This is a genomic window from Ruegeria sp. CDSC079 (assembly GCF_059610505.1).
Map to the genome: position 1 here is coordinate 1 of NZ_JBXWNT010000008.1, position 109964 is coordinate 109964.

At 58.0% G+C, this 109964-nt stretch carries 118 protein-coding genes (1 of these 118 running past the window's edge); 72 read left to right on the forward strand and 46 right to left on the reverse strand.

The annotated features are described in order from the left end of the window. Nucleotides 1-87 precede the first annotated feature (87 nt). Nucleotides 88-1287, reverse strand: a complete 1200-nt coding sequence (locus AC2FIC_RS15225; protein ID WP_496870189.1) for a cytochrome-c peroxidase — start codon at nucleotides 1285-1287, stop codon at nucleotides 88-90. Between the two features lie 84 nt (nucleotides 1288-1371). Here AC2FIC_RS15225 and AC2FIC_RS15230 point away from each other — a divergent pair, with 84 nt between their 5' ends. Continuing rightward, entirely contained in the window at nucleotides 1372-1842 is a 471-nt protein-coding gene (locus AC2FIC_RS15230; protein ID WP_496692579.1) for a tetratricopeptide repeat protein, read from the forward strand. A 31-nt stretch (nucleotides 1843-1873) separates the two neighbouring features. Here AC2FIC_RS15230 and AC2FIC_RS15235 read toward each other — a convergent pair whose 3' ends face one another. From AC2FIC_RS15235 to AC2FIC_RS15260, 6 genes are read right to left on the reverse strand one after another with little or no spacing between them, the layout of a single operon-like run. After that, nucleotides 1874-2935 (reverse strand): TRAP transporter substrate-binding protein, encoded by a 1062-nt coding sequence (locus AC2FIC_RS15235; protein WP_142637250.1) that lies wholly within the window; start codon nucleotides 2933-2935, stop codon nucleotides 1874-1876. Nucleotides 2936-2959: 24 nt separating this feature from the next. After that, on the reverse strand, nucleotides 2960-4249 hold the full coding sequence (locus AC2FIC_RS15240) for a TRAP transporter large permease (protein WP_142637247.1): 1290 nt from the start codon (nucleotides 4247-4249) through the stop codon (nucleotides 2960-2962). Continuing rightward, nucleotides 4250-4837: a TRAP transporter small permease gene (locus tag AC2FIC_RS15245; RefSeq protein WP_496689969.1), complete on the reverse strand. Its 588-nt coding sequence runs from the start codon at nucleotides 4835-4837 to the stop codon at nucleotides 4250-4252. Nucleotides 4838-4890: 53 nt separating this feature from the next. Next, on the reverse strand, nucleotides 4891-5406 hold the full coding sequence (locus tag AC2FIC_RS15250) for a flavin reductase family protein (RefSeq protein WP_185956692.1): 516 nt from the start codon (nucleotides 5404-5406) through the stop codon (nucleotides 4891-4893). Beyond that, complete coding sequence (locus tag AC2FIC_RS15255; RefSeq protein ID WP_496692572.1) at nucleotides 5406-6296, reverse strand: aldo/keto reductase; 891 nt, start codon at nucleotides 6294-6296, stop codon at nucleotides 5406-5408. Before AC2FIC_RS15255 ends, AC2FIC_RS15250 begins: the two co-directional genes overlap by 1 nt. Beyond that, a complete protein-coding gene (locus AC2FIC_RS15260; protein WP_496692571.1) occupies nucleotides 6296-7450 on the reverse strand; it encodes an LLM class flavin-dependent oxidoreductase in 1155 nt (384 codons plus the stop codon). The genes AC2FIC_RS15255 and AC2FIC_RS15260 overlap by 1 nt, the downstream gene beginning before the upstream one ends. A 107-nt stretch (nucleotides 7451-7557) precedes the next feature. On the opposite strand from AC2FIC_RS15260, the gene AC2FIC_RS15265 reads away from it, so the two are divergent. The 5 genes from AC2FIC_RS15265 (at nucleotide 7558) to AC2FIC_RS15285 (ending at nucleotide 13273) form a co-directional block, all read left to right on the forward strand. Continuing rightward, the gene (locus AC2FIC_RS15265; protein WP_496692570.1) at nucleotides 7558-8268 is read left to right on the forward strand and encodes a GntR family transcriptional regulator; all 711 of its coding nucleotides are present in this window, start codon (nucleotides 7558-7560) and stop codon (nucleotides 8266-8268) included. Nucleotides 8269-8280: 12 nt separating this feature from the next. Then, nucleotides 8281-9375 carry a Gfo/Idh/MocA family protein gene (locus tag AC2FIC_RS15270; protein ID WP_496692569.1) on the forward strand — a complete coding sequence of 365 codons (1095 nt, stop codon included), beginning with the start codon at nucleotides 8281-8283 and terminating at the stop codon, nucleotides 9373-9375. A gap of 199 nt (nucleotides 9376-9574) precedes the next feature. Beyond that, a complete protein-coding gene (locus tag AC2FIC_RS15275) occupies nucleotides 9575-10756 on the forward strand; it encodes a phosphoserine transaminase (RefSeq protein WP_496692568.1) in 1182 nt (393 codons plus the stop codon). A gap of 65 nt (nucleotides 10757-10821) precedes the next feature. Beyond that, on the forward strand, nucleotides 10822-12417 hold the full coding sequence (gene serA / locus AC2FIC_RS15280; protein ID WP_496692567.1) for a phosphoglycerate dehydrogenase: 1596 nt from the start codon (nucleotides 10822-10824) through the stop codon (nucleotides 12415-12417). 118 nt (nucleotides 12418-12535) lie between these two features. Next, complete coding sequence (locus AC2FIC_RS15285; protein ID WP_496692566.1) at nucleotides 12536-13273, forward strand: metallophosphoesterase family protein; 738 nt, start codon at nucleotides 12536-12538, stop codon at nucleotides 13271-13273. Here the strand turns inward: AC2FIC_RS15285 and AC2FIC_RS15290 are convergent. Next, nucleotides 13260-14777 (reverse strand): malonate--CoA ligase, encoded by a 1518-nt coding sequence (locus AC2FIC_RS15290; RefSeq protein WP_496692565.1) that lies wholly within the window; start codon nucleotides 14775-14777, stop codon nucleotides 13260-13262. The genes AC2FIC_RS15285 and AC2FIC_RS15290 overlap by 14 nt on opposite strands. A 187-nt stretch (nucleotides 14778-14964) precedes the next feature. On the opposite strand from AC2FIC_RS15290, the gene serB reads away from it, so the two are divergent. Genes serB through AC2FIC_RS15310 form a run of 4 tightly spaced genes read left to right on the forward strand, consistent with a single transcriptional unit; the run spans nucleotide 14965 to nucleotide 16977 of the window. Beyond that, nucleotides 14965-15843: a phosphoserine phosphatase SerB gene (gene serB, locus AC2FIC_RS15295; RefSeq protein WP_496692564.1), complete on the forward strand. Its 879-nt coding sequence runs from the start codon at nucleotides 14965-14967 to the stop codon at nucleotides 15841-15843. A 45-nt stretch (nucleotides 15844-15888) separates the two neighbouring features. Next, nucleotides 15889-16218 carry an ArsR/SmtB family transcription factor gene (locus tag AC2FIC_RS15300; RefSeq protein WP_496692563.1) on the forward strand — a complete coding sequence of 110 codons (330 nt, stop codon included), beginning with the start codon at nucleotides 15889-15891 and terminating at the stop codon, nucleotides 16216-16218. Next, nucleotides 16206-16634 (forward strand): SRPBCC family protein, encoded by a 429-nt coding sequence (locus tag AC2FIC_RS15305; protein WP_496692562.1) that lies wholly within the window; start codon nucleotides 16206-16208, stop codon nucleotides 16632-16634. Before AC2FIC_RS15300 ends, AC2FIC_RS15305 begins: the two co-directional genes overlap by 13 nt. Before the next feature lie 22 nt (nucleotides 16635-16656). Next, nucleotides 16657-16977 carry a YciI family protein gene (locus tag AC2FIC_RS15310; RefSeq protein ID WP_496692561.1) on the forward strand — a complete coding sequence of 107 codons (321 nt, stop codon included), beginning with the start codon at nucleotides 16657-16659 and terminating at the stop codon, nucleotides 16975-16977. A 5-nt stretch (nucleotides 16978-16982) separates the two neighbouring features. Here AC2FIC_RS15310 and AC2FIC_RS15315 read toward each other — a convergent pair whose 3' ends face one another. Further along, nucleotides 16983-17981: an asparaginase gene (locus AC2FIC_RS15315; RefSeq protein ID WP_496677858.1), complete on the reverse strand. Its 999-nt coding sequence runs from the start codon at nucleotides 17979-17981 to the stop codon at nucleotides 16983-16985. Between the two features lie 178 nt (nucleotides 17982-18159). Here AC2FIC_RS15315 and AC2FIC_RS15320 point away from each other — a divergent pair, with 178 nt between their 5' ends. From AC2FIC_RS15320 to AC2FIC_RS15340, 5 genes are all read left to right on the forward strand, one after another. Beyond that, nucleotides 18160-18693, forward strand: coding sequence for an invasion associated locus B family protein (locus AC2FIC_RS15320; protein WP_142637215.1), 534 nt, complete (start codon nucleotides 18160-18162; stop codon nucleotides 18691-18693). A gap of 175 nt (nucleotides 18694-18868) precedes the next feature. Further along, on the forward strand, nucleotides 18869-19036 hold the full coding sequence (locus tag AC2FIC_RS15325; protein WP_185956689.1) for a hypothetical protein: 168 nt from the start codon (nucleotides 18869-18871) through the stop codon (nucleotides 19034-19036). 142 nt (nucleotides 19037-19178) lie between these two features. Then, nucleotides 19179-19556 carry a lysozyme inhibitor LprI family protein gene (locus tag AC2FIC_RS15330; RefSeq protein ID WP_496692560.1) on the forward strand — a complete coding sequence of 126 codons (378 nt, stop codon included), beginning with the start codon at nucleotides 19179-19181 and terminating at the stop codon, nucleotides 19554-19556. Between the two features lie 78 nt (nucleotides 19557-19634). Continuing rightward, the gene (gene rlmN, locus AC2FIC_RS15335; protein WP_142637213.1) at nucleotides 19635-20825 is read left to right on the forward strand and encodes a dual-specificity RNA methyltransferase RlmN; all 1191 of its coding nucleotides are present in this window, start codon (nucleotides 19635-19637) and stop codon (nucleotides 20823-20825) included. Between the two features lie 225 nt (nucleotides 20826-21050). Then, on the forward strand, nucleotides 21051-21677 hold the full coding sequence (locus AC2FIC_RS15340; protein ID WP_496870190.1) for a cytochrome P460 family protein: 627 nt from the start codon (nucleotides 21051-21053) through the stop codon (nucleotides 21675-21677). A 7-nt stretch (nucleotides 21678-21684) separates the two neighbouring features. Here the strand turns inward: AC2FIC_RS15340 and AC2FIC_RS15345 are convergent, their stop codons facing one another. Together AC2FIC_RS15345 and AC2FIC_RS15350 are read right to left on the reverse strand one after the other, a co-directional pair. Further along, the gene (locus AC2FIC_RS15345; RefSeq protein ID WP_281973035.1) at nucleotides 21685-22023 is read right to left on the reverse strand and encodes a hypothetical protein; all 339 of its coding nucleotides are present in this window, start codon (nucleotides 22021-22023) and stop codon (nucleotides 21685-21687) included. Then, a complete protein-coding gene (locus AC2FIC_RS15350; protein ID WP_496692558.1) occupies nucleotides 22020-22940 on the reverse strand; it encodes a DnaJ C-terminal domain-containing protein in 921 nt (306 codons plus the stop codon). The genes AC2FIC_RS15345 and AC2FIC_RS15350 overlap by 4 nt, the downstream gene beginning before the upstream one ends. Before the next feature lie 160 nt (nucleotides 22941-23100). Between AC2FIC_RS15350 and AC2FIC_RS15355 the strand changes: the two genes are divergently transcribed. Beyond that, a complete protein-coding gene (locus tag AC2FIC_RS15355) occupies nucleotides 23101-23484 on the forward strand; it encodes a hypothetical protein (RefSeq protein WP_142637207.1) in 384 nt (127 codons plus the stop codon). Here the strand turns inward: AC2FIC_RS15355 and AC2FIC_RS15360 are convergent, their stop codons facing one another. Together AC2FIC_RS15360 and AC2FIC_RS15365 are read right to left on the reverse strand one after the other, a co-directional pair. Further along, entirely contained in the window at nucleotides 23485-24582 is a 1098-nt protein-coding gene (locus AC2FIC_RS15360; protein WP_496692557.1) for a cystathionine gamma-lyase, read from the reverse strand. It abuts the gene before it with no gap. A 3-nt stretch (nucleotides 24583-24585) separates the two neighbouring features. Then, entirely contained in the window at nucleotides 24586-25428 is an 843-nt protein-coding gene (locus tag AC2FIC_RS15365) for an LOG family protein (RefSeq protein ID WP_496692556.1), read from the reverse strand. Between the two features lie 79 nt (nucleotides 25429-25507). Between AC2FIC_RS15365 and AC2FIC_RS15370 the strand changes: the two genes are divergently transcribed. Then, a complete protein-coding gene (locus AC2FIC_RS15370) occupies nucleotides 25508-26425 on the forward strand; it encodes a threonine/serine dehydratase (RefSeq protein ID WP_496692555.1) in 918 nt (305 codons plus the stop codon). Between the two features lie 108 nt (nucleotides 26426-26533). Continuing rightward, a complete protein-coding gene (gene dapD, locus AC2FIC_RS15375; protein WP_271949578.1) occupies nucleotides 26534-27361 on the forward strand; it encodes a 2,3,4,5-tetrahydropyridine-2,6-dicarboxylate N-succinyltransferase in 828 nt (275 codons plus the stop codon). Nucleotides 27362-27425: 64 nt separating this feature from the next. Here the strand turns inward: dapD and AC2FIC_RS15380 are convergent, their stop codons facing one another. Then, nucleotides 27426-27761, reverse strand: coding sequence for a cupin domain-containing protein (locus AC2FIC_RS15380; RefSeq protein WP_142637196.1), 336 nt, complete (start codon nucleotides 27759-27761; stop codon nucleotides 27426-27428). 117 nt (nucleotides 27762-27878) lie between these two features. On the opposite strand from AC2FIC_RS15380, the gene AC2FIC_RS15385 reads away from it, so the two are divergent. Beyond that, the gene (locus tag AC2FIC_RS15385; protein WP_039539567.1) at nucleotides 27879-28223 is read left to right on the forward strand and encodes a DUF8846 family protein; all 345 of its coding nucleotides are present in this window, start codon (nucleotides 27879-27881) and stop codon (nucleotides 28221-28223) included. Here the strand turns inward: AC2FIC_RS15385 and AC2FIC_RS15390 are convergent. Then, a complete protein-coding gene (locus tag AC2FIC_RS15390) occupies nucleotides 28220-29278 on the reverse strand; it encodes a transporter substrate-binding domain-containing protein (RefSeq protein ID WP_142637194.1) in 1059 nt (352 codons plus the stop codon). The genes AC2FIC_RS15385 and AC2FIC_RS15390 overlap by 4 nt on opposite strands. A 208-nt stretch (nucleotides 29279-29486) precedes the next feature. On the opposite strand from AC2FIC_RS15390, the gene dapE reads away from it, so the two are divergent. From dapE to rnr, 3 genes are read left to right on the forward strand one after another with little or no spacing between them, the layout of a single operon-like run. Further along, nucleotides 29487-30626, forward strand: coding sequence for a succinyl-diaminopimelate desuccinylase (gene dapE / locus AC2FIC_RS15395; protein WP_496692554.1), 1140 nt, complete (start codon nucleotides 29487-29489; stop codon nucleotides 30624-30626). Between the two features lie 3 nt (nucleotides 30627-30629). Further along, entirely contained in the window at nucleotides 30630-31205 is a 576-nt protein-coding gene (locus tag AC2FIC_RS15400; protein WP_496692553.1) for a TIGR04282 family arsenosugar biosynthesis glycosyltransferase, read from the forward strand. Between the two features lie 47 nt (nucleotides 31206-31252). Continuing rightward, a complete protein-coding gene (rnr, locus tag AC2FIC_RS15405) occupies nucleotides 31253-33514 on the forward strand; it encodes a ribonuclease R (protein ID WP_496692552.1) in 2262 nt (753 codons plus the stop codon). A gap of 31 nt (nucleotides 33515-33545) precedes the next feature. Here the strand turns inward: rnr and AC2FIC_RS15410 are convergent, their stop codons facing one another. After that, entirely contained in the window at nucleotides 33546-33944 is a 399-nt protein-coding gene (locus AC2FIC_RS15410; protein ID WP_281973042.1) for a DUF1801 domain-containing protein, read from the reverse strand. Then, the gene (locus tag AC2FIC_RS15415) at nucleotides 33941-34654 is read right to left on the reverse strand and encodes a glutathione S-transferase family protein (protein WP_496692551.1); all 714 of its coding nucleotides are present in this window, start codon (nucleotides 34652-34654) and stop codon (nucleotides 33941-33943) included. Before AC2FIC_RS15415 ends, AC2FIC_RS15410 begins: the two co-directional genes overlap by 4 nt. 67 nt (nucleotides 34655-34721) lie before the next feature. On the opposite strand from AC2FIC_RS15415, the gene AC2FIC_RS15420 reads away from it, so the two are divergent. Both AC2FIC_RS15420 and AC2FIC_RS15425 read left to right on the forward strand, forming a co-directional pair. Beyond that, the gene (locus tag AC2FIC_RS15420) at nucleotides 34722-35435 is read left to right on the forward strand and encodes a helix-turn-helix transcriptional regulator (RefSeq protein ID WP_496692550.1); all 714 of its coding nucleotides are present in this window, start codon (nucleotides 34722-34724) and stop codon (nucleotides 35433-35435) included. Between the two features lie 62 nt (nucleotides 35436-35497). Continuing rightward, nucleotides 35498-36796, forward strand: a complete 1299-nt coding sequence (locus AC2FIC_RS15425) for a lytic murein transglycosylase (protein WP_496692549.1) — start codon at nucleotides 35498-35500, stop codon at nucleotides 36794-36796. A gap of 73 nt (nucleotides 36797-36869) precedes the next feature. Here AC2FIC_RS15425 and AC2FIC_RS15430 read toward each other — a convergent pair whose 3' ends face one another. Then, nucleotides 36870-38267, reverse strand: a complete 1398-nt coding sequence (locus AC2FIC_RS15430) for an aspartate aminotransferase family protein (protein WP_496692548.1) — start codon at nucleotides 38265-38267, stop codon at nucleotides 36870-36872. 75 nt (nucleotides 38268-38342) lie between these two features. Continuing rightward, entirely contained in the window at nucleotides 38343-39026 is a 684-nt protein-coding gene (locus tag AC2FIC_RS15435; RefSeq protein WP_271949594.1) for a GntR family transcriptional regulator, read from the reverse strand. Between the two features lie 141 nt (nucleotides 39027-39167). On the opposite strand from AC2FIC_RS15435, the gene AC2FIC_RS15440 reads away from it, so the two are divergent. The 5 genes from AC2FIC_RS15440 to AC2FIC_RS15460 all read left to right on the forward strand — a co-directional run bounded on the left by AC2FIC_RS15440 (nucleotide 39168) and on the right by AC2FIC_RS15460 (nucleotide 44453). Beyond that, complete coding sequence (locus tag AC2FIC_RS15440) at nucleotides 39168-40253, forward strand: polyamine ABC transporter substrate-binding protein (RefSeq protein WP_142637176.1); 1086 nt, start codon at nucleotides 39168-39170, stop codon at nucleotides 40251-40253. A 69-nt stretch (nucleotides 40254-40322) separates the two neighbouring features. Next, nucleotides 40323-41450 carry an ABC transporter ATP-binding protein gene (locus AC2FIC_RS15445; RefSeq protein ID WP_142637173.1) on the forward strand — a complete coding sequence of 376 codons (1128 nt, stop codon included), beginning with the start codon at nucleotides 40323-40325 and terminating at the stop codon, nucleotides 41448-41450. After that, entirely contained in the window at nucleotides 41450-42340 is an 891-nt protein-coding gene (locus AC2FIC_RS15450) for an ABC transporter permease subunit (RefSeq protein WP_142637171.1), read from the forward strand. Before AC2FIC_RS15445 ends, AC2FIC_RS15450 begins: the two co-directional genes overlap by 1 nt. Then, the gene (locus tag AC2FIC_RS15455) at nucleotides 42337-43155 is read left to right on the forward strand and encodes an ABC transporter permease (RefSeq protein WP_142637169.1); all 819 of its coding nucleotides are present in this window, start codon (nucleotides 42337-42339) and stop codon (nucleotides 43153-43155) included. The genes AC2FIC_RS15450 and AC2FIC_RS15455 overlap by 4 nt, the downstream gene beginning before the upstream one ends. Then, a complete protein-coding gene (locus AC2FIC_RS15460) occupies nucleotides 43152-44453 on the forward strand; it encodes an NAD(P)/FAD-dependent oxidoreductase (protein WP_496692547.1) in 1302 nt (433 codons plus the stop codon). Before AC2FIC_RS15455 ends, AC2FIC_RS15460 begins: the two co-directional genes overlap by 4 nt. 3 nt (nucleotides 44454-44456) lie before the next feature. On the opposite strand, the gene AC2FIC_RS15465 is transcribed toward AC2FIC_RS15460, so the two are convergent. From AC2FIC_RS15465 to AC2FIC_RS15475, 3 genes are read right to left on the reverse strand one after another with little or no spacing between them, the layout of a single operon-like run. Beyond that, nucleotides 44457-45326 (reverse strand): phosphotransferase family protein, encoded by an 870-nt coding sequence (locus AC2FIC_RS15465; RefSeq protein WP_496692546.1) that lies wholly within the window; start codon nucleotides 45324-45326, stop codon nucleotides 44457-44459. A 54-nt stretch (nucleotides 45327-45380) separates the two neighbouring features. Further along, nucleotides 45381-46046: a flagellar hook capping FlgD N-terminal domain-containing protein gene (locus tag AC2FIC_RS15470; protein WP_496692545.1), complete on the reverse strand. Its 666-nt coding sequence runs from the start codon at nucleotides 46044-46046 to the stop codon at nucleotides 45381-45383. 2 nt (nucleotides 46047-46048) lie between these two features. Next, nucleotides 46049-47260 carry a flagellar hook-length control protein FliK gene (locus AC2FIC_RS15475; protein ID WP_496692544.1) on the reverse strand — a complete coding sequence of 404 codons (1212 nt, stop codon included), beginning with the start codon at nucleotides 47258-47260 and terminating at the stop codon, nucleotides 46049-46051. A gap of 112 nt (nucleotides 47261-47372) precedes the next feature. Here AC2FIC_RS15475 and AC2FIC_RS15480 point away from each other — a divergent pair, with 112 nt between their 5' ends. The 6 genes from AC2FIC_RS15480 (at nucleotide 47373) to AC2FIC_RS15505 (ending at nucleotide 51096) form a co-directional block, all read left to right on the forward strand. Next, nucleotides 47373-47645: a rod-binding protein gene (locus AC2FIC_RS15480; protein WP_142637161.1), complete on the forward strand. Its 273-nt coding sequence runs from the start codon at nucleotides 47373-47375 to the stop codon at nucleotides 47643-47645. Further along, nucleotides 47638-47997 (forward strand): flagellar biosynthesis protein FlgN, encoded by a 360-nt coding sequence (locus AC2FIC_RS15485; RefSeq protein ID WP_496692543.1) that lies wholly within the window; start codon nucleotides 47638-47640, stop codon nucleotides 47995-47997. The genes AC2FIC_RS15480 and AC2FIC_RS15485 overlap by 8 nt, the downstream gene beginning before the upstream one ends. A 210-nt stretch (nucleotides 47998-48207) precedes the next feature. After that, nucleotides 48208-49455: a flagellin N-terminal helical domain-containing protein gene (locus tag AC2FIC_RS15490; protein ID WP_496692542.1), complete on the forward strand. Its 1248-nt coding sequence runs from the start codon at nucleotides 48208-48210 to the stop codon at nucleotides 49453-49455. Nucleotides 49456-49532: 77 nt separating this feature from the next. Then, the gene (gene flaF / locus AC2FIC_RS15495) at nucleotides 49533-49907 is read left to right on the forward strand and encodes a flagellar biosynthesis regulator FlaF (RefSeq protein ID WP_271949611.1); all 375 of its coding nucleotides are present in this window, start codon (nucleotides 49533-49535) and stop codon (nucleotides 49905-49907) included. Continuing rightward, nucleotides 49907-50308, forward strand: a complete 402-nt coding sequence (flbT, locus tag AC2FIC_RS15500) for a flagellar biosynthesis repressor FlbT (RefSeq protein WP_271949613.1) — start codon at nucleotides 49907-49909, stop codon at nucleotides 50306-50308. The genes flaF and flbT overlap by 1 nt, the downstream gene beginning before the upstream one ends. Beyond that, the gene (locus AC2FIC_RS15505) at nucleotides 50305-51096 is read left to right on the forward strand and encodes a DUF1217 domain-containing protein (RefSeq protein WP_496692541.1); all 792 of its coding nucleotides are present in this window, start codon (nucleotides 50305-50307) and stop codon (nucleotides 51094-51096) included. Before flbT ends, AC2FIC_RS15505 begins: the two co-directional genes overlap by 4 nt. A 49-nt stretch (nucleotides 51097-51145) precedes the next feature. Here AC2FIC_RS15505 and AC2FIC_RS15510 read toward each other — a convergent pair whose 3' ends face one another. The 3 genes from AC2FIC_RS15510 to AC2FIC_RS15520 all read right to left on the reverse strand — a co-directional run bounded on the left by AC2FIC_RS15510 (nucleotide 51146) and on the right by AC2FIC_RS15520 (nucleotide 53760). Beyond that, nucleotides 51146-52717, reverse strand: a complete 1572-nt coding sequence (locus AC2FIC_RS15510) for a DUF427 domain-containing protein (RefSeq protein ID WP_496692540.1) — start codon at nucleotides 52715-52717, stop codon at nucleotides 51146-51148. 82 nt (nucleotides 52718-52799) lie between these two features. Then, nucleotides 52800-53501 (reverse strand): winged helix-turn-helix domain-containing protein, encoded by a 702-nt coding sequence (locus AC2FIC_RS15515; RefSeq protein ID WP_496689945.1) that lies wholly within the window; start codon nucleotides 53499-53501, stop codon nucleotides 52800-52802. After that, nucleotides 53473-53760, reverse strand: coding sequence for a hypothetical protein (locus AC2FIC_RS15520; protein ID WP_142637145.1), 288 nt, complete (start codon nucleotides 53758-53760; stop codon nucleotides 53473-53475). The genes AC2FIC_RS15515 and AC2FIC_RS15520 overlap by 29 nt, the downstream gene beginning before the upstream one ends. Nucleotides 53761-53935: 175 nt before the next feature. On the opposite strand from AC2FIC_RS15520, the gene AC2FIC_RS15525 reads away from it, so the two are divergent. The 4 genes from AC2FIC_RS15525 (at nucleotide 53936) to AC2FIC_RS15540 (ending at nucleotide 57889) form a co-directional block, all read left to right on the forward strand. Then, complete coding sequence (locus AC2FIC_RS15525; RefSeq protein WP_496692539.1) at nucleotides 53936-54424, forward strand: hypothetical protein; 489 nt, start codon at nucleotides 53936-53938, stop codon at nucleotides 54422-54424. Between the two features lie 109 nt (nucleotides 54425-54533). Further along, a complete protein-coding gene (gene rnhB / locus AC2FIC_RS15530; RefSeq protein WP_496692538.1) occupies nucleotides 54534-55151 on the forward strand; it encodes a ribonuclease HII in 618 nt (205 codons plus the stop codon). Between the two features lie 106 nt (nucleotides 55152-55257). Beyond that, nucleotides 55258-56361, forward strand: coding sequence for a site-specific DNA-methyltransferase (locus AC2FIC_RS15535; protein WP_496692537.1), 1104 nt, complete (start codon nucleotides 55258-55260; stop codon nucleotides 56359-56361). A 145-nt stretch (nucleotides 56362-56506) separates the two neighbouring features. Further along, nucleotides 56507-57889, forward strand: a complete 1383-nt coding sequence (locus tag AC2FIC_RS15540; protein ID WP_496692536.1) for an adenylate/guanylate cyclase domain-containing protein — start codon at nucleotides 56507-56509, stop codon at nucleotides 57887-57889. Nucleotides 57890-57973: 84 nt separating this feature from the next. On the opposite strand, the gene AC2FIC_RS15545 is transcribed toward AC2FIC_RS15540, so the two are convergent. Together AC2FIC_RS15545 and mutY are read right to left on the reverse strand one after the other, a co-directional pair. Then, entirely contained in the window at nucleotides 57974-59110 is a 1137-nt protein-coding gene (locus AC2FIC_RS15545; RefSeq protein WP_496692535.1) for an alkane 1-monooxygenase, read from the reverse strand. A gap of 58 nt (nucleotides 59111-59168) precedes the next feature. Continuing rightward, on the reverse strand, nucleotides 59169-60224 hold the full coding sequence (gene mutY / locus AC2FIC_RS15550; RefSeq protein WP_496692534.1) for an A/G-specific adenine glycosylase: 1056 nt from the start codon (nucleotides 60222-60224) through the stop codon (nucleotides 59169-59171). 81 nt (nucleotides 60225-60305) lie between these two features. Here mutY and AC2FIC_RS15555 point away from each other — a divergent pair, with 81 nt between their 5' ends. Together AC2FIC_RS15555 and AC2FIC_RS15560 are read left to right on the forward strand one after the other, a co-directional pair. Continuing rightward, nucleotides 60306-60812: a DUF721 domain-containing protein gene (locus AC2FIC_RS15555; protein WP_496677841.1), complete on the forward strand. Its 507-nt coding sequence runs from the start codon at nucleotides 60306-60308 to the stop codon at nucleotides 60810-60812. A gap of 14 nt (nucleotides 60813-60826) precedes the next feature. Continuing rightward, nucleotides 60827-61489, forward strand: coding sequence for a DsbA family protein (locus tag AC2FIC_RS15560; RefSeq protein WP_282027812.1), 663 nt, complete (start codon nucleotides 60827-60829; stop codon nucleotides 61487-61489). A 36-nt stretch (nucleotides 61490-61525) separates the two neighbouring features. Here the strand turns inward: AC2FIC_RS15560 and lpxK are convergent, their stop codons facing one another. From lpxK to AC2FIC_RS15580, 4 genes are read right to left on the reverse strand one after another with little or no spacing between them, the layout of a single operon-like run. After that, nucleotides 61526-62524, reverse strand: coding sequence for a tetraacyldisaccharide 4'-kinase (lpxK, locus tag AC2FIC_RS15565; protein ID WP_496692533.1), 999 nt, complete (start codon nucleotides 62522-62524; stop codon nucleotides 61526-61528). Further along, nucleotides 62511-63746 carry a 3-deoxy-D-manno-octulosonic acid transferase gene (locus AC2FIC_RS15570; protein ID WP_496692532.1) on the reverse strand — a complete coding sequence of 412 codons (1236 nt, stop codon included), beginning with the start codon at nucleotides 63744-63746 and terminating at the stop codon, nucleotides 62511-62513. The genes lpxK and AC2FIC_RS15570 overlap by 14 nt, the downstream gene beginning before the upstream one ends. Beyond that, entirely contained in the window at nucleotides 63743-64543 is an 801-nt protein-coding gene (locus AC2FIC_RS15575) for an inositol monophosphatase family protein (RefSeq protein WP_496692531.1), read from the reverse strand. The genes AC2FIC_RS15570 and AC2FIC_RS15575 overlap by 4 nt, the downstream gene beginning before the upstream one ends. Beyond that, nucleotides 64530-65876, reverse strand: a complete 1347-nt coding sequence (locus tag AC2FIC_RS15580; protein WP_496692530.1) for a TldD/PmbA family protein — start codon at nucleotides 65874-65876, stop codon at nucleotides 64530-64532. Before AC2FIC_RS15580 ends, AC2FIC_RS15575 begins: the two co-directional genes overlap by 14 nt. 164 nt (nucleotides 65877-66040) lie before the next feature. Between AC2FIC_RS15580 and AC2FIC_RS15585 the strand changes: the two genes are divergently transcribed. Beyond that, nucleotides 66041-66775 carry an FkbM family methyltransferase gene (locus AC2FIC_RS15585; RefSeq protein WP_496702720.1) on the forward strand — a complete coding sequence of 245 codons (735 nt, stop codon included), beginning with the start codon at nucleotides 66041-66043 and terminating at the stop codon, nucleotides 66773-66775. Between the two features lie 35 nt (nucleotides 66776-66810). Here the strand turns inward: AC2FIC_RS15585 and AC2FIC_RS15590 are convergent, their stop codons facing one another. Further along, entirely contained in the window at nucleotides 66811-68340 is a 1530-nt protein-coding gene (locus tag AC2FIC_RS15590) for a DUF2125 domain-containing protein (protein ID WP_496692528.1), read from the reverse strand. 139 nt (nucleotides 68341-68479) lie between these two features. Between AC2FIC_RS15590 and AC2FIC_RS15595 the strand changes: the two genes are divergently transcribed. The 3 genes from AC2FIC_RS15595 to AC2FIC_RS15605 are packed head-to-tail and all read left to right on the forward strand — an operon-like array spanning nucleotide 68480 to nucleotide 70562. After that, on the forward strand, nucleotides 68480-69223 hold the full coding sequence (locus tag AC2FIC_RS15595; protein WP_496692527.1) for an SDR family oxidoreductase: 744 nt from the start codon (nucleotides 68480-68482) through the stop codon (nucleotides 69221-69223). Beyond that, on the forward strand, nucleotides 69220-69828 hold the full coding sequence (locus AC2FIC_RS15600; protein WP_496692526.1) for an enoyl-CoA hydratase/isomerase family protein: 609 nt from the start codon (nucleotides 69220-69222) through the stop codon (nucleotides 69826-69828). Before AC2FIC_RS15595 ends, AC2FIC_RS15600 begins: the two co-directional genes overlap by 4 nt. Beyond that, a complete protein-coding gene (locus tag AC2FIC_RS15605) occupies nucleotides 69825-70562 on the forward strand; it encodes a VOC family protein (protein WP_496692525.1) in 738 nt (245 codons plus the stop codon). Before AC2FIC_RS15600 ends, AC2FIC_RS15605 begins: the two co-directional genes overlap by 4 nt. Here AC2FIC_RS15605 and AC2FIC_RS15610 read toward each other — a convergent pair whose 3' ends face one another. Next, the gene (locus tag AC2FIC_RS15610; RefSeq protein WP_496692524.1) at nucleotides 70563-70859 is read right to left on the reverse strand and encodes an HNH endonuclease; all 297 of its coding nucleotides are present in this window, start codon (nucleotides 70857-70859) and stop codon (nucleotides 70563-70565) included. It abuts the gene before it with no gap. A 47-nt stretch (nucleotides 70860-70906) separates the two neighbouring features. Between AC2FIC_RS15610 and AC2FIC_RS15615 the strand changes: the two genes are divergently transcribed. Continuing rightward, nucleotides 70907-72079, forward strand: coding sequence for a TIGR03862 family flavoprotein (locus tag AC2FIC_RS15615; protein WP_496692523.1), 1173 nt, complete (start codon nucleotides 70907-70909; stop codon nucleotides 72077-72079). Here AC2FIC_RS15615 and holA read toward each other — a convergent pair. The 4 genes from holA to AC2FIC_RS15635 form a co-directional block, all read right to left on the reverse strand. Continuing rightward, the gene (gene holA, locus AC2FIC_RS15620; RefSeq protein WP_142637107.1) at nucleotides 72076-73104 is read right to left on the reverse strand and encodes a DNA polymerase III subunit delta; all 1029 of its coding nucleotides are present in this window, start codon (nucleotides 73102-73104) and stop codon (nucleotides 72076-72078) included. The two genes, AC2FIC_RS15615 and holA, sit on opposite strands and share 4 nt — an antisense overlap. Next, nucleotides 73101-73604 (reverse strand): LPS assembly lipoprotein LptE, encoded by a 504-nt coding sequence (gene lptE, locus AC2FIC_RS15625; protein WP_142637105.1) that lies wholly within the window; start codon nucleotides 73602-73604, stop codon nucleotides 73101-73103. Before lptE ends, holA begins: the two co-directional genes overlap by 4 nt. Beyond that, nucleotides 73591-76128: a leucine--tRNA ligase gene (gene leuS, locus AC2FIC_RS15630; protein WP_496692522.1), complete on the reverse strand. Its 2538-nt coding sequence runs from the start codon at nucleotides 76126-76128 to the stop codon at nucleotides 73591-73593. Before leuS ends, lptE begins: the two co-directional genes overlap by 14 nt. Before the next feature lie 71 nt (nucleotides 76129-76199). Then, on the reverse strand, nucleotides 76200-76688 hold the full coding sequence (locus AC2FIC_RS15635; protein WP_142637277.1) for a DUF3576 domain-containing protein: 489 nt from the start codon (nucleotides 76686-76688) through the stop codon (nucleotides 76200-76202). Nucleotides 76689-76971: 283 nt separating this feature from the next. Here AC2FIC_RS15635 and AC2FIC_RS15640 point away from each other — a divergent pair, with 283 nt between their 5' ends. Then, a complete protein-coding gene (locus AC2FIC_RS15640) occupies nucleotides 76972-78009 on the forward strand; it encodes a porin (protein ID WP_496692521.1) in 1038 nt (345 codons plus the stop codon). 102 nt (nucleotides 78010-78111) lie between these two features. Beyond that, nucleotides 78112-78771, forward strand: a complete 660-nt coding sequence (locus tag AC2FIC_RS15645; protein ID WP_142637099.1) for a YggS family pyridoxal phosphate-dependent enzyme — start codon at nucleotides 78112-78114, stop codon at nucleotides 78769-78771. Here AC2FIC_RS15645 and AC2FIC_RS15650 read toward each other — a convergent pair. Together AC2FIC_RS15650 and ribA are read right to left on the reverse strand one after the other, a co-directional pair. After that, on the reverse strand, nucleotides 78755-79255 hold the full coding sequence (locus AC2FIC_RS15650; protein WP_496677835.1) for a L,D-transpeptidase family protein: 501 nt from the start codon (nucleotides 79253-79255) through the stop codon (nucleotides 78755-78757). The two genes, AC2FIC_RS15645 and AC2FIC_RS15650, sit on opposite strands and share 17 nt — an antisense overlap. Then, on the reverse strand, nucleotides 79252-80346 hold the full coding sequence (ribA, locus tag AC2FIC_RS15655; RefSeq protein ID WP_496689928.1) for a GTP cyclohydrolase II: 1095 nt from the start codon (nucleotides 80344-80346) through the stop codon (nucleotides 79252-79254). Before ribA ends, AC2FIC_RS15650 begins: the two co-directional genes overlap by 4 nt. A gap of 163 nt (nucleotides 80347-80509) precedes the next feature. On the opposite strand from ribA, the gene AC2FIC_RS15660 reads away from it, so the two are divergent. The 6 genes from AC2FIC_RS15660 (at nucleotide 80510) to AC2FIC_RS15685 (ending at nucleotide 84518) form a co-directional block, all read left to right on the forward strand. After that, nucleotides 80510-81196, forward strand: coding sequence for a response regulator transcription factor (locus AC2FIC_RS15660; protein ID WP_142637092.1), 687 nt, complete (start codon nucleotides 80510-80512; stop codon nucleotides 81194-81196). A 228-nt stretch (nucleotides 81197-81424) separates the two neighbouring features. Beyond that, nucleotides 81425-81817: a GFA family protein gene (locus AC2FIC_RS15665; protein WP_496692520.1), complete on the forward strand. Its 393-nt coding sequence runs from the start codon at nucleotides 81425-81427 to the stop codon at nucleotides 81815-81817. 71 nt (nucleotides 81818-81888) lie between these two features. Then, a complete protein-coding gene (locus AC2FIC_RS15670) occupies nucleotides 81889-82677 on the forward strand; it encodes an exodeoxyribonuclease III (protein WP_496692519.1) in 789 nt (262 codons plus the stop codon). Between the two features lie 75 nt (nucleotides 82678-82752). Continuing rightward, a complete protein-coding gene (gene trxA / locus AC2FIC_RS15675) occupies nucleotides 82753-83667 on the forward strand; it encodes a thioredoxin (protein WP_496692518.1) in 915 nt (304 codons plus the stop codon). A gap of 27 nt (nucleotides 83668-83694) precedes the next feature. Further along, entirely contained in the window at nucleotides 83695-84336 is a 642-nt protein-coding gene (locus tag AC2FIC_RS15680; RefSeq protein ID WP_496692517.1) for an LON peptidase substrate-binding domain-containing protein, read from the forward strand. After that, nucleotides 84333-84518, forward strand: a complete 186-nt coding sequence (locus tag AC2FIC_RS15685; protein WP_142637084.1) for a Trm112 family protein — start codon at nucleotides 84333-84335, stop codon at nucleotides 84516-84518. The genes AC2FIC_RS15680 and AC2FIC_RS15685 overlap by 4 nt, the downstream gene beginning before the upstream one ends. Here AC2FIC_RS15685 and AC2FIC_RS15690 read toward each other — a convergent pair. Beyond that, complete coding sequence (locus tag AC2FIC_RS15690) at nucleotides 84515-85741, reverse strand: FAD-dependent monooxygenase (protein WP_496692578.1); 1227 nt, start codon at nucleotides 85739-85741, stop codon at nucleotides 84515-84517. The two genes, AC2FIC_RS15685 and AC2FIC_RS15690, sit on opposite strands and share 4 nt — an antisense overlap. A gap of 89 nt (nucleotides 85742-85830) precedes the next feature. On the opposite strand from AC2FIC_RS15690, the gene AC2FIC_RS15695 reads away from it, so the two are divergent. From AC2FIC_RS15695 to AC2FIC_RS15710, 4 genes are all read left to right on the forward strand, one after another. Beyond that, nucleotides 85831-87159 (forward strand): amidase, encoded by a 1329-nt coding sequence (locus AC2FIC_RS15695; RefSeq protein ID WP_496692577.1) that lies wholly within the window; start codon nucleotides 85831-85833, stop codon nucleotides 87157-87159. 107 nt (nucleotides 87160-87266) lie between these two features. Next, entirely contained in the window at nucleotides 87267-88448 is a 1182-nt protein-coding gene (locus AC2FIC_RS15700; protein WP_496692516.1) for an aminotransferase class I/II-fold pyridoxal phosphate-dependent enzyme, read from the forward strand. Nucleotides 88449-88462: 14 nt separating this feature from the next. Beyond that, nucleotides 88463-91351, forward strand: coding sequence for a DNA translocase FtsK (locus AC2FIC_RS15705; RefSeq protein WP_496692515.1), 2889 nt, complete (start codon nucleotides 88463-88465; stop codon nucleotides 91349-91351). A gap of 39 nt (nucleotides 91352-91390) precedes the next feature. Further along, on the forward strand, nucleotides 91391-91987 hold the full coding sequence (locus tag AC2FIC_RS15710; RefSeq protein WP_496692514.1) for a LolA family protein: 597 nt from the start codon (nucleotides 91391-91393) through the stop codon (nucleotides 91985-91987). A 12-nt stretch (nucleotides 91988-91999) separates the two neighbouring features. Here the strand turns inward: AC2FIC_RS15710 and AC2FIC_RS15715 are convergent, their stop codons facing one another. After that, nucleotides 92000-92581 (reverse strand): transglycosylase SLT domain-containing protein, encoded by a 582-nt coding sequence (locus AC2FIC_RS15715; protein ID WP_282021966.1) that lies wholly within the window; start codon nucleotides 92579-92581, stop codon nucleotides 92000-92002. Nucleotides 92582-92641: 60 nt separating this feature from the next. Beyond that, the gene (locus AC2FIC_RS15720; protein ID WP_496692513.1) at nucleotides 92642-93523 is read right to left on the reverse strand and encodes an AEC family transporter; all 882 of its coding nucleotides are present in this window, start codon (nucleotides 93521-93523) and stop codon (nucleotides 92642-92644) included. A gap of 80 nt (nucleotides 93524-93603) precedes the next feature. On the opposite strand from AC2FIC_RS15720, the gene hspQ reads away from it, so the two are divergent. Then, nucleotides 93604-93930, forward strand: a complete 327-nt coding sequence (gene hspQ / locus AC2FIC_RS15725) for a heat shock protein HspQ (RefSeq protein ID WP_142637073.1) — start codon at nucleotides 93604-93606, stop codon at nucleotides 93928-93930. Nucleotides 93931-93964: 34 nt separating this feature from the next. Here hspQ and AC2FIC_RS15730 read toward each other — a convergent pair whose 3' ends face one another. The 3 genes from AC2FIC_RS15730 to AC2FIC_RS15740 all read right to left on the reverse strand — a co-directional run bounded on the left by AC2FIC_RS15730 (nucleotide 93965) and on the right by AC2FIC_RS15740 (nucleotide 96566). Next, nucleotides 93965-95542: a gamma-glutamyltransferase family protein gene (locus tag AC2FIC_RS15730; protein WP_496692512.1), complete on the reverse strand. Its 1578-nt coding sequence runs from the start codon at nucleotides 95540-95542 to the stop codon at nucleotides 93965-93967. A gap of 212 nt (nucleotides 95543-95754) precedes the next feature. Further along, nucleotides 95755-96195 (reverse strand): ATP-binding protein, encoded by a 441-nt coding sequence (locus AC2FIC_RS15735; protein WP_496692511.1) that lies wholly within the window; start codon nucleotides 96193-96195, stop codon nucleotides 95755-95757. Nucleotides 96196-96227: 32 nt separating this feature from the next. Further along, nucleotides 96228-96566 carry an STAS domain-containing protein gene (locus AC2FIC_RS15740; RefSeq protein WP_496677829.1) on the reverse strand — a complete coding sequence of 113 codons (339 nt, stop codon included), beginning with the start codon at nucleotides 96564-96566 and terminating at the stop codon, nucleotides 96228-96230. 100 nt (nucleotides 96567-96666) lie between these two features. On the opposite strand from AC2FIC_RS15740, the gene AC2FIC_RS15745 reads away from it, so the two are divergent. The 3 genes from AC2FIC_RS15745 (at nucleotide 96667) to AC2FIC_RS15755 (ending at nucleotide 98965) form a co-directional block, all read left to right on the forward strand. Continuing rightward, nucleotides 96667-97839: a thiolase family protein gene (locus tag AC2FIC_RS15745; protein ID WP_496692510.1), complete on the forward strand. Its 1173-nt coding sequence runs from the start codon at nucleotides 96667-96669 to the stop codon at nucleotides 97837-97839. A gap of 76 nt (nucleotides 97840-97915) precedes the next feature. After that, nucleotides 97916-98371, forward strand: coding sequence for a GAF domain-containing protein (locus tag AC2FIC_RS15750; protein WP_496692509.1), 456 nt, complete (start codon nucleotides 97916-97918; stop codon nucleotides 98369-98371). Between the two features lie 69 nt (nucleotides 98372-98440). Continuing rightward, on the forward strand, nucleotides 98441-98965 hold the full coding sequence (locus AC2FIC_RS15755; RefSeq protein ID WP_496692508.1) for a GNAT family N-acetyltransferase: 525 nt from the start codon (nucleotides 98441-98443) through the stop codon (nucleotides 98963-98965). Nucleotides 98966-99004: 39 nt separating this feature from the next. Here the strand turns inward: AC2FIC_RS15755 and AC2FIC_RS15760 are convergent, their stop codons facing one another. After that, nucleotides 99005-99286 carry a DUF1294 domain-containing protein gene (locus AC2FIC_RS15760; protein ID WP_496692507.1) on the reverse strand — a complete coding sequence of 94 codons (282 nt, stop codon included), beginning with the start codon at nucleotides 99284-99286 and terminating at the stop codon, nucleotides 99005-99007. A gap of 117 nt (nucleotides 99287-99403) precedes the next feature. Here AC2FIC_RS15760 and AC2FIC_RS15765 point away from each other — a divergent pair, with 117 nt between their 5' ends. From AC2FIC_RS15765 to rarD, 10 genes are all read left to right on the forward strand, one after another. Further along, nucleotides 99404-99973: a helix-turn-helix domain-containing protein gene (locus tag AC2FIC_RS15765; RefSeq protein ID WP_281973073.1), complete on the forward strand. Its 570-nt coding sequence runs from the start codon at nucleotides 99404-99406 to the stop codon at nucleotides 99971-99973. After that, on the forward strand, nucleotides 99973-100596 hold the full coding sequence (locus tag AC2FIC_RS15770; RefSeq protein ID WP_281973074.1) for a LysE family translocator: 624 nt from the start codon (nucleotides 99973-99975) through the stop codon (nucleotides 100594-100596). Before AC2FIC_RS15765 ends, AC2FIC_RS15770 begins: the two co-directional genes overlap by 1 nt. Nucleotides 100597-100601: 5 nt before the next feature. Continuing rightward, entirely contained in the window at nucleotides 100602-100982 is a 381-nt protein-coding gene (locus AC2FIC_RS15775) for a GFA family protein (RefSeq protein WP_496692506.1), read from the forward strand. Between the two features lie 15 nt (nucleotides 100983-100997). After that, nucleotides 100998-103448, forward strand: a complete 2451-nt coding sequence (locus AC2FIC_RS15780; RefSeq protein ID WP_496703324.1) for a GcvT family protein — start codon at nucleotides 100998-101000, stop codon at nucleotides 103446-103448. 19 nt (nucleotides 103449-103467) lie between these two features. After that, the gene (locus AC2FIC_RS15785) at nucleotides 103468-103944 is read left to right on the forward strand and encodes a cupin domain-containing protein (protein ID WP_496692504.1); all 477 of its coding nucleotides are present in this window, start codon (nucleotides 103468-103470) and stop codon (nucleotides 103942-103944) included. Between the two features lie 2 nt (nucleotides 103945-103946). Beyond that, nucleotides 103947-104999 (forward strand): alcohol dehydrogenase family protein, encoded by a 1053-nt coding sequence (locus AC2FIC_RS15790; RefSeq protein ID WP_496692503.1) that lies wholly within the window; start codon nucleotides 103947-103949, stop codon nucleotides 104997-104999. Between the two features lie 12 nt (nucleotides 105000-105011). Then, complete coding sequence (locus AC2FIC_RS15795; protein ID WP_142637049.1) at nucleotides 105012-105902, forward strand: homocysteine S-methyltransferase family protein; 891 nt, start codon at nucleotides 105012-105014, stop codon at nucleotides 105900-105902. Nucleotides 105903-105913: 11 nt separating this feature from the next. Then, nucleotides 105914-106888: a GlxA family transcriptional regulator gene (locus AC2FIC_RS15800; RefSeq protein ID WP_496692502.1), complete on the forward strand. Its 975-nt coding sequence runs from the start codon at nucleotides 105914-105916 to the stop codon at nucleotides 106886-106888. A gap of 89 nt (nucleotides 106889-106977) precedes the next feature. After that, nucleotides 106978-109431, forward strand: coding sequence for a GcvT family protein (locus AC2FIC_RS15805; RefSeq protein ID WP_496692501.1), 2454 nt, complete (start codon nucleotides 106978-106980; stop codon nucleotides 109429-109431). 143 nt (nucleotides 109432-109574) lie between these two features. Further along, on the forward strand, nucleotides 109575-109964 hold the 5' end (the start) of the coding sequence (gene rarD / locus AC2FIC_RS15810; protein ID WP_496692500.1) for an EamA family transporter RarD. 513 nt of this gene lie beyond the right edge of the window; 390 of the gene's 903 nt are visible here — the first part of the coding sequence; its start codon is at nucleotides 109575-109577; its stop codon lies beyond the right edge, outside the window.

Below are 109964 nucleotides of genomic sequence, written 5' to 3' on the forward strand. Positions count from 1 at the left end.
TCGACAACGCATACGGCGACCGAAACCTCATCTGCACATGCCCTCCAATGGACGCTTACGAAGAAGCCGCAGAGTAAGAGGCTGATATCAGGGTTCGAACCCCTTGGGCACGCCAAATGGCGGCGTGTCCACGCTTGTGCCCGTCAGGGCGTTCAGGAAGGCCACTAACTCGCTGATCTCGACGTCTGATAGCTCCATCGGGATGATGTCGACCTGACGACGCTGTCGCGCCAGTTCGAACCGGTCGTTCCACACCGCAAAATCAACCTGTTGCAGCCACGGGACTTTGGGCAAGGCGGCCATCTCGGGAGTCCAATGCGCAAGGCTGTCCTGCGGGTTAAGATGATGGCGAATGATGCTGTCGAGGTCAGGAAAGGCTCCGTTATGGCCATAAGGCGCGGTCAGGGCGACATTGCGCAGCATGGGGGTGCGAAAGCGATACGCATCCTCTAGCTGGTCGCTTTCGCCCATGCGCCCTACGTCCCGCACATTGGGGTCCCATTGCCGGGTGCGACCGGGGCCAAAGGGCGGAAGGGCCAGCGCGTGGAACTTCTGATCCGACAATAGCGGGCCAGAGTGACAGGTGGCACAGCGCGCCTTGCCGTAGAACAGGGCCATCCCGGACTTTTGGGTTGGTGTCAGAGCATCGGTGTTCCCAGCCAGATATTGATCAAACGGGCTGTCGGTGCTGCGCCATTCGACGGCCATGAAAGCGGCCAGAGCATTGGCGATCTGGGTGATGGTGATGTCTTCAGGCGTTTCGATCTCATCAAAAGCGCGGGTCATGGCGGGGCCGTATCGCGGGTCGGTACGGACGCGTTTCGCCAGAATCGGCCAGCCCTTGTCGATCCGGTCATGCACAGCGCCAGTCACCTGGTTTTCGGCAACATTCCCGGCCATCTCAAACTGCGAGGTCAGCGGGAACAGCGCCTGCGCGGCCAGCAGAGAATTCAATCCCGCGGGCAACCATTCCTGCGCCGGAGAGTTGAAGCCGTTGCCATAGACATCCGAGATACTCAGTCGTCCGTCATGGAAAACAGTATGGATGTCCTTCGCCCCGAGGTTCCAAAGGCCGGGCGAATTTCGGGGAATACGCTTGCGGATTTTGTCGGACCCAGTGCCCGGCGTGCGATCGGGGCCTAACCCCTGACCGCCTTCGCCAATACCCAGCGACAGGCCGTCGGATGTTCCGAAATCGGGATGGTGGCAATGGGCGCAGGCGATGTTTTGATTGCCCGACAGGATTGGATCGTAAAACAGTTGATGACCGATGGCGGCCTGTTCCATATCAAAGGACAGGAAATCATCATCGGTCAGCGGGCGTGGCAGCTCTTGCGCTGCGGCTGCGCCGGCGAAAAGGAAAGCAATCCCATGCGCCAGATTATATTTGCCCTGTGTATGCTTGCGACCCCTGCGCTGGCCGAGCTGGAACAGGCGCGTGACATGATGGAGGCCGGCGCGTTCGAGGCCGCGCGCGAGGAACTGCTGCCCGCCGCCCGATCCGGCAATGCCGAGGCCGAGGAATTGATCGGCGTGATGTACGGGTTGGGTCTTGGAGTCGAGCAGGATTATGAACGGGCCTTTGAATGGTATCTGCGCGCATCGATGAAGGGGCATCCGGGCGCACAATCGGGGATCGGCTGGTATTACGAACTGGGTCTGGGCATGCCTGCGCCCGATCTTGTGCGGGCTTACATGTGGTACACGCTCAGCGCCATTGGCGGCGATCCCGACGCGGCAATCAGCCTTGAGGAAGTGGTCAAGAAAATGTCGCCGGAGCAGATTGAAAGAGCCCATGTTCTGGTCAACGACTATAAAGGGTGGATGTACCCGTTTCGGTGAGGGTCGGGCCAAACGCCCGACCCAAAATGGCTTAGTTCAGGTCCGCGTCACGCGATGCGTTGACGTCTGCCTCGGCCGCTGCAACGGCTTCGGTGAGCGCGGTGAAGACCTCATCACCACGACCGACGTTGGTTTGGAACCACTCGTAGACCGGGGTTGCCGCCTCTTTGAACGCGGCTTTCTGCTCGGGGGTCGGCACGTACAGATCACCGCCACCGGCGACAAAATCCTCATAGGCCTGGATCGACTTGCGCTTGGGTGAGGCAAAGGTGGCCTGCTGCAGCGCATAGAACCCATCGACCACGACACGGCGCATGTCTTCGGGCATCTCCTGGAACTTGGCGTTATTCATCCACCACAGAGCGCCCATATAGGCATGGCCGTCCAGGGTGACATATTGCAGGCCTGCATCGGGGAATTTCATGCCCATGATGTCGGTGATGCCGTTCTTGGAGCCTTCAACCACACCGGTTTGAAAGCTGGTGAACAGTTCCGGCCACGGGATCGGGGTGGGCGATGCACCCAAGGCTTTAACCAGCTCTTGTGGCAGGTCAGCGACCACGGTGCGGATTTTCAACCCTTCCATATCAGCTGGTTCAGCCACGCGACGCTGGGTGTTGGCAAAGTTGCGCCAGCCACCAGTGTTGCCGATGGTCATCAGACGGATCGCGCCGCCGGAATCCTCAAGCGCCATGTCGCGCATGGTGCGGGTGAAATCGCCGGATAGAACGTGCTCGGCAATCCGGTCATCCGCCATCAGGTAGGGTAGGTCGAGGACCTGGACATAGGGAAAGATGCCTGACGCCCCGCCCGAGGTCGAGATATAGATGTCGATGGTTCCATCGGCCACACCCTGCAGGCATTCCGCGCCGTTCGAACACAGCTGCGTACCGATGAACAGCTCGACCTCGATCGCGCCGTTCGAAGCGGCTTCGACATAGTTCTTGAAAACGATCAGACCGTCATAATCCTCGTCATTTTCGTTCGAGTTGGCCGTGGCGCGCAGCGTATAATCCGCTGCCGTGGCCGCGATGGCTGATGCGGCGACCAGCGACGTGGCCACCGCTGCGGTTTTGATAAAGGTTCTGAGCATGCGTTTCCTCCCTGTGGAACTCAGTTAGTTGGCAAATCCCGTTATCCTCGGGATCGTCATGGATAATGCGGGGATGTAGGTGATCAGAAAGATCACGATGATTTCGACGGCCAGAAACGGCAGGATCGCCTTGGCAATGGTTTCAACCTTTTCGCGCGACACGGCGGCGGCCACGAACAGCACCAGCCCCATGGGCGGTGTGGCCAGACCAACGGTCAGGTTGACGCTCATGATGATGGCAAAGTGGATCGGGTCGACGCCGAGGCTGGTAAAGATCGGTCCCAGGATCGGCCCAAGAATGATGATCGCAGGCCCGGCATCCAGAAACATGCCGACAACGAACAAGAGCAGGTTGATCAGAAACAGCAGGATCAGCGGGTTTTCCGACAGGCTGAGGATCAGCGAGGCCAGCTGTTCTGGCGCATGGCTGAGGCTGACCACGGTTTTGAACGCCATCGCCGCCCCCACCAGCAGCAGAACGACGGCAGAGGTCAGGCCGGCATTGCTGAGGATCTCGGGCACTTCTTTGAGCGTCAGGGTGCGCAGGATGAAAAAGCCGATCAGAAAGGCATAGCCGACGGCCACCGCTGCGGCTTCGGTCGGTGTAAAGATACCGCCCAGAATACCACCCAGAATGATCACCGGAGTCAGCAGTGGAAAGAACGCCTTGAGGCTGGCCTGACCCCGTTCACCCCATGTGTATTTGCGGCTGGCAACGGGAAAATCATACTTGTCGGCCATGAATTTGATCATCAGCATCAGGCCAACGCCAACCATTACGCCCGGCACGATCCCGGCCAGAAACAGCGCCGCAACGCTTTCGCCCATGACATAGGCATAGATGATCATGATGCCAGAAGGCGGGATGATCGGGCCTATGACGGAACTGGCCGCCGTGATTGCCGCGGCAAATTTGCGGGTATAGCCCTGCTTCTCCATCGCCGGGATCAGCATTGAACCCAGCGCTGATGTATCCGCCACGGCAGAGCCTGAAAGTCCCGCAAACAGGATCGAGCTGAGCACGTTCACATGCGCCAACCCGCCGCGAAAATGGCCCATCAAGGCTTGGCTGAATTCCACCAGACGGATGGTTATCCCGCCGCGGTTCATTAGCTCTCCGGCCAGCATGAAGAAAGGGATTGCCATCAGGGGAAAGCTGTCCATGCCGTTATAGACATTGCGGTACAGCAGGGTGATGTCATTGGATTGGCCATTCAGCCACAGCAGGATACCCGGGGCGGCCAAAAGGGCGAAAAAGACCGGCAGGCCGATCATCAGAAAGACAAGGAAGGTGGGCAGGAACCAAATCAACATCTATTCAGCCCCCACCGGTGCGTCGGCAATTTCAGGCAGCAGGTCTGCGCCCCCCAATAGCGAGACAATCGCGCGCAGGATCAGCTCAACATTTACTACGATCAGAAGGGCCACCCCCACCAGCAGCGAGGCCATCATCCAGCTGCGCGGGACGCGGTACCATTCGTCAAAGCCAAATGAGGTGGGAATATACAATGCGGCGGTTGCGAATTTGCCCCCGAACCCGGTCACTTCGGACCAGCCGATCTTAACCGCCACCAGCAGCACCGCCAGTGACACGAACAGCAGCGCGAGCATCAGTATCTGTCCCAATACGCGCGGAAGCATCAGGGGCACCATGTCGATGGCCACGAACCCGCCGCGGCGAAATGCGGTCGGGGCCATCAGACCCGTCATCCAGAGCATGCAGAACCGGGCGGCCTCATCCGGCCAGGGCAGTGCGTTGCCTAGCACATATCGGAAGAATACCTGAATCAGGATTGCGGTCACCATGAATGCAATCGCAACGACGCCAACCGCGCGGCCCAATCGCAGCACGGTTTCGTTCACGAATGCAATCGGCGCCAGCATCGTTGCCAGTCCGCCCATGCGTTTCCTCCCTATGTCAGCCGCGGGTTTGTCCCGCAGTCGTCAGAGCGCGCTTAGGACTGCGCGAATTGGCCGAGTTTTCCGGCATAGAAGGTCAGCGCGTCTCCATCGCTTATGCTGGCCTTCAGGACTTTGCCCACCACGATCACATGATCGCCTGCGTCGTGATAAGCGTGTTGTTCACATTCAAACCGTGCCAGACAATCCGGCAGCAGAGGGGTGCCATTCGAGCAATGCCCATGGGCGATGTCCCGCAACGCAAAGGCGTTTTTCGAGCAGCCGAAACACAGCTCGGCCTGTTCAGAGGACAGTACATGAACGCTGAAATGGCGCGCCTTGTGGAAATAGGGGAAGCGGCGCGAGTTGCGGTCGCCGGCCCACATGATCAGGGGCGGGTCCAGCGACAGGGACGAAAAACTGTTGGCAGTGATGCAGACCGGACCGTCCGTGCTGTTGCAGGTGACGATGGTAACTCCGGTGGCAAAGCGGCCAAACGCATCGCGCAGGGTTCGGGTGTCATCCTTGTGTGGGATGAAAGTATGGTTCATGTCCTGTGACATTGCATTCATCATGGTACCTCATGGCCCAGTGCCGCCTCATAAAGGCGGTACCAACTCTCGCGATCCAGATTGACTTTCAAGGCGTCCGAAATCTGTTTGATCCGACCCAGATTGTTGGTGCCCAGCACCGGCAGGATGCCTGCAGGATGTGCCAGAAGGAAGGCCACGGCCACTGCGGCCCGGTCCACTCCGAATTCGGCGGCGATCTCATCCGCGACCACGCCGACCGGAGGGTTCCCGGCCATCAGCAGTCCGCCGCCCAGCGGCGACCACGCCATCACCGGCTGCCCATGCTGTTGATGAAACGCCAAGTCGCCATTGGTGAAGGGGCGGATTTCGCCCAGCGAGATCTCGATCTGGTTGGTGACCAGTTGGGTCTTCATAGCTGATTGCAGAAGGGTCCAGTCCCACGGGCGGAAATTCGATACGCCAACCGCGCCCACCTTGCCGCTGGCCACGACCTCGTCCAGCGCTGCGCCGGTCTCATGGTGGTCCATGAAGGGATCAGGGCGGTGGATCAGTAGCAGGTCGACATGGTCGATTGCCATCTCGGTCAGAGAGGTTTCAACCGATTTCAGGATATGCGCGCGCGATGTGTCATAATATTTTACCTTCGCATCCGCGTATCGGCCCATCGGCGCAACGATGTCGCATTTGGTGACGATCTCCATCCGCGCGCGCAGCGCCGGGTTGGCGCGCAAGGCGTTGCCCAAAACCGCCTCGGCCGCGTAACCGCCATAGATGTCGGCCTGATCGAATGTGGTGATGCCCTGATCCAGGCAGGCTTGTATCTTGGCTTCGACATGATCCGCCGAGGTGTCACTGTCATCACCCAAGCGCCACATTCCGTATACCAGGCGGCTCATTTCCAGCGTGTCTGAAAGCTTTACACGTTGCATTAGCGGCGAACTCCGTTGCCCAGCGGGGTGGCCGGGGTGGTTTTGGGCACGCGTCCGTATTCCTCGGGCAGCGAGCAGGTTTTCAGGTTGGGCATCACGCGGGCACCGAAATGGCGGGCCTCGTCCAGATGTGGATAGCCCGAGAAGATGAAGGCGCGGATGCCCATCTTTTGATAGTCTTCAATCTTGGTCATGACTTGATCGGTGGAGCCCACAAGCGCTGCGCCGCAGCCAGACCGCGCCCGGCCCACGCCTGTCCAGAGACCAGGTTCGACATAGCCGTATTCATCCGCCAGATCGCGGTTTTTGGCCTGATGCGCCACACCCAGCGAGGTGGAATCCAGCGCCCGTTCGCGGATGGCGCGACCGTATTCGTCGTCCAGCTTGGATACGATGTAATCCGCGTATTCTTGCGCTTCGGCCTCGGTGTCGCGAACGATCATGTGAACGCGCAAGCCGTAATCCAGTGTCCGGTTGTAATTCTCGGCTACCGCATGAACCGCCTGCATCCGCCCGGCCAGTTGATCCTTGGTTTCTGGCCACATCAGGTAGACATCGCAATGCTCTCCGCACAGTTCGAGCGCAGATGGGGAATAGCCGCCGAAATACAACAGCGGTCCGCCGGTCTGATAGGGCTTGGCTGGGTCGGTGGTCAGGCCCGAGAAATTATAGACCTCGCCCGCATGGTTGATCTCATCCCGCGTCCAAGCCTGTTTCAGGATTTCGACGACTTCGCGCGAGCGTTGATAACGGAACGCGCTGTCTGCCTTTTCACCAGGGAAATCGGACGAGATGATGTTGACTGTCAAGCGCCCCTGCAACATGTGATCCAGCGTCGCGATGGTGCGGGCCAGCATGATGGGCTGCATTTCACCGCAACGCACCGCGGCCAGCAGGTTGATCTTGTCGGTGATCGGTGCGCATCCAGCAACAAAGCTAAGTGTGTCCTGACCGACCTGATAGGATGACGGGCACAGGATGTTGCGAAACCCCTGTGCCTCGGCCTCTTTCACGATGGCGGAACAGTGGTCCCAGCTGGACCGCAGATCGCCATCGGGCATCCCCAGAAACTGATAGTCATCCGAACACAGAGCCGAAAACCACGAGACCTCGGCCGCGTTCAGATCGGGGGAGGTGATTGGGACGATCGTCATCTGAGTCGGTCTCCGCAATGGATTTGCTTTTTCTCTTGCGTAGCAATCACATTGATGTAGATCAATAGTGTATCAATTTTTCCTGTGACCAATCGAAGCGCCCCGACGTGCCCCCCTCAAGCCGAAACCCCAATGCCCTGCCGATATATGTTCAGATTGCAGAACTGCTGATCCGCGATATTGCGGCCGGCCGTCTGATTGACGGTGAGCGCCTGCCGCCGGAACGGGACATGGCGGCGGACCTGAATGTCTCGGTCGGAACCCTGCGAAAATCGCTGTCCGAGCTTGAGAAAAAAGGGATGTTGGAACGCATTCAGGGCTCGGGCAATTACATCCGTGAGACCGGAACGCAAAACAGCGTCTATGCGATGTTTCGGCTTGAGCTGCCCGAAGGGGGCGGTTTGCCAAGCGCGGATATCCTGTCGGTCGATCATCTGGAAAAGCCTGCCAATCTGCCCGGTTTCGGAGCCGCGGCCACGGGGTCGCGCGTGCGCCGGATGCGCTATTTGAATGACACAATCATCGCGGTCGAAGAGATATGGCTCGACGAATCAGTGGGTTTGATCGACGGCGACCTGCTGTCTGACTCGCTGTATCGCTATTATCAGCAGCAGTTGGGGTTCTGGATCACGCGGGCCGAAGACAGGGTTTCAATCGCGGTGCTGCCCGATTGGACACCGACGGGCTTCACCAAGCCCGCTGGGCAGACCGTCGGGTATATCGAGCGGTTTAGCTGGTCAGAACAGGCCGAACCCGTCGAATTCTCTAAAACTTGGTTCGATCCGGATCGGGCCACCTATGTTCAACGCTTGAAGTAAAAGGAAACGCGCATGACCCGGACCATCAATTACGGGCTGATCGGATGCGGCATGATGGGGCAGGAGCACCTGCACAATATCGCTCTGCTGGATGGCACGCGGGTGGCGGCGATCTATGAGCCCGACCCGCAGATGGCCCGCGCCGCGCACGAGATTGCACCGGAGGCTGTGATGGTGGGATCAGTGGCTGACCTTCTGGCGATCGAGGATCTGGATTGCCTGGTTATCGCCAGCCCGAACCACCTGCATGTAGATCAAATCTGCGACATCGCGGCGATGCGCCCACTGCCCCTGTTGGTGGAAAAGCCGCTTTTTACCGATCCGCAGGATGCGGCGCGGCTGGAAACGGTGCAGCGTGACTATCCCCATCCAATCTGGGTGGCGATGGAATATCGCTATATGCCTCCGATTGCCGCTTTGATCAAAGGGCTCCAATCCACCGGCGGGGTGCAGATGCTGACGATCCGGGAACATCGATTTCCCTTTCTGGAAAAGGTCGGCAACTGGAACCGGTTCAACCGCAATACCGGCGGCACATTTGTCGAGAAATGCTGCCATTTCTTCGACCTGATGCGGCTGATCCTTGGGTCCGATCCGGTGCGGATCACCGCCAGCGGTGGGCAGGCGGTAAACCATCTGGACGAAAGCTATGATGGGGAAATGCCGGATATTCTGGATCACGGTTATGTTCTGGTTGATTTCGCCAACGGCACGCGGGCGATGCTGGAACTGTGCATGTTCGCCGAAGGATCGCGGTACCAAGAGGAAATCTCGGCCACAGGACCGCAGGCCAAGATCGAGGCGCTGGTGCCGGGGCCGGGGCGCTTTTGGCCCGATCATCTGGGTGACCCGCCGGTGCCGCAGGTCATTGTCAGCCCGCGTAATCCAAAAGGGCCGGTGTCACAAGACATCCCCGTTGACCCGCGCTTGCTGGCCGCCGGGGATCACAATGGCTCGACCTATTACCAGCATCAGGGGTTCCTTGCGCTTGTTCGAGGCGAGCGCGCCGCGCCGGATGTGACGCTGCAGGATGGTCTGTGGGCCGTTCGTATGGGGTTGGCGGCACAACAGGCGCTGGCAACGGGTGAAGCCGTTCGGTTGACCTGATAGGCAACAAGGACGATGCGCTGAGCCGGTGACGAAATTGCGCCTATCGGAAACGCGCTCCCCCAACTTGCGCATAAAAACCTGTCGTTTTTGATTTCTAATGAGTCTTTTTCGCTTGTTGATGCTGCGTCTGCACCCTAGCTCTGTCCGTGGGACACCCCTCCCCAACGAGGGGCGTGTATCTGGAAGGGTAATACACATGACTATCGAACAACCGGCATCGAATGACGCCGTGCGCAAACCTGAAACGCGGCCGGCAAATCCGCGCTTTTCCTCGGGGCCCTGCGCCAAACCCCCCACATTTGACCTGACCAAACTGGCTGACGCAGCGCTTGGCCGTTCGCATCGCGCTGCTGTTGGCAAGGACAAGCTGAAAGCGGCCATCGAAGGTACGCGTGAAGTGCTGGGCATTCCAGCAGATTACAAGATCGGCATCGTTCCCGCGTCTGACACCGGCGCGGTTGAGATGGCGCTGTGGTCGCTGTTGGGTGAACGCAAGGTCGAGATGCTGGCCTGGGAAAGCTTTGGCTCGGGATGGATCACGGATGTGGTCAAGCAGCTAAAAATCGACGCCGAAGTGAAAACAGCCGATTATGGGCAGATCATCGATCTGGCCTCGGTCGACTTCTTCCATGACGTGGTCTTTACATGGAACGGCACGACTTCGGGCGTGCGGGTGCCAAACGGTGACTGGATTGCGGATGACCGTCAGGGTTTGACGATCTGCGATGCGACTTCGGCGGCCTTCGCGATGGACCTGCCGTGGGACAAGTTGGATGTGACCACGTTTAGCTGGCAGAAAGTTCTGGGCGGAGAGGCGGCGCATGGGATGCTGATCCTTTCCCCGCGCGCTGTGGAGCGGCTTGAAAGCTATACCCCCGCATGGCCATTGCCCAAGATTTTCCGCCTGACCAAGGGCGGTAAGCTGATCGATGGTATCTTTACTGGCGCCACGATCAACACCCCGTCGATGCTGGCGGTTGAGGACTATCTGTTGGCATTGGGCTGGGCGCGCTCGGTTGGTGGTCTGCAGGGATTGATTGGCCGGGCCGATGCGAATGCCGGTGCGGTGCATGCGTTCTGCGAGCAGAATGACTGGATCGCCAACCTGGCTGACGACCCGGCGACGCAGTCGAATACGTCTGTCTGTCTGAAATTCACCGATGCGCGCATTCGGGACGGCGCAGCCTTCGCCAAGGCCGTTGCAAAGCGGTTGGAGGCCGAGAATATCGCGTTGGATATCGGGGCTTATCGCGACGCACCTGCGGGTCTGCGTATCTGGTGCGGCGGCACGGTCGAAACTTCGGATATCGAAGCGATGTTGCCCTGGCTAGCCTGGGCCTTCGAGGCTGAGCTCGCAGCACAAACTGAAGCCGCCTGATCTTTCCCAATCTTCACCGGGCCGCCTCAGGCCCGGACATCTCACTACATTCAAGGACCACAGACATGGCTCCCAAAGTACTCGTTTCTGACAAACTCAGTGAAACCGCTGTTCAGATTTTCCGCGACCGCGGCATCGACGTGGATTTCATGCCCGATCTGGGCAAGGACAAAGATAAACTGGCCGAAGTGATTGGCCAGTATGACGGTCTTGCCATCCGCTCGGCCACCAAGGTCACGCCGACCTTGTTGGGACATGCGGACAAGCTGAAAGTCATAGGTCGCGCCGGCATCGGCACCGACAATGTCGACAAGGATGCCGCCAGCAAGAAGGGCGTCATCGTGATGAACACGCCCTTTGGCAACATGATCACCACAGCCGAGCACGCGATTGCGATGATGTTCGCCGTGGCGCGGCAGATCCCCGAGGCCAGTACTTCGACCCATGCGGGCAAATGGGAAAAGTCCAAGTTCATGGGGATCGAGCTGACCAACAAGACCTTGGGCGTCATTGGTGCGGGCAATATCGGCGGGATCGTCTGCGAACGCGCCCTGGGCCTGAAAATGAAGGTTGTCGCCTATGATCCCTATCTGGGCGAAGAGAAAGCCGCCAAGATGGGTGTTGAAAAAGTTGAACTGGATGAGCTGCTGTCGCGTGCCGATTTTATCACCTTGCATGTGCCGCTGACCGATCAGACTCGCAACATCCTGAGCCGCGAGAATCTGGCCAAGACCAAACCGGGCGTGCGTATCGTCAACTGCGCCCGTGGCGGTTTGGTCGATGAAGAGGCGCTGGCCGAGGCTCTGCAATCCGGTCACGTTGCCGGTGCCGCCTTTGACGTGTTCAGCGAAGAACCGGCCAAGGACAACGCGCTGTTCAACCTGCCCAATGTCGTCTGCACCCCGCATCTGGGTGCCGCCACGACCGAGGCGCAGGAAAACGTGGCGCTGCAGGTGGCCGAGCAGATCTCGAACTATCTGCTGACCGGCGCGGTGGAAAACGCGCTGAACATGCCCAGCGTGACGGCGGAAGAGGCCAAGGTCATGGGGCCCTGGATCAAACTGGCCGGGCATCTGGGCGGTTTCATCGGTCAGATGACGGATGAGCCGATCAAGGCGATCAACATCCTCTATGATGGTGTTGCGTCGGAAATGAACCTTGCCGCTCTGAACTGTTCGGCCGTCGCCGGGATCATGAAAAAGTTCAATCCCGAGGTGAACATGGTTTCGGCTCCGGTTGTGGCCAAGGAACGTGGAATTCAGATTTCGACCACCAATCAGGACAAGTCTGGTGCCTTCGAGGGCTATATCAAGGTGACCGTCGTGACCGAGAAACGCGAGCGTTCCATCGGTGGCACCGTGTTCAGCGATGGCAAGCCGCGCTTCATTCAGATCAAAGGCATCAATATCGACGCCGAGGTGGGCGCGCACATGCTCTATACCACGAACGAAGATGTGCCGGGTATCATCGGTGCGTTAGGTCAGGCCATGGGTGAGCACAGCGTCAATATCGCGAACTTTACCCTCGGACGCGCCGAGGCAGGGGGGGAGGCGATCGCCTTGCTTTATGTCGATGAACCCGTACCAGCCGAGGCGCGGGCAAAGCTGGCCGAAACCGGCCTGTTCACGCAAATCAAACCGCTGGAGTTCGACGTTGCCTGAGGCGGTGTTGAATATCTGAGACACTTCATACCCGCGTCTTCCAAGGCGTGGGTATTTTCTTTTCCCGGCCGCCAAGACGCGTCACAAGCAGGGTGTTCCTGTTGATTTAGGGTTTTCCATGTCCTCGCCAATTTATGCAATCGGTGACATCCACGGCCAGCTCGGCATGCTGCAGGTTGCGCTGTCGCGGATCGAGGCCGATGGCGGGCCAGATGCAAAGATTGTGTTTCTGGGTGACTATGTCGACCGAGGCCCGAACAGCCGCGCCGTGCTGGACCTGCTGATCGAAGGCCAAAAGGCGGGGCGCAACTGGGTAATGGTCAAGGGCAACCACGACCGTATGATGGCTCGCTTCGTGCAAGAGCGCGAAATTGCAGATAAGCAACTGCCCGTCACGCTGAACTGGCTGAACCCACGGCTGGGTGGTCGGGAAACGCTGGCCTCCTACGGGGTTGAAGTCACGGACAATGACCGCATCTATCAGGTCCATGAACGGGCCTGTGCCGCCGTACCGCCAGTACATCTGGATTTCATCAACGCTTTGCCAGTTTACCATCAAGAGGATGAGCTGCTGTTCGTCCACGCTGGCATCAGGCCCGGTCTTCCACTGTCGCAGCAATCCGAAGATGACCTGGTTTGGATACGGCAGGAATTTTTGGTTGAATCTGGCCCGCACCCCTGGCTGATCGTGCATGGTCACACCCCTGTGGATGCGGCGGAACATTGCGGCAATCGGATCAATTTGGATGCGGGCGCGGGCTATGGTCATCCGTTGGCCACTGCCGTGTTCGAGGGCCGTGATTGCTGGTTGCTGACCGCACAGGGGCGCGCGCCGCTGAGACCTAGTCTTCGGTAAACAGGTCTTTGTAAGCTTCGCGTAGCGCGTTTTTTTGCACTTTGCCCATCGTATTGCGCGGCAATTCGTTCAGAACTATCAGCTTGCGGGGATGTTTGAATCGCGCCAGTTGGGTCTGTGCGCTTGCCATGATGGCCTCGAGGTCGGGCGACTTGTTTGGTTCGGCTACCAACAGGCCTAACACGGTTTCGCCGAAATCCGGATGGGGCACGCCGATAACTGCGCTTTCCAGAACACCGAGCTGGTCGTCCAGCACCAGTTCGACCTCTTTGGGATAGATGTTGTACCCGCCCGAGATGATCAGGTCCTTGCCGCGTCCGACGATATGGACATAGCCGTCCGCGTCCACACGTCCAAGGTCGCCGGTGATAAAGAACCCGTCCTCGCGCAACTCTGCTGCGGTCTTCTCGGGCATTTCCCAATAGCCCTGAAAGACGTTGGGGCCACGCACCTCGATCATGCCGATTTCGCCCTGTGGCAAGGTTTCACCCGTCTCAGAGTCGGTCACTTTGAGCTCAACGCCCGGCAAGGGGAACCCCACGGATCCGGCGCGGCGTTCACCGTCATAGGGGTTCGAGGTGTTCATGTTGGTCTCGGTCATACCGTAGCGTTCAAGAATGCGGTGCCCGGTGCGGGCCTCAAACTGCTGATGCGTTTCGGCCAGCATTGGCGCCGAACCCGAGATGAACAGCCGCATATGACATGCCAGATCGCCGGTGAACCGGTCGTCATCCAACAGACGGGTGTAGAAGGTCGGAACCCCCATCATCGCGGTTGCATCAGGCAAATGCCGCAGTACCTCATCCAGATCGAATTTCGGCAGAAAGATCATCGACCCGCCCGAAGCCAGTACCACGTTGGTTGCCACGAACAGCCCATGAGTGTGAAAGATTGGCAGAGCATGCAGCAACACGTCATCGTCGGTAAACCGCCATTCCCGTACCAATGTTTCGGCATTCGACAGCAGATTGGCCTGTGACAACATCGCGCCCTTGGATCGGCCGGTCGTGCCGGACGTGTACAGGAAGGCGGCCAGATCATCCTCGGTGCGGTTGACCGGCTCGAAAGCAGGCAGCATACCCAGCGCACGCCGCATCAGGCTGCCGGATCCATCAGCGTTTAGCGTTTCAAGCCGTGCCTTATGGGCGGCGGCGGCGGGTGCCAAACCAGCCCTATTTACATCATCGCAGACCACCAGCGCAGCGCCGCTGTTTTCGATGAAATAGCTCAGTTCGCTGACCGTATAGGCAGTGTTGAGTGGCAGAAAAACCAGACCGGTCTGCACACAAGCAGCAAACAGCGCAAGCGCTTCGGGCGACTTTTCCACCTGAACCGCAACTCGTTGTCCGGGTTCGAGCTCAAAGCCGATTAGGGTATTGGCCAACCGAGATGCCATGTCCAGGAAATCAGAATGGGTCAGCACCTGACCGTTGGGCAGATGCAGGAAAGGCGTCTCTTTGCCCGCGTGAATGCCAAACAAGCGATCGTAAAGCAGGTTGCCCATTTACCGAGTTCCTTTCTGTCCAGTCCTGGCGAATCTGTCTTGGAATGGCGTGCTGGTAAAGCCCTGAATGGCGCAATCGGTCGCCGTTCTGTCCGCATGATGTGCCAGAGGTTGCTGCGGACAAACTGTCTTCTGGCGATCGGGGGCTATCTGCGTTAATCGCAGGTGAATTCGCCGGAGATAGACTATGTATGTTGCCACCCTGTTGACCAATCCCGAAACGCGCGCGCTGGATTTGGCACTGGTCGAGTCGTTGCGGAATGCCTGGGGCGGGGCCGAGATCATCTGGCTCAGCCCGGATGAGGCGGCAGAGTTCGCGCTGCAGGACCTTCCGGGCAACCAGTGGGATGTCTGGGGTGATTTGCAGAAGCTTGGCGTTGACCTGATCGTGCAGCCTGCCGAGGGGCGGCGCAAAAAGATGCTGTTGGCGGATATGGACAGCACCATGATCCAGCAGGAATGCATCGACGAATTGGCGGATGAGGCCGGTGTCGGCGACCGCGTCAAGGACATCACAGCCCGCGCAATGAATGGCGAATTGGATTTCGAAGGCGCGCTGACCGAACGGGTCGGGTTGCTGAAAGGGTTGGATGAGGCTGTGATCGGCAAGGTTCTGGCCGAACGCATCACCTTGATGCCCGGCGGCAAGGAGCTGGTCGCGACGATGCGCGCCAATGGCGGCTATGCGGCGCTGGTCTCGGGCGGGTTCACGGCGTTTACTGCCAAGGTGGGCAGTGAATTGGGGTTTGACGAAAACCGTGCCAACACTCTGCTGGCCGAAAACGGCAAGCTGACCGGCGATGTGCAGCGACCGATTCTGGGACGACAGGCCAAAGTCGACGCGCTGGAACAGATTACCAAGCGTCTGGGCCTGTCCGAAAACGATGTGATCGCTGTGGGTGACGGGGCAAATGATCTGGGTATGTTGGGCCGGGCCGGAACCGGGGTTGCGCTGCATGCAAAGCCTTCGGTCGCGGAACAATGCGAAGTGCGCGTCAACCATGGCGATTTGACCGCGCTTTTGTATCTGCAGGGCTATGCGCGGCAGGAATTTTCCCAAGCCTGAAAGCCGGGGCTTCCCTTTATTTAACAAAAGTGTTAAACAGTGGTCATGAGTACGCTTCTGACCACATTCTTCGCCTTGTCCGACGCCACGCGGTTTTCCATCGTTGAACAGTTGATGCAGGACGGAGAGCAGCCCGCGGGCGACCTGATCGAAGGGCGCGGCATGTCGGGTGCTGCGGTCTCGCGTCACCTGAAGGTTTTGCGTGAGGCCGGGCTGGTTCGGCAACGGGTGCAGGGCACCCAGCGGATGTATTCGATCCGCCCCGAAGGTCTGCGCGCAATCGCGGAATGGACCATTTCGAAACGACAATTCTGGGAAAGCAGTCTGGATCGTCTGGGCGATGCTATTGAAAGGGATACCTCATGGCCGATCTAAAGCTGGAGCGCACGTTCCCGATACCGCCAGAGGATCTGTTTGCGTGGATCACTGTCGCAGAACGGCTGTTGCAATGGTGGGGCCCCGAAGGGGTGCATGTGCCCGAACATACTCTCGATTTTTCGCGCGTTGGTCCGTGGTATTCGGTCATGCAGAATGGCGAGGGCCAGCGGTTCAAGGTCTCGGGCCATGTGACCCATGTCGATCCGCCCAATTCGGTTGGCTTCACCTGGGGCTGGCATGACGATCAGGATCAGCGCGGGGCCGAAAGCCATGTAACGCTGCGGATCGAAGCCGCAGGCGGCGGCGCTCGGCTGGTGGTCGATCACCGCGACCTGGGCGATGACGAGATCGCCGCAAACCACGAAAAAGGCTGGACCTCGACGCTGAACAAGCTGGCCGGTCTGGTGCAATAAGTTTTCATCTGGGAGGAAAGAGATGCCACAGTTTCTGTTTGTCTATCACGGCGGGACCACGCCATCGGACCCGGCCGAAGTCGAAGCAACCATGGCCGCCTGGGGCGCGTGGTTTCAGAATTTGGGTCCGTCACTAGAAATACCCGGCAACCCAGTGGGCCAGTCCTATACCGTCAGCTCGGGCGGTGTGGTCGACAATGGCGGCGCAAACCCGGTCTCCGGCTTTACGGTGATCAAAGCCGACAGCATCGACGCCGCCAACGAGATGGCCAAGGGATGCCCTATGGTCGTGAACGGGTCAGGCTCGGTCGAGGTGGCCGAGATTCACGAGATTGAGATGTAGCGGCCCTAGCCGGGGAAACCCGGTGCGGGTCGGATCACGCCACATTCCAGCCCGCGACGGCTGTATTGTGTGGCGTTCATAAAGGTGCGGGTGGCCGGGTGATCGGCCTCCAGCACGCCGAGGCTGACCAGAATGGCTGCAATGGCGCATTCGCTGGCACGGGTGGCGCCATCGGTGATCTTCAGCGCGACGCCCATGCGTTTTTCAGGGATGATGGCGATGAATACGGCCTCGGCCCCGGTCTTGATCGCGGCGCGCCCGTTCATGGCGCGCATCAGCTCGGTACAGGCGCGCGTCTCTCCGGCCACCAGCTCGGGATGTTTGATCATCGCCGCGGTCAGGTGTTGTGCTGCATCGCTGGCCCGGTCCGACCGGTCCGCCGCCGAGGCAAACCACGCCATCGACCGTGCCATCCCCACCAGCGAGGTGGCAAAGTTCGGGGCGGAACAGCCATCGATGCCATAGCCGGGGCTGGTTTCGCCGGTGGTTTCTTCCAGCGCGGACAAACAGGCCTGTTGAACCGGGTGGTCGATTTCAAGATATTCCGGCCCGGCACCCATATGCTGTGCTACCGTCAAAAACCCGCTATGTTTGCCCGAGCAGTTGTTGTGGATCTGACAGGGCGTGTCGTCGGCAAGTATCAGCCCGTCGCGCGCCGCCATATCCTGAGGCTCTTGCGGCCCACAGCGCAAATCGGTTTCAGCCAGGCCCAGATGGTCCAGCCAGGACGTTACCCTGTCTGTGTGAATATGCGCGCCGTTATGCGAGGCACAGGCCAATGCCAGATGCTCGCTGTTCAGCCCGTATTTCGCGGCCGCCCCAGATGTAATCAACGGCAGGGCCTGTATCATCTTGGCCGAAGACCGGGGGTAGATTATCGCCTCCGGGTCGCCCCAGCTGCGCACGATTTGACCCGTGTCATCACAGATAACCGCATGTCCCAGATGCAGGCTTTCCAGTAAAGGCCCCCGCCATAGTTCGGTCATTGCTACAGGCTGCGTCATCGGGACCCTCCTAAACATGCGCAAAAAACTGCCAACCGCCCTTTCGCCTATGGCGAAACTTGCGATAGTGTGTGTATGTCGGCAATCACCGGAAGACGCAACTTACAGACGAACCGTCAGGGTTCGCGAGCCTTTCCGGTGGGTATGAGGTATTAGGTCGAGCTAGGAGGCTGGACAGATGGGATCAAAGCTCGTCCGCGTAATCGCGGGCCTGTGCGTGGCAGGGATGACAACGGCTGCTACCGCTCAGCAGGCAGACAGCACCAATAGAGTGTCCGTAAACACCGACTGGAGTGTGTTTGTGGAAGAGGACCCAACCGAATGCTGGAGCGTTGCAACGCCGGATGAAACCGTCAACACGCGCGGCGGGCGCGTTGTTTCGGTGAGGCGCAGCGACATCCTGCTGTTTGTCGTGTTCAGACCTGATCCCGATGTGAAGGGGCGCGTCTCATTCACCGGGGGCTATCCGTTTGCCGCGGGATCGACCGTATCTGTATCCATCGACGGAAACAGCTTCGAATTCAGCACCGAAGGCGAATGGGCCTGGCCCGCGTCAGAGGGTGATGACCAAAAAGTAATCGCTGCCATGAAAAGCGGTACCGAAGCAGTGCTGACCGCCCGGTCCGAGCGCGGCACTCAGACCAAAGATACTTTCTCATTGCTGGGTTTCACAGCCGCTTTAGACGACGCCGAGAAACGCTGTACCAACTGAGCGCGCCAGCGCTCGGGCAGTGGCCCGGCTTGCAAAATGGTGCCAGTTTCGCAGGATAGGGCCGCCCTCCTTCATAGCTTAACTTAACGTCATCTATAAATTTGATCTGCGTCAATGCTCCGCGCTCTGAAATACTGAACTAATCGGTTCAAGCAGAGAGAAAAGGAGAGCATCGATGCAGAAGAAAGTTTTGGGCCTGTTTGTGCTGACCGCCGTCGTATTGCTGAGCGCTTGTGATAAATCCGCTGAGACATACCCGGTTTCGGGAGAGCAATGTGGGCCAAACGATCCGGTCAAAACGCTGGACGCCGAGGATTGCTTTATTCCACCAGCAGGTGCGTGATCCAATACGGCTGGCCTGGAAACGTCCGGGCGGCATAGGAGTTCGAATGACCGCGGGGTTGATCCCCCGCGGTTTTTTGTAACCTCTGGCGTCGCTGTGCTAAGCTGAATGCGTTAGTCTAACGACCTTCGAGGAGTATGTCATGCGTTTGGTGATACTGGCTGTTTTAACCCCCACGTTGGCTGTGGCGGATCCTGCAATGGAATGCACGAACGCAAGTTCACAAGTCGAAATCGGATCTTGCGTAGCCAGTATGGAAGCGGGGGTTGAGGCCGCGCTGACCAATAGTTTTGGCTTTGCCATGGATGCAGCCAACGCGTTGGACGAGGTGACCGGACGGACAAGCGCGGCGCCTGCGATGGAGGCGGCGCAAAGCGCCTGGGTCGGGTATCGTGATGCGCAGTGCGAGGCGGTCGGCGCGTCTTTTGGTGGTGGGTCGGGAACCGGCATTGGTATCACCTCTTGCCGGATTGAATTGGGGCGCCTGCGGATTGACGAATTGCTGCGTTTTGTAAATTAGGCGCGACGAATTCTTTTGATCTTTGCGCGCAGTCCTATATAGAGGCGCATTCCAAGCCAGAATCTTCGAGACCCACCTATGTCGCCCAAAGCGCCGATCACTCAAGACGTCATGACCATCCCCCGCAAATTGCCGGAGGGGAAGGTGAACCTTGTCGGGTTGACCCGGGATCGCCTGCGCGAGACCCTGATCGAACACGGCACGCCTGAAAAACAGGCCAAGATGCGCACGGGCCAGATCTGGCAGTGGATTTACCAATGGGGTGTGCGCGACTTTGCCGAGATGACCAATCTGGCCAAAGCCTATCGCACCCAGCTGGCCGAGCATTTCGTGATCGAAATCCCCGAGGTTGTGACCCGACAAGTGTCCGAGGATGGCACACGCAAGTATTTGGTCCGTATTGCTGGCGGGCATGAGGTCGAGGTGGTCTATATTCCCGAGGACGATCGCGGCACGCTGTGTATCTCGTCTCAGGTCGGTTGCACGCTGACTTGTTCCTTCTGCCATACAGGCACGCAGAAACTGGTGCGCAACCTGACGGCGGCGGAAATTGTCGGTCAGGTGATGATGGCGCGGGATGATCTTGACGAGTGGCCGGTACCGGGAGCGCCCAAGGACGAAACCCGCCTGCTGTCGAACATCGTTCTGATGGGTATGGGCGAGCCTCTTTACAATTTTGAGAACGTCCGTGACGCGATGAAAATCGCGATGGACCCCGAAGGTATCTCGCTGTCTCGCCGCCGGATTACCCTGTCGACATCGGGCGTGGTGCCCGAGATCGCGCGTACCGCGCAGGAAATTGGCTGCCTGCTGGCAATTTCGTTCCACGCGACGACCAATGAAGTCCGCGATGTGCTGGTGCCGATCAACAAACGCTGGAATATCGAAGAGTTGCTGCAGGCTTTGGCCAGCTATCCCAAGGTTTCCAATTCGGAACGGATTACGTTTGAATACGTGATGCTTGATGGTGTGAATGACAGCGATGAGGATGCGCATCGTCTGATCGAACATATCAAGCGCCACAAAATCCCGGCTAAGATCAATCTGATCCCGTTCAACGAATGGCCCGGCGCGCCGTATAAGCGCAGCTCGAACAATCGTATTCGGGCTTTTGCCAATATCATCTATCAGGCCGGGTATGCCTCGCCCATCCGCAAGACGCGGGGCGAGGACATTATGGCGGCCTGCGGTCAGCTGAAATCGGCCACCGAACGCGCCCGTAAATCGCGCAAGCAGATTGAGGCCGAGGCCGGTCTCGACCGCGGATAAGCGGCTGAATAGACGGCGCATCGCAAAATTAATTTTTGGGGCGCTGTCTATAGAATGCAAAATTTGATATGTTTCAGAGGCTAGGTGTGGATGCACCAGGCTCACTTGCGCACAATAGGGTGAGTTCGGTGGCTGGCATGTGGCAAATTCGTTCACGGCGGCTACCTTGTATTTCAGCTCCGTGTGCCGATTGCGGCATAACAGGTTACGAGTTGGGTTATCTCTATGATGTTTCGATTGAAAATCCCGTACTTTAGTTTTGTTTTAGTTTTGGCTTGTGCGGCCGTCGCCGTAACTGATGCTGTTGCGCAGTCAAATGATGAGGATGCTCATCTGGCTATCGAAAATCCGGCTGATCTGACCAAGGACGACGCGCGTGAAATTTATGACTCGTTGCAGCGCCGGATGGCACGCGGCTATGCCGCAGCGCAGTTGGATTTGCTTCTGAATTACCAAAACTGGCCGCTGTACAACGATGCGCCCTATATATCTGAAACCCATGGTCGGCGATTTGTGAACAGCTATGCAAACCGGATGGCGTATAATTATGCAACCCTGACGGAAGGCGAAAAGCTTCCGGTGGGGTCTGTGCTGGCCAAGGACAGCGTGACCGTTACGGATGAGGGGAAAAGCCATCCCGGCGCGATGTTCGTCATGCAGAAACTGGCCGAGGGCGCCAACCCTGCTACGGCTGACTGGCGCTATATCATGGTCATGCCGGATGGGTCATTGTTTGGGGACACGATGGGGGATCGCGCCAACGCAGTTGCGTATTGCCACGATTGCCACGAGGCGGTTGCCGACCGAGATTACACATTCTTTGTTCCCGAAGAATATCTGGTCGACAATTAGGCCGCTCTCACCCAAATCTCGCGGTGCCGATCACTTTGATCAGTTGCTGACGAACCGGATCTGGCTGCGCTGCGACGGCGTTCAGGACCTCTCGAAGTTCTGCGCGCAACCCATGCATCTGGTCGATCAGGGAAATCATCATCGACACTGCGTCTGCCTCCATTTCGTATTGGTCGTGCAACTCGCAGGCCAACTCCAGCCGGGCAACGTCGAGGCTGTGATAGACCAATCCGCGATCTGTTTGTTCGGGGATCACGATTTCGGCAGCCAGATATTCTGTCAATCGGGTCGAAGTCAGCCGGGCTACGGCAGTGATCAGTTCCTCTTCGGTCAGGGTGCGGGTCATGACGGCATTCCTTTGCGTGGGTCATAGCGGTGGGTTTCTCGCCATGAATCCATAAATTGCCTCAACTCATCATCGATTTGATCGGGCATTGAAATGGTCAGCTCGATCAACTGGTCGCCCCGTTCGGCCGAGCCGCGCTTCTTGACGCCCTTACCCCGCAGGCGCAGGGTTCTGCCGCTGCTGGTTCCGGCCGGAACGGTCACGTTTACGCCCCCATCGATCGTGGGCGCCGCCACTTTGCCGCCCAGCACCGCCTCATCAATCGTGATGGGCAGCGTGATGTGAATGTCATTTCCCTGACGGTCGAATACCGGATGACCCGCGACTGATACTGTCACCAGCGCATCGCCGCGCGGCCCCTCACCATAGCCAGCGGCACCCTTGCCCCGCAGGCGAATGGTTTGACCGCTTGTGATCCCTGCGGGTATCTTGACTTCGATCCGGTCCCCATCCGGCAGGGTCAGCTTCTGGCTGGCGCCGAATACCGCATCCAGAAAGCTGATCTGAAGCGTGAAGTTCAGATTGTGGCCGGGCGCGTGAAACTCGCGGCCGCCTTGCCCACCAAATCCGCCGCGACCCCGCATGAATTCAGCAAAGATATCCGACATGTCGTCCGGGTCCGTCGCCTGCCCGCGATAGGGGTTGCCGGCAGCTTCGGCGTAATCGCGATAGTATTGCTGTTGCGGGCGTTCCTGTCCCGAGGCATCAATCTCACCATTGTCATAGCGTTTGCGCGTCTCAGGATCTTTCAACAGATCATAGGCCGCGGCGGCGGCCTTGAACTTGGCTTCGGCCTCGGCGTCCCCGGGTTTCAAGTCCGGATGGCATTCCTTGGCAATACGCCGATACGCTTTTTTGATTTCAGCGTCGCTGGCATCTTTGGCCACGCCAAGTGCGGCATAGGGATCGTCGCTCATCTCACCTCTCATGGATGGGGGAAGGGCTGATCATGATGAAGGTATTTTATCACGTGATTTCAACAGGTCAAAAAGAACCGGTGGCTAAATTGGTTCGCAAGTTTCGCAATCTCTGATACTATCAGGCTGTTTCATATTATTCATTGACGGAGATCAGCCGATGACGCGCAGACTTAAATCGGTTCTGGCCCTGCTGGCGGGCAATGCCATTGGGTTAATGTTGGCCGCTTTGCTACTGACCGGTTTTGCAATCAAGCCGATTTCATTCATCGTTGTGGTGATCGTCTTCACGCTGGTGCAGGTGGTGGCCGAGCCGCTGATCCTGAAGTTGGGTGAGAAAAGGGCGCCTTCGTTGAAAGGCGGGATCGCGTTGATCGTGACCTTTGTCGGCCTGCTTGTGACCGATCTGGTGACCAATGGGCTGACGGTTGGCGGAATTTCCAACCTGCTGGCTGCGACACTGCTGGTCTGGCTGGGCGCGCTGATCGCCAGCGTAGTGCTGCCGATCTACGTGTTCACCGAGCTGCGCACGCCCAAAAAGTAATTACAGTGCGTTCAGGCTGGCATCGATTGCCTGCCAAAGCTCAACCACCGGCTCGCATCCCACGGACAGACGGACAAAAGCGGGGTCAACGTCGTCGCCCCAACGGGCGCGGCGCTCGGCCGAGCTATGAACGCCGCCAAAAGACGTCGCAGGGCGCAGCATTGGACAGGTGTTGATGAAGGTTTCGGCCTTGGCCTGGGTTTCCAACGTGATCGAAAGCAGGAATCCGAACCGCGTGGTCTGAGCCTGTGCCAAGGTGTAGGATGGGTCGCCCGGCAGGCCGGGATAGCGGATGTCTTTCACAGCCAGATGCGCCGCCAACCGTTCTGCCAACACCTGGGCCGAGCTGCACATCCGGTCGAACCGAACATCCAGTGTTTCCAGCCCACGATGCAGCAACCAAGCCTCGTGCGGACCGGGGATCGCGCCAGAGACACGCCGCCATTCCTCGACCCGCTCCATGACATCTGTATTGCGGCTGGCCACATGGCCCATCAGCAGATCGGAATGCCCACCCATGGCCTTGGTGTCCGAGGACACGACGATATCTACGCCCATATCCAAAGGACGCTGGCCCAGTGGTGTCATGGTTGTGTTGTCAGCAATGGTGATCCCACCAGCTGCGCGCACGGACGACGCGATGGCTGGCAGGTCCATCATATCCAGACCAGGGTTCGAGGGGCTTTCGACAAAGACCACATTGATGCCGTCGAACCCGCCTTCGGAAAAGGCGGTTGTCGGGCGTTCTGTCACGATGACACCCAGACCAGACAGAAATCGGTCGGCCAGCACGCGAGTGACGTAATAGCCATCCGACGGGATCAGGATGCGCGACCCGGCTTTGACCGTGGCAAACAACGCGGCCGAGATCGCCGCCATGCCCGACGGGAAAGCCAGGCAGGGGGCGTCTTCAAGATGGGCGAGAACCTGTTCCAGATGTTCCCAGGTTGGGTTGTTGACGCGACCGTAGAAATCATGCCCGTCCGGTGCGCCGGGCAGGTGAAACATACTGCTTTGGGTCAGGGGCAGGGCCACGGGCTCGCCCTTGGTCAGTGCGTTGCCCCGCAGATGCAGCATCTCGCCGGTCTTGCGCCCCATCGTTTAGCGCCCAGGTATTTCGTCACGGGGCGGTGTGGGTTCCCATTTCTCGATTATGTCGACCGCCTCTTGCGCGGTATCGACGAACCGGAACAGGTCTAGATCCTCGTCCGAGATGGTGCCGGCGTCGGCCAGCGCCTCCCAGTTGATGACCTTTTCCCAGAACGCGCGACCGAATAGCAGGAAGGGCACACGCTCCATACGGCCGGTTTGAATCAGGGTCAGGGACTCGAACAGCTCATCCATGGTGCCAAAGCCGCCGGGGAAGATGGTGATGGCGCGGGCGCGCATCAGGAAATGCATCTTGCGGATGGCGAAATAGTGGAAGTTAAAGCTGAGCTCGGGCGTAACGTACAGGTTCGGTGCCTGTTCATGCGGCAGCACAATGTTCAGGCCGATGGAACAGCCGTTCGCATCCTGCGCGCCGCGGTTGCCAGCCTCCATCACGCCGGGGCCACCGCCGGTGACGATTACATTCTCTCGCCCGCCGGTTTCGTTCGACTTCTCGGTCATCAACCGGGCAAACTCGCGCGCTTCGTCGTAATACTCCGACAGCCCGGCCAGCGTTTCCGTCCGCGCGGTGTGTTTCTGTGATGGCTCAGGGATACGCGCGCCGCCGAACATGACGATGGTCGAGGTGATCTCACGCTCGGTCATGATCATCTCGGGCTTGAGCAGTTCCAGCTGCAAGCGCACCGGGCGCAGCTCATCCCGGCACAGGAAATCCTCATCGGCAAAGGCAAGGCGATAGGCGGGTGAGCGCGTTTGCGGGGTGTCGGGTACCTCGCTTGCGGTCGAACGGTCGGTCTGCGCGTCGCGAAACGGGCTGAGGCGGTATTCTCTCATGGGGTAACGATCCCTGCTTGCGTGTTTTCCAAACAGCTATAGGGTTCGGGCGCAGAGTGCCAGTCACGGAAAGATGAGAATGAATTGGAAGAGCGAAATACTGGCGGCACAGCACCGCATAACCGGCTATGCACAAGTGACGCCAGTCACGGAAAGCCGTGTCTTGGGTCTGGATTATTCGGTGGAAATGAAGCTGGAGCATATGCAGCACACCGGCAGTTTCAAGGCGCGCGGGGCGTTTAACACTCTGATCAGTTCGGATGTGCCCGAGGCCGGGGTTGTGGCCGCATCGGGTGGCAATCACGGCGCAGCGGCCGCCTTTGCCGCGCAGGCGCTGGGCTATCCGGCCAAGATTTTCGTGCCCGAACTGGCGGGGCCATCCAAGATCGCGCTGATCGAACAGACCGGCGCGGATTTGAGCGTGATGCCGGGTGAATATGCCAACGCCTTGACAGCCGCGCGGGCGCATGAGGAGGCCACGGGCGCGATGCAGATTCACGCCTATGACGCCCCCGCTACGGTCGCCGGGCAGGGAACCTGCTTTGCCGAATGGGAGGCACAGGGCCTGAAAGCGGATACCGTATTGATCGCGGTGGGCGGTGGCGGTCTGATCGCCGGGGCGCTGGCCTGGCTGCAAGGCACGCGCAAGGTCGTGGCGGTTGAGCCGGAAACCTCCTGCGCGCTGAATGCAGCCCTGCAGGCGGGAGAACCGGTGGATGTGTCCGTCTCGGGCATTGCGGCAAATGCGCTGGGCGCGCGGCGGATCGGCTCGATTTGTTTCGATCTGGCACAGGGCGTGCAATCGGTTCTGGTCAGTGATCGGGCCATTTCTCAAGCGCAGCAGGCCTTGTGGCGGGCGCATCGCGTTCTGGTGGAACCAGCGGGCGCAACAGCCTTGGCTGCGCTGCTATCGGGGGCTTACACGCCAGAGCCGGGCGAACGGGTGGCGGTGCTGATCTGTGGTGGAAACATCTCACCGGACCCTCTGAACGGCTGAAACCGGAACAAACAGCCGCAAAGCGCGCGCTCAGCGTCGCATTGCAGCCAGTCCGTCGCTTGCGTATAGGCAACACAAGCGTGAACAGAATCTGCAGGGAGCCGCCAAATGTCCAACGCGCAACTGGAAGCCGCCATCGAAGCCGCCTGGGAGGCGCGAGATGCCATCACCCCCGCCACCACCGGCGAGACACGCGAAGCGATCGAAGATACGCTGAACGCGCTGGACAGCGGGTCGCTGCGGGTCGCGGAAAAGCAAGACAGCGGCGACTGGCATGTGAACCAGTGGGCGAAAAAAGCGGTTCTGCTGGGCTTTCGCATCAAGGATATGGAAATCCAGACCGGCGGCGCTCAGGACGGCGGCTGGTGGGACAAGGTAGACAGCAAGTTCGCGGGTTGGGGTGAAAACCAATGGCGGGCCGCTGGCTTTCGCGCGGTGCCGAATTGCGTCGTTCGCAAATCCGCCTTTATTGCGCCCGGCGTGGTTCTGATGCCGTCCTTTGTGAACCTGGGTGCCTATGTGGACGAGGGCACAATGGTTGATACTTGGGCCACCGTCGGGTCATGCGCGCAGATCGGCAAGAACGTCCATCTGTCGGGCGGTGTTGGGATCGGCGGCGTTCTGGAACCGATGCAGGCGGGTCCGACCATCATCGAAGACAACTGCTTTATCGGCGCCCGGTCCGAAGTGGTCGAAGGCTGCATCGTGCGCGAAGGCTCGGTTTTGGGCATGGGCGTGTTCATCGGCAAATCGACCAAGATCGTCGACCGCGAAACCGGCGAGGTCACCTATGGTGAGGTTCCGCCCTATTCGGTGGTTGTTGCGGGCTCGATGCCGTCCAAGAACAACATCAACCTCTATTGCGCTGTGATCGTGAAGCGGGTGGATGAAAAGACCCGCTCGAAAACCGGGATCAACGAATTGCTACGCGACTAAACTGGGCGCGGATCAAATAAGGGGGCTGCAGCGCGATCCGCTGCGGCCCTTTTTTTGTTATCGCTTACCCTTTGACCGGATAGCGGTCCGGTTCTTCGAACACATCAATGACGCGCGACCCGGCTTTGATCTTGCCGCCATGCTCCACTCCTGCGGGGATCGAATAGCTGTCACCGGGGCCATAGCTCTTGGTTTCATCGCCAATGGTCAGCTCAATCTCACCTTCGACCACAGTTCCCCATTGTGCCAGATGGGAATGAAGGGGCAGTTCGAAATCCTGAAGAAAGGTAAAAAACGCCACCAGCCCCGCGTCTGATCTGATCACGGCCGTTTGCACCACATCTTCGGGGAAGGGCACGTCGAGGCTTGGGAATCCTGTGATGAAATCCGGATAAGTCATGGCAACGTCCTTTTGTGATCGGTGTCAGGTTACTGCGGGCACTATGGCGGCACAGGCGATCCACTGCAATTCCCCGGCTGCTTGACCGCAGGCAGGTGCGCGGCTATGGCCCCTTGCATGGAAAAGCAAAAGAAACCTTCGCGTCAGCAGGTCTATACCCTGCTTGTGCAGATCGGTCGCAAGGATGGCGATGGCCTGCCCGACGGCGCAACCGGGGCGGCATTGATGTGTTTTGCCAGCGGCGTCGACGAGGCCGAGGCCGTGCGCGAAACGGTGGCGATCCTGAAACAGGCAGATACCGCGCCTTTGGATGTCACAGGCTATGGCACTTTGGCCGAACGTGAGGCGCAAGGTCACGAGATCGACCCGGATGAACGGGCCCTAATGCAGCGCGCACTGGATGAAAATGCAGTGATCGTGGCGCAGATGACCCCGTTTTTCGGGGATGAAGAGACGGCTTAGTTCCGCGCCCCAAACCACTTGCGATAAATCTCGTCATAGGTGCCGTCTTCGCGCAGCGCCAGCAGCGCCTGGTTGACGTCTTCGACCAGCGGGGACCCGGTGGGGAAGGCAATACCGTAATTCTCGCGCAGGAATATACCGCCTGTCATCGAGGCAATCCGGCGTCCTTCATGGGCGGCGAAATAGGACAGGATCGGCGCGTCGAACACTATGGCGTCCAGTTCCTCGTTGCGAAAAGCTTCAAGCATGGGGTCGAGCCCATCATAGTTGGTAAACTCGATCTCGCGGCGGTTCAGGAAGTTAGCAGCGGTTGAATTCGAGATTGTTCCGACCTCTTTGCCGTAAAGGTCATTTATCGAATTCACGCTGCCACTGATTGCATCCACTGTCATGACCGAGGTGATCCGCGCGGTGAAGACCGAGACGATAAACAGCGAAGACACAACCAGCACTACACCCAGAATTCGACCAAATGGCGTTCGCGGCATTCGTTCCTCAAACCCGCCATTGACCACCAGGTTCAAGGCCCACCAGAATGAGGGGAACCAGGCCTCGTCTAGCTTGCGGTCGAAATAGGGCTGCGAGCGGCGCTCGAACACCCACATCAGCATGCCGCCGCCAAGAAGGATTGCAAAGGCGAGCCCGATAGCAATAAACAATTCGCGCGACAGTAACGCATGTAGCAGTGACGGGCGGCGCACCGCGTCCGATGGCACCATGATCTGCAAACCAGCCTCGAAAATCGGCTGGCTGAAGTCCATCTGCGTTTCTCGCGAGGCAGTGATCGAGATATTGGCGATGGCCAGATCGGCGGATCTGTTCTGCACTGCGCCCAGCATGTCGCCAAAGGCGTCGGAACGCTGGATGGAATAGTCCCAATTCAGGGATTCAGCCAACGCCTCAAGCAGGTCCATCGAGAATCCGGTTTGGGCTCCATCTTCGACAAAAGAAAACGGAGGCCGTGTCACGGTCGAAACCGTCAGCGTCTGGGCCTGGCTTTGCTGGCCGAGAACGGCGAAAGTCAGGCAGATCAATGCGAAAAGAGCACGTGTCATCGTAAAATCACCTGTTTCGCGGCCCTCTAGCGCATATTCGAACCGGCAGACAAGGCAATCGCAGCGTAAGGCCCCATGTTTTCCGGGGGTGTCAGTTCGATACAATGTGGAAAAAGCCCGCGGTTTCTGGCCTGTTGGGGTTGGCAATCGGGCCAATTCGTTGAATCTGTGCACGAACCTGAAAGAAATTTTATGGAAAGGGCCCACCATGACAGATCCGATTGCGTTGACGGCCGACCTGATCCGTTGCCCATCGGTCACACCTGAAGAAGGTGGTGCCCTTGTCCTGCTGCAGGATGTCCTGTCACAGGCGGGGTTTGATTGTACCCGTGTTGATCGCGCCGGCATCAGCAATCTGTTTGCGCGATGGGGTGCAAAAGGTCACGCCCGAAGCTTTGGTTTCAACGGTCACACCGATGTTGTTCCGGTGGGCGACGAGGCCGCTTGGACCACACCGCCTTTCGGGGCAGAAATCCGGGAAGGGTTCATGTATGGGCGCGGGACCACTGACATGAAATCGGGTGTGGCGGCCTTTGCAGCGGCGGCAGTGGATTTTGTACGCGACACGCCACCCGACGGGGCGATCATCCTGACGATCACGGGTGACGAAGAGGCTGATGCGCTGCATGGCACCACCGCCCTGCTTGACCATATGGATCAATGCGGCGAGCGGATGAGCGTCTGCCTGGTCGGTGAACCCACCTGCCCGAACAGGATGGGTGAAATGATGAAGATTGGCCGTCGCGGCTCGATGACCGCCTGGTTCACCGTAACAGGTGTGCAGGGCCATTCGGCCTATCCGCACCGGGCAAAGAACCCACTGCCCGCCATGGCCCGGCTGATGGACAGGCTGGCCAGTCACGAGTTGGACCGGGGATCTGATCATTTTGACGCCTCGACGCTGGCGGTTGTGGCGATCGACACGGGTAATTCCGCCACAAATGTCATCCCGGCACAGTGCAGCGGGGCGGTGAACATCCGGTTCAACGATCTGCATTCCGGCGCCAGCCTCAGTGATTGGCTGCAAGCGCAGGCGCGCGATGTGGCCACCGCGTTTGGCGTTGATGTTGACGTGCGTATCAAGATATCGGGCGAAAGCTTTCTGACCCCTCCTGGCCCTCTGTCGGAATTGGTGGCCAAAGCGGTTGCGGCTGAAACCGGGGTCACGCCCGAGATGTCGACAACCGGGGGTACTTCGGACGCGCGTTTCGTCAAGGATCATTGTCCGGTTGTCGAATTTGGTTTGGTCGGCAAAACCATGCATCAGGTGGATGAATGCGTTGAGGTGGCGCAGATTGAACAACTCAAGTCAGTCTATACCCGTATCCTGACCGACTATTTTTCCTGATTCATGCAGCGCACCCTGGTGATCATGGTGAAAGAACCGCGCCCGGGCCGTGTCAAAACCCGGTTGGGGCGCGATATCGGTATGGTCGGCGCGGCGTGGTGGTTTCGCCATCAGACCCGGTCGCTGATCCGGCGTCTGCGCGATCCGCGCTGGCAGATCGTGCTGGCGGTTTCGCCGGACCGCGAAGGGCTGACCAGTCGCATCTGGCCCGCCGACCTGCCGCGTGCGCCACAGGGTCGAGGGGATCTGGGCGATCGTATGGGGCGGATGCTGCGGGAAATGCCAACAGGGCCAGTCTGTCTGATCGGTGCGGATATCCCGGGGGTTGCACGGGAGCATATCGCGCGCGCGTTCCGGGCATTGGGGCGCAACCAGATGGTGTTTGGTCCGGCCCCGGATGGCGGATATTGGTTGGTCGGGGCGCAACGCATTGGTGCCCTGCCGCACAGCCTGTTTCAAAACGTGCGCTGGTCGACGGAACATGCGCTGGCCGACACGCTGGCCTCGATCCCCGGATGCCGGGTGGCGATGCTGGATCAGCTGCGTGATGTCGATACGGTTGCCGATCTGCGAGCCTGACCCTTTTTGGTCATGACGCCGCCGCATCTCCGTGATAGGCCGAAATCATGACTCGCATCCCTACCAAGCAAGAGGTCCTCGATTGGATCTCGGCGAACCCCACCCTGACCTCGAAACGCGACATTGCTAAAGCCTTTGGCATCAAGGGCGCGGATCGGATCGACCTGAAACGGATCCTCAAGGAACTTGAGGCCGAAGGGCATCTGGAAAAGCGCAATCGCAGCTATCGAGACCCGGACCGGTTGCCGCCTGTCAGCGTGCTGCAGGTGAAGGCCCCGAACGCCGATGGTGATCTGTTCGCACGGCCCTTGGAGTGGCATGGCGAAGGGGTCGAGCCGGTTGTTCTGATGATCACCCGCGCCAGCGATCCTGCGCTGGGTGAAGGCGACCGCATTCTGGCCCGTCTGACCGTGGTGCATGAGGAAGACCATAATTACGAGGCCCGCCTGATTCGCCGGATCGGAACCAACCCGCGCAAGATCGTTGGTATCTTCCGCAAAGGGACCGAGGGCGGACGGATCGTGCCCATCGACAAGGCCGGACAGAACGAGTGGCTGGTCAATGAAGGTGCGTTGCTTGGTGCAAAAGACGGTGAGCTGGTCGAGGCAGAACAGGCCGGGCCCAAAACCCGCATGGGCCTGCCACGTGCCCGCATTGTCGAACGGCTGGGCGACCCGTCAGCCCCCAAGGCCGTGTCGCTGATCGCCATTCATCAGCATGGCATTCCCGATGACTTCCCCGACACGGTGATTGCCGAGGCCGACAAGGCCAAACCCGCTGGTCTGAAAGGGCGCGAAGACCTGCGCGATATGCCGCTGCTGACCATCGACCCCTCGGATGCGCGCGATCATGATGACGCCTGTTATGCGCATGCGGATGAGGATACGAAGAATCCCGGTGGACATGTCATCTGGGTCGCTATCGCCGATGTTGCCGCCTATGTGCAGCCCGGTACCGCTCTGGACCGCGAGGCGCGCAAGCGCGGCAACTCCAGCTATTTCCCTGACCGTGTGGTGCCAATGCTGCCGGACCGGTTGTCCGGTGATTTGTGTTCGTTGCACGAAGGCGTCCCGCGCGCGTGTATCGCCGTGCGGATGCAGATCGACGCCGAGGGCAACAAGATCGGCCACCGGTTCGTGCGGGGGCTTATGCGCTCCGCCGCCTCGCTGCATTATGCCGAGGTGCAGGAGGCCATCGATGGTGCCCCCAATGACCGCACCGGGCCTCTGTTAGAGACCGTATTGAAGCCGCTCTATGCTGCTTATGCTGCACTGAAAAAGGCGCGGGGTGTGCGGCAACCGCTGGAACTGGACCTGCCGGAACGCAAGATTATCCTGAGCGATACGGGCGATGTTCAAAGCGTGGCGTTCCGCGACCGTCTGGACGCGCATAAGCTGATCGAAGAGTTCATGATCCTCGCCAATGTCGCTGCGGCTGAAACCCTGATCGCCAAGCGCCGCCCGCTGCTGTTCCGTGTCCACGAAGAACCAGCACCCGAGAAGCTGGAAAGCCTGCGGGAAACGGCTCAGGCGGCGGGGTTGAATTTGGCCAAGGGGCAGGTGTTGCAGACCCGCCACCTGAACGCACTGCTGAATGCGGCTGCGGGCACCGAGGATGCAGAGTTGATCAACCTGACCACCCTGCGGTCGATGGCGCAGGCCTATTACAACGCTGAAAATTTCGGCCATTTCGGGCTGGCGCTGCGGAATTACGCGCATTTCACCTCGCCCATCCGGCGCTATGCCGACCTGATCGTGCACCGCGCGCTGATCTCGGCCCATGGCTGGGGTGCCGATGGGCTGACCGAGGATGAGATCGCCCGGCTGGACGAAACTGCCACTCATATCTCGGATACCGAACGCCGCTCGATGATGGCGGAACGGGATACGACCGACCGGTATCTGGCGGCTTATCTGAGCGAGCGTGTTGGGACTGAGTTCTCGGGTCGGATCAGTGGTATCGCCCGGTTTGGGGCTTTCGTGAAAATGGACGAGACCGGCGCGGACGGTCTGGTACCGGTGCGATCCTTGGGGCGCGAGTTCTTCCATTTCGACCGCGAGGCCGGAACCCTGATGGGGTCGGACACCGGGCTGATCATAGCCATCGGCCAACGCGTCACCGTGCGTCTGACCGAGGCGACACCTGTGACGGGCGGGCTGGAGTTGGAGCTGTTGTCGATCGACGATCAGGCCCTGCCGACGGGGCGCGGAGGGGCATCCAAGCGCCCAACGCGACGCAAGGCAGTCAGCACCAAGCGCAAGAAGGACAAGATCAAACGCAAGGTGGAACGCAAACGCCGTCAGAAGTGAGTTCGCATCTCGGGAACAAGGCGCATGTAAGTCAGCCTTTTGCGGGAAGGTGATAGGTCAACGCGCGGGCTATCAGCCAGCCATGGCGGGTGGCGTCGATCTGATCCGGATCATCAAACAGAACTGCCCGGTTGCCGTCTATCCGATCTTCGCCCGGAAAGGCCGAGGTGAAATCGCCCATCAACCGGCTTTGGCAATGCACGAACAGGGCAAAGCGGGCCGCTTTGTGCCCGCCCAATCGGATCGTGGATCCCTTGGGCGCTAGATAGGCGGGCTGCCCCCAGCGCAATGCCTCTTGCAACGGCTGCGCGCGGGGCAACGAAGTGGCGGTTTCCAGGATCAACTGACGAAGCGCAAGCGCCCCGGCACGTGTGCCTTCGGGCAGGGAATGATAGGCCGCTGCCACTGCGGGATCGTCAAATTGTGTCATGACAGCGGTATCGCCTGCTCCATCCGGTCTATGTAGTCGCTCAACAGCTTATCCTGTTTGATCCGCTGGGTCAGCGGTGTATTGGCCGGTGTCGCGCGCATCGCGGCAAGCATGGGGGCCACGCTCATATCCACTGAGGTCGGGGTTTCTCCCATCAAATAGGTCGACTGCCATAGATAGGCCGAGATCGCCTCAAGATCGCGTTCCAGCCTGTCCTGACGTTCCGCATCTGAGAATCGAGAGACGCCCTGAAACCCCAATCCTTTAACAACGTTCTTGCGGATAGAATTGGCAACTGGTTTGCGGATCAGGGCGGGGATGCCAGTGAAAAAGGTCTTATACAGAATCGGCCAGACCTCGTCATTGGCCCAGCGGTCTTGGACGATCTGAAAATACAGATGCTCTTCGGCCAAACGGATCAATGCGCGCGATTGAGCTTTTTGCAGATCGCTCAGCCCGTGATCAAAATCACTACCTTGCGTCTCAAGCCAGTCGCGGATCAGGTCGCTGTCGGGGATCAGACGCTGCGGCGTGCGCAGAACCGGCAGCTTCTGATGCGGCATCTTGCGCGGATCAAGGAGGTCAGATCGCTGCCAGCGTTGGCCCGATGTTTGCAGCATTAGTGCCGTCTTCACGCAAAACGGGCTGGCGCTGAACAGGCCAAAGGCAGAGGGGTAGGTCAAAAGGGTCAGCATCTTGGGCTCCATCATGGGTATAGGTGATGGGTATGCCGAGCTAATGACAATTTCTGTCATTAGAGATAAAGTAACCTGCATTATGACCCGCACCGCCCGTTTGTTCCAATTAATGCAATCCTTGCGCTCTGGCCCGTCGCCAAGAACGTCGATTGAGCTGGCTCAGGATCTGGGCGTTTCGCCGCGCACGATTCACCGAGACATCGATTCATTGCGCAGCCTCGGCGCCGTGATCGACGGAGAGGCGGGGTTCGGGTTCACCCTGATCGAGGACGCCACCCTGCCACCGCTTGGCTTCACCGATGATGAGCTTGAGGCCCTGGTGCTTGGCCTGCGCGAGGTACAATCCATTGGTGATCCCGGCCTCTCTGAGGCTGCCAGCGAAGTTCTGCGCAAGCTGCAGGGTCGTTTGCCACCGCGCCAGTCCCAACGCCTCAGCCATGCGGTGCTGACCGCCACACGGTTTGACCGGCCGGCGAAACCAACGGTGGATGTCGCTGAACTGCGGCGGGCCACCTGGGACGAACAGACGATCGAATTTTCCTATTGGGATGCCAAAGGCGACGAGACCCATCGCTGCGTAAATCCGTTGAGCATCGTTTACATGGACCGCGCCAGCGTGCTGATCAGCTGGTGCCTGTTGCGGCAGGATTTCCGCGTGTTTCGGTTGGATCGCATGCAAGAGATGCAGATTACCGGGGCCTCGTTCCGGCCCAATCGGGTCCCCCTGCTGCGCGAAGCTCTGAACCGGCTGCGGTCCGAGCGAGAGGCGAGAGACCGCGACTCGGAAAGCTGAGCGCTTTGAGATTTGCCGTTTTTGCGCTATCCTGTGGTTGAGCAGTTATCAGGAAATTCGGAATGCGTAGATGCGTAAGCGGCGTTATGACCGCAGCATTATGGGCATCCATCGTACAGGCGGAGTCCATCAAAAGCCCGGAAGGGCCACAGCCGATACAATTGGCGTCGGCTGATCTTACAGTCTCAATCCGACCGGTCGTCCGACCATCGGCGGAGATGTATCGCGTGTCAGAAGAAAGAAGCGCCCGGTTTCAGGCGTGGCTTGGCGATTTTCGGACGCGGGCACAGACCCAGGGTATCTTGCCCGGCACTCTGGATCACGCGCTAGCAGGGCTGGCCTATGACAAGGATATCATCAAGCGCGATCGCAATCAGGCCGAGTTCACCAAGCCGATCTGGGACTATCTGGATGCGGCCGTTTCTGATCGGCGCGTCGCAGACGGACGCGCGGGGTTGGAACGCCATGCCGCGGTGCTGACCCGGATTGAGGCGCAATATGGCGTCGAAAAAGAGGTCGTGACCGCGATTTGGGGGCTCGAGACGTCTTTCGGCACATTTCGGGGGTCGGATCAGACGATCCGTTCGCTTGCGACGCTGGCCTTTGATGCCCGACGGGCTGAGTTCTTTGAAACGCAACTGATTGCCGCCCTGCGGATCATTCAGGCAGGCGATGTCAGTCCCGCAACGATGGTCGGAAGTTGGGCCGGAGCAATGGGGCATACGCAATTCATGCCAACCTCGTTTCTGGATCACGCCGTGGATTTCGACGGTGACGGGCGGCGGGATATTTGGGCCGATGACCCGACCGATGCGCTAGCCTCGGCAGCGGCCTATCTGGCGCGTCACGGTTGGACCAAGGAACAGCCATGGGGCGTCGAAGTGCGCCTGCCCGCGGGGTTCGATTTTGCAGCCGCGAGACGCGATTACACGCTGCTGCCGTCAGATTGGGCGGCGCTGGGCGTGGTCGGGTGGGATGGGCGGCCCGTTGCGGATCATGGTCAGGCAGCGATTTTGTTGCCAGCAGGCGGTGAAGGCGTCGCATTGATGATCTTCGACAATTTCCGCGTGATCGAGCAATATAACGGTGCAGATGCCTATGTGATCGGCATTGGGCATTTGTCCGACCGTCTGGCGGGCCGCGCTGCGTTTCAGGCCGAGTGGCCTCGGGGTGATCGGGCGTTGAGCTTTGCTGAGAAGAAGGAATTGCAGCTCCGGCTGACCGAGGCCGGGTTTGACACGCAGGGGATCGACGGGCGCACCGGCCCGAACACCACCGAGGCGGTTCGGGCCTATCAACTGGCGCAGGGGCTTTTGCCGGACGGCTATGCCTCCGCGCCGCTGTTAGAGCGGTTGAGGTAGGGGAGGGGGCTCTGCCCCCGTCGCCTGACGGCACCTCCCCCGAGGTATTTTCTGCCAGATGAAGCTGCGCGGGTCAGGAGGCCGCTTTCATCAGGCCCTGTGCGATGATCTCGGCCTGTGCCTCGTCCAGCGATTTGTGGATACGTACGAGCATTTCATCAATTTCCGCGGGTGTTAGAACCAGCGGAGGAGAGATGATCATCCGGTCGCCTACATGGCGCATCACCAGGTTGTTGGCAAAGCACCGATCGCGACAGATATAGCCGACAGTGCCCGGATCGGACGCGAATTTGGCACGGTTGGCCTTGTCCGGCGTCAACGCGATTGACGCCATCATGCCGACAATCTTGGCTTCGCCCACAAGCGGGTGATCGGCCAGCGCCTCCCATTTTTTCTTCAGATAGGGGGCGGCTACGTCGCGGACATGCTCGACGATCTTTTCTTCTTCAAGGATGCGCAGGTTTTCCAGTGCCACGGCTGCAGCGACCGGATGGCCGGAATAGGTGTAGCCGTGATTGAACTCGGTTCCGCCAATGACCTCGGCAATCTCGTCACTCACGATGGACCCGCCAATAGGCGCATAGCCCGAGCTGAGCCCCTTTGCGATGGTCATGATATCGGGGCGAATGCCAACGGTTTGAGACCCAAACCAGTTGCCAGTGCGACCAAAACCGCAGATGACCTCGTCCGCAATCAGCAGGATATCGTATTTGTCACAGATGCGCTGAATTTCAGGCCAGTAGGTATCCGGTGCAACAATCACGCCACCTGCGCCCTGTACGGGTTCGGCGATAAAGGCTGCGACGCGGTTTTCACCCAGTTCCTCAATCGCCTCTTCCAACTCACGCGCGCGGGCCAGGCCGAATTCTTCGGGAGACATGCTACCACCTTCAGCCCACCAGTTTGGTTGGTTGATATGGTGGATATTCGGGATCGGGATTCCACCCTGCGCGTGCATCCCTGCCATGCCGCCCAACGACGCCGAGCCGACCGAAGAGCCATGATAGGCATTATGTCGGCTGATGATGATGTTCTTGTCGGGCTGGCCTTTTTCGGCCCAATAGGTCCGAACCAGACGGATGTTTGTGTCATTCGCCTCAGACCCGCCGGCTGCAAAGAACACATGGTTCAGATCGCCTGGCGCAAGTTCCGCGATCTTCGCGGCCAGCGCGATGGCAGGGACGTGGGTCGTTTTGAAAAAGGTATTGTAATACGGCAGTTCGCGCATCTGGCGGGCTGCGACCTCGGCCAGTTCATCGCGACCATAGCCGATATTGACACACCACAGGCCCGCCATTGCATCGAGTATTTCTTCACCCTCGCTGTCCGTAAGGTAGACGCCCTTCGCACGGGTGATCACACGCGCGCCTTCTTTCCCTAGGGCGCCATTGGCTGAAAAAGGGTGCATGTGGTGGGCGGCATCCAAGGCCTGCAGCTGGGCCGTGGGCAAATGGTTTGTGATGGTCGACATCGGAAAATCTCCTGCAAGAGCGATTGGCAGCTACAATATGATCAAATTTTTTCCTGTCAATCGAATCGGACAGATCTAAGCGTTAACTAAGGCGTCTGCCATCAGCTCCATGCCCTGTTCGATATCTTGTGCGGTTGCTTTTGCTGCCATATCCGCGTCCTGATTGCGCAACGCCGAAATGATATCCTTGTGGCGGTCCGGCAGGCTCTGAGTGCCGAATCTACCGCATACAACGCGCAAAGACGGCCCGAATCTAAGCCACAGGCGCTCGGCCAGATCATTGAGAATCGGGGCATTTGCATGGCCGTAAAGCGTTTCGTGAAACCGGTGGTTGAGGCGCAGATAGCCGCTAACGTCTCCGTCGCTGATAGTGCGATCCAGACGTTGGTCGATCTGCTCAAGATGATCAATGTCCTGAGGTGTCACATTCGCAGTTGCACGCCTCGAAAGCTCTGATTCTATTTTGATTCTTGAATAAATCATCTGTTCGACGTCGCCGTCGGTCAGAAGAGGAACACTCACTCGGCGGTTGCCCTGAAACACCAGAGCACCATCGGATATCAGGCGTCTGATAGCCTCCCGCACAGGGGTCATTCCAACACCCAGCGAATCAGTGAGACCTTGGATCGTGACGGGTTGCCCCGGCACCAATTCGCCGTACATGATTTGTGATCTGAGGGTATTATAGACCTGTTCATGCGCAGGTCGTTTTTCACGCGCACCGTCAGTGCTGGATGCCTTATTTTTGATCAAATCCAAGTGGTTTGCCCTGTTTCCCGCTATGTTGACTTGTCAGGTTTCTGACCTCGTGAAACCATACGACGGATCGTGCGAAAACGCAAAACTTGATCAAATCCAAAAAAACGGGAAAATAGCGCGTACACTTGCAGGGAGAATAATATGACAATCAAAACGCTGACCATGACAGCGGTCATCGCATTGGGGACTTCGGCGGCCTTCGCTGAAGAGGTGCGTGTTTACAACTGGTCCGACTATATCGACGAAGAGCTTCTGACAAAGTTCGAGGAAGATACCGGTCTGACTCTGATTTATGATGTTTTTGACAGCAACGAGGTATTGGAGACCAAGATGCTGGCCGGTGGATCAGGCTATGACGTGGTGGTGCCTTCGGGTACTTTCCTTCAGCGTCAGATCCAGGCTGGAGCCTTTCAGGCGCTTGACGCTGCACAGCTGTCGAATTCAGGCAATCTGTGGGATGTGATTCAGGAACGTACTGCCGGGTATGATCCGGACAACGCCTATTCTATCAACTACATGTGGGGCACAACCGGGCTTGGTGTAAATGTTGGAAAAGTGCAGGAAGCGTTGGGCGAGGATGTTGCGCTGAACAGCATGGATCTGGTTCTGAAACCCGAGAATATGGAGAAACTTGCATCCTGCGGCGTTCATTTCCTGGATGCTCCGGCAGAAATCATTCCGATGGTTCTGCAATATCTGGGTGAAGACCCGGACAGCCACGACAAAGATGTTATTGGCAAGGCCGAGGCGGTTTTGACCAGCGTTCGACCACACATTCAGAAGTTCCACAGTTCGGAATATATCAACGCATTGGCCAATGGCGACATCTGTGTTGCCGTGGGATGGTCGGGTGATATCCTGCAGGCCCGCGATCGTGCGGCCGAAGCCGATAATGGTGTTGAAATTGAGTACCATCCCTTTGCTGAAGGGTCGTTGATGTGGTTCGACCAGATGGCGATTCCGGCTGATGCTCCGAACCCGGAGGGTGCGCATAAATTCCTGAATTTCATTCTGGATGCCAACAATATGGCTGCGGCCTCGAACTATGTTTACTACGCCAATGGCAACAAGGCTTCGCAAGAATTTCTTGAGGAAGACGTGATCGGTGATCCGGCCATCTATCCGGATGATGCGACCATGCAAAACCTCTATATCACGACGCCTTACCCGTCGAAGATACAGCGGGTCGTGACCCGTTTGTGGACCAAGATCAAATCGGGCACCTGATCCGGCTTGTTTCAGCAGGGCGGACCAACCGCCCTGCCATTCTTTTCAGATTGCCGAACGGGGGCCGTTTTGAATTCTACTGTTTTTGTGCCGTGGGAAGACCCACAGGCGAAACCTCTGATCCAGTTCCAGAATGTCACCAAACGGTTTGGTGAGTTCACGGCCATCGACAATCTGTCCTTGGATATATTTGAGAAAGAATTCTTTGCTCTGCTAGGGCCCTCGGGCTGCGGCAAGACCACGATGATGCGAATGTTGGCCGGGTTTGAAAAACCGACCGAAGGGCATATTCTGCTGGGCGGGCAGGATATAGATCCCATTCCGCCGAACAAACGGGCGGTGAACATGATGTTCCAATCCTACGCGCTGTTTCCGCATCTATCTATCTGGGAAAATATCGCCTTTGGTCTGCGTCGGGACAATATGCCAAAGCATGATCTTATGGATCGTGTCGAAGAGATGTTGCGCCTGACCCGGCTTGAACAATTCGCCCGTCGCAAACCGCACCAGATCTCGGGTGGTCAGCGTCAGCGCGTGGCGCTTGCACGATCCCTGGCAAAAGCGCCGAAGCTGCTGTTGCTAGACGAACCTTTGGGGGCGCTGGATAAGAAACTGCGACAGGATACGCAATTCGAGTTGATGGATATTCAGGAAAAGACCGGCACCACCTTTGTGATCGTGACCCATGATCAGGAAGAGGCGATGACCGTGGCCAGCCGGGTTGCGGTAATGGATCAGGGTAATCTGATACAAGTGGCGACACCCGACCGGATTTATGAGAATCCCAGTTCGGTCTATGTGGCCGATTTCATTGGCGACGTGAACATCATCCAGGGCCGAGCCACGGCAAGCGCTGATGAGACCTATCAGATTGACTGGGCTGAAGGTCAGGCACCTTTGACTGCGTCCTCGACCACAGAGTTTTCGAACGGCCAGCTATGTCATCTGGCGATCCGCCCCGAGAAGGTGACGATCTCGGTTGATCGTCCTGCGGATGCAATCAACGCAGTGCAGGGCAAGGTGCTTGACATTGCCTATCTGGGCAATCTGTCCACTTATCACGTCGAACTGAATAACGGCACGATTATCAAGGCGCAGACGGCAAATACCCGTCGCATTTCGCGTCGTTCCTTTACATGGGAAGACCCGGTCTGGCTGTCCTGGACAGCCACCGCCGCGGTTCTGTTGGCGGATTGATGCGCCGCGCCCTTCTGATCGCCGTCCCGTATGTCTGGCTTTTGGCGCTGTTTCTGGTGCCATTTTTCATCGTTCTGAAAATCTCGCTTTCGGACACGGAACTGGCCATCCCGCCTTACACGCCGACACTGGATTTATCTCAGGGCTGGGCCGGGCTCAGGGATTTCTTCAGCCAGCTGGATTTTGAGAATTTCGTCTGGCTAACAGAAGATGACCTGTATTGGAAAGCTTACCTGTCCAGCGTCAAAATCGCGTTGATTTCAACCATACTGACTTTGCTGGTGGGGTATCCTATCGCGTATGGCATGGCCCGCGCACCAGCTGAGTGGCGCCCGACGTTGATGATGCTGGTAATCCTGCCGTTCTGGACGTCGTTCCTGATCCGGGTCTATGCTTGGATGGGTATTCTCAGCAACGAAGGTTACCTGAACCAACTGCTGCTGTGGACGGGCATCATCTCGACCCCGCTGACCATTCTGAACACCAACACAGCTGTCTATATCGGTATCGTCTATACCTATCTGCCCTTCATGATTCTGCCGATCTATTCCGCGCTTGAACGAATGGACGAGTCGCTGATCGAGGCCGCAGAGGATTTGGGCTGTTCGCGTATTCAGGCCTTCTGGCTGATAACGATCCCCTTGTCACGCCCGGGTATCATCGCGGGTTGTTTCCTGGTGATGATTCCGGTGATCGGCGAATTTGTGATCCCATCATTGCTCGGAGGATCCGGGACATTGATGATCGGCAAAGTGTTGTGGGAGGAGTTCTTCTCGAACCGCGACTGGCCGGTGGCCGGTGCCGTGGCAGTTGTGCTGTTGCTGATCCTTGTGATTCCCATCGTGCTGTTCCAGCGCAACCAGCAGAAACAGACGGAGGCTGAGCAATGAACAGATTAAGCTGGTTCAACGTCGTCTCGTTGACGCTTGGTTTCGCGTTTCTCTATATCCCGATGCTCATTTTGATCATCTTCTCTTTTAACGAAAGCAAACTGGTCACGGTTTGGGCTGGATTTTCGACCAAATGGTATGGTGAGTTGGTCCAGAACGAAGCGTTTCTTGATGCTGCCTGGGTCACCTTGCGGGTTGCAGTATTCTCGTCGACCCTGGCCACCATTCTGGGTACGGCGGCGGCTTATGTGCTGGTACGCGGTGGGCGGTTCTTTGGCCGGACTCTGTTTTCGGGCATGATCTATGCGCCTCTTGTGATGCCCGAAGTGATCACTGGCCTGTCGCTTTTGCTGCTGTTCATCGGAATTGGACTGGACCGGGGTATTTTGACCATCGTGCTTGCACATACGACCTTTTCAATGTGCTTCGTGTCGGTTGTTGTATCCTCACGTCTGGTCACGTTTGATCAGTCTCTGGAAGAGGCAGCGTTGGATCTTGGGTGCTCACCCGCACAAGCCTTCCGTCTTGTCACCCTGCCGATCATCGCCCCGGCGGTGATTTCAGGCTGGCTATTGGCTTTTACGCTGTCGCTGGATGATCTGGTGATCGCATCATTCACATCGGGCCCGTCAGCCACGACTCTGCCGATCAAGATTTTCTCAGCTGTGCGGTTGGGCGTCAGCCCTGAAATCAATGCGCTATCCACGATCATGATTGCGGTCGTGACGGTCGGTGTCATAGCAGCATCTTTGGTCACCAAGCGCGCGATGGTCCGGCAGAAACAGGATGAGATGGCGGCAGTGCGTGCGGAATGAAACGTCTGTTCCCTAAGTATACCTATGGATCTGGACCGCGATCAGGGTGCTGGTGGGATGAAACTATCGCAGCACCGGACTGGCCGGTGTTGCAGGATGATCTGAGCGTGGATGTCGCCATCATCGGCGGCGGGTTCACAGGTGTTACAGCCGCGCTTTTCCTAGGGCAGGCAGGCCTATCCGTCGCAGTTCTCGAGGCGGAGACGCCGGGTTGGGGTGCCTCGGGTCGCAATGGTGGGTTTTGCTGTCGAGGTGGGTCAAAGCTGAGCGATCGTGGCATGGCTCGGCGATATGGGGTCGAGGGGGCCGAAAGCTTTGCCCAGGCCGAAGTGGATGCGGTCAATCTTGTCGCCGACCTGCTTGAGGCGCATCAGATCGAAGCGGACGTACATTCCAAGGGCGAGACCGCCCTGGCCCACACCGCCCGCGCCATGGAGAAATTGCGACGCTCGGCGGATGACGGGGGCTGCTTGCATGAGGTGGCCGACCTGCCCGGGCTCGGGTTGGGAGGGGATTTTTTCGGGGGCTATAGCGTGCCGGTCGGATTTGGTCTGAACCCCCGGAAATACCTGTTCGGCATTGCAAATGCGGCCGCTTCCGTTGGGGTCCGATTTTTTCAGAAAACCATGGCCAGAGACATCACCAAAACCAGCGCGAGCTTTGATGTTCGAACCGCGTCAGGACGGATCAAAGCGTCGAATGTACTGATATGCACCAACGGATATTCCAGTGAAAACATGCCTGAATGGCTGTCTGGGCGCTATATGCCAGCGCAATCAACCGTTCTGGTGACCCGCCCATTGACCGAGGCTGAGGTGTCGGCGCAGGGCTGGACCTCGGATCAGATGTCTTACGATACACGAAATCTTCTGCACTATTTTCGTCTTATGCCGGATCGACGGTTTCTGTTTGGGATGCGCGGTGGCCTGCGCTCATCACCTAAGGCCGAGGCTGCGATCCGGCAAAAGGTGCAGCGTGATTTCAAGGCCATGTTTCCGACATGGGCCGATGTGGACGTGACCAATATGTGGTCAGGGATGGTGTGCCTTACCCAGGATCTGATGCCGTTCGCAGGGCCCGTTCCGGGTCAGAATGGGATGTTTGCCGGGCTGGCCTATCATGGAAACGGTGTCGCGATGGGTACCTATTGTGGGCGGGCGCTTAGTCGCATGGTGCTTGGACAGGATGCGGAATTGCCTGAGCCAATGGCCCGACCCCCGCGGCGTTTTCCACTTGGGTCCTGGCGGCGGGCGCTGATGCCGCCAGCCTATGCGTTAATGGCACTGGCCGACCTCTGACACTCACAAAGCGGCCAGTTCCAGCTCGAGCCCTTGTTCATAATCCGGTGCCCCATGTTCTGCGCGCCATAGGCAGTAGGCCGCCATCCTCCACCCGTACCAGCGGCGCAAAGACCGGTAGCGGTTTACGGTTTCCTGCCGGTCATAGGCCGAAAGAAAGGACTGTTGCTCGTCGACGGTCAAAACCGCACCTCTGTAAAGATATTGCATGGCGGGTGACAGGAACAGCGCAAGGTCCTCGCAAGGATCACCAACGGCTGGGCATTGCCAGTCAATCAGCGTCAGACCAGAGGATGCGACGAGGATGTTTCCCGCCACCGGGTCGCCGTGAATCAGGCAAGTGTGATCCGACCGCAAAATATGATGCTGTGGTTGCATCTTTTCCAGCTGAGCCCGTCGATCCGATGTGCACATCGCCAGAATGCTTTGACCATGTTCGGCCAGATCTGCGCTACCGTTTTTACCGGTGGGTGCGTTCTCTATGTTTAGGTTGAGCGAATGCAGGCGGTGCAGCAACCGGGCCACTGGGGCCGGGTCAGACCGCCAGGGGGTGCCCTGTGCGTGGTCGTAGAACACCCAATATCCGTTGTCATGTTGTCCTGTTGCCCGCAATCGCGGCACAACCCCAGAAGAAGCCAGTGCCCGCAGACAGGCGGCTTCCAATGCGGGATCGTTGCGAAACAATGGGTTTTCTAGGTCCGAGCGGTACAGCTTCAATACTTGATCACTGTCGTCGCCCAGCACCCTCCACACCCGGTTTGTCCTCCCACCATACAGCGTTTCGAACTGTGCCCCAGCGCTGGCAAATCCGAGCCTGACAAGTTGAGCAACAAGGTCGCGCGGTGGGGACAGTATTTGAGGCAGGGAGATCACCAATCAGTCAACGAGTCGGGCATTGCCTTGGTTTCGCCTGTCGTTAACCGTAGATCAAGCTCCTGTTCGCACCGCAGTGACTATTCCTGCTGGCACCACCTCTCCGCCAGCGAGCGTCAGCAAAACGGCATCCGTGCCCACCTGCGCCTCGAGCACCTGATTATAGGCTGAGGCGAGACGTTCAGACAGCAGCTCATCGCCGTCATAACTTTCCATCGTTGCAGTGTAATTTCCTGCCGGTAACGGGGCGCCATCGTCATCGGTTCCGGCCCAGACAAACTCGGATTCCGTCGTTGAAACAGCGATGCGTTCAACGACCTCGTCCGAGTCGTTGCGGATCACCATAAAGGCGCTGTCCGCCCCGGGGTCGGCCTGCGCATACAGCGTTTCTGGTGAACCGTCGAAATGAAAGGCCGAGGCGGTTCGCACATCCATCCCGACCCAGCTGGCAAGCTCTTCAAGGTTGACGCTACCAAGTGAATAGGCAAGCGCAGTAAGCAGATCGTTGGTTTGAACCTGCTGCTCGACCATCGAGAATTGAGCCAGTTGCGAGGCGTATTCCGATGAATCCAGCGGCTCCAGCGGGTCTTGGTTGCGGGCCTGGGCGGTCAGCATCAGAAGGAAGGTTTCAAAATCCGAGGCCAGGCCGGATGTTCCAGATTTCGCCGAAGACTGTGCCTGCGCGGCGGTAGAGCTTGTATTCTGTGCGGGTGTGATCATGCTCAAAGCCTCATATCAACGCGGCCACTATGGCCGATCCGGGTTAAGACCGGCTCGCTGGCCTGATCCATTTCGGTCTGGGTTGTAGTCAGTCCGGATTCTGTGCGCTTGTCCGCGCTTTCGGGCTGGTCGTCCGACGACGCGCCCAGATTGAAGGACAGATCGCCCAGGCCTAGGTTTTTGAACTCAGCCTCAAGAACCGAAAGATGTCGCCTCATCATTTCCAGAGTTTCCGGCCGCTCGGCTGCGATCGTCATCTGCAACCCGTCATCCCGGCCATTCATGACGATTGAGATCTTGCCCAGCTCTTCCGGATTCAAGGTCAGTTGAATCGTGCTGGATTGTGGTCTTGCATGTATCGCAGCGGCCATCTGCCCCGCGATTGCCCGCGCCGTTTCTGCCCGTGCTGAGGTTAAAAAGTGCTGATGGCTTGCCGACGTATCCCGTGCCGTTGAAAATGGCTGGCTTTCGCGCGCGGGCAGAATCCCGTCGTCGTCCGGGTCTGATACCAAATCAACGTCCTGCACCTTGGCAGACGCCATCAGTTGCATTTGAACAAATGTCGGAACGGATTGTGTTGTCGGCGGTGAACCGGTGGCTTTGGGAGCCTGAGCCGCATCGGGTGTATCTCGCGAAACCAGCTTTGGTTCTGGCACTTCGGGTTTTCCGGGCGCAGAATCCGAGGGTATCGACGCCTTGGTCCGATAGCCCTTTGCAATAGTGGTTTGCGGCAGATTGTGTTCCGGTTTTTGCTGTGCGGTTTTCGCCTGCAACAAAGCCGGAACCTCAGATCGGGCGCGCTGCGCCGCGTTTCCAAGCGCATCACCCCGAGGATCGGGGGCCGCATTGTTTGGCGCTGCGAGTATTACGGCCTTGTCAGGTTCGGGCAGCGATGCCAGCGTTTCCTCAGGTGCCATCTCTTCGTCCTGCGCCGGCGGGCGGGCGGGCGGGTCAGTTACAGGTTTTCCCGACAGGCTGGTGGCAAGATCAACAGAGTCTTCTTCGACCACATCCTCTTCAACCTGCACCTCGGCATTAATGGTCAGTTCGGGCACGTTCTCATTCAAGCTGTCACCTTCGGAACGCTGCAATTCCTGCTCCATTACCTCAGCAAAGGTGTCAGCCCCTTCCGAGATTGGGTGTCCCTTGGCGGCAGTTTCAGATTTTGCGGCGCTGGCGGTCGAGGATGTGGACAATATAAGAGGGTTGGGCATTTTGCTCCGGCTCCGGTTTGCGTAACCAGGAATTTGCCCGCAGGAAGTTACGTTTATTTTAACCGCTTTCATCTTTGATCCAGAAAGTTCGATGCAATTTTTGGAGAAAGCTATGAAGCTATCTGGTATTCCAGCGGCGCCGCAGCCCTTGTCTGTTGAGCAAAAGCTGAAAGATGCTGCGGTAGAGCTTGAGGCGGCGTTCCTGTCTGAAATGCTTAAGTCCGCAGGTCTGGGCGAATCCCGAGATTCGTTCGGCGGCGGTGCGGGTGAAGACCAGTTTTCATCGTTTCTTGTTCAGCAGCAGGCACTGCAGCTTGCCAGGTCCGGCGGTGTTGGCCTGTCCGAAATCCTGTTTCAGTCCATGATGGAGAATACCAATGCCTAACAAGTCTGAACATGACCTGATCAAATCTCTTGAAGAAGTTCTGGACCTTGAACGCAACGCCTTGGTGACCGGGGATCTGGATCGGTTGAATCACATGGCCCCGGAAAAGGAAAAGCTGATCGGTGCGATCAATGATCTTGAGGTGATTGATAGTGATGAACTGATCGGGGTTCAAAAGAAAGTCGACCGGAATCAGGCTCTGCTGAACAGCGCGGCCGAAGGGATTCGGGCGGTTGCCGGGCGCATGGCTGAACTGCGCCGAGTGCGTCAGGAATTCAGTACTTATGGGGCGGATGGGCAACGAAGCGATTTTGCCGTTCGCAGTCACGCAAAGCTGGAAAAGCGGGCCTAGCACGAGGATTGAATCAAATCCGAACTTTCGGATTTTCGAGTCTTAGCACTCCGTTAGGAGATCGGCGTCAAAGGTGATCCTGCATCTGGAAAACTCAGGTGGCGCGAACAGCCCGTCGGCGGGTCGCAGTGATCAGAAAGACGTCAAAGCCCGTACATGTTGCGGGGTAAGCAAGGGCGCAAAAGGCCCGAACGGAAAAGGAAGAAAGCTATGTCCAGCATTCTGACAAACAATGGCGCAATGGTTGCGCTGCAAACCCTGAAATCGGTCAACAAGAACCTGGCGCAGACCCAGAACGCGATTTCAACTGGTAAGGACGTCGCCACAGCCAAGGACAATTCAGCCGTCTGGGCGATTTCCAAAGTCATGGAGTCGGACGTTAAAGGGTTCAACGCCATCAAAGACAGTTTGGCACTGGGTGAATCGACCGTTGCGGTGGCCCGGAACGCGTCCGAGACTGTCACTGACCTGCTGTCCCAGATGAAAGAGAAGATCGTTGCGGCACAGGAAGACAACGTTGACCGCGGCAAAATCAATGACGACGTGACTGCTCTTAAAGATCAGATCGCATCGGTGGTTGGAGCGGCGCAGTTTAACGGGCTTAACCTGGTTGACGGTTCGGCGGGTACAGCCTCGATCCTGTCGTCTCTGGATCGTGACTCCAGTGGCAACGTAACCGCATCTTCGATATCGGTGGCCTCGCAGAACCTGTCCACAGGTGGGTATGCCAGCAAAGGTGTTCTGGCCGGCTCGGACAACGTCACAACCGACAATGACGCCGCGGGCTTCACGATGGACAAAGCTGGTGGAACCGGCGACATCGTGGTGGACAGTTCAACGGACAACTTTGCTGCTGGTGACAAGATCTCGATCACTATAGGTGACAAGGTTGCGTCCTACACGGTGCAAGCTGCTGATCTGGACCCATCTGGAACATATGACGCCGCTTATACGGATGCCATTGTTGCCGTTGGTCTGAAAAATCAGATCGATTCCCTGGGGATCACGGGTGTCGCAATCGACTATGACTCAGCCAACCCGGGCACTTTGACATTTGTAACCGGTGCTGCGACGGCTGGTGCCGACGCTGATCGGGACGTTACTGTCTCGGCGCAGTTCACCAATGCCAATGCAGGTGGCCTGGGGGCGTTGGCTTCGATTGATGTTTCGACAGATGCTGGTGCTCAGGCGGCGCTGGGTACTATCGAGACCTTGATCGACACGTCCATTGATGCATCTGCGGCGTTCGGTTCGTCTCAGGGCCGGATCGAAACGCAGAAAGAATTCATCTCGAATCTTTCTGACTCGTTCAAGTCCGGTATCGGAGCGCTGGTTGACGCCGATATGGAAGAAACCTCGGCCCGTCTGCAGGCCCTGCAGGTACAGCAGCAACTGGCAACGCAGTCGTTGTCGATTGCCAACCAGGCGCCGCAGTCGATCCTGTCGCTGTTCCGCTAAGTTCAGGACCCTGGCCGGGGCGTGGAAACGCGCCCCGGCTTTGACCGCCGTAAGACGGCCTTTTGGAAGGATTTCAAGTGACACCGCAAACTCTTGCACAACGCGCCTATGCGCAGACCGCTGCTCCGACGCGCACACCGCGTGATACGGAATATGAGGCGATTTCCAAGATCACGCATCGGTTGAAGGCTGCGGCCGCGCGGCACAAAACCGACTTTGGAGCGTTTGTTCAGGCTTTGCATGAAAACCGGAGGCTTTGGTCTGTGTTGGCAAACGGGGTCGCCGATTCCGATAACGCCTTGCCGAATGACCTTCGCGCCCGGATTTTCTATCTTGCTGAGTTCACCGAACAGCACAGCAGCCAGATACTCAGCAATAAGGCTTCGGTAGAGCCCCTTCTGGAAATAAACATGGCCGTTCTTAAAGGCCTTCGGCAAATGGGTGCGAACTGATGGCGGGTTTGGTATTGAAGCTTGCCCCAAAAGAACGGGTGCTGATTAATGGTGTAGTTGTGGAAAACGGCGATCGTAGAAGTCGGTTTTCAATCATGACACCACAGGCAAATGTCCTGCGTTTGCGCGATGCGATACATCCTGACGAGGTGAACACACCCGTTCGCAGAGTGTGCTATGCGACGCAACTGGTTCTGTCTGGAGACATGGAAGCTGAAAGCGCCCGCCAACAACTGCTGCGTCGGGTGGAAGAGTTGAGCCAAGTGTTTACGGATGCGGACAGCCGCAGAGTTTTGGCCGAGGCAACAGAAGCCTTGTTGGCCGAGCAGTATTACAAATGCCTTAAATCCCTGCGTGCTCTGCTACCGCGAGAAGAGCGCCTCATGGCCTACCAGCAATGACCTTTCAGCCGGTCATACCCTCAGGTGGCATTGTTGGCTGGCGGTTCCTTCAACGCACCTACGAAGGCCAGTTGAACAGCTTTTCCTCTTCGTCGGTCAATGAGCGTGAGGCGACGTATTTCCGGGAAAACATCGGCAAGGTTCAGACGGCTGAAGATCTGGTTTCTGACCGCCGGTTGCTACAGGTTGCCTTGGGCGCATTTGGTCTGGAGGGCGACATTGACAACCGCTATTTCATCCAGAAAATCCTGTCAGATGGAACAAGCGCAGATGATGCATTGTCCAATCGCCTATCTGATAAAAGATACCGTGAATTCTCTGAGGCATTTGGACTGGGCCCTGGCGAAATTCGAAGAACCATTCTTTCGACATTTATGGAGGATATTGCCCGGGACAACGTGACCTCACGCTTTGAGGTCGCCGTGGGTGAACAGGACGAGACAATGCGCATATCCCTCTATGCAAAACATGCGCTGGCTGAGTTGGCATCGCAAGACAGCAGTGGTGACACGAAATGGTTCGACTTGATGGGCCTTCCGCCGTTGCGAAAGATGATGGAGATGGCACTTGGGTTGCCTTCAAGCTTTGGTCAGTTGGACATCGACAAGCAGCTTGAGGTGTTCAAGGACAGGTTGTCGAACCTGACTGGATCTGACGATTTAGCGCAGTTCGCGGATGAAGAGGCGATCGGGGATTTGACCGACAGATACCTTGCGCGCAGTCAGATCTCGCAGCTTCAAAGCACAATTTCCCCGGCCCAAACCGCGTTGCTTCTGCTGGGCGGATAGTGCTGTCCCTATCGCAAGATGCGTGAGTATCAAACGCAACTTCGCGCGACTAGCCGTTCAGAATCGCGTCCGCCGAGGTTTTGAGCGCGTATGAGCACACGGGTTGTGACACGTTGTGCAGCTTGACCTCTCCAAGTGGCAAAGCGTCTGTACAGGCCGGCACGATGTCTTTGGTAACAACGATCCTGTGATTCACGATCTTGCTGTATTCCCCAAGCCGTGCGGCGACGTTTGCCGCTTGTCCGATGACGGTGAAGTCTAACCGTTCGCGCGACCCGATATTGCCGTAAGTTACGCGCCCATAAGCGACACCAATCGAACAGTCGCAATGCATGTCCGACCCGGACTTGCGCAGCTCTCCAAGCCTTTCAACGATTCCAACTGCTGATCGCTGCGCGTTTTCGCGGGCTAAGGTAGAATCTTCGCCTGCCGGGAATACAGCAAGAACAGCGTCCCCGATGAATTTTAGAACTTCACCACCGTTTTCGTCGACGATGCCCGAGACCGTTTCAAAGAAGTCATTCAGCAGGTTGATATAGGCGGCGCGGCCCAGCTTTTCTTCCAACAGGGTAGAATTGCGCAAGTCGCAGAACATGATGGCTGCATCAATCTCATCCCCGTCGCCACGACGGATTTCTCCGCCCAGGACACGCGCGCCGGTCCGCTTTCCGACATAGGTTTCCAGCAATACCTGGGCGTTTTCGCGCTGCATGAAGACTTCGTAGAACCGGGCAATCACCGAGGAGCATTCGAACACCAGCCCAAGATTGGCCGTTGTGAACCCGTCGGGGTGATCGCAAGTCAGCGTCAAGACATTGGTGCGCCCGTCGGAAAATGGCAGGGGCATCGCGACATAGTCGGTCGCCCCTTTGGCGCGCAAGTCTTCCATGATCGGAAAGCTGTGCTGAGGGTTCTCGTCATTCAGCCTTTGGCGCACGCCGCCCATACCGTTGGACACGTGGCGCAAAGGGCTGTTGATATAGGCGGGGTGGTCGTGGATTTCATAGGTGGGCACATTGGTCGAAATCTCGGCCTCACCCTTTTCCCAAATATAGTGTTTGCCCGCGATCAGCGGATGTAGGGACCAGGCAAGGATACTGAGGCGCTGAATGGCAATTCCATGTTCCAGCATCTTCTCGGCCAGCGCTTTGGTGAATGCTTCGGGCGTGCTGAGGTCACTGGCCCCCCGCATCAGCCAATCAATCAGCGGCCCGCTGATATTGCCGTCTTCCGGGTTGCGCAGGTTGTTTTCACCCAGCTCAATCCGCGTATATGCGGTGGGCATAAAGCCGATATGGCCCTGGATCGCGGCGCTTTCGGGCAGGGCGTTCTCGTAAGCCCAGACGGAGTTGGCCAATCGTTGATCCGCCAGAACGACATCGTGGTAAGTGGCGGTGCCTTTGAACGGGCAGAATGTCTGAAGTTCGGTCTCATCGCTGAGATCGACATGTACATCCTGACGGGGGATGTAGATCATCGGCGGCAACCGAGTTTCGTACATTACCTTGGCATCAAAGCTTTCAGCCAGAAGGATCTCATCCCGGTAGATTGCGATACGGCCGACAAGTGGTTCGACCGAGATCCCATAGCCTTTGATATTTGGAGTCACGTGAACGTTCATAATCATCCTCCCCGGCACGGGTCTTTATAGGATGGGCGTTTGATCCGTGTTTTCCAAGGGGCAGAGCAGGATTTTCCAAATATCAAATCATCTGAATGACGTCTTTTTCGATCGACAACATATAGCCTTTTTTAGCAATGTTCTTGACCAGCAACTCGCTGACCATCTGATTGCCCAAAGCATCGCGCAGGCGCTTGATCCGCGTCGCGCCAGCAGCCTCGTCACAATCAGCTGTGCTTTTGCCGGAAATCATCGCCTCGATCTGAATGCCGGATAGAACCTCGTCATCCAACCGGGATTCGGCAAGAACTGACAGGGTTTCCATCGCCGACGCAGTCAGTTTGAAATCCATGTTATTGAGATAGACGGTATTCTCTTCCCGGCTGATCAAAAGTGAAGTGACCTGAATCCCAGTGCGCTCAATCTGTGCCATGCGTCGGTTCAACAGCACCAGCATGACCAGAAACACCAGCGCAGCAATCAGCATTGCAGTGGCGAAAACCAGCAAAACAAAGATAACCATGCGGTAACTGGACAATGTATCGGCAAAGGCAGTGCCGGACTGGGCCAGAATCTCGAGTAGGCGAATCTCGGTCTGCGAGGTCAGATCACTCTCGACGAACAGACGTTCGACGCGGGCATTGAACGCGTTTGCATCTGGCAATGTCCACAACAGAAAGGCGGCAGAGGCCACAAGTATGACAACGATTACCGTGATGCCCGCGCCAACCAACCTGACGCCCGAGCGCCGTGCCTCAGTAACGGAGATAGAATTTTCCGGCATTGGCCTTCCTTTTATCCAACCCTTCAGGCCCAAAAACGGACATGACGTTCAGCAGGGTCCAGCCCGAGCCGCGCAGCCGTTGTGCGACCTCTTTTTTGGCTTTTCCTTTGCCGCAGGATGAAACCTGCATGACGCCATAATGCAGACGCAACGGATTGTCCTGCTTGGCCTTGTAATCGGCATAGCAATCCGCCGCTGACGCCATGGAACCAAGCGATATCAGGGCCCCGATGGCCAGAGAAGAGAGGATCTGTTTCATAGGCCGCATCCTGCGCATGGCTTTGGTTGATATTCAATAACGCAAAGGGGTTTCGCGGTCTGATATCGGATAACAAAACGGCGTTATTGCTTGTCTGAAGGGGACGCCCCCAATGTCAGGTCATCGAATTTACGGACTGTCATCACGTCCACCGAGTACCCGAAAGGACAGCACCATGCATAAGAAATTCATCGCTCTGATCATCGCCTCTGCAGTCGCAATCACCGGCGTTTCTGCATCCCAGGCCCGTGCCGCTGATGCAGAAGATATTCTTGGCGGGCTGGCGGCGATTGCCTTGATTGGCGCTGCCATCCATCATTTTGACAAGCAAGGCGACAGCAAAAAGGTTACCCGCAACTACAACCACGTGTATCAAGCCCCCAAACAGCACATCCAGAGGACCCCCAGGCATCGGCCGAACCATGTCCGTCCCTTGCCCGAGCGCGTTGCGCGCTATAGTCTGCCGCAACGGTGCCTGGAAACCTTCAAGGGCTATGGCAAAAAGCGCCCGCTTCTGGGGACGCGCTGCTTGGATAAGCACTACAAATACGCCAATAGCCTGCCCAAAAAGTGCAAGGTCGGTTTCTGGAATGGCAATAAAGTCAAGCGGGCCTATGAACCCGCTTGCCTGCGCCAACAGGGATACCGCGTCGTTTACAAGTAATACGGTTCGAGCAGGAGTGGTGCCTTAGAAGCATCACGTCGGAGAGGGCAGCGATTGCTGTCCTCTCTTTTTTCTTGCGCAATGGGGGAAAACAGGATTTTCCCAAAACATGACCACACCAGATTATGAGATTGAAAAAGCCGCTCTTGCGCAGGGATATCTGCGGATTGCCGGTGTCGATGAGGTTGGCCGAGGTCCGCTGGCCGGTCCTGTTGTGGCGGCGGCGGTGGTCCTGAACCCCGCGGAAATTCCCCAAGGTCTGAACGATTCAAAGAAACTCTCGGCCAAGCGCCGGGCCGCATTGGATACTGCCCTGCGTGGCTGCGCCGAATTCGCGGTGGCCGAGGCTTCGGTGGCCGAGATTGATGAGCACAACATCTTGCGTGCCTCGCATCTGGCAATGGAGCGCGCGGTGGCGGCGCTGGATCCCCCCCCTGATTATCTGTTGATCGACGGAAATATGATTCCGCGCGGACTGGCCATTCCGGCGCAGGCAGTGGTCAAAGGCGATGCCCATTCCGTGTCGATCGCCGCAGCTTCGATCCTTGCCAAAAACTGGCGCGATCAACTGATGGTGGATTTGGCGCAACAGCATCCGGGATACGGCTGGGAGACAAATGCCGGTTATCCGTCAAAACAACACAAGGATGCGCTGCGAAATCTTGGTGTGACCCCTCACCATAGAGTTTCGTTCAAGCCCGTCCACAATATGTTGTATCAAGAGTAAATCGTAAGCCGCTGATTCAAAAAAGAAATTGACGGCGAATCGTCTTTGACTCATCCTTGTCTCAACCAAATGAGCGCATAAGCGCCGTGGAACTTGAGGCAGCGATATGACAACGACCACCAAAAAGGGCGCGACAGCGCTCCCTGTAAACACGATTCTATCCGGGGACTGCATCGAAGTGATGAACAGTCTGCCCGAGGCATCGGTTGACCTGATTTTTGCCGATCCCCCATATAACCTGCAGTTGAAAGGGCAACTGCACCGCCCCGATAACAGCCAAGTGGATGCAGTCGATGATCACTGGGACCAGTTTTCCAGCTTTGGCGTCTACGACCAATTCACGCGGGAATGGCTGAAGGCGGCCCATCGCCTGCTGAAGCCCAATGGCGCGATCTGGGTGATTGGATCGTATCACAACATTTTCCGCGTTGGGTCTGCGTTGCAGGATGCTGGGTATTGGATCCTCAACGATGTAGTTTGGCGCAAATCGAACCCGATGCCGAATTTCCGCGGCAAGCGGTTCACCAATGCGCATGAGACAATGATCTGGGCCTCCAAGCGTGAAGGGGCGAAATACACCTTCAACTATGAGGCACTGAAAGCGTTGAACGAAGGCGTCCAGATGCGCAGCGACTGGGTGCTGCCGATCTGCACTGGCCATGAACGGCTCAAGGATGAAAACGGCGACAAGGCGCATCCGACGCAGAAACCGGAATCATTGCTGCACCGCGTGCTGGTTGGATCAACCAATCCGGGTGACGTTATTCTGGACCCGTTCTTTGGCACCGGGACTACGGGGGCCGTGGCCAAGATGCTGGGTCGCGAATTCATCGGGATCGAGCGCGAAGAAAGTTATCGCCAAGTGGCTGAAAAGCGCATCGCGAAAGTGCGTAAATTCGACCGCGAGGCGCTGGAGGTCAGCGCCAGCAAACGCGCCGAGCCACGCGTGCCCTTTGGCCAGTTGGTCGAACGAGGCATGCTACGCCCGGGCGAGGAACTCTATTCCATGAACCAGCGTCACAAGGCCAAGGTCCGCGCCGATGGGACACTGGTGGGGCAAAATATCAAGGGTTCGATCCATCAGGTTGGCGCCCATCTCGAGAATGCGCCCTCCTGCAACGGCTGGACCTACTGGTGCTTCAAGCGCGACGGCAAAACCGTGCCGATCGACGTCTTGCGTCAGCAGATCCGGTCCGAGATGCACAACTGATAGACCAATACCGCCGGTGCCTGTGGCCTGACACAAGGCACTAAGCCTTGCCCCGCCGATCAACGGCGGGGTCTTTTGTTTCTTTCCCTGATGAGTTCCGATATGAGCCTAATGAAGCAATCGGCGCAGTGTAGGAGCTTTCGCAATGTCGGACACAGCAGCCAGCGAACCTCGGGCTAGGCGGTTCTTTTTCACCCGTCCGAACGAAGTAGAAATCGAGAATAAATACACCGAAGCTGCGCTGGAACGGCACAAGCGCGAGGGGCTGGAGCTTGCTGTCCGGGCCCGCTGGATCGCAATGGGTCTGACTGGCCTTTTGCTGATCTACCTGAACCCGCATTGGGAGGTCCTTTGGTATCATTTCATCCTTTTGCTGATTTGCGCAAATGGTTGGATGATCCGACGGGCAGGCCGTGTGGGGCAATCTCGGACAGAGTTGCTACTAATCTTTGTTGACCTTTTGATTATGACTTTGGGGATGATCATTCCCAACCCGTTCAGCGATGATGTGCGCCCGTTGGCGATGCAATTCCGGTTTGACAACTTTCAGTATTTCTTCGTCATTCTTGCAGCAGGGACCATGGCCTATTCCTGGCGCACGGTGATTGCCATAGGCACATGGACTGCAATAATCTGGACTACCGGATGGGTGATCGCCTGGTGGGTTGCGTTTCCGATTCCCGGCATAAGTGAGAAAGTGGCCGAGGCCTTGCAGGGGTATCCGGATGTAGCCGAGATGTTGGATCCAAATAGTTTCAGATCTTCGATCCGAATCCAGCAAGTGATTGTGTTCTTGATGGTGGCGGTGACGCTGGGCGTGTCGATGCGGCGGCTCAATCATCTGCTGATGACCAATGCTGGGTTGGAACGGGAACGAGCGAACCTGTCGCGATATTTCTCACCAAATGTGGTGGAGGAACTGAGCCAAAATGATGATCCGCTCAAACAGGTGCGAAAAGAGAATGTCGCAGTGCTCTTCATCGATATTGTGGGGTTCACCAAATATGCGGCGGGTCGTGATCCTTATGACGTGATCGAGGTGCTGCGTGGATTTCACGCCAGGATGGAGGCCGAAGTGTTCCGCCATCATGGGACATTGGACAAGTACTTGGGCGATGGTCTTATGGCAACTTTCGGGACCCCGGTGACGACACCGTTGGATGCGACCAACGCGGTATCCTGCGCGCGCGGCATGGTGACTGTGATTGACCGGTGGAACATAGAACGTAGACGTGCCGGAGAGCCCGAGATTCATGTTGGCATCGGTGTCCATTATGGCTCGGTTGTTCTGGGGGATATTGGCGCCAACCGTCTGGAATTTGCTGTGATCGGTGATGCGGTAAATGTCGCTGCGAAACTTGAGGCAATGACCCGCGAGCTGCAGGCCCGGATCGTGCTGAGTGATGCGGTGCGCCTGCAGCTTGAGCAGGAAGGGAGCAGTGCCTCCGAACTGACAGCCGAATTTACCGAAAACAAGGGCCACCCTGTGCGCGGTGTTGAATACCCGATGGATATCTGGGTGAAGTAGCTCAAGGCTCTCTCGTCGATGGATCACGCATCAAAGACGCAGGGCCAGTCGTTGGGCCGGGCAGCGCGCCGAGGCGCGCTGCGGTCAGGACCCTGGCATCGGGTTTTGTGACTTGTTGTAGGGTTGCCAGTCTGTGACTTCGGGGTAGTACCGGCGGCGCCAATCCCGCACACGGGGGTTCATGACACGCCGCCAGAGCGGTGGGATCATCGCGGCGATCGTCATCACTGGGTATCCGTAGGGCAGTTGCGGTGCGGTGTTCTGATCGTGATGTTGAAGCAGTGGAAATCGACGGTTGGGTTTGTAGTGATGGTCCGAGTGGCGCTGTAGATTGATCAGCAGCCAGTTCGACGCTTTTTGCGACGCGTTCCACGAATGACAGGGCAGGACGTGTTCGTACTTCCCTTGGCCCAGATATTTTCGGGTCAGCCCGTAATGTTCGACATAGTTCACCAGTTCAAGCTGCCAGATGGCGACGCCGGCCTGAATCAGAAACAGGACAAGGCCGGACCATCCGCCAATCAAACCTGCCAACGCCAGCAAGCCGCCCTGTAATATCCAATACCGCCAGAACGGGTTTGTGCGGTCCGTCCAGGGGCGGTCCTTGCGCGCCAGTTTCTCGCGCTCGGCATGAAAGGCGGAGGCCAGACATTGCCACAGAACACGCGGATAGAAGCGATGAAAGCCTTCGTTGTACCGTGCTGTTACCGGATCGCGCGGGGTTCCGACATAGCGGTGGTGAACCAGCAAATGTTCGGACCGGAAGTGCGAGTACAAGACCATGGCCAGTAGGATGTCGCCAAGCCCGCGCTCCAGCCGGCCCTTCTGGTGCATCAGTTCGTGGCTGTAGTTGATTCCAATCGTTCCCGAGATCACACCCATGCCAAAGAACAGGCCGATCTTTTCTGGTGAAGACAGGTGAGAGCTGTGCGTCACATACCAAAGCAGCCCGTAAAGGGTCAGGAACTGTACCGGAACCCAGGCTTTGGTCAGCAGGATATACCAGCGCAACATGCTGTCCGGCGTCTCTGGGTCCGCATTTTCGAGGTCGAGCCCGGTGAGCTGATCCAGCGCGGCAAATATCCACCATGTTGAAAGCGGCACCAGCAAGACCCACCAGCCACCCACAAAGGCCGTGGCCCAAATCAATGGAATCAGCAAAAACGAGACCCAGAATGGAAGGGTGGATTGCCAGCGAGTCAATGTTTCAGATGCGATCATCAAAGGCTCCGGTCGACGCGGGACAGACTATCCGTAGATCGTGTTTCAGCATAATGTGTTACTGGTTGCGCCAGAGGTCAAATGCCTTGCGCATGACCGTCGGCAGATCGCTGGGCCGAAAGGCATGTTTATCAAGCAAGATCATGTCCTCCGGTGCCGCACCGGGCGGTAAAGAGGTTGCCCAAACCTGCAGGATCAGGTGGAAATGCGTGAACGTGTGGCGCACTTCGCCCGGTAGAACGCGCCAGTCCGCCGCAAACGGCGCGGTGTCAGACGGCGCATCGGACCATTCGGATCCCGGCCATCCCAGCATACCGCCCAAAAGCCCTTTGTCTGGGCGGCGTTCAAGCAACATCGCCCCGTCCGCTGTCTGGGTGATGTAGACATGGCCATAACGTGTGGGTTTTGGCTTTTTCGGTGTTTTGCGGGGCAGATCGGCCTGGGTACCCGCAGCGTGGGAGCGGCAACGCGTGCGCATTGGACATATCCCGCATGCCGGGGATCTTGGGGTGCAGACAGTCGCACCCAGATCCATCACGGCCTGTGCATAGTCGCCCGGACGCACCGCTGGGGTCAATGCAGCTGCACGTTGCTTGAGTTGTGGTTTTGACCCCGGCAGCGGATCGTGAATGTCGTATAGGCGGGCCATGACACGTTCGACATTGCCGTCCAACACGGTTTCCGGACGATCAAAGGCAATGGCTGCAATCGCGGCGGCTGTATACGGGCCTATGCCCGGCAGGTTCAGCAGCTCATCGTGTGAGTCGGGAAAACAGCCATCATGGCTTTCAACCACAACGCGCGCGCATTTCAGCAGATTGCGGGCGCGGGCATAATATCCCAGACCGGCCCATTCCCCCATGACCTGCTCGTCAGGCGCTGCGGCCAGTGATTCAACTGTCGGCCACCGAGATGTGAACCGCAGGAAATAGTCGCGCACCGCTGCCACAGTTGTCTGCTGTAGCATGACTTCGGACAGCCAAACCCGATAGGGGTCAGGACGCATTCCGGAAGACCTATCGGCAGGACCGATGCGCCATGGCATTTCACGGGCATTGCGGTCGTACCAGGCCAGCAACTCATCGCTGAAGTCAATTTCGTGGGTGTCACGCAAGTTTTACATATCTCCTTGTCGGGTTTCGCTGGCGCCCGGTGTTCTGCCCTTTACAATAGAGAGACAGGAGTTGGAAACCAGATGCAGCCCAGACGTTCTTCGACACGCGGCTTTAAACGTACTGCGACATTGCTGAACGGCCAGATCAGGCGCGCCGGGGAAAGCCGGGGATTCGCCGTTTCACGCCTGTTGACCCATTGGGCCGAGATCGTCGGACAGGATGTGGCCTCGATCGCGCGGCCGGTTAACGTAGGCTATGGCAAGGGCGGTATGGGGGCCACGCTGACGGTGCTGACCACCGGCCCGCAGGCGCCGATGCTGGAAATGCAGAAGGAACAGCTGCGCGGTAAGGTGAATGCGGTCTATGGCTATAATGCGATTAGTCGGGTGCGCATCACCCAGACGGCTCCTACAGGATTTGCCGAGGGGCAGGCCAGCTTCGACCACAAGCCGAAACAGGTGAAACCCACAATCGAACCAGAAATTGCAGCCGAGGCAGACCGGGCTGCGCAGGGCGTCCATGATGGCGATCTGCGTACAGCCCTTGAACGTCTGGGCCGTAACGTTTTATCCAAGCAAAAACGCTGAGAAAGGGCTGATTCATGAGCCGTATTGCAATCGGAATCTGCGCGGCTGTCGCCATAGCCGCAGGTGGCTATTGGCTGTCGCTGTCAAATTCCTCTCCGTCCAACCCGCTGGTCAGCAGCGCCGAGGCACAACAGGCCGATCTGGACACTTCGACCATCATCGAAATGGTGCAAGGGTCCGCGGACGCGCCCGTCGAGATCATCGAATATGCGTCCTATACCTGTCCGCATTGCGCGAGTTTTCATCAGGGGCCGCTGAAGAAAATCAAAAAGGACTACATCGACACCGGCAAGGTCAAGTTTACCTACCGCGAAGTGTATTTTGACAAATACGGACTTTGGGCCTCGATGGTCGCGCGCTGCGGCGGCCCCGAGAAGTTCTTCGGCATCTCCGACTTGATCTACAAGGATCAGGCTGAATGGACCCGTGCCGGTGGACCTGCGGAGATCGTGGATGAACTGCGCAAGATCGGACGTTTAGCTGGGATCAGCAATGACCAGCTTGATGCTTGCCTGCAGGACGGAAATCGTGCGCAGACCTTGGTGGCCTGGTATCAGGAGAACGCAGAACGCGACGACATCAGAGCAACCCCATCCTTTATTGTGAACGGCAAGAAGGTCGACAATCAGTCTTACGAAGAATTCAAAAAGCTGATCGACGCCGAACTGGGCAGCTAAATCCAAATACGACCGGCCTGTCAGGGCCGGTCGCCTTCAGGGCGAAGGCGCGACCTGCAGTAGCAACTGTTTGACCCGGTCGCCCTCGTCCATATTCAGCCGGACTGGTAGGGTGATGACTTTGCTGCGAAAGGCGGCTGGCAGGCGGACCGCATCTTTTTCCGTCGTGACCATCTGAGCGCCCAGCAGGCGTGCTTCATTCTCTAGCCGTGTCATCAGGGCCGGTGTCAGGGGCTGGTGATCGTCCAGCGCCTCGGCCCGCAGCAGGGTGGTGCCCTGTTGGCGCAATGTGGCAAAGAACTTTTCCGGATGACCAATTCCTGCAAAGGCGAGAACCGGCGTGCCCGTCCAATCCATTCCGGTCTGCAGCGGTTCGACCGCACCGGTCGCATGTGGAACCGTCAGATTTCCCCCCCAGCGGGCGGCGAACTGTGTCTGCGCGTCTGAGCCGCCCAGCGACAACACCAGATCGGCCCGTTGCAATCCGACATCAACAGGCTCGCGTAATGGACCCGCAGGCAGGCACAATCCGTTGCCGAAACCACGTACGGCATCCACTACGATGACCGAGAAATCCTTGGCGACCGAGGGGTTCTGAAACCCGTCATCCAACAGGATTACCGTTGCCCCGGCCTGGGCAGCGGCTTTTGCGCCCGCGGCGCGGTCCTTGGCCACCCAGACATCCGCAAATGCGGCCAGCAGCAGCGGTTCATCCCCGACTTCTGCCGCCGTATGTTTGCCAGGATCGACGCGCACAGGTCCTGTCAGTGCGCCGCCGTGGCCTCGGGTGACAACATGGGTCTGATGCCACGCGTCCCGCAGCTGTTCGATCATCCAGATCACGGTTGGTGTTTTGCCGGTCCCGCCTGCATTCAGGTTTCCAATGCAGATAACGGGGACGCCTGGGTTGAAACCTGTTTCCGAGGCCAACCTGCGGGCTGTCGCCGCCGCATAAACCCGTCCCAACGGGGACAGCAGCCGGGCCCTGAGGTCCAACTGATCCGGAGCGGTGTTCCAAAAGTCAGGTGCCCGCATCGTCGGTGCTCCGTTCGTCCAGATAGTCCTGTACCAGTTCGATCAGCTGATCTGATTGCGGCGCGCCGTCGGTCACGATCTGCCAGCCTGCCAAAGCCATATCCGCCGCGCGGTCAGGCGCAAGTAGCTCTACCACGGCATCCCCAAGTTCGGTTGCGGTTCGGACCGTTAAAGCGGCGCCTGCCTGGTCCAGCTGATCGTAGGCTGTCTGATGCTGGTCAACATGTGGGCCATGTATGACAGCCGATCCCAGGGCGGTCGCACCAAACGGATCCTGTCCCCCGTCGCCCCGTTCGAGCGAGTTGCCGATAAAGGACACTGCCGAAACACGGTACCACAAGCCCAAAACCTCTGGATCCGAGGACAAGACGACCTGTGTGGTATCTTCAATCATGCCGCCATCGTCCCAGTTGATGCAGCGCAAGTCCATGGCTTCGAGCCGCCGGTGCAGTGGGGCGGCTTCCTGTATGTCGGCGACATGCAGGATTAAGGTCAACCGGGGCAGCATCCGCATGGCCTGACGGTGGGCGCTGAGGACCGAGATGAACTCTTTATCCTTCACCCAGGCCGCGAGCCAGATGGGTCTGCTTGAAAAGGCGTGATTGGTTTCGATCAGTTCGTCTTCGGGCCACGGAGAAGGGTTCGGACTTATCAGCAGAGGAGGCGCCTCGCTGACCTTGGTGAAGGCGATTCCCAGTTTGCGGATCTGCCGGGCCGTTTCGTTGCTGGTAGCCAGAATTCGTTGAAAGCAATCGAGAGTGTACCGGCTGATATCGGGCAGCCACCGGGTCCCACGCGCGGTGTTCAGGTCGATTTCAGCTTCGATCAGGATCAACGGCACTTCGCGCTCGTGGGCACGGGTAATCACATTGGGCATCAGCCCGCCGCCAACCCAAATGCCAATATTCGGACGCCAATGGTCCAGAAACACCCGCGCGGCGCCGGTTTGTTCCGAAGGTAGGTTCACAAGTATGTATTTCGAGCAGTCCCACTGACTCAGGTCCGCTTCGGGTGGGGCCGACAGGACAACCGACAGGCCCGGGCGCGACTGCAGCAGTCTGTGGCAGAAATCCATCATCGCGCGAAGGCGACCCGGATTGGCGATGTGAATCCAGATTAGATCTCCTGATGGTCGGGGCACATAGGGTTGGTCCCCGTTGCCGGGTACGCCCCACGAAAGCACGCGATAGGCCGCCAGACTAAGGGATCGCGGTTTGCTCATGGCGCAATGCCCGCACTGTCTGGGTCAATCTGATCAGCCAGTTGCCGGTGCAATGGCGGGTTTGCCGCGATGACACCATTCAGGCGCGGATGTGGGTTGTTAAAGCGCAGTGGGGCGCCAAGCCGGTCCGTACATATGCCACCTGCCTCTTGGACGATCAAATCCCCTGCCGCGATGTCCCATTCCCAGCTGGGGCGCAGTGTCAACATTCCGTCAAAGCGACCCTGCCCGACCAATGCCAATCGATAGGCAAGCGACGGGCGATAGTTTCGACGGAATTGAGGAACCCGGCCCTGACACCAGTGCCGGCTGTCCAGATTGGGTTTTGCGGCCAGAATCTCGGCCGTCGTGATGTCTTGGGTGTCCGATACGACAATCGGCGCGCCGTTTAGTGTGGCCCCTTGGCCCTTGGCCGCTGCATACAACAGGTCACGCAAGGGCAGGTAAATGACCGCCGCCGTCACCTGACCATGTTCCGCCACAGCCAGGGAATGCGCCCAGGTTGAGGAACCTTCGGTGAAGCTACGGGTGCCGTCGATCGGGTCAATGATAAAAACCCGGTCCCGGGACAGGCGATGCAGGGTGTCCTCGGTCTCTTCGCTGAGCCAGCCGTAACCCGGTCGCGCAGAGGGCAATCGCTGTTCGAGCATCGCGTTCACGGCCAGATCAGCCTCGGTTACCGGGCCTGCACCATCGGGCTTATCCCAGCGTTGTGCTTTTGCCCCGGAATACCGGGTTGCGATCTTTCCAGCCTCGCGCGCGGCGTCAATCAGCAGGGGCAGGTCAGTTGCCGGCAAGTGTCATTCCCTCGATCAGCAACGATGGGACCACACGCGACAAATAGGGGCGGGCGTCATTCGCCGGAATAATCCGCAGAAGCATATCGCGCAGATTTCCGGCGATGGTGCATTCGTTGACCGGATGGGTGATCTCTCCGTTTTCGACCCAAAAGCCCGAAGCCCCACGAGAGTAATCCCCTGTATTGGGGTTGATGGTCGATCCGATCATTGACGTTACCAGCAGTCCAGTGCCCATATCGCGCAGCAGCTCTGCATGGCTGCGCTCGCCCTGTGTCAGGCTGAGGTTCCAGTTGCTTGGTGACGGAGGCCCAGACACGCCCCGCGTAGCATTTCCTGTCGAGGCCATCTTGAGCTTGCGTGCGCTGGACAGGTCCAATGTCCAGCCCGTCAATACACCGTTTTCGATGATCGCCCGGCGTTGTGTGGGCAGGCCTTCGGCATCAAAGGGGCGCGACCCGGACATGCGCGGGCGATGTGGGTCTTCGATCAGCGAAAGATATTCCGGCAGAACCTGCTGTCCAAGACAATCCGACAACCAGGACGAGCCGCGCGCGATGGATGTGCCGTTGCTGGCGCCCAGAAGATGCCCGATCAGCGACGAGGAAATCCGTTCATCGAACAGAACCGGATAGACGCCTGTTGCAGGCTGGCGCGCGCCGACCTGTGCCACTGCACGTTCGCCTGCGGTCCGGCCAATCTCGTCCGGGCTGCGCAAATCGCTTTGGAAGGTGCGGCTGTCGCCGTCGTAATCCCGCTCCATCCCGGTGCCCTGGCCCGAGATTGCCACGCAGGAGGTCGACCGGCTGCTGCGCTCATACCCGCCGGAAAAGCCGTTGGTGGCGGCCAGATGCACGCGGTGGGTGCCATAGGCGGCTGCGGCATCCGACACTTGTGTGACACCGTCGACCGTAAGCGCCGCGGATTCCGCCGCCAGAGCGTCCTGCAAAAGGTCTTCGGCCGTGGGTTCCGGCGCGGGATCGCGCAGTTCCAGCGCCTGAATATCCCAATCCCGGATCAGCTGAGCCTCATCCGCCAGACCGGTAAACGGGTCTTCGGGCGCTTCGCGGGCCATGGCAACGGCGCGTTCGGCCATGGCCGTCAGGGTTTCGGGGCGGCTGTCGGAACTTGAGACGATGGCCTGACGCTTTCCCAGAAACACCCGCAGTCCCAGATCGGTGCCCTCGGACCGCTCGGCGGCCTCAAGCGCGCCAGAGCGTACCTCTACCGAGACCGAAGACCCGTCCAGCACGATGGCATCCGCGGCCTCAGCCCCTGCCTTACGTGCCGCATCCAGCAGGTGTTGGCTGATCTCTTCGGGTGTGCGCATCATGTGGCCTCCGGTCTTGTTTCTTTGGACCTATCGTCCGCCCGTCCGTCCCGCAAGACCTGCGGTCATTTTCGGGGGTTTGCAGAAAGGCCAGAAAGGCGAATTTCGCATGTGGCTGCAATAATTCCGCTGTTTTGTCCTTAGCCGTAGGTTAGTAGTTGATCCAAGTGGATGAGAATGAGACGACTGGGCAGGAAGAACGGGCAGGCCACAACATGCAGAACAATCTATCGCTGCGCGGGGTTACGATCCCCGATGATCCGCAGATCATTACGCCTAAGGTCAAGCGTTCAATCCTGGCCGAGCGTTACGAAAAAGACGAAGTGACCGGTCTGCCGAAATTCATCGACGCGAAGGATCGCGTGGTAGAGCTGGGCGCTGGGATCGGCTTCATCTCATCCTATCTGGTGACGCAGCTTGGTGTACGCCACGCAATGTGCATCGAGGCGAACCCGACGCTGTGTGAATTCATCGGCCGTGTCCACAAGGCAAATGACATTGCGAATGTCGAGGTGGTGAACGCGGTTGCTCTCGGCGATACACGGGTTCCCGGAACCGCCCGATTTTACATACGTGAACCGTTCTGGTCCTCATCTCTGGACCCTGATCCGGACTATGTCAGAGAGGTCAGCGTGCCGGAACGTCCTCTGTCAGAAATTCTGCGGGACTTTGAAGCCAACGTGCTGATCGTCGATATCGAAGGAGGCGAGAAGTTTCTGTTCGACGGGGTCGATCTTGTGAATGTCCAGAAAGTCTATCTTGAGGTCCACACCCGTAAGATCGGATTGCACGGGATCAAGGCTTGTTTCGATCATCTTTCGGCACTTGGGTTTGCCTACGATCAACGTGTCAGCAGCGGTGGGTCGGTGCTGTTCCGGCGTGTTCGCCGGCGCTCGTCGTAAAAGGGAAGGCAGCCGGGCCGCCTTCCCTGTTTCTTTTATTTGATGCGCTGTCCATTGGCCAGAATTTGACCATCTTCCTTGAACTCGATTGTCGAATTCAGCGTGTCGGGCTCTTCCCCTGGCACTGCCATGAGACCCATCATCATTCGCGCGCCCATTGCGTCTTGCTCGGCAATCAGACCCATACCGATCAGAGTGTCGATCAGGGCATTCGCACCAACCAGTTGCAGGTTCGCAACGCCAGCGGGGGTCGGCAGACCGCCCAGTTCCTCAGTGTTGGAATTGTCGAAGGTGAAGTCGCCATCGCCGGACAGTTCCGCACCGACCATAGAGACCAGCAACTCGTTGATCGTCAGAGAGTGCAATTCACCCGGCGCTTCGTCCGCAAACTCAAGCGCCTCTACGGCCTCTGGGTCAAAGAGGTTGGTCAGCACTTTGGCCGTACCGGAAAGGTCCAGCGCAATCGTGGCCGGATCGCGTGGCAGGGCGGCTGCGGGGTCAAAAATGCTCCACAGTACGTCTGACATGGTGAAGTCCGACAGGTTCATGGCCAGGCCAAAGGGCTGAATCTCTTCAGATTCATGGAGCGGGAATTCGAACTTGAAACCAGCACTTTCCATGGCAATTTCGATTGGAAAGGGCAGTTCCGCAGTGGTTACAGCAATCTTGGCGCTGTTTTGTTCGACGTCATATTCAAGTCGGTTGGCGTCGATGCTACCGGAAAGTCGTCCACCTTCGGATTCGCTGGCCAGCGTAAAGTCTTCGCCTTCGCTGCTACCCGCCATCGAGGTCTGGCCCGATCCGTAGGTAAAGAGGCCCGAGAACGCAAAGCCAGCGTCATAGATTGCCTGAGGGTCAGAGAAATCGAAATCCGAAGGGATAATGCTGGTGCCGTCGAAGGCCAGATCGCCAAGCGTGCCGTCGAATTTTCCAGCGTCGTCGCTTTCGGGATCCTGAAATGCCAAGCTGTAGGTCATCTCTGATGCCGTAAAGCTTTGGTCGACATCGCGGTTTTCGCCGATCTTCATTTGCGAGCTGCCGCTCACATCCGCCATTTCAAGGTAGCCACCAACCACTTCGGGCGGCAACGTTTCACCGTCGACTTCGATGTTACCCAGTTTGATTCCAAGGCTGTCTGCAGAGTAATCGTAAGTCACATCATCCGGATCGCCAGAGACGGTCATAACAAGCCCGCTGTGGAGGTATTCGATATCGACTGTAAATGACTCGTCCTGACCATCGACATTGCCGGTGACGGTCATGGGGAAACTTTCCGGGACACCAATATTGACGCTCCCGTCGCCATTGTCGGTGAGGGTCATTTCAGGCATGGCCATGCTGAACGATCCCTCTTCTTCCGGGAGATCCATCGACATCGTCAGGTTTTCGATGGTGATACCATTGCCGGTATCTGTCTGGTCACCTGATACAGTATAGCCCATCTGCGCCAGATAGGACTGCCAGTCATCCCAGACTTCCTGTGGAGTAACGTCGGCAAGCGCCCCCTGCGAAATGACAGTGTAGGCCAGAACTGCGCCGCAGGTGCGGCGGAGAAAAACGGACATCATAGAACCCTTCTTGATCAAATTTGCGCGCATGGTGATGCCGGTGGCGGCGGGCGTCAAGGGGGAAGGGCTGGACCCATTCCCCGTTCGCAGGATAGAGGTTCATTAATTCTCAGGACAATGGAGGTACTGGAACCTTATGCAGGGGAAAACCGTACTGATCACTGGGGCCAGTCGCGGCATCGGGGCCGAGGCAGGGCGCGTATTTGCCGCAGCAGGGGCTAATGTCGTGCTAGTGGCGCGTAATCGGGATCAAATTCAGGAACTGGCGTCGTCGCTTGGTGAAAACGCTATTGCACTGGCCTGCGACGTCAGTGACTTCGCCCAGGTCGAGCTGGCCGTGGAAGAGTGTGTAAACAAGTTTGGCGGACTGGATGTTCTGATCGGCAATGCGGGTGTCATAGACCCGATCTTCCATTTATCCAGCGCTGATGTTGCCTCATGGGGCAAGGTGATCGACATCAACCTCAAGGGTGTATTTCACGGAATGCGTGCCGCGCTGCCGGTTATGCGCGCTGCGGGTGGGGGGACTGTCCTGACGGTCTCTTCCGGTGCGGCGTCGAACCCAGTCGAGGCCTGGAGCCATTATTGCGCATCGAAGGCCGGTGCCAAGATGCTGACGGAATGTCTGCATCTTGAGGAATCCTCAAATGAGATCCGCGCCATGGGCCTGTCGCCCGGCACGGTTGCAACCGATATGCAGCGGGTCATCAAGGCCAGCGGGATCAACGCCGTCAGCCAGTTGGATTGGACCGATCATATCCCCGCCGATTGGCCGGCGCGGGCGCTGTTGTGGATGTGTTCGTCAGACGCGGATGAGTTTCTGGGAACCGAAATTTCGCTGCGGCGCGAGGATATTCGGCAAAGGGTTGGATTGACGTGATTGAACTGAACAAGGCGGACGGGCTGTGGACAGTCACGCTCAACAACCCCGACAAGGCAAATGCGCTGACCGCTGCGATGCTGACCGAGCTGTGCGAGATTGCCGAGGCCGCGACCGACGCAAGTGCGCTGATCCTGACCGGGGCTGGCAAAGTGTTCAGCGCCGGCGCCGATCTGGAAGAGGCGCGCGCCGGCCTGGCGACCTCGGATCTGTGGGAGCGGTTGTCGGCTGCTATCGCCGCGTTACCCTGCCTGACGGTTGCCGCACTGAACGGAACGCTGGCTGGTGGGGCCAATGGCATGGTTCTGGCCTGCGATATCCGCATCGCCGTACCGGAAGCCAAGTTCTTTTATCCGGTGATGAAGCTGGGTTTTCTGCCACAACCCTCTGATCCCGCACGCATGGCGGCCCTGATCGGTCCGGCTCGGACAAAGATGATCTTGATGGCCGGGCAAAAGATCACTGCGGATGAGGCTTATGCCTTTGGGCTGGTCGATCGCGTAGTTGCACCTGAAGACCTGATGCAGACCTCCCTTGATCTGGTGGCTGACAGCGTCGCCGCCAATCCTGAAATTGCGACCGGTATCGCGCGGTTATGTTCATGAGGTTGTCTGCCCTGCGTCTGCGCGTGGCTGACACGGATCGTCTTGCCGAGTTTTACGGGGATGCAATGGGTATGACTGCACGCCGGCAGGGCGCAAGCCTGCGATTGGGATATGTCGGGCAGGATGCCGATCTGCTTTTGATGCCCGGCGGGGGCGGGTACACACATGATCGGGGCCAGAGATATTGGAAGATCGGCATCACCCTGCCGGATGTTGATCTGGCCGCCGCCTATCTGCGCGAAAAAGACATCGAGGTTTCAGAGCCGGACCAGTTTCTGGATATCGGCTATATGTGCCACCTGACTGATCCCGAGGGTTTCGTGATCGAACTGCTGCAACACGATTTCCGTGGCAATCGCCCGGACGGTATCGCCGATCCCAAGACCCCTTTCGCGGATGCGCGTATTGGACAAATCACCCTGCGCACCGGGAACATCGCGGCCGAGGATTCCTTTTGTCGTGCACAGGGGATGCAGCTGTTATCTGTGCAGGATGTGGCACAATATGGGTTCGATCTGCACTTTTATGCCTTCACCGACGAGGTTCCCCCTAATGCTGACCTGTGGTCTGTTGAGAACCGCGAATGGCTTTGGAAACGCCCCTATACCACGCTTGAGTTTCAGCACACCGCCGGGGCCGCGTTTGTTCGGACTCCCGATTTCCGCGGGCTCGAGATGCAGGGCCTGGCCCAGCCCGGCCATGATGCCTTTGGCGACCCGGTCCTGCCGGGTTGATCACCGGCCACGCCGTTTTCCTGGCACTTTCGATCGAAACCCGGCGGGGCGTTTGCGGACCCAGTTTAGGAATCTCTCAAGACGAGGGTGGGTGCGCAAAGCTTCAACCGTGTTGAAATCCCGCGCCAGTTCCGCTTCGGTCAGGGTGGCGTGGATCTCTTTGTGGCAGATCACATGCAGAAAAACCGTGGGACCGCCCTTGCCCCCTTTCAGTTTTGGGATCAGATGGTGCTGGCTGCCGTTCCCATCGGGGATCGGCCGGTCGCAGAGGGGGCAGATCGGGTCGCGGTCGGTCATATCAGCGTAACGTCGCGCCGCAGGGCGCAAAAGGCAAGAGGACAGCAATGGCACAAGCCGTCGTGATCGGAGGCGGGCCAGCGGGCCTGATGGCGGCGGGTGAACTGGCCGCCGCAGGTCATGATGTGCTGGTGGCCGAGGCCAAACCCTCGGTCGCCCGAAAGCTTTTGATGGCGGGCAAGTCCGGCCTGAACCTGACCAAGGATGAATCGCTCGAAACACTTTTGTTGTCTTATGGCCCCGGTGCTGAGTGGCTGCGCCCCATGCTGGCGGAGTTTGATGCCACCGCCGTTCAGGACTGGGCGCGCGATCTGGGGCAAGAGGTGTTTACAGGCTCAACCGGGCGGGTGTTTCCAAAGGCGATGAAGGCCTCACCACTGTTGCGGGCGTGGCTGGGGCGGCTTGATGCGGCGGGGGTGCAAATCAAGACCCGGTGGCGGTGGACTGGCTGGAACGGCGATGCCCTGGAATTCGACACTCCGGAAGGCCTCCAGCAGATCAAGGCAGACGCGACCATTCTGGCGATGGGCGGCGCAAGCTGGGCGCGGTTGGGATCGGATGGCGCCTGGGCCCCGCTGCTGCAAGGGGCGGGTGTCGACCTGTCGCCATTTGCCCCGGCGAACTCGGCCCTGTCAGTGGATTGGAGCGCACATATGCAGCCGCATTACGGGGCTGCGATCAAATCCGTTGGGTGGACTGCCGGGGGTGTGATCAGTCGCGGCGAGGCGACGATTTCATCCAAAGGCCTTGAAGGCGGAGGGCTCTATTCCCTGACGCCCGCTTTGCGAGAAGGAGCGCCGTTGAGTGTTGATCTGGTTCCCGATCTGGATGTAACTACCTTGCAGCAGAAAATTGCAACCAAGAAATCCAAGACGACGCAGTCGCAATGGATGAAGAAATCTCTGCATCTGTCTCCGCAAAAGATCGCTCTGTATCACGAGATGAACAGGGGAAGCGGTCTGAGTGTCGAAACGTTGAAATCTCTGCCCCTCAGCCACGCGGGGTTGCGGCCAATGGATGAGGCAATCTCAACCGTTGGAGGTGTTCGGCAAGGCGCTTTGGACGAAGGGTTGATGCTGAAATCCAGGCCCGGAATGTTTTGTGCCGGCGAGATGCTGGATTGGGAAGCTCCGACTGGTGGGTATCTGCTAACTGCCTGTCTGGCGACAGGGCGATGGGCCGGGAGATCAGCTGCAAACTGGCTGGCGCGGACCGCTTAACGCGACTTTGCCAGCATCGCCAGACGGATCATGGCACGTTCGACCAAAGCCATGGCTGGGGCCGTTTGCCCAGCTGACCGCAATGACAGATCCGTATCAGTCAGAACGGTCAAAGCGGTCTGCAGTTTGGGTGCCCCCCATCCCTGTGCTTGCCGCAGAATACGATCACGCCGCTTTCCATAGACGGGTGGGCGCAACTTGCCGACGCCCTGTGCCGCACCACCGGGATCGGCGGCACAGGCGTAAAGCGTTCGAAAGTGCCGGGTTGCTCCGATACACAGGCTGACCGCATTTGTACCTTGCGATTGCAGCCGTCGTATCAGCGGGCTAATCTCTCCGGCTCTGCCTTCGGCGACCACGTTCAGGACATCGTCCAGAGCGGCCTCGGTCGAGCTGGGTGCACAGGCCTCGATATCTTCGAGAGCCAATTCAGTATCGTCTCCGCGCTTGTAAAGAGACAATTTTTCAATGGTTTGCGTAAAGTCCCCGGGGCTGATGGCCGTGGCAAGTTCGGTGATGGCCGACATTGCATCCGGTGGAATGTTATTGACTCCGGCCTGTGCCAGAACCCGTTCAACCTCGGCCCTAGAGGGCGGATCGTCATAGATCCCAACGGCATAGGCTGCGGGATGCGACTCGAATGCCTTACGGATCTTTGAACTGGGTTTGAGCTGCCCAGCAGTCACGATGATCTGAGCGTCGCCCGTTGCCCAATCCTCGAATGCGGTAATGATGGCAGGGGCGGCGACATCAGTTGCATCTTCGACGAAAACTGCACGTGGGCCGGGGAAGAACCCGACAGCCTTGACCGCGTCCAGCAACAGAGCCGGTTCCCCGCGCAGATCACCACCTGGCATTCGGGTCAGGCGCATTTCCTCTTCGGCGCCTTCTCCCAGCAGGGCTGACAAGACCTGTTGCCGTTTCAAGGCCACACGCATCGCATCGGATCCGTAAATCAACAACCCTGCCTTGCCCGCGTCCGGTCTGGCGAAATACCCCTCAGCCTCGCGCGGGCTGAGCTTCATTGGGTCAGGCCCGGTGCTGCATAAAGGCGGTTCACGATTTGATCGGACAGGATGATCATCAGCCGCTCGGTCGCGTCACGTTCGTCCGCAAGCGTCGAGACGGTTGAGCCTGCAGCGGAATAGCCCACGAAATCATGGACATTTCCTGATACCAGAATCCGCCCGGTTTCAGCGGACCTGAGGGAAAATTCCGCGCGCCCTTCGATTGTATACCGGTTCGTCTCGTTGGTAGTCGTGATCGCTGCAGATTGCGTGGCCGTAGCAACCTTAACATCCAGATCATACAGCTTTTGTGCGCTCGCATCCCGGCCCAGCCGCTGTTCCAAATTCTGGACAAGCAAATAGCTTTCCACGGAATTTGGCTCAGTAACAGCAACTTTACCATGCAATGCTTCACCTGTTCCGCCCGGCGCGTAAACGGGTTGGAACCCGCATGCGGCCGCCAGCAAGCAAGCAGCCAGCGGCATCAACAAAAGGCTTCTGCGATTAAACAACGACATTCACGATCCGACCTGGAACAACGATCACTTTCTTCGGCGCGGCACCGTCCAGTGCCTTTTGCACAGCTTCGGTGCTGAGCGCGATTTTTTCAACCTCTGCCTTGTCCATATCTTTTGGAACGCTGATTTCCGCGCGGCGTTTGCCGTTGATCTGGATCGGCAGGGTTACAGTGTCATCGACCAGCATAGCTTCGTCCGCGACGGGCCAGGCGGCTGTTGCGATCAAACCTTCGCCGCCCTGATGCGCCCAGATATCTTCAGCCAGATGTGGTGTCATCGGCGACATCAACTGTGCCAGCGTCTTTATCGCCTGCTTTTGGGCCGCTGCACCCGCTTTGGATTTTGCCAGCGTATTGGTAAACGCATAGAGCTTTGCAATGGCGGCATTAAAGCCGAAGCTTTCAACACCAAGCGTCACGTCATGGATGGCTTTGTGCATCTCGCGCAGCAGGTCTTGATCCCCGTCGCCTTTTGCCTCGGGGTCCATCGCGCCGATCTTGTCGCAGAGGTTCCAGACACGGTTCAGGTGCTTGAATGCAGCCTCTGCGCCTGATGCTGTCCACTCCACATCCCGCTCGGGCGGTGAATCGGATAACACGAACCAGCGCGCGGTATCCGCGCCGAAGGCCGAGATAATGCTGACCGGGTCGACCACGTTTTTCTTGGATTTCGACATCTTGGCGGAGGGGATGATTTCGACCTCCGTGCCGTCGGCGAGTTTGCCGTCGGTCACATCCTCGGGCAGGTGATAGACCGGACGGCCATTGGCGTCGCGGGTTTGATAAATCTCGTGCGTGACCATGCCTTGGGTAAATAAGGCATCAAAGGGCTCGATGGCCTTTTTCGGCAAATGGCCAGTGATCTGCATCGCCCGCGCAAAGAAGCGGGAATAGAGCAAGTGCAGGATAGCGTGTTCGATGCCGCCGATATACTGATCGACATTCATCCAGTATTCAGCCTCGGCCAGATCGGTCGGCGTTTCCGCGTGCGGAGCCGTAAAGCGGGCGAAATACCACGACGAATCGACGAACGTATCCATCGTGTCGGTTTCTCGCTTGGATGGCGCACCGCAAGACGGGCAGGCGCAGTCGCGCCAGGTCGGGTGGCGGTCCAGAGGATTGCCCGGTTTGTCAAAAGTGACATCGTCGGGCAGGCGGATCGGCAAGTTTTCGTTCTTTTCGGGCACCACGCCGCAGGATTCGCAATGCACCACGGGAATCGGGCACCCCCAATAGCGCTGACGCGACAGACCCCAATCGCGCAGACGGTATTTGGTAACGCCTTCGCCCCAACCCGCTTTTTCGGCGAAATCGACGGTGGTGTTGATTGCGTCATCACCCGTGGCGTCGGTCAGCCCGGCAAAATGGTTTACCCAGCGGACTTTTTCGGTTTTCGGCGGAACGAATGCGGTTTTGTCGACCGGCGTGTCATTATCAAGCGCAAAGAACGTGTCGACGACGGGCAAACCGTACTTACGGCAGAAATCCAGGTCGCGCTGGTCGTGGGCCGGGCAGGCAAAGATGGCGCCGGTGCCGTAATCCATCAGGATGAAATTGGCGATCCAGACCGGCAGCTCCCAATTCGGATCCAGCGGGTGTTTGACCTTGATACCAGTGTCATAGCCCAGCTTTTCGGCGGTCTCTATGGCCTCTTCCGTGGTGCCGCCCTTGCGGCATTCGGCAACGAACTCAGCAACTTCGGGGTTTTCGGCCTCAAGTTGCTTGGCAATCGGATGGTCCGGCGAGATGCCGACGAAAGACGCCCCCATCAGCGTATCGGGGCGCGTTGTATAGACGGTGATTGGCTCACCACTATCGACGCGTTCAAAGCCAAACTGCAATCCACGCGACTTGCCGATCCAGTTTTCCTGCATCAGGCGCACTTTTGCCGGCCAGTTCTCCAGCGTGTCCAGCGCATCCAGCAATTCCTCAGAGTAATCGCTGATCTTGAAGAACCATTGCGTCAGCTCGCGCCGTTCAACCAATGCGCCCGAGCGCCAGCCGCGCCCGCCTTCGACTTGTTCATTGGCCAGTACGGTCATATCGACCGGGTCCCAGTTCACCACTGCGTTCTTGCGGTAAACCAGACCGGCCTGCAGCATATCCAGGAACAGCGCCTGTTGCTGGCCGTAATATTCTGGGTCGCAGGTGGCGAATTCGCGGGACCAGTCGATGGACAGGCCCAGAGGCTTCATCTGGCTGCGCATGTCGGCGATGTTGCCATAGGTCCAGTCTTTCGGGTGACCGCCAATAGCCATCGCAGCGTTTTCTGCAGGCATCCCGAACGCGTCCCATCCCATCGGGTGCAGCACGTTATGGCCGGTCGCAAGCTTGTGGCGCGCGATTACGTCGCCCATCGTATAGTTGCGCACATGTCCCATATGGATGCGGCCAGACGGGTAGGGGAACATTTCAAGCACATAGTATTTCGGCTTGTCCGCCTTGTGGTTGGCGGTAAAGATTCCGGCCTTGTCCCAGGCCTCTTGCCATTTTGCTTCGATTTCGGTGGCCGAATAGCGCGACATTGTGCGGTCCTTCGTAATGAAAACGCCGGGCATGAACCCGGCGTGGTAATATTGTGATTTGAAGCGGGTTGCTAGAGCTTGTTGTCCGCAATGCGCAGCTGACGGGCGCGGGACAGGATTGCATCTTCGATTGCGCGTGTGGTTGCCGCGCTGACCGGGGCACCCCCGCTGGTCTGCAGCGCAACCGACAAGGATCGTGCCGCCAGGGCGGGATCGCTGATGTGAACCGTGGCCCTGTATTGCCGTCCGCCACCCGGAGGCGTGCCGTAACCTGTTACGATTACACCGGTAAAGGGATCGACTTCCTGCACAGGCAGAAAGTTAAGGACATCCAGCGAGGCAGCCCACAGATAGCGGTTCACATTGGTAACCTGCTCGGCGTCTGCGGTGTTGAATACATCCCAGATCGTTGAGCGATTCGGATCGTTCAGCTCACGCTCGTCCGAGCGACCGCCATCCACATTGAGTGGCGTTGCACTGGGTTCTGCGTTGCGATTCTGTCCGCAAGCCGACACCGCGGCTGTCACTATGATCAAACCGAAAATTGTCTGCAGGCGCATGTTGGACAGGTTCCGTTTCGTTGGTTTTAGGTTATTCACGTTACTCCTAGACAAGGTCTGGTTCGTCAACAAGCTTAATCTTGTCACATCCAGAGCAGGCTTCGGGGTTGATTCAGTGGGCAAATCAGACTGTGGCATCCTTGCACCAATTCTAGGCCAATGCGCGTCAGTTTTTATGCCAAGCTTGCGTGACAGGGGCAAAAAGGGCGAAACGGTTCCCGTGCTGAGACATGTGCCTAAGCACGTGTCGAGTTAAAAAACTTTTGAAACCGAGGGAAACAAGATGAAAAAAGTTCTCTTCGCATCGACCGCACTGATTGCAACCGCAAGTGTTGCAGCGGCCGAAGTTAAGTTCAGCGGCTACGGCCGTTTTGGTATTGGTTATCAGGAGGACCGCACAGCGGCCACCACCACCACCACTACCACCACCACTACTGCAAGTAGTGCAACTGTTCAGAACGTTAACGTGTTCGCGAACGACACTGACGACGCAATCCTGGTCTCGCGCTTCCGCTTGAACATCGACGGCACAGCCGAAACCGATGGCGGCGTTGAGTTCTCGGCTCGTGTACGTCTGCAGGCTGACGAAGACTCGTCCACCGGCGAAGCCAACTCGGCTGGCCTGAACGGCGCGCGCTTCTCGGTCATCTACGGTGGTCTGCGTGTTGACGCCGGCAACGTTGCTGGTTCTTTCGACAACTTGGCAAACTACTACGGTAACGAGCCTGGCCTGGAAAACTTCATCGGTCAGTATTCTGCCGTTGACTATAGCTTCCTGGGTTACTCGTCGACCGGTTCGGGTTCGAACGCTGTGTTCTTCCAGTACGCAGTTGGTGATTTCGCCTTTGGTGCGTCGTACGACCAAGCAACTATCTTTAACGGTGGTGGCAGCACAACCGACGCGGATCGTTGGGACGTAAGCGCGACTTACACCTTCAACAACATCACTGCAGCGCTGGCCTATGGTCAAACTGACGCGGGCACTGGTGGCGACGATCCAAGCCTGCTGGTCTTCACCCTGGGTGCAGAATTCGGCGACTTCTCGGGTACGCTGTTTGTTGCTGACGATAAAACCGAAGTTGACGCCACCGACGGCACTGCTTGGGGTGTATCGGGTGCCTACAATGTTGGCGCCGCGACCACTCTGACCTTCGCCTACGGTGACGGTAACGCTGATGCGGACACGCAGCAGTACGGCATCGGCGCCATCTACGACCTGGGTGGCGGTGTATCGCTGCGCGGTGGTGTAGGTGTCAGCGACTGTGACGTCTGCGACGACTCGACCACACGTGCCGACTTTGGTGCACAGTTCAACTTCTAAGTTGATCTGAGCCGCAAGGTTTAAGGGCAGGTCTTCGGACCTGCCCTTTTCTTTTTGTCCGACATAGTGTTTTTCTTCGCCCATAACTGATCGAGGACCCAAATGTCGCTGCAAGAAATATCTGCCCGGATAACCAAAGCCGAAACTGCCTCGGGGCGGGACGTCGGGGCCGTGAAGCTGATCGCCGTGTCAAAGGTTCAGCCGAATGAGCGTGTAGCGGAAGTGCTTGCTTTAGGGCATCGCTGTTTTGGTGAAAACAGGGTTCAAGAAGCCGTCGGAAAATGGCCGGAATTCAAGCTGCAATATCCGGATGTCGATTTGCATCTGATTGGGCCGTTGCAAACGAACAAAGCCCGTCAGGCGTTGGATCTGTTCAGCACGATCCATTCTGTTGACCGCCCCAAACTGGCCAATACTCTGGCCCGGCTCGCGCAAGAGGTCGGCACTTGCCCGGACCTGTTCATTCAGGTCAATACCGGTGAAGAGGATCAAAAGGCAGGAATTCTGCCCACTGAGGCAGACGCATTTATTGCCGATTGCCGCGGGCTCGACCTTCCGATTCAGGGCCTGATGTGCATTCCACCTGTCGAGGAAGAGCCATCTCTGCATTTCGCCTTGCTTGCCAAGATAGCTGAACGCAATGGTCTGAAAGGGCTATCCATGGGGATGAGCAGCGATTTCGAGCAGGCCATTGCACTTGGCGCGACCCATGTGCGCGTCGGCTCGGCCATTTTCGGCGAACGAGTTAAGCCTGAGGGATAATCAGCCGCGTGCCTGGCTCGATTCGACGTGCGATCCACCGCAGATGGTCGCGCCGAAAGGCAACGCAGCCTTCTGTAGGAAAACCAGGCCGTCGCCATTGATGCAGGAAAATTGCTGAACCGCGCCCGGCCACCGCATTGGGCCAGTTCCAGTCAGTGATCAGAACCAGATCGTAAAGCGGGTCCGCGCGGCGGAGTTTTTCGTGGCTGAAAGGATAGGGTGCGCTGACCATATGATTGTACTGCGTGTCTTCCACATCATCTGACCAGAGGTCCTGAGGACCGATTGGGATGGCCCAAGGCGACGGTCTTGCGAGCCGGTCGGGCCGGTACAGCATACCAACGATGTTGAGGCAGCCGGTCGGCGTGGCGCCGTCCCCCTCACGCTTGCTGTTGCTTAACCCACCTTTCCCGATCGAACAGGGAAAATACCCGCCGCGAAAACGAACGCCGCGTCGGGTTAGAACCAGATCTGCGGGTGTCACAGCAAATGTCCCGACTTGGCTGCTTTGGTGGCCAGATAGTCGCGGTTATGGGCAGTTTCGCCGACTTTCAGCGGGACGCGTTCGGTGACGGCGATGCCGGTCTTCTCCATCATCGCGATCTTGGCGGGGTTGTTGGTCAACAGCCTTACGGAACTGAAGCCGAGCAATTTCAGGATATCCGAGCCCAGACGGAAATCGCGCTCGTCATCCTCGAACCCGAGACGGTGATTGGCCTCGACTGTATCGAACCCTTGATCCTGCAGGAAATAGGCGCGCATCTTGTTGGCCAAGCCAATCCCGCGGCCTTCCTGATTCAGATACAGAAGTACTCCTGCCCCTTCAGACCCCATCTGGGCCAGGGCCCCACGCAGTTGTGGGCCGCAATCACATTTCAGGCTGCCCATCAGATCACCGGTGAAGCAGGCCGAATGCAGCCGAGCCAATACCGGTTTGCTGCGGTCGGGGCGGCCGATCTCGATTGCGTAATGTTCCTCGCCGCCATCTTCAGGGCGAAAAACGTGCAGGCGCCCGGCTTCGGATACCTCCATCGGCAGTCGGGCGGCGACGACCTCATTCAAAATGCTTCGATCCGACAGATGTGGCGCGGCGCGGGTATGGTCAATACATGTCAGGCCATGTGCAGTAGCGAAGGTTCGGCCGTCGTGGACAGGAACAACGATTGCCGCCGGCAGAAGGTGGGCTGACTTGGTCAAAGCAATGGCAATGCGATGCAGATTGGCGTTGCCCTGACGCTCTGTCATCAGTGGGCCTTTCATAGGCGCGTTCAGATCGTCCGAGGGATCGGCCACCGCCTGTACCCAGGCAACATCGGCATCTGCCGGAACGATCACACGTGCCAGGTCACCGTCATAGGCCCGTGCCTTTAATGTCTCGGCCCGTCGGACAGTCACTGCGACAACAGGATCGCCACCCAGACCTTGCAAGTCGGCAAGCCGCTGTGCGCTCAGCGTTTCCGACGCAATGGCCAGTACGCTAAAGCCGGTGTCATCCGTCAGGGCGACCGGCAAGCCCATGCGCAGGTCAGCCCGTGCCCGAGCAAGCAGTTCCGAGATATCCGGGATAAGACTCATCTGTTGTTACCCTGTAACGATCAGCCCTTCATGTAGCCTGATCAAAAGGAAATGTGAAACAATTCCTCATCCTGAGACACGAGGGCGTGAAACGGTTGCAGCAAACCTTGTTGATTGCATCTTTCGCGCGCAAGTGGTGGAAAAGGGCTTAGGAGGACCGGATATGGCACAGCTAAAGAAAATCCTGCTAGTGGATGATGATGAGGATCTGCGCGAAGCGTTGAGCGAACAGCTCGTGATGACCGAGGATTTTGATGTATTCGAAGCGTCGGACGGGGCATCAGCCATGGAGCGGGCTCGCGAGGCGATTTACGATCTGGTCATTCTGGATGTTGGCTTGCCCGACACGGATGGGCGCGAGCTGTGCCGCCTGATGCGCAAGCAAGGTGTGAAAAGCCCGATCCTGATGCTGACCGGTCATGACAGTGACGCGGACACCATCCTGGGTCTGGATGCTGGTGCCAATGACTATGTTCCCAAGCCGTTCAAGTTTCCGGTCCTTCTGGCTCGTATCCGTGCGCAGCTTCGCCAGCATGAACAATCAGAAGACGCGGTATTTGTGCTCGGGCCTTATACGTTCAAGCCGGCGATGAAGATGCTGATCACCGACGAAGACCGCAAGATTCGCCTGACCGAGAAGGAAACCAATATCCTCAAGTTCCTGTACCGGTCCGCCGACGGTGTCGTCGCCCGTGACATTCTGCTGCATGAGGTCTGGGGCTATAATGCCGGTGTCACCACACATACGCTGGAAACTCATATCTATCGCCTGCGTCAGAAGATCGAGCCCGATCCATCCAACGCGCGCCTTTTGGTCACAGAATCGGGTGGATATCGCTTGGTATCGTAACTTGATGTGGATTGACTTGGATCAAAGTGATACCCTGTAGACATCTTTAAGTTACTCCCAACCCGTACATGTCCGGGTAATGACATGTACCTCCCTGTTGGACTGCCGGGCCTGATGGCCCGGCCTTTTTTGTTTGTGCTGCAAAATGTTTTGCGGCTCCTAGCGGATTGCGACAAAGTATATGTTCATGTAATGTTCTATTTCTGGAATGCAAAATTGGAGGCGAAAGTGATTCATGGAAGTTGCCTGTGTGGCGCCGTAAAATTCCAACTTACCAGTGAACCTTCGGTTATGGGAACATGCCATTGTTCGCGTTGTCGGAAGGCAGGTGCAAGCACTGTTGTCTTCGTCAAGAAAGATGATGTTGTTTGGCTGGACGGTAAGGACCGAGTTGTCACTTACCAGCCTGAACCGCCCTATAAATATGGCAGGTGTTTCTGCGATACCTGTGGGACGTCGCTTGGTGAAATTCTGGCTGATGCGGACAGTTTTCCGATTGCGGCTAATGCGCTGGACACTCCGTTTGATCTGAAAGTCCAGTTTCACGAATCCGTATCTGAGATACCGCATTGGTACGAGATTTGCGATGATGCGCCCCAATCATCAGGGCATCCGTCCTGATATTTTCTTTTACGATGGCACCTGAGAATGCGCCGCGTTAGGGTGCGCCAACCGCGACAGAGGAGTCCCCTATGCCTTTTACTCTTGCCACATGGAACATCAACTCGGTCCGCCTGCGCGAGCCTATCGTGCTGAAATTGTTGCGCGAAGAGGCGCCGGATGTTCTGTGCCTGCAGGAATGCAAGTCTCCGGTGGACAAGATCCCCACCGAAGGGTTCGCCGAACTGGGTTACACTCACATGGTTGCGCGCGGGCAAAAGGGCTACAACGGCGTTGCGATCCTGTCTCGCCTGCCGATGGTCGAGGCGGGCGACATGGATTTCGCAGATCTCGGCCATGCGCGCCATATCGCGGGGCGGCTGGAAAACGGTGTGACGATCCACAATTTCTATGTGCCTGCGGGCGGGGATGTGCCGGATCGTGAGGTGAATGAGAAATTTGGCCAGAAGCTGGATTACCTGACCGATATGCGTGACTGGTTCCACGCGGAAAAGCCGGAAAAATCCATTCTGGTTGGTGATCTGAACATCGCTCCGCGTGAGGATGATGTCTGGTCGCACAAACAGTTGCTCAAGGTCGTTTCGCATACACCGGTCGAGGTCGAGGCTTTGGCCGAAACACAGGACTCAGGCGGTTGGGTCGATGTCACCCGGCAGGACATCCCCGAAGGGCAGCTTTATAGCTGGTGGTCCTACCGCGCGCGGGATTGGGACGTGGCCGACAAGGGGCGGCGGCTGGATCACGTCTGGGCGACGCCGGATATCTCGAATGCAGGCCATTCCAGCCGCGTTCTGCGCAACGCGCGCGGGTGGGAAAAGCCCAGTGATCACGCCCCGGTCTTTGCGACCTTTGACGTCTGACGTGAAACTCTGCCCTTGGTTTCCGGGTCAAGCGACTGCATATAGAGCGCAAGTTTAATCGAAAGAGTGACAGCCATGGACCTTCTGAACGGCGCAGACACCCCCGCCACCGATCTGATCAAGGACGGGACCGAAGCCACTTTCATGGCGGATGTGGTCGAAGCCTCGCAGGACGTGCCGGTCATCGTTGATTTCTGGGCGCCGTGGTGCGGCCCGTGCAAAACGCTTGGCCCGCTGTTGGAAGAGGCTGTGACCGCCGCCAAGGGTGCGGTCAAGATGGTCAAAGTCAATGTGGACGAGGCGCAGATGATAGCCTCACAGATGCGCGTTCAGTCTATCCCGACCGTGTATGCCTTTCACAAAGGCCAACCGATCGACGGATTTCAGGGCGCAGTGCCCGGATCCGAGATCAAAGCATTTGTCGATCGCGTGATCGAGGCGACAGGCGGCGAAAGCCCGGGTGGTCAACTGGGCGATGCTGTCGAGGCTGCCGAAGAAATGTTGACTGAAGGTGCCGCGGCGGATGCTGCACAGACCTTTGCCGCCATTCTGGGCGAAGATCCCAACCATGCCGCTGCCTATGGCGGGCTGGTACGCGCGCATATCGCCACTGGCGATTTGGAGCAGGCCGAGGCAATTTTGAACGGTGCCCCGGCGGAGATTTCCACATCGCCAGAGCTTGAAGCGGCAAACGCACAGTTGGAACTGGCCAAGCAAGCGGCAGATGCCGGCCCGGTGGCCGAATTGACCGCAGCGGTTGAGGCCGATCCTGACAATCATCAGGCACGGTTCGATCTGGCGCAGGCCCTGCATGCCAATGGCGAGGTTGAAGAGGCGGTGGCGCAGCTGCTGGAAATGTTCCGCCGCGACCGTGAATGGAACGACGGCGCGGCCAAGTCTCAGCTGTTCACGATATTTGATGCGCTCAAACCTAATGATCCGATTGTTCTGAACGGGCGGCGCAAGCTCAGCTCGATGATATTTGCCTAATTCTGGATCAGAGCTACACTCGGGTACATGATGCATCCCGCTGATCTGCCGGAAACGGTATCCGTTTTCCCTTTGCCCGGGGCGCTGTTGCTGCCCCGATCGCGCTTGCCGCTGCATATATTTGAGCCGCGCTATCTGCAGATGCTGGACGACGCTTTGAAAACCCAGGAACGGTTGATCGGGTTGGTTCAACCGAATCCCTGTCAAAGCAACGAAAACAAGCTGCACCAAATTGGCTGCGCGGGGCGGGTGACGCAGTTTTCCGAAACTGAAGACGGCCGCTATCTGATCACTCTGACTGGCATCTCCCGGTTCCGTATTCAGGCCGAGTTGGATGCATTTACCCCATACCGCCGTTGTAACGTGACCTGGCGCGGGTTTGACCGTGATCTTGGCAAGGTCGAGCACGACGAGGGGTTTGATCGCGTGGGGCTTATGAAGCTGTTGGAAAAGTTCTTTTCGTCGCGAAAGTTGTCGGCTGATTGGGATATGTTGAAAGACGCGAATGATGAACTGCTTGTGAATTCGCTGTCGATGTTGCTGGATTTTGATCCGGAAGAAAAACAAGCCTTGCTAGAGGCTCCCTGTTTGCGCACCCGGCGCGAGACTTTGGTGACACTGATTGAATTCGCCATGCGCGGCGGAGCGAATGAGGAAACACTACAATGACCACCGTTGAACACGCTTTTGACCGCCACATGCTTGAGGCGCTAATTTGTCCAAAGACGCATACAACGCTGCATTATGACGCTGAAAAACAGGAACTGGTGTCAAAAGCGGCGGGTTTGGCCTTTCCGATCCGCAATGGCATTCCCGTCATGTTGGTGGATGAGGCGCGAGAGCTGGACTAGATCGCCCGACCCTGCAGTAGTTTTGGCAGGTCCCCAGTCAGGCCAGCGGCCTCGCGCACGAAACCGCGACGCAGGCCGGGTAGTGACCCGACGACGCCCATCCCGATATCCCGTCCGATCCGTAGTAGAGGATTGTCGTTGGAAAACAGCTTGTTGAACACATCCGTCGCCATCGCCAAAGACGCGGTATCAAACCGTCGCCATTCCTGAAAACGCTCCAAAACCAGTGGCGAACTAATATCTTCCCCGCGCCGTCCGGCCAGGGTCAGCACCTCGGCCAGGGCGCCCACGTCGCGCAGGCCCGCATTCAGGCCTTGGCCTGCAATCGGGTGCATTCCATGGGCTGCGTCTCCGACCAGTGCCATCCGTTCTCCGATGAAAGAGTTGGCGATGGTCAGGTTCAGCGGATAGGTAAACCGATCTCCGGCCAGACGGATTTCGCCCAGGAAATCGCCGAATCTGGGGCGCAGGACCTGCAGATAGTCCTCCTCGGGCAGGGCGTTGATGCGCTTGGCCATTTCTGTTCGCTCGCTCCAGACGATAGAGCTGCGATTGCCGGTTAGAGGCAGAATGGCCAAAGGGCCGGGTGGCATGAAGAACTGATGCGCGATGCCATGATGCGGCAAGTCATGTTCGATGGCGCAGACGAGCGCGGTCTGCCCGTAATCCCATCCTGTGCGTTTGATCCCGGCACGTTCCGCTGTGCCGCTGCGACGCCCATCGCATCCGATCAGCAGCGCACCCTTGACGACCACGCCATCATCCAATGTCAGGCTGACGCCTGTTCCCGAGGTCTGCTGTGACACTACCGTCTTGCCGCTGATCTGGGTAATGGCCTTTTCCGCGGCCATCGCGTCCAGAAAGGCACGGCGCAGGTGGCGGTCTTCGACCATAAAGCCCATCGGACCTTCTTCGATCTCGGCATGGTCGAAATGCATGAAAAACGGCGACGGGCCAGCGCCTGCATGGCCATCGGTGACCTTGATTTCGAGCATTGGCTGCGCGTGTTTGGCAACCCGTGTCCAAACCCCAATCGCCTCTAGCAGGCGCTGCGAGGCCAGGGCCAACGCATAGGCTCTGCCGTCAAAAGCCGCATTTTTGCGAACCTTTTCGGCCAGCGCGTCAATGACGGTAACTCTGTGCCCTGTTTGTGCCAGTGCCAAAGCCAAAGCAGGGCCATTCAGGCCGCCGCCGACGATCAGGATATCCGAGCTCTGTTCCATGCTGCGCACTATGCGCGCCCATTCGGGATTGTCCATGTGCGGTCCTGTCGCTACCGTCGCTGGGAATGCAGAAATCGAAGGGGGCAGTGATGCAGGATTGGTTGTCGATGACGGCTTGTGATCTGGGTCGGGGCATTGGCATGGGCCAGATTGACCCGGTTGAACTGACAGAGACCTTTCTGACTGCGATAGCAGCCCACCCGCATCGCGACCGAATCTATGCCCGCGTGACCGAAGCGCGCGCCCGAGCCGAGGCTGAGGCGGCGCAGGAACGGGCCAAGCTGGGATTGCGCCGATCATTGTTGGATGGGGTGCCGATCAGTTGGAAAGACCTGTTCGATACTGCCGAGACTGCCACCGAGGCAGGAACGGCACTGCTGAAAGACCGGGTTCCTAAAACTGATGCAGTCGTGCTGCGAAATGCCAGTGCCATGGGCGCTGTATGCCTTGGCAAAACCCATATGAGCGAGCTGGCTTTCTCGGGTCTGGGCCTGAACCCGATCACCGGAACACCGCCCTGCATAGATGATGAGGATGCGGTTCCCGGCGGTTCATCCTCGGGGGCTGCGGCTTCCGTGGCTTGGGGGTTGGCAGCTTGCGCGATCGGCTCGGATACCGGTGGGTCAGTGCGGATACCGTCAGCCTGGAACAATCTGGTCGGGCTGAAAACCACTGCCGGGCGGGTCAGCCTGGAGGGTACAGTCCCGTTGTGCCTGCGGTTTGATACCGTTGGGCCGCTGGCCCGCTCGGTCGAGGATGCGACCCATATGCTGGCCATGCTGGAGGGCGGTACGCCCGCTGATTTGCGCGGAGCCAATCTAGAGGGGCGTCGTTTTGCGGATTTACAGACTGTCGCCAAGGATGATTTGCGCGCAGAACCGCGTGTCGCTTACGAGGATGCCCTGGATCGGTTGCGTGAGGCCGGTGCAGATATCCTGCCTCTTGAGGTCCCTGAACTAGCCGACGCGATGGGGCTGTCGGGGGTTCTTTACACCACCGAAGCCTATGGCCTGTGGCGCGATGTGATCGAGGCCAACCCAGATGTGATGTATCCCGAAATACTCGAACGGTTCCGTGCTGGACGAAATGCTTCGGGCCCCGATTATGTTGCAGCCTGGTCAAGGCTGAAGGCGTGTCGCGGTGCATGGGACGTGGCCACTGCCGGGTTTGACGCCGTTTTGGCCCCAACTGCACCGATCCTGCCGCCCAATCTTGAACGGCTGATGAGCGATCATGACTATTACGTCACCGAAAACCTGCTGGCTTTGCGGAACACCCGGATCGGCAACCTCATGGGGCTGGCAGCGCTGACCTTGCCGACCGGAAAACCGGGCTGCGGGCTGATGATGATGGGTTATCCGGGGTCCGAAGAGGCGCTTTTGCGGCTTGGTTCCGCGGCCGAGGCCGCATTGGCCTGAATGCCACAATCCCCTGATTCGGCACCGCTTTGTCTGGACGAAGCCCCGCCCGGCCTGTAACCTGCTTGAAAACGGGGCGAAATGATCCCGATATTGAGGCAGTAGTTATGAATTTCCCCGAGCGGTTTTCGAACCTTCCGGAATACGCATTCCCGCGCCTGCGCACCCTGTTGGATCATCACCAACCGGGCGGTGAAGTGATTCACATGACCATTGGTGCGCCGATGCACGCTTTTCCGGCCTGGGTCAGCGACGTGATTGCGGAAAATGCTGCCGGTTTTCAGGGATATCCGCCGAATGAGGGCTCGGCCGAGCTGCGCGGTGCGATCACTGACTGGATTGCACGCCGTTATGGCGTCACGATGGATCCGGACACGCAGGTTATGGCCCTGAACGGGACGCGCGAAGGGTTGTATAACGCCGCCATGGCGCTGTGCCCCGAACAGAAATACGGACAAAAACCGGTCGTTCTGTGCCCGAACCCGTTCTATCAGGTCTATATGGTTGCCTCGATCTCGGTCGGGGCTGATCCGGTTTTTGTCCCGGCCACGGCGGCCACAGATCATCTGCCGGACTATGCGGGATTGCCCACGGATGTGCTGAACCGCACTGTCGCCGCTTATATCTGCTCACCAGCCAACCCGCAGGGCGCAGTTGCCACGCGCGAATATTGGGCCGAGTTGATCCGGCTGGCTGAGACATATGATTTCCGTATCTTCGCCGATGAATGCTATTCCGAGATCTACCGTGACACAGCGCCTACAGGTGTTCTGACGGTCGCAAAGGAACTGGGCGCTGATCCTGAACGGATCACCCTGTTCAACTCGCTGTCAAAGCGGTCGAACGTGGCCGGGCTGCGGTCTGGCCTGATTGCAGGCGGGCCGGAAACGATCAAGCGGGTCAAGCAGTTACGCAATTATGCAGGCGCGCCATTGCCGCTGCCGTTGCAGGCCGCCGCCGCAAGGCTCTGGGCCGATGAGGCGCATGTGGACGAGAATCGCGCGCTCTATCAGGAAAAATACGCCATCGCAGACCAGGTGTTTGCAGGCATCCAGGGCTATATGCCGCCCGAGGCAGGGTTCTTTCTGTGGCTGCCGGTCGAGAATGGCGAGGAAACCGCATTGAAACTGTGGCAGCAGACCGGAGTTCGGGTGCTGCCGGGGGCATATCTTTCTCAAGGTGATCCGGGGCAAAACCCGGGCGAGCAATTTATCCGGGTCGCTATGGTGGCCCCAAAAACAGAGATGCGGCAGGGGCTGATCACGCTCCGCGACTGCATTTATTCGTGAGGTACGAGGGCAAAATGGCATCATATAACGCGCGCAACCGCGATCCATTGCTGGACAGCACGACTCAGGCCGCCATCGAGAGGCGCAGCAAAGAGTTGATCGGCATCGCCCTGATCCTACTTGGGTTGGCTTCGGCGGCAATGATCTGGTCCTACACACCGGATGACCCGAACTGGATGGTGTCGACGGATGCACCAGTGCAAAACTGGATGGGGCGTGTTGGTGCCTCGATCGCGGCGCCATTGTTCATGATTGTCGGTTGGGGCAGTTGGAGCATCGCGTTGGTGTTGATCGGCTGGGGTGTGCGTTTTGCCGGGCATTTCGGTGAAGATCGTGCCGTCGCGCGCCTGATATTTGCACCGATCTGGATCGCCATTGTCTCGGTCTATGCGGCGACATTAGTGCCGGGTGAGGCTTGGCGCGTAACGCATAGTTTTGGTCTGGGTGGATTGTTTGGGGATACGGTCATGGGTGCCTTCCTGACCTTGTTGCCCATATCCTCGCATTTTATTGTCAAGCTGATGTCTCTGGCGATGGCTATTGGGATGCTGACGCTGGGTGTGTTTGTTCTTGGTTTCACCAAGGACGACGTGCGCAAGGGGATTCGTGCCTTTCTGCTGGGGCTGGTCATGTCCTATGACATACTGATGAATCTGCTGGGCCGTGGGGCTGCCGCAACAGCGGAGGCTGCGCGCGAACGTCGTGCCCAATGGGACGAACGCAAGATGGCCCGCGCCGAAGGGGCCGTGTTCGACGACGAGATTGCCTTTGCGGACCCTGTTTTCGACGAGCCACTTCTGGAAGCGCCCGAACCGGTAAAGACCGGCCTTCTGTCGCGCATTCCTGATCTGATCCGTCGCCCGGACCCTATGCCCGAACCCGAGCTGATCGACCGTGAACCTGTCGCGGGTTACGAGGAAATGCCGGGCGAGGACCGTATCCGTTCAAAGATTTCTGCCGCCGTGCGCAACCGTAAGGTTGCAGTCGGAGAGATGGCTCCTGAGCCCGATCCCGACCTGCCGCTGACCAAAGGGCGGGGCCGTGGACCTGATCCGTTGATCCTGAATGCAGGTCATGCCGACGAACTGCCGCCAGAGCCGCCAGTGACATCAACCGGGCTGCCGCCCGAGCCGATGCTGTCAGCGAAGCCTGAAACAGAATGGCAGGAACCGCTGCATCAGGATTTTGCGCCCGAGCCAGATTTCGATGACGAGGCCGTTTTCGAGGATGACGCCGATGAGATGCCGCAAGCCCGCCCAGCGATGAAAATCCCCGTGGCCGAGCCGCGTAAGCCTGTGGTTGCGCAACCCGTGCGCCGCACCCCGCCGCCCTCGCGCCGGGCCCAGGCCGAGGCGCAGCCCGCGTTGTCGTTCGAGGAAAAGCACTCCGATTTCGAACTGCCTCCGCTGGGCCTGCTGTCCAACCCCTCCAGCATTCAGCGCCATCACCTGAGCGATGAGGCCCTGGAAGAGAATGCGCGGATGTTGGAAAATGTGCTGGATGACTATGGCGTCAAAGGTGAGATCGTCAGCGTCCGCCCCGGTCCGGTTGTCACCATGTACGAACTTGAGCCGGCTCCGGGTTTGAAAGCCAGCCGCGTTATTGGTCTGTCGGATGACATTGCCCGCTCGATGTCGGCCCTGTCGGCGCGGGTTTCGACCCTGCCGGGCCGCTCGGTCATCGGGATCGAACTGCCCAATGAAAACCGTGAAATGGTGGTGCTGCGCGAAATCCTTTCGAGCCGTGACTTCGGAGACGGCAATCAGGCGCTGCCTTTGGCGCTGGGCAAGGATATCGGCGGTGAATCCGTTGTGGCCAATCTGGCCAAGATGCCCCACCTGCTGATCGCGGGGACCACCGGTTCCGGTAAATCGGTGGCGATCAACACGATGATCCTGTCGCTGCTGTATAAGCTGACGCCGGATGAATGCCGCCTGATCATGATCGACCCCAAGATGCTGGAATTGTCGGTCTATGACGGCATCCCGCATCTGCTTTCTCCGGTTGTGACAGACCCGAAGAAGGCGGTTGTCGCCTTGAAATGGGTCGTGGGCGAGATGGAGGATCGCTATCGCAAAATGTCCAAGATGGGTGTGCGTAACATCGCGGGCTATAACGGCCGGGTGAAAGACGCGCTGTCAAAGGGCGAGATGTTCAGCCGCACGGTCCAGACCGGTTTTGACGACGAAACGGGTGAACCGATGTTCGAGACCGAGGAATTCGCACCCGAGTCGATGCCCTATATCGTTGTTATTGTCGACGAGATGGCCGACCTGATGATGGTCGCGGGCAAAGAGATCGAGGCCTGCATCCAACGTCTGGCGCAGATGGCGCGGGCCTCGGGTATCCACCTGATCATGGCCACGCAGCGCCCCTCGGTCGATGTGATTACCGGCACGATCAAGGCGAACTTTCCGACCCGGATTTCCTTCCAGGTGACGTCAAAGATCGATAGCCGCACCATTCTTGGTGAAATGGGCGCCGAACAACTGCTGGGGCAGGGTGACATGCTGTATATGGCGGGTGGTGCGAAGATCACACGTTGCCACGGTCCGTTTGTCTCGGATGAAGAGGTCGAGGAAATCGTCAACCATCTGAAGCAATTCGGCCCGCCGGATTATATGAGCGGTGTGGTCGATGGACCGACCGAGGAAAAGGCTGATAATATCGACGCTGTTCTGGGTTTGAACACCGGGGGCAACACCAATGGCGAAGACGCCCTTTACGATCAGGCTGTGGCGATTGTGATCAAGGATCGCAAATGCTCGACCTCGTATATCCAGCGGAAACTTGCCATTGGCTATAACAAAGCTGCGCGTCTGGTTGAGCAGATGGAGGATGAAGGCATTGTTTCATCGGCAAATCACGTCGGAAAACGCGAAATCCTGGTGCCAGAGCAATAGGATATTTAATAACAAGGGCAGAGCGCTTATCTGGGTCTTATGAAACAGATTGCTTTTGCCCTTGCACTGACACTGGCCGCACCCTCCGCCTGGGCGGCGGACAAGCTGCCGCTGTCGCAGATATCGAATTACCTGAATGGTCTGAAAACTGTCGAGACGACATTTACACAGGTCAATGAGGATGGCTCACTGAGCACAGGAAAGCTGTGGATCGCACGGCCTGGAAAGATGCGGTTCGAATATGACCCGCCAGACAGCGCCGTTGTGTTGGCGCGCGCTGGCACCGTTCAGATATTCGATCCGAAATCCAATCAACCGCCCGAGCAGTATCCGTTAAAGCGAACACCTCTGTCTTTGGTTCTGGCACGGAATGTCGATCTGGGTCAGGCTAATATGGTGGTTGGGCATGACTTTGACGGAACGGCCACTGTCGTGACAGCACAGGACCCGAAAAACCCTGACTCCGGTCGAATTGAGCTGATGTTCACCGGCGATCCGGTTGAGCTGCGAAAATGGGTGATCCACGATAATGCAGGCGGACAGACAACGGTTCTGCTGGGTCAGCTTGATACCGAAAAAAATCTAAGCAGCAGCTTGTTTTCGAACAAGAACAGAAGCGGGTCAGGCAATCGCTGACCCGCTGTTTGTTCAGTAACGACAGCCTGACAGTTGCGCCTGGTACATCCGGGCGCGCGCATCCACATCATTGGCCACGTTCAGCAACCACGTCTTGCTGTAATGGCTGCCGCGGGCATAACCGGTATGGCCTTCATGATAGGCCAGATACTGATTGCGCGTGTCGCTTGGCTGGATGCCATTCCGCTCATAGCTTTTGTTCATGTACCAGCCGATGAAATCCGAAGCGTCGCGGATACGGTCCCGCTTGGCCCGGCGTTTGCCGGTTTCGCGCTGATACTCATCCCATGTCCCGTCCAGCGCCTGGCTGAAGCCATAGGCGCTGCTCTGACGGCCCATCGGAATCACACCCAGAACATATTGATGGGGCGTTCGCGCATCGTGGCGATACCGGCTTTCCTGATAGATCGTTGCCATCTGAACGTGAACGGGGATTCCCCATTTCCGCTCGGTGCTTTTGAACGCCTTGATATATTCGGGCCGTTCACGCGCAATGCTGCATGCATCATTCAGCTTGCTGGGTGGCTGGTTAGAACCACCCCCGCAGGATGCCAAAAGCAGCACCCCGAAGAGTACGATAAGAATTCTGCTCATGTGCCTCGTGCCTTTTTTCTTCATTCTAGCGCAGATTGAGCGATTAGGAAATCACAATCGCTACAGAACAATAGCTAGAATTATAGGCAAAGCGCCGACGGACATCAGGGTTGAGACCATAACCAGCCCCGCAACCGCGTCAGAATCCGCCTCGAACCGTTCGGCTAGCAGGTATGAGGTTACGGCAACCGGTGTACACATCTGCACCACCAGAACGCCGAACGCGACGTTATCCAGATCAAACCCTTTTGCGATTGCCCATGCCAGGGCAAAACACACGACCAGTTTCAACGCCGATAGCCAGACCGCTGGCCCTAGCTTTCTGGTGGTCAGCCGCGCAATCGCAACACCAAGCGTGATCAGCATCATCGGAATCGCCATCTGTCCCAGCAGGTCCAGCGTATTGGTCACGAAGACAGGTGTTTGCCAGCCCTGCCACAGAAACAGCGCCCCCAGCAGAGTAGCCCAAACCATGGGTTCACGTGCTACCTTGCCGAAAGCGCCTTTTCCCGCCACCAGGTAGATCCCGTAAGTAAAGGAAAACAGGGCGGTAACGGCCAGAAATATCACCGCGAAACCCAAGCCTGCCTGCCCAAATGCGAAAATGGCCAGAGGCAGGCCCAGATTCCCCGTGTTGCCGAATATCAGCGGCGCCAGATAGGTGCGCCTTTCCAGCTTGCTGGCCCTGACAAATACGCCAAATGCGACCGCCAGCCCGACATGGCCTGTGATGGCGGCCAAAGTGAACCGGGTCAGCTCTCCGGGTGGGATCTGGGTTTGCATCAGGGCTACGAAAATCAGGCTGGGCACGGCGAGCATCACCGCAAGGCGGGTCACAAATTGCAGCCTGTATTCAAAGCCAAGTTTGACCCAGGCAAACCCGATCCCCGCCAAGAGGAAGACCGGGGCCACGATTTCAAGCACTGTCAGTAAGAGGTTCACAGACTGTTTCCCATTATTTTAGATCAATGATTGGCATTCCTATGAGGAAACGGGTAGTAAGACCTTTGGGGGCAAACGTGATGCTAAAGACACAAGCAAAGTACCGGCTGGGCCAAGTCGTCCGCCACAAAAAACATCCCTTCCGAGGGGTGATTTTTGACGTGGACCCAGAGTTTTCAAATACCGAAGAATGGTATCAGGCCATTCCCGAAGACAGCAGGCCGATCAAGGATCAGCCGTTTTATCATCTGTTGGCGGAAAATGACCAATCCTTCTATGTTGCTTATGTTTCTGAACAAAATCTGATTGCTGACCAGTCCGGAGAACCGGTCGAGCATCCGGATATCCCTGATATGTTTGGTCCGTTTGAAAACGGCGCATATCCGTTGCATTTCCATTTGAACTAAAATTGGAAGCGTGGGTGAAGCCGGGCCCATACTGTCAATAACCAAGCGCGCACCCATCTTTTCGTGGATCGCTTGCGCCTTGCAAAACGCCGCTCTTCTGGATTCGGATCGCTTGAGCCCCGCCAAGAGGTGTTTCTGAAATCAAAACTTTGTGGCCGATTTCGGATAATTGTTGCGCAACATTACGCGGAATTCCGCGTTCCAGTTTCAAGACAGGTCCGTCTGCAAAGGCGCGCGGTGTGTCTATGGCCTGCTGCAGCGCAAACTCATCGTCGGTTAGTAGCGAGACCAGCTTTGCATGCCCTGTGGGCTGAAAGGCGCCACCCATCACACCGAAGGGCATCAGGATTTTGCCTTTCTGTTTCAACATGCCGGGAATGATTGTGTGCATCGGACGTTTGCCGCCGCCGAACTCGTTCGGATGGCCTGATTGCAACGTAAATCCAGACCCACGGTTTTGCAGCAGAATGCCGAATTTCTCAGAAGCGATACCGGATCCAAAGCTATGAAAGATCGAATAGATCAGCGATACCGCCATCCTGTCCCTGTCGACCACCGTGATATAAACAGTGTCTTTGTGAATGGCTTCGGTCAGTGGGGCAGCAGCGGGCATGGCATGGTTTGGATTGATAAGCTCTGCCAGCCGATCGGCTGTTGTCTGGTCCCAAAACCTGTCTGCGTGTGTCGTATGATCCGGATCGGCGATGAACCTGTTGCGGGCATCGTAGGCGAGTTTTGAGGCTTCGGCCTCGATATGCAGACGCTCTGCGGATAGCGGATCCATGGATCCGAGGTCAAAGTTCTTGAGGATATTCAGCAGCAAAAGGGCGGTTGCACCTTGGCCATTGGGCGGATGTTCCAGCAGGTCCAAGCCACGATAGTGCCCTGCGACCGGAACTGTAGGTGTGGCGGCGGTCGCGTCCAGATCTTCTGCTGTGTGTACCCCGCCCATGGCCGTCAGGGTCGAGATAATATCTTCTGCGACCTCGCCCGCGTAAAACGCCTTTCGTCCGTATTTGGCGATTCTGCGCAGCACTTCTGCCTGCCCGGCGGACCGGAACATGTCTCCGGTCTTTGGAACGTCTCCTTTCAGCAGATAGTGGTTCCTGGCTGCCCCCTGCAACGTGTTAGCACCCGGGCCCCAATCAAAAGCCACACGTGGGGCGACCGGCACGCCCTGGTCTGCATAGCGGATGGCGGGTTGCAGGATGGCGTCCAGCCCAAGTTTGCCCTCGGTTTCGGCCAGCTGGCAGAACGCCTCGACCGCGCCGGGAATGGTGACCGCATCCGGTGTATTGAGTGGAACTGCAGTCAGTCCCTTATCGCGCAAGCTGCCAGCGTTGGCTGCTGCCGGTGCCCGGCCAGAGCCGTTGAGGGCCCGAACCTCATCTTCTCCGGCGCGGTTGTACAGAACAAAGCAATCTCCGCCCAGGCCGGTCATTTGTGGTTCGCAAAATCCCAAAAGCACTGCCCCGGCGATGGCTGCGTCCATCGCGTTGCCACCTTGCTGTAGAATGCCAAGGGCCGCTTGGGCTGCCAGCGGGTGAGATGTGGCGCACATCCCTTCGGTCGAAAAAACTTCGGATCTGCCTGGTGCCTGAAAATCCCGCATTGCGCTGCCTTCCCGTGTGATAGCGCAGAAGGTATCGCGCGTCCGGGTATTGTCCAGTCAAATCAAAGGGGAAGTTCCTCGGCATCGTTCACTGGGTGGGGGCTGTGACATACGATGCCGAGGGAAGCTATCTGAGCTACAGTTAAGACTTTGATCTTTGTTTGCGGCGCTACAATGGTTCGAAAAGGGCCTTATTGTGACGTTTTATAGCCCTAATCCGCGTCGAGAAAACTGAATCGCAGTGACAACCGGTTGCAGCCTTCGCTACGGTCATAGCGGATTTCACTGGTCAATTGGTGGATCAGAAACCATCCAAATCCCCCCTCGGGCAGGTCTTCACGTCTTTCCCCCAGAGGTGCAGGTGCACCTTCTGGTACGCGAAAGCCAGGAAGGGGATTGCCGGTATCCGAGATGAGGATTTCCAACCAGTTCTGATGCAGGCGGCAGTGTACCTTTACGCTGGCGGGCGTGGTTCCGGCATAGGCGTGTTCAACGACATTGTTAATGGCTTCGGCCAGGGCAATTCTGACATCAGCCGCTTTGTGTGAAGGCAGCCCTTTAGAGGACAGTGCCTGGCTCAACTTGGCAATGCCAGAACTTGCTTCGACCTCGGTCGCAGCGAAGCTCAAATCGAAACTGATGCCGTTACACATTAGCTTTACGCCTGTTCAGTTTCTCCTTGTGTTCAATCCGGCGCACCGGACAGTGCGTCATCCATCGTTGGGTAAAGCTTGAACACTGTGTCCATGCGCGTAAGACGAAACACCTTTTCCACAAAAGGCTGAAGACCTGCCAGATCCAGGCGCCGTTCAGCCCCGAGTTGTTTCATGGCGGCAACGATAGCGCCCAGACCACTGGAATCGATAAATTCGACGCCGCTGAGGTCCAGAACCACACGCACAGACCCACCTTCGGTTTCCGTGCGCATGTTTTCTTTGAACTGAATGGCCATTGCGGCATCAATCCGGTTGGATTGTACAGTAATTATTTGAATATTTTTGGTCGTAGTACTCGACAGGCCCATACGTGACGGTCCTTTAACTGAAATCGCTCGTAGAAATACGCTAGACGGGAATTCTTACCATTCGGTATCCATTGAACGACAAGAATTTAGGAGCGCCCAGATGAAGCAAGTTGTAATCGCCGGAGCAGCACGTACCCCGATGGGTGGATTTCAAGGAATGTTCGATGGTGTTTCTGCCGCCGATCTGGGTGGAGCCGCGATCCGGGCCGCGCTGCAGGGTGCCGGTGCTGAAACGGTTGACGAAGTGCTGATGGGCTGCGTTCTGCCAGCCGGTCAGGGTCAGGCCCCTGCACGTCAGGCTGGGTTTGTAGCGGGTTTGGGCCAAGAGGTCCCGGCCACGACGCTCAACAAGATGTGCGGATCAGGGATGAAGGCTGCGATGATGGCCTTCGATCAGATCGCATTGGGCCATGCCAACACAATGATCGCAGGCGGGATGGAGAGTATGACGAACGCGCCCTACCTGTTGCCCAAAATGCGTGAGGGTGCGCGCTTGGGGCACGCTCAGGTCGTCGACCACATGTTTCTGGACGGGCTGGAGGACGCCTACGACAAAGGTCGTCTGATGGGCACTTTCGCCGAAGACTGTGCCGAGGCGTTTCAGTTCACCCGCGAAGCGCAGGACGAGTACGCCCTGCAGTCCCTATCCAACGCGCTGGCCGCGCAGGACAGCGGCGCGTTCGACGGTGAAATCACTCCGGTAACCGTCCGCACAAGGAAAGGCGAGGTCACGCAGTCCGCGGACGAGCAGCCGAAAACCGCCCGCCCGGAAAAGATACCTTCGCTGAAACCGGCTTTTCGCAAGGGTGGAACGGTGACGGCGGCCAACGCGTCGTCGATCTCTGATGGGGCGGCAGCTCTGGTTCTGGCGTCAGCTGAAGCCGCCGAAGCGCTAGGCCTCTCGGTTCGGGCGCGCATTCTGGGTCATTCCAGCCATGCGCAGGCTCCGGGATTGTTCACGACTGCGCCAGTTCCCGCTGCGCAAAAGCTTTTGGCCAAAATCGGCTGGTCCAATGATGATGTGGATCTGTGGGAGGTAAACGAAGCCTTTGCCGTGGTGCCGATGGCATTCATGCATGAGATGGGTCTGACGCGTGACAAGGTAAATGTGAATGGTGGTGCATGCGCCCTGGGTCATCCTATCGGCGCTTCGGGGGCGCGTATCATGGTCACCCTGCTGAACGCGTTGGAAAAGCGGGATCTGAAACGCGGCGTGGCGGCGATCTGCATCGGTGGTGGAGAGGGCACTGCAATCGCGATTGAGCGCGTTTGACGCGGGGCCGATTCCACCATAGGTCCGGTGCTGTAGAACCTGTTTACAAGATCACTGACCGGACCCGCCCCCCCCCATGACCGTTGATTACGATACGCTGACCAAGACAATCGTCGCCCTAACCGCAGGCGAGACAGATCAAGTTGCTCTGATGGCGACAATCGCCTGTGAAGTTCATCACGCCGATGATCGGTTTGACTGGACGGGGTTCTATCGCGTAACAGATCCGGGCATTTTGAAAATAGGCCCCTATCAGGGTGGTCACGGGTGTCTGGTTATTCCCTTCGGGCGCGGTGTCTGTGGTGCCGCGGCGCGGACCGGAAAGGTACAGTTGGTGGCGGATGTGCATGCGTTTCCAGGTCACATCGCCTGCGCCTCGTCTACGCAGTCCGAACTGGTGCTTCCGGTGCGCAATGCCTCGGGCGAGGTCATCGCGGTTTTTGACATCGACAGTGACCAGCCGGATGCGTTCACGGATGAGGACGCAGAAAAGCTGTCTGCCATATTGTCAAAGGCGTTTTCGGGCGAGTAAAGAGGGGCCTGACGCAAAATCGGCCCGTCTGTTAGACTGGAATGGACACTAATTGCGACTGGCCAAGGCATGATCCCGGACCAATTCACCACAGAGCGGCTTGCCGTCTGCCACTGGCAAGTGGAAGTCTCTGAAGCTGGTCGCCTTTCAGCGTTGACTGCCGAGTTGGCAACCGTCCTGACGCCAGCGGTTCTTGAGCCCCTGCCGCCTTCGATGCAGGTCGAAGAAACGCCCAGCGGGATGACCGACTGGATCGCTGCTCGCAAGACCGAAAGCGATGTTCTTCTTGTTCGGTTAAGGCAAAATAATCAGCTGATCGGACTGCTGATACTGGCCTCAGAACCCGAAGATCAGGCCGCACCAACCATCCACCTTGGATATCTGTTTGCCGAACGAGCCTGGGGCTGTGGCTATGCAACCGAACTTGTGTCCGGCTTTATCCCGGCCTGCGGCACGGGTCGCGCCATTCGGGTTTTGGCCGGGGTCGAGCACAGCAATCCCGCCTCTGCTCGTGTGCTACAGAAATCGGGGTTCACGCGATCCTCAGGTCACTCCACCGACGATACCGATATGTATGTCTGCGACATTTCCTAGATCCCATCGGGATCTTACGTGGCCTGCGGATCAAGCCAACTACAGAATGTCAGGCAGAATTTCCGTGATTAGGAAATATGCCAGCCCGACCTGAGTCGCAAAGATCGCAAACAGCGACAGGGAAAACCGGCCTTTTCGGGACTTGTGATTGAAAATCCAACGCCCGACCAGCGCACCGGGACTGCCGCCCAGTGCCGCCAGCCACAATAGCCTGCGTTCCGGAACCCGGCTTTTTCTGCGTCTGGCGCGCAGCTTGTCCCAGCCAAAGGCCAGCAAAGTCAGGCCGTTGATGACCCACAGGTATATAACCGCAATCCACATAGCTGACGGATAGCTAAATGCGTCGATTTTCCCAAGTGAAAAAATGCTTGGAATTTTCACCGATTCGCGTCATCGTGAAAAAGATAACGAAATTTTCACCAGATATCGGAGAGTTCGGTGAACAGCCAAGCCCCCCACAGTGCAACGCTCGGAGCCGACATTCGTGCATTGCGTAAGGCGCGTGGGTTGACGCTGACCGAGATCGCAGAGCGGTTGAACCGGTCGGTCGGATGGCTCAGCCAGGTTGAACGCGACAAGTCCGAACCGTCAATTTCAGACCTGCGTCAGATCGCGGAATGTCTGGGTGTGCCGATGTCCATGCTGTTCGCCCATTCTGCCGCCCCCGCCAATGAACAAGGCTATGTCGTGCGCGCCGGGTCGCGTCGCCCTATGGGGTCGGGCGAAGAAGGTCTGATTGAGGAACTGCTGTCACCCGATCTGACTGACGATTTTGAGATGGTGCATTCCACCTTTAAGCCGCATTCCAAGATGCAGAACCCGGCGGACCGCCCCACGCAAGAGGTTGGCTATGTGATTTCCGGTCAGTTGAATCTGACCATCGGCGCGCAAAGCTTTTCGGTTGGGCCCGGTGACAGTTTTCGGATCAAGAACGAACCCTATATTTGGGCGAACCCTCATGATGAGCCCGCTGTGGTCATCTGGGTCATCGCCCCTCCGGTGTACTGATGAGTTTCGAGGCCTGGACCATATTCGCGCTGTTCTGGGTGGTGTTTGTAACCACACCGGGGCCTAACGCGGTGAACTGTATCTCGAACGGGATGAGCCTGCCCTTCGCAAAAGCGATGCTGGGTGTCTTGGCGATCCTGACCCAAGCCAGCGCCTTTTTGGTTTTGTCGGCGCTTGGGGTGACGGCCTTGATCGCGGCCTCACCCACCGGATTCTTCATCGCCAAGCTGGTGGGCGCAGGGTTTCTGATCTGGCTGGGTGTCCGAGGCTGGAAGGCTGCAGCAAATCCCGCCCCTATATCCGAACGCCCTGCACGGCATGTCTATCTGCACGCGCTGGCCGTCGCGACAATCAACCCCAAAAGCGTCGCGGGTTATCTTGCTGCATTCTCGCAATTCGTGCAGCCGGATGTGCCGATCTGGGAGCAAATGTTGGTCATCATGCCAACGGCGCTGATCATCACAACGCTCAGCTACATCGGGTTCACTCTTCTAGGTGCGCTTATGGGGCGGGCCGCGCTGGGGGCCGTGTTCAACATCTGGGTGCGCCGGGTCATGGCCACCTGTTTCATCATTTATGGCGTGTTGCTGGGCACCACCAGCGCGCCAGCAGCTAGGGGATAAGCGAAATGCATACAGGTTCCTGTCTGTGCGGCTCGGTTACGTTCAAGATCGAAGGCGATCTTCCTGCCGCCTCGGCCTGTCATTGCGGTCAATGCCGCAAACAGTCGGGTCATGTCTGGGCCTCGACCTCGGCCCATCAAGACGACATCACCTTCACCGTCAGCGATACGCTGAGCTGGTTTCGTGCTACCGACATCGCCCGGCGGGGATTTTGCAACGCCTGCGGCTCTTATCTGTTCTGGCAGCATAAGGACGAAGACCGGATTGCCATTGCTATGGGGGCGCTGGATGCACCCACCGGACTGACCCTCGCCCGCCATATATTTGTGGCTGACAAAGGCGATTACTACGACATCACGGACGATCTGCCTCAAGAGGCACAGTAACAGGGACTGAAAGACATGAGTGATTTTCCGACAAAAGCCCGCGTGGTTATTATCGGTGGCGGAGTGGTGGGGACATCGTCCCTGTATCATCTGGCCAAAAAGGGCTGGACCGATTGTGTTCTGCTGGAGAAAAACGAGCTGACCGCCGGGTCGACCTGGCATGCAGCTGGCAACGTGCCGACCTTTTCGACCTCTTGGGCGATCATGAACATGCAGCGCTATTCGACCGAGCTTTATGCGCGGCTGGGTGAAGAGGTCGACTATCCGATGAACTATCACCAGTCCGGCTCAATCCGGTTGGCCCATTCGAAAGAGCGGGTGCAGGAGTTCGAGCGGGCAATGGCGATGGGCCGTTATCAGGGCATCGAGATGGAGATGTGGTCACCCGAACAGGCCAAAGAGCATTACCCGTTCCTGGAAACTCATGACCTTGAAGGTGTTCTGTTCGACCCGACCGATGGCGATATCGACCCGGCGCAGCTGACCCAGGCACTGGCCAAGGGTGCGCGCGACATGGGGGCGAAGATCCTGCGTTTCTGCCCGGCCACGGGTGTGACCCAGAAGGAAGACAAGACCTGGATCGTGCATACTGACAAGGGCGATATCGAAGCGGACCACGTGGTCAATGCCGCCGGGTATTACGCCCAGCGCGTGGGTGAATGGTTCAAGCCCTTCGGCGGTCGCACCGTTCCGGCCATGGTGATGAGCCACCAGTACCTGCTGACCGACGAAGTGCCCGAGATCGAGGAATGGTCCAAGGCCAATGGCGGTAAAAAGCTGCCGCTGCTGCGCGACGTGGATATCTCCTATTACCTTCGGCAGGAGAAGAACGGATTCAACCTCGGCCCCTATGAGCCCAACTGCAAGGGCCACTGGATGACCGAGGATGATCCGATGCCCGAGGATTTCAGTTTCCAGCTATGGAATGATGATCTGGACCGGATCGAAGACATCGTCACCGACGCGATGGAGCGGGTGCCGCTGATGGGGACCTCGGGAGTGGGCAGGGTGATCAACGGGCCCATCCCCTACGCGCCGGACGGGCTGCCGCTGGTTGGCCCGATGCCGGGCGTGGCCAACGCGTTTGAGGCGCATACTTTTACCTTCGGCATCGCGCAGGGCGGTGGTGCCGGCAAGGTGCTGGCCGAATGGATCGTCGATGGCGCAACTGAGTGGGATATGTGGGCCGTCGATCCGCGCCGTTACACCGATTACACCGATCAGGATTACTGCAACCAGAAGGGGCTTGAGGTCTATGGCAACGAATACGCCATGCATTTCCCGCACCATGAATGGCCCGCCGCGCGCGACAAAAAGCTGTCGCCTGTCCACACCAAGGTCAAGGAATTGGGCGGCGTGATGGGGCCCTATAACGGCTGGGAACGCGCCAACTGGTTTGCGCAACCGGGCGACGATACCTCTGAAGAAGCGACCCATACCTGGGGCCGTTCGGGGCCATGGGAGAAGCGGATCAAGGAAGAGTGCGAGGCTGTCCGTGATCATTGCGGCGTATTGGACTTGCCCGGATTTTCGCGTTTCATCGTAAAAGGTGAGGGTGCCGCCGAGGCGCTGCGGTCGCTGGTCACCGGCGGTTTGCCCAAGGTGGGTCGCATCAACCTGGTCTATATCTCAGATGGTCGCGGCCGGATCCTGACCGAAATGTCCTGTATCCGCCTCGGCGATGACGAGTTCGTCATGATCACGGCCGCTACAGCGCAATGGCATGACCGCGATATCCTGACCGAGGCAATGCCCACTGGCGTCACCGTCGAAGATGTCACCACCACTCGTGACACGCTGATCGTGACAGGTCCAAAATCGCGCGACATTCTGGCGGGGCTGAGCGATGCGGACCTGTCCAGCGGCTGGCTGACCCATCAATCCGCCACGGTTGCAGGTCAGCCCGCATTCCTGATCCGCGTCTCGTTTGCAGGAGAACTTGGCTGGGAGGTTCACGCGCTGAACGACCATATGCCCGCGATCTATGGCGCGATCCTTGACGCTGGTGCCAAACCGTTCGGTATGTACGCCCTGAACTCTCTGCGCATCGAAAAGGGTTATCGGGCCTGGAAAGGCGATCTGTCCACTGATTACTCTCTGTTGGAAGGCGGGTTGGAACGGTTCGTCAAACTTGACAAACCGCAGGACTTCCCCGGCAAGGCCGCGATCCTGAACGAAAAGCAGCAGGGCGTGAAAAAGGCGTTTGCCACTATGTTGGTTGAGGCAGGTGACGCGGATGCGCCCTACATGTCCTGTATCTGGCACAACGGCGAGATCGTTGGCGAAACCACCTCGGGCGCTTGGGGGTATCGCGTTTGCCAATCCATTGCGCTGGGCATGATCCGTCCCGAATTGGCGGTGGCAGGTACCGAGCTTGAAATCGAAATCTTCGGTGAAAAGCGACGCGCCGTGGTACAGGACGATAAACCGCTCTGGGATCCAGAAAACGAGCGGCTGCGCGCCTGATCGCCCGAAGGAGACCTGCATGAGCACGCGTTATTCAAAACTGGGGCCCGGAGAGGGCCTCAATTACGACTGGGAAAATGACCACACATTTGTGAAGGTTTCGACCCGGGATACTGATGGCGCCTATACGCTCATGGAAGACAATCTGAAGGCCAGCTTTGCGCTTGGCCTTCATCGCCATGAAACCCATGCCGAAAGCTTCTATTTTCTGGAAGGCGAAGTGGACTTCTACGTTGATGGCGACTGGCATCGCTGTGGGCCGGGCAGCACGATGCATGTGCCGCCCGGTGTGCCGCATGCCTGCCGCGTTGCTGGAAATGCACCTGCTAAGATGCTGATGATTTTCCAGCCTGCCGGTTTTGACGGATTCCTTGCTGAACTGACCAAGATGACCGAGGCGGACTTCGCCGATGAGGCGAAAATGGCCAAATTGAACGCGCGGTATGACATTGTCCCGATGGGCTCTGTGCCGCCTCATCCCGATGACGAGGTTTGATCATGACACTGCCTAAAACGATGTCCGGTGTATTCCTGACCTGTCACGGCGGGCCCGAGGCGCTGGAATGGCGTGACGATATACCCGTCCCAACCCCTGCGCCGGGGCAGGTTCTGGTCCGTGTGGCCGCAGCCGGGGTGAACAACACCGATATCAACACCCGTATCGGCTGGTATTCCTCGGACGTGACCGGCGCCACAGATGCCGTGGATCAAGAGGTCGAAGCCGGAGGCTGGGGCGGCGCGTTGAACTTCCCGCGCATTCAGGGCGGCGACCTTTGCGGCATCGTCGAAATCGCGGGGCCCGAGACCGGGTTCACCCCGGGCCAGCGCGTGACCTGTCCGATCAACCTGCCACGTCCGCGACCGGGCGACCCGACAGGCTTCATCGTGCTTGGGTCCGAGATTGACGGCGCCTTTGCGCAATATTGTCTGGTGCAGGCCGATGACCTTTACGATGTCAGCGCCTCACCCCTGTCCGATATTGAAATCGCTGCCATCCCCTGCGCCTTTGGAACCGCCGAGGCTATGCTGGTGCGGGCCGGTGTGACTGCCGGACAAAAGGTGCTGATCACTGGGGCGTCGGGCGGTGTGGGCCTTGCCGCCGTGCAACTGGCGGCGCTGCGCGGTGCCTCGGTCTGGGGCGTGACCGGTGCGGCCAAGGCCGAAGCGGTGAAAAGCCAGGGCGCGACCGCCACGTTCGACCGGGATGCGTCGCTGCCCACCGACATGTTCGACGTGGTCATTGACGTGGTGGGCGGGCCTGCATGGGCTGATCTGATCCTGGCGCTGAAACCGGGTGGTCACTATGCCGTTGCGGGTGCGATTGCTGGCCCGATGGTTCAAGCCGATCTGCGGGATATCTATCTGCGCGACATCACCATTCACGGCAGCACCCATCAGCCGTTCGAGGTCTTCGGTCGCCTGGTCGAACTGATGAATGCGGGGCGGATCAAACCGATGATTTCAAAAACCTATCCGCTGAAAGACATTGCGACGGCGCAAGAGGACTTTCAGTCAAAAACGTTTCCGGGAAAACTGGTTCTGGTTCCCTGAGGAGGTTCATCAATGGCAGACATAACCCTTCTGGATGGGTCTATCGGGCAGGAACTGGTCAAACGCAGCGGCGATGCGCCGACGCCTTTGTGGTCGACCCGGGTGATGATGGACCATCCCGAGTTGGTCGGGGATGTGCATGCGGATTATTTCTCACGCGGTGCGACTGTGGCAACGACAAATACCTATGCTGTTCACCGGTCGCGTCTGGACCGTGTCGGCTTGGGTGATCAGCTGCCAGATCTGATCGAGGCGGCCCTGTCGCAGGCCGAGCGTGCGCGCCCGGCGGGTAGGCGCATCGCTGGGGCTTTGGGTCCGCTTCTCGCCTCTTACCGGCCGGACCTGAATCCAGAGGTCGAAGAGGCGGCGGAGAAATTCACCGAACTGGTGGCGATGATGGCAGATCGCGTTGACCTGTTCCTGATCGAAACCGTGTCGTCGGTGCAAGAGGCCGAAGGCGCGTTGCGTGGAACGGAACAGGCAGACAAGCCGGTCTGGCTGGCGCTGTCCGTGATGGATGATGATGGGACGCGGCTGCGGTCGGGTGAGCCATTGTCGGGAATAGCATCTTTGGTTGATCGCTTTACGCCTGAGGCCGTGCTGATCAACTGCTCACGCCCCGAGGCAGTGCCCGCTGCGCTGAATATTATCGCCACTTTCGGGCGTCCGTTTGGGGCATATGCCAATGGCTTCACCGGGATTACCCAGGAATTTCTACAGGACGCCCCAACCGTCGATGCGCTGCAACAGCGCCACGACCTTGGGCCGGATGAATATGCTGATCAGGCGATGGGGTGGGTGGCGCAGGGTGCAACTATCATCGGCGGATGCTGCGAAGTCGGTCCCGATCACATTCAGCGACTGGCAGATCGGCTGTGCGCTGCTGGCCACAGCATCGTCTGAAGGGGGTAAAGATGCGGCAACGACCAGATAGCTTGACCGACAAGGCGCAGATACATTTCGATGTTCTGGTCGCGCCGGGCTATGTGCTGTTGGAGCTTGCCGCATTGATTGAGGTTCTGAGGCTGGCAAACCGCGTCTGCCCCAACCCGCCCTTCAGCTTTACCTATCGGTCTCTGAAAGGTGGGCCCGTTGCCAGCAGCAGCGATGCGACGGTCCAAACTGAACCTGTATCAACCCATCCCAAGGCGGATTATCTGTTTGTGATCGGAAATTCCGACCCTGACCACCCCGATCTGTCCATCGGACGGGTTGTATCGGACTATACGTTCCGAGGTGCTCAGGTCTTTTTGCTGGCCGAAGCTGCCAGCCGCTATATCGACGAATTCGGCTCCGCAGACATGGCGACCCATTGGGAAAACGCCTCTTTCCTGAGTGAACGCGGGGCCCGGTTCGAGGCGAAGCTGTCGATAGCCACAGAACAGGGCCAGGTCGTGACCTGCGCAGGGATGGAGGCGACAACCGATATTGCTTTGTCCGTGATCGGACGCCACATCTCAGGGCCTGCCAAGATGACGGTGGCCAATATCATGCTGCACGAAAACATCCGCGACTTTTCATCGATGCAGCCTTTCTCGGGGGCGCAACTGACAGCTACTGGGGACGCCAAGCTGGATCAATGTATCAAGCTGATGCAGGCCAATATCGAAGACCCCTTACCCATCCAGCAAATTGTCGAGGCGTTAAATCTTTCGAACCGATCGCTTGAGCGAAAATTCAAAGCTTTCTTTGGCACCAGTCCAAACGGTTTCTATCGCGAGATGCGGCTGGCGAAGGCTAACAACCTGCTGCTGAACACCACGATGAGCGTTCGGGAAATCGGTCTGGCCTGCGGCTTTCCGAACGGTTTCTCCTCGGTTTACAAAAGCTTTTTCGGGGTCACGCCCTTTGTTCTGAGACGCGAAAGACGGGCTGCGTCACATAGGTGAAAATCGCCCATAACATGACGCTTTTGGTGCATTTATTGTCGATCTTCCATGGCAACGTGCCCAAAACCTGATTCAGCGGAGACCTCAGGATGGTTGATCTTCCAAACAAAGCCCGAGTTGTCATCATCGGCGGCGGCGTCATCGGATGCTCGGTCGCCTATCATCTGACCAAGAAAGGTTGGAGTGATGTTGTGCTGCTTGAACGCAAGCAGTTGACCAGCGGCACCACATGGCATGCGGCGGGTCTGATCGCTCAGCTGCGGGCCTCGTCCAACATGACCAAACTGGCGAAATACACGCAGGAGCTTTACGGCGCGCTGGAAGAGGAAACCGGTGTGTCCACCGGGCTTAGGCGCTGTGGATCGATCACCGTGGCGCTGACCGAGGAACGCCGTGAAGAGATCTATCGCCTGGCCGCCATGGCCCGCGCCTTTGGCGTCGAGGTCGAAGAGATTTCCAATGACCGCGTCAAAGAGATGTATCCGCATCTGAATGTCGAAGACGTCAAGGGCGCGGTCTATCTTCCGCTGGACGGGCAGGGTGACCCGGCCAATATCGCGCTGGCCCTGGCTAAGGGCGCGCGGCAACGCGGTGCCATTACCAAGGAACGAGTGAAGGTCACCGACATCACTAAACAAGGTCGCACTGTGACCGGTGTGGACTGGGTTGCCGATGACGGCAGCGCTTCGGGTCATATTGAATGCGACATGGTGGTGAACTGTGCCGGCATGTGGGGGCATGAGGTTGGCCGCATGGCCGGTGTGAACGTCCCGCTGCACGCCTGCGAACATTTCTACATCGTCACCGAAGGCATTGACGGACTTTCGCAACTGCCGGTTCTGCGAGTGCCCGATGAATGCGCCTATTACAAGGAAGATGCCGGTAAAATCCTGCTGGGCGCGTTTGAGCCTAATGCCAAACCTTGGGCGATGAAGGGCATCCCGGACAGTTTCGAATTCGATCAGCTGCCCGAAGATTTTGATCATTTTGAGCCCATTCTAGAAGCGGCGTGTAACCGGATGCCGATGTTGGCCGAGGCGGGCATTCATACCTTTTTCAACGGCCCTGAATCCTTTACTCCGGATGACGCTTATCATCTGGGTCTCGCGCCCGAGATGGACAATGTCTGGGTCGCAGCGGGCTTCAACTCGATCGGCATTCAATCTGCGGGCGGTGCGGGCATGGCGCTGGCGGAATGGATGGATAGCGGCGAGAAACCGTTTGATCTGGGCGATGTGGATATCAGCCGGATGCAACCGTTTCAGGGCAATAAGCAATATCTGTTTGAGCGTTCGAAAGAGACGCTGGGCCTGCTCTATGCCGACCACTACCCCTATCGCCAGAAAGCCACTGCGCGCGGTGTTCGGCGCACCCCGTTCCATCACCATCTGAAAGAGCAGGGCGCGGTGTTTGGTGAACTGGCGGGCTGGGAGCGTGCAAACTGGTACGCAAATCCTGGGCAGGAGCGCGAATACCAGTACAGTTGGAAACGTCAGAATTGGTTCGAGAACTCAGCTGCTGAACACCGCGCGGTGCGCGAGAATGTGGGCATGTACGATATGTCTTCTTTTGGCAAGATTCGCGTTGAAGGACCGGATGCCGAGGCGTTCATGAACTATATCGGGGGCGGCGATTATTCGGTGCCGAGCGGCAAGATCGTCTATACCCAGTTCCTAAACCGCACCGGCGGGATCGAGGCGGATGTGACGGTGACCCGTCTGACCGAGACCGCCTATCTGGTCGTGACCCCGGCGGCGACGCGGCTGGCGGATCAGACCTGGATGATGCGCCATGTGGGTAGCTTCAACGTGGTCATAACCGATGTCACCGCTGGCGAAGGCGTTTTGGCCGTGATGGGCCCCAATGCGCGCGCTTTGCTGGAAAAGGTCTCGCCGGCGGATTTCTCGAACGCGACCAACCCCTTTGGCACCGCACAAGAGATTGAGATTGGCATGGGCCTGGCCCGCGCTCATCGGGTGACCTATGTGGGCGAGCTGGGATGGGAGATCTACATGTCCGCCGATATGGCGGGCCATGTGTTCGAGACGCTGCATGAGGCCGGTCAGGACATGGACCTGAAACTCTGTGGCATGCACATGATGGACAGTTGCCGGATCGAAAAGGGTTTTCGCCATTTTGGTCATGACATCACTTGCGAGGACAACGTCGTGGATGCCGGGCTTGGTTTTGCGGTCAAGGTGGATAAAGGCTGTGACTTTATCGGGCGCGAAGCAGTGATTGCCCGCAAGGAAAGCGGACCCAAAAACCGTCTGGTTCAGTTCCGCCTGACCGACCCGGAACCGCTGTTGTTCCATAATGAACCGATCGTGCGGGACGGGAAATATGTCGGTTATCTCAGCTCGGGCAATTATGGTCATACTTTGGGTGGCGCTATCGGTATGGGCTATGTGCCCTGCGAGGGTGAGAAGGCGGCGGATGTTCTGGGGTCAACCTATGAGATCGACGTGTGCGGCGTGAAGGTAATGGCCGAGGCGTCGTTGAAACCGATGTACGATCCGAAATCCGAACGCGTCAAAGTGTAATCAAATTGTCGGAGCGCTGCGGCGCTCCGGCTTTGTTCTGGTCTCACATATCAAATATCCTGATGGGCCGCTTCACAGTTTTCGCGGTTCCCAAGCATGTCTGGATTACCGTAAAGACGACCGGTACCCCCCGGAGACCCGCAATGGCCAACGCAACACCCACACAGAATGCCGATACGCCAAAAGGCCTTGTTCTGGCGGTTACGGCCTATGTTTTGTGGGGGTTTTTGCCTTTATACATGAAGGCGATGGCCCATATCGCGCCGGTTGAGGTTGTGGCGCATCGTATCATCTGGTCGGTGCCTTTGGCCGGGCTATTGCTGATCGCACTGGGCCGGACGCGGGATCTGAAGTCAGCTTTGCGCGATCCCAAGATGCTGGGCATGGCCTGTCTGACGGCTGCGTTGATATCGGTGAACTGGGCGATCTATGTCTGGGCCATAGCCAGTGGGCATGCGCTGGACGCAGCGCTGGGCTATTACATAAATCCGCTGTTCAGTATCGCGCTGGGCGCGGTGCTGCTGCGCGAACCT

Excerpts from the sequence above, each read along its gene's own strand:
- rnhB (WP_496692538.1), top strand. The coding sequence starts at position 54,534 with ATGACCACACCAGATTATGAGATTGAAAAAGCCGCTCTTGCGCAGGGA.
- AC2FIC_RS15790 (WP_496692503.1), top strand. The coding sequence starts at position 103,947 with ATGACACTGCCTAAAACGATGTCCGGTGTATTCCTGACCTGTCACGGC.
- AC2FIC_RS15480 (WP_142637161.1), top strand. The coding sequence starts at position 47,373 with ATGAAGCTATCTGGTATTCCAGCGGCGCCGCAGCCCTTGTCTGTTGAG.
- AC2FIC_RS15705 (WP_496692515.1), top strand. The coding sequence starts at position 88,463 with ATGGCATCATATAACGCGCGCAACCGCGATCCATTGCTGGACAGCACG.
- AC2FIC_RS15670 (WP_496692519.1), top strand. The coding sequence starts at position 81,889 with ATGCCTTTTACTCTTGCCACATGGAACATCAACTCGGTCCGCCTGCGC.
- AC2FIC_RS15775 (WP_496692506.1), top strand. The coding sequence starts at position 100,602 with ATGCATACAGGTTCCTGTCTGTGCGGCTCGGTTACGTTCAAGATCGAA.
- lptE (WP_142637105.1), bottom strand. The coding sequence starts at position 73,604 with ATGTCGTTGTTTAATCGCAGAAGCCTTTTGTTGATGCCGCTGGCTGCT.
- AC2FIC_RS15735 (WP_496692511.1), bottom strand. The coding sequence starts at position 96,195 with ATGTGTAACGGCATCAGTTTCGATTTGAGCTTCGCTGCGACCGAGGTC.
- AC2FIC_RS15385 (WP_039539567.1), top strand. The coding sequence starts at position 27,879 with ATGGAAAAGCAAAAGAAACCTTCGCGTCAGCAGGTCTATACCCTGCTT.
- AC2FIC_RS15360 (WP_496692557.1), bottom strand. The coding sequence starts at position 24,582 with ATGGGGCGCAAGACCGGCGAGATGCTGCATCTGCGGGGCAACGCACTG.
- AC2FIC_RS15745 (WP_496692510.1), top strand. The coding sequence starts at position 96,667 with ATGAAGCAAGTTGTAATCGCCGGAGCAGCACGTACCCCGATGGGTGGA.
- ribA (WP_496689928.1), bottom strand. The coding sequence starts at position 80,346 with ATGAGTCTTATCCCGGATATCTCGGAACTGCTTGCTCGGGCACGGGCT.
- AC2FIC_RS15260 (WP_496692571.1), bottom strand. The coding sequence starts at position 7,450 with ATGACGATCGTCCCAATCACCTCCCCCGATCTGAACGCGGCCGAGGTC.
- AC2FIC_RS15415 (WP_496692551.1), bottom strand. The coding sequence starts at position 34,654 with ATGATGGAGCCCAAGATGCTGACCCTTTTGACCTACCCCTCTGCCTTT.
- AC2FIC_RS15230 (WP_496692579.1), top strand. The coding sequence starts at position 1,372 with ATGCGCCAGATTATATTTGCCCTGTGTATGCTTGCGACCCCTGCGCTG.
- AC2FIC_RS15450 (WP_142637171.1), top strand. The coding sequence starts at position 41,450 with ATGCGCCGCGCCCTTCTGATCGCCGTCCCGTATGTCTGGCTTTTGGCG.
- AC2FIC_RS15440 (WP_142637176.1), top strand. The coding sequence starts at position 39,168 with ATGACAATCAAAACGCTGACCATGACAGCGGTCATCGCATTGGGGACT.
- AC2FIC_RS15410 (WP_281973042.1), bottom strand. The coding sequence starts at position 33,944 with ATGACACAATTTGACGATCCCGCAGTGGCAGCGGCCTATCATTCCCTG.
- AC2FIC_RS15555 (WP_496677841.1), top strand. The coding sequence starts at position 60,306 with ATGCAGCCCAGACGTTCTTCGACACGCGGCTTTAAACGTACTGCGACA.
- AC2FIC_RS15390 (WP_142637194.1), bottom strand. The coding sequence starts at position 29,278 with ATGACACGTGCTCTTTTCGCATTGATCTGCCTGACTTTCGCCGTTCTC.
- AC2FIC_RS15800 (WP_496692502.1), top strand. The coding sequence starts at position 105,914 with ATGCGGCAACGACCAGATAGCTTGACCGACAAGGCGCAGATACATTTC.
- AC2FIC_RS15255 (WP_496692572.1), bottom strand. The coding sequence starts at position 6,296 with ATGCAACGTGTAAAGCTTTCAGACACGCTGGAAATGAGCCGCCTGGTA.
- AC2FIC_RS15690 (WP_496692578.1), bottom strand. The coding sequence starts at position 85,741 with ATGGAACAGAGCTCGGATATCCTGATCGTCGGCGGCGGCCTGAATGGC.
- AC2FIC_RS15520 (WP_142637145.1), bottom strand. The coding sequence starts at position 53,760 with ATGAAACAGATCCTCTCTTCTCTGGCCATCGGGGCCCTGATATCGCTT.
- AC2FIC_RS15545 (WP_496692535.1), bottom strand. The coding sequence starts at position 59,110 with ATGATCGCATCTGAAACATTGACTCGCTGGCAATCCACCCTTCCATTC.
- AC2FIC_RS15715 (WP_282021966.1), bottom strand. The coding sequence starts at position 92,581 with ATGAGCAGAATTCTTATCGTACTCTTCGGGGTGCTGCTTTTGGCATCC.
- AC2FIC_RS15615 (WP_496692523.1), top strand. The coding sequence starts at position 70,907 with ATGGCACAAGCCGTCGTGATCGGAGGCGGGCCAGCGGGCCTGATGGCG.
- AC2FIC_RS15700 (WP_496692516.1), top strand. The coding sequence starts at position 87,267 with ATGAATTTCCCCGAGCGGTTTTCGAACCTTCCGGAATACGCATTCCCG.
- AC2FIC_RS15590 (WP_496692528.1), bottom strand. The coding sequence starts at position 68,340 with ATGTCCGTTTTTCTCCGCCGCACCTGCGGCGCAGTTCTGGCCTACACT.
- AC2FIC_RS15635 (WP_142637277.1), bottom strand. The coding sequence starts at position 76,688 with ATGCGCCTGCAGACAATTTTCGGTTTGATCATAGTGACAGCCGCGGTG.
- AC2FIC_RS15490 (WP_496692542.1), top strand. The coding sequence starts at position 48,208 with ATGTCCAGCATTCTGACAAACAATGGCGCAATGGTTGCGCTGCAAACC.
- AC2FIC_RS15270 (WP_496692569.1), top strand. The coding sequence starts at position 8,281 with ATGACCCGGACCATCAATTACGGGCTGATCGGATGCGGCATGATGGGG.
- trxA (WP_496692518.1), top strand. The coding sequence starts at position 82,753 with ATGGACCTTCTGAACGGCGCAGACACCCCCGCCACCGATCTGATCAAG.
- AC2FIC_RS15645 (WP_142637099.1), top strand. The coding sequence starts at position 78,112 with ATGTCGCTGCAAGAAATATCTGCCCGGATAACCAAAGCCGAAACTGCC.
- leuS (WP_496692522.1), bottom strand. The coding sequence starts at position 76,128 with ATGTCGCGCTATTCGGCCACCGAAATCGAAGCAAAATGGCAAGAGGCC.
- AC2FIC_RS15485 (WP_496692543.1), top strand. The coding sequence starts at position 47,638 with ATGCCTAACAAGTCTGAACATGACCTGATCAAATCTCTTGAAGAAGTT.
- rlmN (WP_142637213.1), top strand. The coding sequence starts at position 19,635 with ATGTCGCCCAAAGCGCCGATCACTCAAGACGTCATGACCATCCCCCGC.
- AC2FIC_RS15235 (WP_142637250.1), bottom strand. The coding sequence starts at position 2,935 with ATGCTCAGAACCTTTATCAAAACCGCAGCGGTGGCCACGTCGCTGGTC.
- AC2FIC_RS15785 (WP_496692504.1), top strand. The coding sequence starts at position 103,468 with ATGAGCACGCGTTATTCAAAACTGGGGCCCGGAGAGGGCCTCAATTAC.
- AC2FIC_RS15710 (WP_496692514.1), top strand. The coding sequence starts at position 91,391 with ATGAAACAGATTGCTTTTGCCCTTGCACTGACACTGGCCGCACCCTCC.
- AC2FIC_RS15245 (WP_496689969.1), bottom strand. The coding sequence starts at position 4,837 with ATGGGCGGACTGGCAACGATGCTGGCGCCGATTGCATTCGTGAACGAA.
- AC2FIC_RS15275 (WP_496692568.1), top strand. The coding sequence starts at position 9,575 with ATGACTATCGAACAACCGGCATCGAATGACGCCGTGCGCAAACCTGAA.
- AC2FIC_RS15750 (WP_496692509.1), top strand. The coding sequence starts at position 97,916 with ATGACCGTTGATTACGATACGCTGACCAAGACAATCGTCGCCCTAACC.
- AC2FIC_RS15345 (WP_281973035.1), bottom strand. The coding sequence starts at position 22,023 with ATGACCCGCACCCTGACCGAAGAGGAACTGATCACTGCCGTAGCCCGG.
- AC2FIC_RS15525 (WP_496692539.1), top strand. The coding sequence starts at position 53,936 with ATGCATAAGAAATTCATCGCTCTGATCATCGCCTCTGCAGTCGCAATC.
- AC2FIC_RS15320 (WP_142637215.1), top strand. The coding sequence starts at position 18,160 with ATGGGATCAAAGCTCGTCCGCGTAATCGCGGGCCTGTGCGTGGCAGGG.
- AC2FIC_RS15755 (WP_496692508.1), top strand. The coding sequence starts at position 98,441 with ATGATCCCGGACCAATTCACCACAGAGCGGCTTGCCGTCTGCCACTGG.
- AC2FIC_RS15470 (WP_496692545.1), bottom strand. The coding sequence starts at position 46,046 with ATGATCACACCCGCACAGAATACAAGCTCTACCGCCGCGCAGGCACAG.
- AC2FIC_RS15365 (WP_496692556.1), bottom strand. The coding sequence starts at position 25,428 with ATGAGAGAATACCGCCTCAGCCCGTTTCGCGACGCGCAGACCGACCGT.
- AC2FIC_RS15570 (WP_496692532.1), bottom strand. The coding sequence starts at position 63,746 with ATGAGCAAACCGCGATCCCTTAGTCTGGCGGCCTATCGCGTGCTTTCG.
- AC2FIC_RS15685 (WP_142637084.1), top strand. The coding sequence starts at position 84,333 with ATGACCACCGTTGAACACGCTTTTGACCGCCACATGCTTGAGGCGCTA.
- AC2FIC_RS15240 (WP_142637247.1), bottom strand. The coding sequence starts at position 4,249 with ATGTTGATTTGGTTCCTGCCCACCTTCCTTGTCTTTCTGATGATCGGC.
- AC2FIC_RS15355 (WP_142637207.1), top strand. The coding sequence starts at position 23,101 with ATGACGCGCAGACTTAAATCGGTTCTGGCCCTGCTGGCGGGCAATGCC.
- AC2FIC_RS15305 (WP_496692562.1), top strand. The coding sequence starts at position 16,206 with ATGGCCGATCTAAAGCTGGAGCGCACGTTCCCGATACCGCCAGAGGAT.
- AC2FIC_RS15330 (WP_496692560.1), top strand. The coding sequence starts at position 19,179 with ATGCGTTTGGTGATACTGGCTGTTTTAACCCCCACGTTGGCTGTGGCG.
- AC2FIC_RS15310 (WP_496692561.1), top strand. The coding sequence starts at position 16,657 with ATGCCACAGTTTCTGTTTGTCTATCACGGCGGGACCACGCCATCGGAC.
- serA (WP_496692567.1), top strand. The coding sequence starts at position 10,822 with ATGGCTCCCAAAGTACTCGTTTCTGACAAACTCAGTGAAACCGCTGTT.
- AC2FIC_RS15695 (WP_496692577.1), top strand. The coding sequence starts at position 85,831 with ATGCAGGATTGGTTGTCGATGACGGCTTGTGATCTGGGTCGGGGCATT.
- AC2FIC_RS15475 (WP_496692544.1), bottom strand. The coding sequence starts at position 47,260 with ATGCCCAACCCTCTTATATTGTCCACATCCTCGACCGCCAGCGCCGCA.
- AC2FIC_RS15290 (WP_496692565.1), bottom strand. The coding sequence starts at position 14,777 with ATGGGCAACCTGCTTTACGATCGCTTGTTTGGCATTCACGCGGGCAAA.
- AC2FIC_RS15300 (WP_496692563.1), top strand. The coding sequence starts at position 15,889 with ATGAGTACGCTTCTGACCACATTCTTCGCCTTGTCCGACGCCACGCGG.
- flbT (WP_271949613.1), top strand. The coding sequence starts at position 49,907 with ATGGCGGGTTTGGTATTGAAGCTTGCCCCAAAAGAACGGGTGCTGATT.
- AC2FIC_RS15740 (WP_496677829.1), bottom strand. The coding sequence starts at position 96,566 with ATGGGCCTGTCGAGTACTACGACCAAAAATATTCAAATAATTACTGTA.
- AC2FIC_RS15400 (WP_496692553.1), top strand. The coding sequence starts at position 30,630 with ATGCAGCGCACCCTGGTGATCATGGTGAAAGAACCGCGCCCGGGCCGT.
- rnr (WP_496692552.1), top strand. The coding sequence starts at position 31,253 with ATGACTCGCATCCCTACCAAGCAAGAGGTCCTCGATTGGATCTCGGCG.
- AC2FIC_RS15420 (WP_496692550.1), top strand. The coding sequence starts at position 34,722 with ATGACCCGCACCGCCCGTTTGTTCCAATTAATGCAATCCTTGCGCTCT.
- AC2FIC_RS15680 (WP_496692517.1), top strand. The coding sequence starts at position 83,695 with ATGATGCATCCCGCTGATCTGCCGGAAACGGTATCCGTTTTCCCTTTG.
- holA (WP_142637107.1), bottom strand. The coding sequence starts at position 73,104 with ATGAAGCTCAGCCCGCGCGAGGCTGAGGGGTATTTCGCCAGACCGGAC.
- AC2FIC_RS15370 (WP_496692555.1), top strand. The coding sequence starts at position 25,508 with ATGAATTGGAAGAGCGAAATACTGGCGGCACAGCACCGCATAACCGGC.
- AC2FIC_RS15560 (WP_282027812.1), top strand. The coding sequence starts at position 60,827 with ATGAGCCGTATTGCAATCGGAATCTGCGCGGCTGTCGCCATAGCCGCA.
- AC2FIC_RS15250 (WP_185956692.1), bottom strand. The coding sequence starts at position 5,406 with ATGAATGCAATGTCACAGGACATGAACCATACTTTCATCCCACACAAG.
- AC2FIC_RS15795 (WP_142637049.1), top strand. The coding sequence starts at position 105,012 with ATGGCAGACATAACCCTTCTGGATGGGTCTATCGGGCAGGAACTGGTC.
- AC2FIC_RS15460 (WP_496692547.1), top strand. The coding sequence starts at position 43,152 with ATGAAACGTCTGTTCCCTAAGTATACCTATGGATCTGGACCGCGATCA.
- AC2FIC_RS15640 (WP_496692521.1), top strand. The coding sequence starts at position 76,972 with ATGAAAAAAGTTCTCTTCGCATCGACCGCACTGATTGCAACCGCAAGT.
- AC2FIC_RS15535 (WP_496692537.1), top strand. The coding sequence starts at position 55,258 with ATGACAACGACCACCAAAAAGGGCGCGACAGCGCTCCCTGTAAACACG.
- AC2FIC_RS15760 (WP_496692507.1), bottom strand. The coding sequence starts at position 99,286 with ATGTGGATTGCGGTTATATACCTGTGGGTCATCAACGGCCTGACTTTG.
- serB (WP_496692564.1), top strand. The coding sequence starts at position 14,965 with ATGTATGTTGCCACCCTGTTGACCAATCCCGAAACGCGCGCGCTGGAT.
- AC2FIC_RS15380 (WP_142637196.1), bottom strand. The coding sequence starts at position 27,761 with ATGACTTATCCGGATTTCATCACAGGATTCCCAAGCCTCGACGTGCCC.
- AC2FIC_RS15425 (WP_496692549.1), top strand. The coding sequence starts at position 35,498 with ATGCGTAGATGCGTAAGCGGCGTTATGACCGCAGCATTATGGGCATCC.
- AC2FIC_RS15595 (WP_496692527.1), top strand. The coding sequence starts at position 68,480 with ATGCAGGGGAAAACCGTACTGATCACTGGGGCCAGTCGCGGCATCGGG.
- AC2FIC_RS15660 (WP_142637092.1), top strand. The coding sequence starts at position 80,510 with ATGGCACAGCTAAAGAAAATCCTGCTAGTGGATGATGATGAGGATCTG.
- AC2FIC_RS15515 (WP_496689945.1), bottom strand. The coding sequence starts at position 53,501 with ATGCCGGAAAATTCTATCTCCGTTACTGAGGCACGGCGCTCGGGCGTC.
- AC2FIC_RS15430 (WP_496692548.1), bottom strand. The coding sequence starts at position 38,267 with ATGTCGACCATCACAAACCATTTGCCCACGGCCCAGCTGCAGGCCTTG.
- AC2FIC_RS15315 (WP_496677858.1), bottom strand. The coding sequence starts at position 17,981 with ATGACGCAGCCTGTAGCAATGACCGAACTATGGCGGGGGCCTTTACTG.
- AC2FIC_RS15730 (WP_496692512.1), bottom strand. The coding sequence starts at position 95,542 with ATGCGGGATTTTCAGGCACCAGGCAGATCCGAAGTTTTTTCGACCGAA.
- AC2FIC_RS15770 (WP_281973074.1), top strand. The coding sequence starts at position 99,973 with ATGAGTTTCGAGGCCTGGACCATATTCGCGCTGTTCTGGGTGGTGTTT.
- dapE (WP_496692554.1), top strand. The coding sequence starts at position 29,487 with ATGACAGATCCGATTGCGTTGACGGCCGACCTGATCCGTTGCCCATCG.
- AC2FIC_RS15780 (WP_496703324.1), top strand. The coding sequence starts at position 100,998 with ATGAGTGATTTTCCGACAAAAGCCCGCGTGGTTATTATCGGTGGCGGA.
- AC2FIC_RS15610 (WP_496692524.1), bottom strand. The coding sequence starts at position 70,859 with ATGACCGACCGCGACCCGATCTGCCCCCTCTGCGACCGGCCGATCCCC.
- dapD (WP_271949578.1), top strand. The coding sequence starts at position 26,534 with ATGTCCAACGCGCAACTGGAAGCCGCCATCGAAGCCGCCTGGGAGGCG.
- AC2FIC_RS15805 (WP_496692501.1), top strand. The coding sequence starts at position 106,978 with ATGGTTGATCTTCCAAACAAAGCCCGAGTTGTCATCATCGGCGGCGGC.
- AC2FIC_RS15325 (WP_185956689.1), top strand. The coding sequence starts at position 18,869 with ATGCAGAAGAAAGTTTTGGGCCTGTTTGTGCTGACCGCCGTCGTATTG.
- AC2FIC_RS15455 (WP_142637169.1), top strand. The coding sequence starts at position 42,337 with ATGAACAGATTAAGCTGGTTCAACGTCGTCTCGTTGACGCTTGGTTTC.
- AC2FIC_RS15605 (WP_496692525.1), top strand. The coding sequence starts at position 69,825 with ATGAGGTTGTCTGCCCTGCGTCTGCGCGTGGCTGACACGGATCGTCTT.
- AC2FIC_RS15225 (WP_496870189.1), bottom strand. The coding sequence starts at position 1,287 with ATGGAACAGGCCGCCATCGGTCATCAACTGTTTTACGATCCAATCCTG.
- AC2FIC_RS15340 (WP_496870190.1), top strand. The coding sequence starts at position 21,051 with ATGATGTTTCGATTGAAAATCCCGTACTTTAGTTTTGTTTTAGTTTTG.
- AC2FIC_RS15580 (WP_496692530.1), bottom strand. The coding sequence starts at position 65,876 with ATGATGCGCACACCCGAAGAGATCAGCCAACACCTGCTGGATGCGGCA.
- AC2FIC_RS15285 (WP_496692566.1), top strand. The coding sequence starts at position 12,536 with ATGTCCTCGCCAATTTATGCAATCGGTGACATCCACGGCCAGCTCGGC.
- AC2FIC_RS15510 (WP_496692540.1), bottom strand. The coding sequence starts at position 52,717 with ATGAACGTTCACGTGACTCCAAATATCAAAGGCTATGGGATCTCGGTC.
- hspQ (WP_142637073.1), top strand. The coding sequence starts at position 93,604 with ATGCTAAAGACACAAGCAAAGTACCGGCTGGGCCAAGTCGTCCGCCAC.
- AC2FIC_RS15350 (WP_496692558.1), bottom strand. The coding sequence starts at position 22,940 with ATGAGCGACGATCCCTATGCCGCACTTGGCGTGGCCAAAGATGCCAGC.
- AC2FIC_RS15540 (WP_496692536.1), top strand. The coding sequence starts at position 56,507 with ATGTCGGACACAGCAGCCAGCGAACCTCGGGCTAGGCGGTTCTTTTTC.
- AC2FIC_RS15505 (WP_496692541.1), top strand. The coding sequence starts at position 50,305 with ATGACCTTTCAGCCGGTCATACCCTCAGGTGGCATTGTTGGCTGGCGG.
- lpxK (WP_496692533.1), bottom strand. The coding sequence starts at position 62,524 with ATGCGGGCACCTGACTTTTGGAACACCGCTCCGGATCAGTTGGACCTC.